This is a genomic window from Streptomyces sp. NPDC005805 (assembly GCF_040630445.1).
Taxonomy (GTDB): domain Bacteria; phylum Actinomycetota; class Actinomycetes; order Streptomycetales; family Streptomycetaceae; genus Streptomyces.
In genome coordinates this window covers 1-112,965 of record NZ_JBEXXN010000020.1, presented here as the reverse complement: position 1 = coordinate 112,965, position 112,965 = coordinate 1, and the positions used below count along the sequence as shown (strand labels likewise).

General features: G+C 69.9%; 105 protein-coding genes, 4 pseudogenes and 1 riboswitch (1 of these 110 only partly in view). Of the genes and pseudogenes, 56 read left to right on the top strand and 53 right to left on the bottom strand.

Translation table 11 applies throughout. The features are described from left to right. The 5 genes from ABZ457_RS14305 to ABZ457_RS14285 all read right to left on the bottom strand — a co-directional run. Positions 1-1,048 carry the 5' end (the start) of a bifunctional diguanylate cyclase/phosphodiesterase gene (locus ABZ457_RS14305; RefSeq protein WP_359157581.1) on the bottom strand. The gene continues 1,070 nt to the left of window position 1, outside the view, so only the first 1,048 of its 2,118 coding nucleotides appear in the window; it begins with the start codon at positions 1,046-1,048; its stop codon lies beyond the left edge, outside the window. A gap of 377 nt (positions 1,049-1,425) precedes the next feature. Further along, positions 1,426-3,660, bottom strand: a complete 2,235-nt coding sequence (gene ligA / locus ABZ457_RS14300) for an NAD-dependent DNA ligase LigA (protein ID WP_359157601.1) — start codon at positions 3,658-3,660, stop codon at positions 1,426-1,428. Between the two features lie 92 nt (positions 3,661-3,752). Continuing rightward, complete coding sequence (locus tag ABZ457_RS14295) at positions 3,753-4,757, bottom strand: methionine synthase (RefSeq protein ID WP_359157579.1); 1,005 nt, start codon at positions 4,755-4,757, stop codon at positions 3,753-3,755. Positions 4,758-4,890: 133 nt separating this feature from the next. Beyond that, positions 4,891-5,580, bottom strand: coding sequence for an SDR family oxidoreductase (locus ABZ457_RS14290; RefSeq protein WP_359157577.1), 690 nt, complete (start codon positions 5,578-5,580; stop codon positions 4,891-4,893). Between the two features lie 52 nt (positions 5,581-5,632). Next, entirely contained in the window at positions 5,633-6,172 is a 540-nt protein-coding gene (locus ABZ457_RS14285; RefSeq protein ID WP_359157575.1) for a TIGR00730 family Rossman fold protein, read from the bottom strand. A 97-nt stretch (positions 6,173-6,269) separates the two neighbouring features. On the opposite strand from ABZ457_RS14285, the gene ABZ457_RS14280 reads away from it, so the two are divergent. Then, complete coding sequence (locus ABZ457_RS14280; RefSeq protein ID WP_359157573.1) at positions 6,270-7,064, top strand: alpha/beta fold hydrolase; 795 nt, start codon at positions 6,270-6,272, stop codon at positions 7,062-7,064. A gap of 63 nt (positions 7,065-7,127) precedes the next feature. Here ABZ457_RS14280 and ABZ457_RS14275 read toward each other — a convergent pair whose 3' ends face one another. The 3 genes from ABZ457_RS14275 to ABZ457_RS14265 all read right to left on the bottom strand — a co-directional run bounded on the left by ABZ457_RS14275 (position 7,128) and on the right by ABZ457_RS14265 (position 10,380). Continuing rightward, positions 7,128-7,574, bottom strand: a complete 447-nt coding sequence (locus tag ABZ457_RS14275; RefSeq protein WP_359157571.1) for a hypothetical protein — start codon at positions 7,572-7,574, stop codon at positions 7,128-7,130. An 86-nt stretch (positions 7,575-7,660) separates the two neighbouring features. Beyond that, the gene (locus ABZ457_RS14270) at positions 7,661-9,931 is read right to left on the bottom strand and encodes a hypothetical protein (RefSeq protein WP_359157569.1); all 2,271 of its coding nucleotides are present in this window, start codon (positions 9,929-9,931) and stop codon (positions 7,661-7,663) included. Between the two features lie 14 nt (positions 9,932-9,945). Further along, positions 9,946-10,380, bottom strand: coding sequence for a hypothetical protein (locus tag ABZ457_RS14265; protein ID WP_359157567.1), 435 nt, complete (start codon positions 10,378-10,380; stop codon positions 9,946-9,948). Positions 10,381-10,615: 235 nt separating this feature from the next. Between ABZ457_RS14265 and ABZ457_RS14260 the strand changes: the two genes are divergently transcribed. Then, positions 10,616-12,070, top strand: coding sequence for a hypothetical protein (locus ABZ457_RS14260; RefSeq protein ID WP_359157564.1), 1,455 nt, complete (start codon positions 10,616-10,618; stop codon positions 12,068-12,070). Positions 12,071-12,155: 85 nt separating this feature from the next. Then, entirely contained in the window at positions 12,156-12,677 is a 522-nt protein-coding gene (locus ABZ457_RS14255) for a hypothetical protein (RefSeq protein WP_359157562.1), read from the top strand. A gap of 26 nt (positions 12,678-12,703) precedes the next feature. Here the strand turns inward: ABZ457_RS14255 and mnmA are convergent, their stop codons facing one another. Continuing rightward, the gene (mnmA, locus tag ABZ457_RS14250) at positions 12,704-13,891 is read right to left on the bottom strand and encodes a tRNA 2-thiouridine(34) synthase MnmA (RefSeq protein WP_359157560.1); all 1,188 of its coding nucleotides are present in this window, start codon (positions 13,889-13,891) and stop codon (positions 12,704-12,706) included. A gap of 60 nt (positions 13,892-13,951) precedes the next feature. On the opposite strand from mnmA, the gene ABZ457_RS14245 reads away from it, so the two are divergent. Then, on the top strand, positions 13,952-14,674 hold the full coding sequence (locus ABZ457_RS14245; protein WP_359157558.1) for an N-acetylmuramoyl-L-alanine amidase: 723 nt from the start codon (positions 13,952-13,954) through the stop codon (positions 14,672-14,674). Between the two features lie 80 nt (positions 14,675-14,754). After that, the gene (locus ABZ457_RS14240) at positions 14,755-15,135 is read left to right on the top strand and encodes a hypothetical protein (RefSeq protein WP_359157556.1); all 381 of its coding nucleotides are present in this window, start codon (positions 14,755-14,757) and stop codon (positions 15,133-15,135) included. 76 nt (positions 15,136-15,211) lie between these two features. Here the strand turns inward: ABZ457_RS14240 and ABZ457_RS14235 are convergent, their stop codons facing one another. The 3 genes from ABZ457_RS14235 to ABZ457_RS14225 form a co-directional block, all read right to left on the bottom strand. Beyond that, positions 15,212-16,375, bottom strand: a complete 1,164-nt coding sequence (locus ABZ457_RS14235; protein ID WP_359157554.1) for a cysteine desulfurase family protein — start codon at positions 16,373-16,375, stop codon at positions 15,212-15,214. 224 nt (positions 16,376-16,599) lie between these two features. Continuing rightward, complete coding sequence (locus ABZ457_RS14230) at positions 16,600-16,986, bottom strand: DUF4190 domain-containing protein (RefSeq protein WP_359157552.1); 387 nt, start codon at positions 16,984-16,986, stop codon at positions 16,600-16,602. 39 nt (positions 16,987-17,025) lie between these two features. Continuing rightward, positions 17,026-17,193: a hypothetical protein gene (locus ABZ457_RS14225; protein ID WP_359157550.1), complete on the bottom strand. Its 168-nt coding sequence runs from the start codon at positions 17,191-17,193 to the stop codon at positions 17,026-17,028. Positions 17,194-17,350: 157 nt separating this feature from the next. On the opposite strand from ABZ457_RS14225, the gene ABZ457_RS14220 reads away from it, so the two are divergent. Further along, on the top strand, positions 17,351-17,968 hold the full coding sequence (locus tag ABZ457_RS14220; protein ID WP_359157548.1) for a TetR family transcriptional regulator: 618 nt from the start codon (positions 17,351-17,353) through the stop codon (positions 17,966-17,968). A 137-nt stretch (positions 17,969-18,105) separates the two neighbouring features. Here ABZ457_RS14220 and ABZ457_RS14215 read toward each other — a convergent pair whose 3' ends face one another. The 10 genes and pseudogenes from ABZ457_RS14215 to ABZ457_RS14170 form a co-directional block, all read right to left on the bottom strand. After that, entirely contained in the window at positions 18,106-18,963 is an 858-nt protein-coding gene (locus ABZ457_RS14215) for a thioesterase family protein (protein ID WP_359157545.1), read from the bottom strand. A gap of 72 nt (positions 18,964-19,035) precedes the next feature. Then, entirely contained in the window at positions 19,036-19,692 is a 657-nt protein-coding gene (locus ABZ457_RS14210) for a trimeric intracellular cation channel family protein (protein WP_359157543.1), read from the bottom strand. Between the two features lie 60 nt (positions 19,693-19,752). Beyond that, positions 19,753-21,084: an oligopeptide/dipeptide ABC transporter ATP-binding protein gene (locus tag ABZ457_RS14205; protein ID WP_359157541.1), complete on the bottom strand. Its 1,332-nt coding sequence runs from the start codon at positions 21,082-21,084 to the stop codon at positions 19,753-19,755. Further along, the gene (locus ABZ457_RS14200; RefSeq protein ID WP_359157539.1) at positions 21,081-22,079 is read right to left on the bottom strand and encodes an ABC transporter ATP-binding protein; all 999 of its coding nucleotides are present in this window, start codon (positions 22,077-22,079) and stop codon (positions 21,081-21,083) included. Before ABZ457_RS14200 ends, ABZ457_RS14205 begins: the two co-directional genes overlap by 4 nt. 6 nt (positions 22,080-22,085) lie before the next feature. Then, positions 22,086-23,039, bottom strand: coding sequence for an ABC transporter permease (locus ABZ457_RS14195; protein ID WP_359157599.1), 954 nt, complete (start codon positions 23,037-23,039; stop codon positions 22,086-22,088). 10 nt (positions 23,040-23,049) lie between these two features. After that, positions 23,050-24,054 (bottom strand): ABC transporter permease, encoded by a 1,005-nt coding sequence (locus ABZ457_RS14190; protein ID WP_359157537.1) that lies wholly within the window; start codon positions 24,052-24,054, stop codon positions 23,050-23,052. A gap of 87 nt (positions 24,055-24,141) precedes the next feature. Continuing rightward, positions 24,142-25,812 carry an ABC transporter substrate-binding protein gene (locus ABZ457_RS14185; protein WP_359157535.1) on the bottom strand — a complete coding sequence of 557 codons (1,671 nt, stop codon included), beginning with the start codon at positions 25,810-25,812 and terminating at the stop codon, positions 24,142-24,144. A gap of 225 nt (positions 25,813-26,037) precedes the next feature. Then, positions 26,038-26,844 (bottom strand): enhanced serine sensitivity protein SseB C-terminal domain-containing protein, encoded by an 807-nt coding sequence (locus ABZ457_RS14180; protein ID WP_359157533.1) that lies wholly within the window; start codon positions 26,842-26,844, stop codon positions 26,038-26,040. A gap of 194 nt (positions 26,845-27,038) precedes the next feature. Then, entirely contained in the window at positions 27,039-27,788 is a 750-nt protein-coding gene (locus tag ABZ457_RS14175; RefSeq protein WP_359157531.1) for an enhanced serine sensitivity protein SseB, read from the bottom strand. Between the two features lie 495 nt (positions 27,789-28,283). Further along, positions 28,284-28,943: pseudogene (locus tag ABZ457_RS14170) on the bottom strand (AAA family ATPase); the annotation flags it as partial. 240 nt (positions 28,944-29,183) lie between these two features. Continuing rightward, positions 29,184-29,279, top strand: a riboswitch (glycine riboswitch). Between the two features lie 164 nt (positions 29,280-29,443). On the opposite strand from ABZ457_RS14170, the gene gcvT reads away from it, so the two are divergent. From gcvT to ABZ457_RS14150, 4 genes are all read left to right on the top strand, one after another. Continuing rightward, complete coding sequence (gcvT, locus tag ABZ457_RS14165) at positions 29,444-30,559, top strand: glycine cleavage system aminomethyltransferase GcvT (protein WP_359157529.1); 1,116 nt, start codon at positions 29,444-29,446, stop codon at positions 30,557-30,559. 103 nt (positions 30,560-30,662) lie between these two features. Continuing rightward, positions 30,663-31,040 carry a glycine cleavage system protein GcvH gene (gene gcvH / locus ABZ457_RS14160; protein WP_018845313.1) on the top strand — a complete coding sequence of 126 codons (378 nt, stop codon included), beginning with the start codon at positions 30,663-30,665 and terminating at the stop codon, positions 31,038-31,040. A gap of 11 nt (positions 31,041-31,051) precedes the next feature. Further along, entirely contained in the window at positions 31,052-32,311 is a 1,260-nt protein-coding gene (glyA, locus tag ABZ457_RS14155; protein ID WP_359157526.1) for a serine hydroxymethyltransferase, read from the top strand. Positions 32,312-32,578: 267 nt separating this feature from the next. Next, a complete protein-coding gene (locus tag ABZ457_RS14150) occupies positions 32,579-33,949 on the top strand; it encodes an L-serine ammonia-lyase (RefSeq protein ID WP_359157523.1) in 1,371 nt (456 codons plus the stop codon). Between the two features lie 220 nt (positions 33,950-34,169). Here ABZ457_RS14150 and ABZ457_RS14145 read toward each other — a convergent pair whose 3' ends face one another. Beyond that, positions 34,170-35,123: a hypothetical protein gene (locus ABZ457_RS14145; RefSeq protein ID WP_359157521.1), complete on the bottom strand. Its 954-nt coding sequence runs from the start codon at positions 35,121-35,123 to the stop codon at positions 34,170-34,172. Between the two features lie 522 nt (positions 35,124-35,645). On the opposite strand from ABZ457_RS14145, the gene ABZ457_RS14140 reads away from it, so the two are divergent. The 7 genes from ABZ457_RS14140 to ABZ457_RS14110 all read left to right on the top strand — a co-directional run bounded on the left by ABZ457_RS14140 (position 35,646) and on the right by ABZ457_RS14110 (position 50,133). Continuing rightward, positions 35,646-39,098, top strand: coding sequence for a helicase-related protein (locus ABZ457_RS14140; RefSeq protein WP_359157519.1), 3,453 nt, complete (start codon positions 35,646-35,648; stop codon positions 39,096-39,098). Then, positions 39,098-40,996, top strand: coding sequence for a hypothetical protein (locus ABZ457_RS14135; protein WP_359157517.1), 1,899 nt, complete (start codon positions 39,098-39,100; stop codon positions 40,994-40,996). Before ABZ457_RS14140 ends, ABZ457_RS14135 begins: the two co-directional genes overlap by 1 nt. Before the next feature lie 205 nt (positions 40,997-41,201). Then, positions 41,202-42,617 (top strand): hypothetical protein, encoded by a 1,416-nt coding sequence (locus ABZ457_RS14130; protein WP_359157515.1) that lies wholly within the window; start codon positions 41,202-41,204, stop codon positions 42,615-42,617. A 183-nt stretch (positions 42,618-42,800) separates the two neighbouring features. Then, positions 42,801-44,276: an ATP-binding protein gene (locus ABZ457_RS14125; protein WP_359157597.1), complete on the top strand. Its 1,476-nt coding sequence runs from the start codon at positions 42,801-42,803 to the stop codon at positions 44,274-44,276. 64 nt (positions 44,277-44,340) lie between these two features. Beyond that, on the top strand, positions 44,341-47,124 hold the full coding sequence (locus ABZ457_RS14120; RefSeq protein WP_359157513.1) for a Z1 domain-containing protein: 2,784 nt from the start codon (positions 44,341-44,343) through the stop codon (positions 47,122-47,124). Continuing rightward, the gene (locus ABZ457_RS14115) at positions 47,121-48,131 is read left to right on the top strand and encodes a PD-(D/E)XK motif protein (protein WP_359157511.1); all 1,011 of its coding nucleotides are present in this window, start codon (positions 47,121-47,123) and stop codon (positions 48,129-48,131) included. Before ABZ457_RS14120 ends, ABZ457_RS14115 begins: the two co-directional genes overlap by 4 nt. After that, positions 48,124-50,133 (top strand): AIPR family protein, encoded by a 2,010-nt coding sequence (locus tag ABZ457_RS14110; RefSeq protein ID WP_359157508.1) that lies wholly within the window; start codon positions 48,124-48,126, stop codon positions 50,131-50,133. The genes ABZ457_RS14115 and ABZ457_RS14110 overlap by 8 nt, the downstream gene beginning before the upstream one ends. Positions 50,134-50,152: 19 nt before the next feature. Here the strand turns inward: ABZ457_RS14110 and ABZ457_RS14105 are convergent, their stop codons facing one another. Next, positions 50,153-50,341 carry an AbrB/MazE/SpoVT family DNA-binding domain-containing protein gene (locus ABZ457_RS14105; protein WP_037876646.1) on the bottom strand — a complete coding sequence of 63 codons (189 nt, stop codon included), beginning with the start codon at positions 50,339-50,341 and terminating at the stop codon, positions 50,153-50,155. A gap of 55 nt (positions 50,342-50,396) precedes the next feature. On the opposite strand from ABZ457_RS14105, the gene ABZ457_RS14100 reads away from it, so the two are divergent. Beyond that, positions 50,397-50,891 carry a very short patch repair endonuclease gene (locus ABZ457_RS14100; protein WP_358889635.1) on the top strand — a complete coding sequence of 165 codons (495 nt, stop codon included), beginning with the start codon at positions 50,397-50,399 and terminating at the stop codon, positions 50,889-50,891. Here ABZ457_RS14100 and dcm read toward each other — a convergent pair. Next, the gene (gene dcm, locus ABZ457_RS14095) at positions 50,806-52,788 is read right to left on the bottom strand and encodes a DNA (cytosine-5-)-methyltransferase (protein WP_037876650.1); all 1,983 of its coding nucleotides are present in this window, start codon (positions 52,786-52,788) and stop codon (positions 50,806-50,808) included. The two genes, ABZ457_RS14100 and dcm, sit on opposite strands and share 86 nt — an antisense overlap. A gap of 390 nt (positions 52,789-53,178) precedes the next feature. On the opposite strand from dcm, the gene ABZ457_RS14090 reads away from it, so the two are divergent. Beyond that, the gene (locus tag ABZ457_RS14090; RefSeq protein ID WP_359157505.1) at positions 53,179-54,114 is read left to right on the top strand and encodes a DUF5655 domain-containing protein; all 936 of its coding nucleotides are present in this window, start codon (positions 53,179-53,181) and stop codon (positions 54,112-54,114) included. Between the two features lie 99 nt (positions 54,115-54,213). Here the strand turns inward: ABZ457_RS14090 and ABZ457_RS14085 are convergent, their stop codons facing one another. Then, the gene (locus tag ABZ457_RS14085; protein ID WP_359157503.1) at positions 54,214-54,960 is read right to left on the bottom strand and encodes a site-specific DNA-methyltransferase; all 747 of its coding nucleotides are present in this window, start codon (positions 54,958-54,960) and stop codon (positions 54,214-54,216) included. Positions 54,961-55,540: 580 nt separating this feature from the next. On the opposite strand from ABZ457_RS14085, the gene ABZ457_RS14080 reads away from it, so the two are divergent. The 10 genes from ABZ457_RS14080 (at position 55,541) to ABZ457_RS14035 (ending at position 65,088) form a co-directional block, all read left to right on the top strand. After that, a complete protein-coding gene (locus ABZ457_RS14080; RefSeq protein ID WP_359157501.1) occupies positions 55,541-56,683 on the top strand; it encodes a C40 family peptidase in 1,143 nt (380 codons plus the stop codon). 88 nt (positions 56,684-56,771) lie between these two features. Then, positions 56,772-57,080 carry a DUF6112 family protein gene (locus tag ABZ457_RS14075; RefSeq protein ID WP_011029048.1) on the top strand — a complete coding sequence of 103 codons (309 nt, stop codon included), beginning with the start codon at positions 56,772-56,774 and terminating at the stop codon, positions 57,078-57,080. After that, complete coding sequence (locus ABZ457_RS14070) at positions 57,080-57,760, top strand: hypothetical protein (protein ID WP_359157499.1); 681 nt, start codon at positions 57,080-57,082, stop codon at positions 57,758-57,760. The genes ABZ457_RS14075 and ABZ457_RS14070 overlap by 1 nt, the downstream gene beginning before the upstream one ends. Positions 57,761-57,788: 28 nt before the next feature. After that, on the top strand, positions 57,789-59,198 hold the full coding sequence (locus tag ABZ457_RS14065; protein WP_359157497.1) for an ATP-binding protein: 1,410 nt from the start codon (positions 57,789-57,791) through the stop codon (positions 59,196-59,198). Positions 59,199-59,330: 132 nt separating this feature from the next. Further along, the gene (locus ABZ457_RS14060) at positions 59,331-60,797 is read left to right on the top strand and encodes an SCO6880 family protein (protein ID WP_359157495.1); all 1,467 of its coding nucleotides are present in this window, start codon (positions 59,331-59,333) and stop codon (positions 60,795-60,797) included. Positions 60,798-60,822: 25 nt separating this feature from the next. Continuing rightward, on the top strand, positions 60,823-61,275 hold the full coding sequence (locus tag ABZ457_RS14055) for a DUF6238 family protein (RefSeq protein WP_030804523.1): 453 nt from the start codon (positions 60,823-60,825) through the stop codon (positions 61,273-61,275). A 26-nt stretch (positions 61,276-61,301) separates the two neighbouring features. Continuing rightward, positions 61,302-62,807: an ATP-binding protein gene (locus ABZ457_RS14050; protein ID WP_359157492.1), complete on the top strand. Its 1,506-nt coding sequence runs from the start codon at positions 61,302-61,304 to the stop codon at positions 62,805-62,807. Positions 62,808-62,839: 32 nt separating this feature from the next. Next, positions 62,840-63,532 carry a hypothetical protein gene (locus tag ABZ457_RS14045; RefSeq protein WP_359157490.1) on the top strand — a complete coding sequence of 231 codons (693 nt, stop codon included), beginning with the start codon at positions 62,840-62,842 and terminating at the stop codon, positions 63,530-63,532. A 130-nt stretch (positions 63,533-63,662) separates the two neighbouring features. Then, positions 63,663-64,226 carry a hypothetical protein gene (locus ABZ457_RS14040; RefSeq protein WP_359157488.1) on the top strand — a complete coding sequence of 188 codons (564 nt, stop codon included), beginning with the start codon at positions 63,663-63,665 and terminating at the stop codon, positions 64,224-64,226. Between the two features lie 97 nt (positions 64,227-64,323). Further along, the gene (locus ABZ457_RS14035; protein WP_359157486.1) at positions 64,324-65,088 is read left to right on the top strand and encodes a hypothetical protein; all 765 of its coding nucleotides are present in this window, start codon (positions 64,324-64,326) and stop codon (positions 65,086-65,088) included. 275 nt (positions 65,089-65,363) lie between these two features. Here ABZ457_RS14035 and ABZ457_RS14030 read toward each other — a convergent pair whose 3' ends face one another. Next, positions 65,364-66,728 (bottom strand): HEPN domain-containing protein, encoded by a 1,365-nt coding sequence (locus ABZ457_RS14030; protein WP_359157484.1) that lies wholly within the window; start codon positions 66,726-66,728, stop codon positions 65,364-65,366. Positions 66,729-66,908: 180 nt separating this feature from the next. Between ABZ457_RS14030 and ABZ457_RS14025 the strand changes: the two genes are divergently transcribed. The 16 genes and pseudogenes from ABZ457_RS14025 to ABZ457_RS13950 all read left to right on the top strand — a co-directional run bounded on the left by ABZ457_RS14025 (position 66,909) and on the right by ABZ457_RS13950 (position 79,413). Next, the gene (locus ABZ457_RS14025; protein ID WP_359157481.1) at positions 66,909-67,295 is read left to right on the top strand and encodes a hypothetical protein; all 387 of its coding nucleotides are present in this window, start codon (positions 66,909-66,911) and stop codon (positions 67,293-67,295) included. A 158-nt stretch (positions 67,296-67,453) separates the two neighbouring features. Continuing rightward, positions 67,454-68,179, top strand: a complete 726-nt coding sequence (locus tag ABZ457_RS14020) for a hypothetical protein (protein WP_359157479.1) — start codon at positions 67,454-67,456, stop codon at positions 68,177-68,179. Between the two features lie 91 nt (positions 68,180-68,270). Further along, positions 68,271-68,936 (top strand): hypothetical protein, encoded by a 666-nt coding sequence (locus ABZ457_RS14015; RefSeq protein ID WP_359157477.1) that lies wholly within the window; start codon positions 68,271-68,273, stop codon positions 68,934-68,936. 95 nt (positions 68,937-69,031) lie between these two features. After that, positions 69,032-70,820 (top strand): annotated as a pseudogene (locus ABZ457_RS14010) (TraM recognition domain-containing protein). Continuing rightward, entirely contained in the window at positions 70,817-71,047 is a 231-nt protein-coding gene (locus tag ABZ457_RS14005; protein WP_359157475.1) for a hypothetical protein, read from the top strand. The pseudogene ABZ457_RS14010 and the gene ABZ457_RS14005 overlap by 4 nt, the downstream one beginning before the upstream one ends. Continuing rightward, the gene (locus tag ABZ457_RS14000) at positions 71,044-72,216 is read left to right on the top strand and encodes a DnaB-like helicase N-terminal domain-containing protein (protein ID WP_359157472.1); all 1,173 of its coding nucleotides are present in this window, start codon (positions 71,044-71,046) and stop codon (positions 72,214-72,216) included. The genes ABZ457_RS14005 and ABZ457_RS14000 overlap by 4 nt, the downstream gene beginning before the upstream one ends. Positions 72,217-72,368: 152 nt before the next feature. Beyond that, a pseudogene (locus ABZ457_RS13995) lies at positions 72,369-72,479 on the top strand (DNA methyltransferase); the annotation flags it as partial. Between the two features lie 43 nt (positions 72,480-72,522). Next, positions 72,523-73,497, top strand: a complete 975-nt coding sequence (locus tag ABZ457_RS13990) for a DNA cytosine methyltransferase (protein WP_359157594.1) — start codon at positions 72,523-72,525, stop codon at positions 73,495-73,497. A gap of 93 nt (positions 73,498-73,590) precedes the next feature. Next, positions 73,591-74,190, top strand: a complete 600-nt coding sequence (locus ABZ457_RS13985; protein WP_037882112.1) for a DUF4913 domain-containing protein — start codon at positions 73,591-73,593, stop codon at positions 74,188-74,190. Next, positions 74,187-74,966 (top strand): glycosyl hydrolase, encoded by a 780-nt coding sequence (locus ABZ457_RS13980; RefSeq protein ID WP_359157470.1) that lies wholly within the window; start codon positions 74,187-74,189, stop codon positions 74,964-74,966. Before ABZ457_RS13985 ends, ABZ457_RS13980 begins: the two co-directional genes overlap by 4 nt. Beyond that, positions 74,963-75,439: a hypothetical protein gene (locus ABZ457_RS13975; RefSeq protein WP_242735726.1), complete on the top strand. Its 477-nt coding sequence runs from the start codon at positions 74,963-74,965 to the stop codon at positions 75,437-75,439. Before ABZ457_RS13980 ends, ABZ457_RS13975 begins: the two co-directional genes overlap by 4 nt. After that, positions 75,436-76,101: a hypothetical protein gene (locus ABZ457_RS13970; RefSeq protein ID WP_359157467.1), complete on the top strand. Its 666-nt coding sequence runs from the start codon at positions 75,436-75,438 to the stop codon at positions 76,099-76,101. Before ABZ457_RS13975 ends, ABZ457_RS13970 begins: the two co-directional genes overlap by 4 nt. Next, a complete protein-coding gene (locus ABZ457_RS13965) occupies positions 76,098-76,925 on the top strand; it encodes a large ATP-binding protein (protein ID WP_359157465.1) in 828 nt (275 codons plus the stop codon). The genes ABZ457_RS13970 and ABZ457_RS13965 overlap by 4 nt, the downstream gene beginning before the upstream one ends. 24 nt (positions 76,926-76,949) lie before the next feature. Beyond that, entirely contained in the window at positions 76,950-77,801 is an 852-nt protein-coding gene (locus ABZ457_RS13960; RefSeq protein ID WP_359157463.1) for a winged helix-turn-helix transcriptional regulator, read from the top strand. 115 nt (positions 77,802-77,916) lie between these two features. Then, positions 77,917-78,867 carry a DUF317 domain-containing protein gene (locus tag ABZ457_RS13955; RefSeq protein ID WP_359157461.1) on the top strand — a complete coding sequence of 317 codons (951 nt, stop codon included), beginning with the start codon at positions 77,917-77,919 and terminating at the stop codon, positions 78,865-78,867. Positions 78,868-78,924: 57 nt separating this feature from the next. Further along, a complete protein-coding gene (locus tag ABZ457_RS13950) occupies positions 78,925-79,413 on the top strand; it encodes a hypothetical protein (protein WP_359157459.1) in 489 nt (162 codons plus the stop codon). A gap of 4 nt (positions 79,414-79,417) precedes the next feature. Here ABZ457_RS13950 and ABZ457_RS13945 read toward each other — a convergent pair whose 3' ends face one another. Continuing rightward, positions 79,418-79,681: a hypothetical protein gene (locus tag ABZ457_RS13945; protein WP_359157457.1), complete on the bottom strand. Its 264-nt coding sequence runs from the start codon at positions 79,679-79,681 to the stop codon at positions 79,418-79,420. 218 nt (positions 79,682-79,899) lie between these two features. Here ABZ457_RS13945 and ABZ457_RS13940 point away from each other — a divergent pair, with 218 nt between their 5' ends. The 3 genes from ABZ457_RS13940 (at position 79,900) to ABZ457_RS13930 (ending at position 80,961) form a co-directional block, all read left to right on the top strand. Beyond that, positions 79,900-80,247, top strand: coding sequence for a DUF317 domain-containing protein (locus tag ABZ457_RS13940; RefSeq protein ID WP_359157454.1), 348 nt, complete (start codon positions 79,900-79,902; stop codon positions 80,245-80,247). A gap of 85 nt (positions 80,248-80,332) precedes the next feature. Then, positions 80,333-80,545: a hypothetical protein gene (locus ABZ457_RS13935; RefSeq protein ID WP_359157452.1), complete on the top strand. Its 213-nt coding sequence runs from the start codon at positions 80,333-80,335 to the stop codon at positions 80,543-80,545. An 86-nt stretch (positions 80,546-80,631) separates the two neighbouring features. Then, positions 80,632-80,961: an esterase gene (locus tag ABZ457_RS13930; protein ID WP_359157592.1), complete on the top strand. Its 330-nt coding sequence runs from the start codon at positions 80,632-80,634 to the stop codon at positions 80,959-80,961. Positions 80,962-81,341: 380 nt separating this feature from the next. Here ABZ457_RS13930 and ABZ457_RS13925 read toward each other — a convergent pair whose 3' ends face one another. The 12 genes from ABZ457_RS13925 to ABZ457_RS13870 all read right to left on the bottom strand — a co-directional run bounded on the left by ABZ457_RS13925 (position 81,342) and on the right by ABZ457_RS13870 (position 91,729). Beyond that, entirely contained in the window at positions 81,342-81,881 is a 540-nt protein-coding gene (locus ABZ457_RS13925; protein ID WP_359157450.1) for a hypothetical protein, read from the bottom strand. 31 nt (positions 81,882-81,912) lie between these two features. Beyond that, entirely contained in the window at positions 81,913-82,800 is an 888-nt protein-coding gene (locus ABZ457_RS13920; RefSeq protein ID WP_037876711.1) for a PIN domain-containing protein, read from the bottom strand. Between the two features lie 123 nt (positions 82,801-82,923). Next, positions 82,924-84,192, bottom strand: a complete 1,269-nt coding sequence (locus ABZ457_RS13915; RefSeq protein ID WP_359157448.1) for an ATP-binding protein — start codon at positions 84,190-84,192, stop codon at positions 82,924-82,926. 465 nt (positions 84,193-84,657) lie between these two features. Next, on the bottom strand, positions 84,658-85,062 hold the full coding sequence (locus ABZ457_RS13910) for a hypothetical protein (RefSeq protein ID WP_358282060.1): 405 nt from the start codon (positions 85,060-85,062) through the stop codon (positions 84,658-84,660). Between the two features lie 106 nt (positions 85,063-85,168). Then, positions 85,169-86,941, bottom strand: coding sequence for a relaxase/mobilization nuclease domain-containing protein (locus tag ABZ457_RS13905; RefSeq protein ID WP_359157590.1), 1,773 nt, complete (start codon positions 86,939-86,941; stop codon positions 85,169-85,171). Next, complete coding sequence (gene mobC, locus ABZ457_RS13900; RefSeq protein WP_359157444.1) at positions 86,941-87,606, bottom strand: plasmid mobilization relaxosome protein MobC; 666 nt, start codon at positions 87,604-87,606, stop codon at positions 86,941-86,943. The genes ABZ457_RS13905 and mobC overlap by 1 nt, the downstream gene beginning before the upstream one ends. Beyond that, on the bottom strand, positions 87,603-87,827 hold the full coding sequence (locus ABZ457_RS13895; protein ID WP_359157442.1) for a hypothetical protein: 225 nt from the start codon (positions 87,825-87,827) through the stop codon (positions 87,603-87,605). Before ABZ457_RS13895 ends, mobC begins: the two co-directional genes overlap by 4 nt. A 102-nt stretch (positions 87,828-87,929) precedes the next feature. Continuing rightward, positions 87,930-88,997: a DUF2637 domain-containing protein gene (locus ABZ457_RS13890; RefSeq protein WP_359157440.1), complete on the bottom strand. Its 1,068-nt coding sequence runs from the start codon at positions 88,995-88,997 to the stop codon at positions 87,930-87,932. Continuing rightward, positions 88,994-89,560: a WhiB family transcriptional regulator gene (locus ABZ457_RS13885; RefSeq protein WP_109180474.1), complete on the bottom strand. Its 567-nt coding sequence runs from the start codon at positions 89,558-89,560 to the stop codon at positions 88,994-88,996. The genes ABZ457_RS13890 and ABZ457_RS13885 overlap by 4 nt, the downstream gene beginning before the upstream one ends. Positions 89,561-89,677: 117 nt before the next feature. Next, a complete protein-coding gene (locus tag ABZ457_RS13880; RefSeq protein WP_359157437.1) occupies positions 89,678-90,382 on the bottom strand; it encodes an ATP-binding protein in 705 nt (234 codons plus the stop codon). Then, positions 90,382-91,401, bottom strand: coding sequence for a hypothetical protein (locus tag ABZ457_RS13875; RefSeq protein WP_359157435.1), 1,020 nt, complete (start codon positions 91,399-91,401; stop codon positions 90,382-90,384). The genes ABZ457_RS13880 and ABZ457_RS13875 overlap by 1 nt, the downstream gene beginning before the upstream one ends. Before the next feature lies 1 nt (position 91,402). Continuing rightward, positions 91,403-91,729 carry a transcriptional regulator gene (locus ABZ457_RS13870; protein ID WP_359157433.1) on the bottom strand — a complete coding sequence of 109 codons (327 nt, stop codon included), beginning with the start codon at positions 91,727-91,729 and terminating at the stop codon, positions 91,403-91,405. Between the two features lie 425 nt (positions 91,730-92,154). Here ABZ457_RS13870 and ABZ457_RS13865 point away from each other — a divergent pair, with 425 nt between their 5' ends. After that, positions 92,155-92,598 (top strand): Secondary metabolite protein, encoded by a 444-nt coding sequence (locus ABZ457_RS13865; protein WP_359157431.1) that lies wholly within the window; start codon positions 92,155-92,157, stop codon positions 92,596-92,598. Positions 92,599-92,632: 34 nt separating this feature from the next. Here the strand turns inward: ABZ457_RS13865 and ABZ457_RS13860 are convergent, their stop codons facing one another. Next, positions 92,633-93,490, bottom strand: coding sequence for a helix-turn-helix domain-containing protein (locus tag ABZ457_RS13860; protein WP_359157429.1), 858 nt, complete (start codon positions 93,488-93,490; stop codon positions 92,633-92,635). Positions 93,491-93,831: 341 nt separating this feature from the next. On the opposite strand from ABZ457_RS13860, the gene ABZ457_RS13855 reads away from it, so the two are divergent. The 3 genes from ABZ457_RS13855 to ABZ457_RS13845 are packed head-to-tail and all read left to right on the top strand — an operon-like array spanning position 93,832 to position 96,744. Continuing rightward, positions 93,832-94,374, top strand: a complete 543-nt coding sequence (locus ABZ457_RS13855; protein WP_359157427.1) for a regulator component — start codon at positions 93,832-93,834, stop codon at positions 94,372-94,374. Further along, positions 94,371-95,561, top strand: a complete 1,191-nt coding sequence (locus tag ABZ457_RS13850; protein ID WP_359157424.1) for an MAB_1171c family putative transporter — start codon at positions 94,371-94,373, stop codon at positions 95,559-95,561. Before ABZ457_RS13855 ends, ABZ457_RS13850 begins: the two co-directional genes overlap by 4 nt. Beyond that, positions 95,554-96,744, top strand: a complete 1,191-nt coding sequence (locus tag ABZ457_RS13845; RefSeq protein ID WP_359157422.1) for a cytochrome P450 — start codon at positions 95,554-95,556, stop codon at positions 96,742-96,744. Before ABZ457_RS13850 ends, ABZ457_RS13845 begins: the two co-directional genes overlap by 8 nt. Before the next feature lie 20 nt (positions 96,745-96,764). Here the strand turns inward: ABZ457_RS13845 and ABZ457_RS13840 are convergent, their stop codons facing one another. The 12 genes and pseudogenes from ABZ457_RS13840 to ABZ457_RS13785 form a co-directional block, all read right to left on the bottom strand. After that, a complete protein-coding gene (locus ABZ457_RS13840; protein ID WP_359157420.1) occupies positions 96,765-97,274 on the bottom strand; it encodes a topology modulation protein in 510 nt (169 codons plus the stop codon). Positions 97,275-97,312: 38 nt separating this feature from the next. Continuing rightward, positions 97,313-98,161 (bottom strand): sugar nucleotide-binding protein, encoded by an 849-nt coding sequence (locus tag ABZ457_RS13835; protein ID WP_359157417.1) that lies wholly within the window; start codon positions 98,159-98,161, stop codon positions 97,313-97,315. Continuing rightward, entirely contained in the window at positions 98,158-99,162 is a 1,005-nt protein-coding gene (locus ABZ457_RS13830; protein ID WP_359157415.1) for a thiopeptide-type bacteriocin biosynthesis protein, read from the bottom strand. Before ABZ457_RS13830 ends, ABZ457_RS13835 begins: the two co-directional genes overlap by 4 nt. Continuing rightward, a complete protein-coding gene (locus tag ABZ457_RS13825; RefSeq protein WP_359157413.1) occupies positions 99,144-100,373 on the bottom strand; it encodes a lanthionine synthetase C family protein in 1,230 nt (409 codons plus the stop codon). Before ABZ457_RS13825 ends, ABZ457_RS13830 begins: the two co-directional genes overlap by 19 nt. After that, positions 100,370-103,432, bottom strand: coding sequence for a lantibiotic dehydratase (locus ABZ457_RS13820; RefSeq protein ID WP_359157411.1), 3,063 nt, complete (start codon positions 103,430-103,432; stop codon positions 100,370-100,372). The genes ABZ457_RS13825 and ABZ457_RS13820 overlap by 4 nt, the downstream gene beginning before the upstream one ends. 92 nt (positions 103,433-103,524) lie before the next feature. Further along, entirely contained in the window at positions 103,525-103,728 is a 204-nt protein-coding gene (gene fxlA / locus ABZ457_RS13815) for an FxLD family lanthipeptide (protein ID WP_161254880.1), read from the bottom strand. A 52-nt stretch (positions 103,729-103,780) separates the two neighbouring features. Continuing rightward, entirely contained in the window at positions 103,781-105,019 is a 1,239-nt protein-coding gene (gene fxlM, locus ABZ457_RS13810) for a methyltransferase, FxLD system (RefSeq protein WP_359157409.1), read from the bottom strand. Between the two features lie 205 nt (positions 105,020-105,224). Continuing rightward, complete coding sequence (locus ABZ457_RS13805) at positions 105,225-105,890, bottom strand: hypothetical protein (RefSeq protein WP_023416958.1); 666 nt, start codon at positions 105,888-105,890, stop codon at positions 105,225-105,227. Further along, complete coding sequence (locus tag ABZ457_RS13800; RefSeq protein ID WP_161254874.1) at positions 105,887-106,087, bottom strand: DUF5999 family protein; 201 nt, start codon at positions 106,085-106,087, stop codon at positions 105,887-105,889. The genes ABZ457_RS13805 and ABZ457_RS13800 overlap by 4 nt, the downstream gene beginning before the upstream one ends. Before the next feature lie 44 nt (positions 106,088-106,131). Beyond that, positions 106,132-106,598: pseudogene (locus ABZ457_RS13795) on the bottom strand (DUF6302 family protein). Beyond that, the gene (locus ABZ457_RS13790) at positions 106,592-107,050 is read right to left on the bottom strand and encodes a DUF6415 family natural product biosynthesis protein (protein ID WP_023416961.1); all 459 of its coding nucleotides are present in this window, start codon (positions 107,048-107,050) and stop codon (positions 106,592-106,594) included. Before ABZ457_RS13790 ends, ABZ457_RS13795 begins: the two are co-directional and overlap by 7 nt. A gap of 39 nt (positions 107,051-107,089) precedes the next feature. Next, on the bottom strand, positions 107,090-107,563 hold the full coding sequence (locus ABZ457_RS13785) for an ATP-binding protein (protein WP_359157405.1): 474 nt from the start codon (positions 107,561-107,563) through the stop codon (positions 107,090-107,092). A gap of 175 nt (positions 107,564-107,738) precedes the next feature. Between ABZ457_RS13785 and ABZ457_RS13780 the strand changes: the two genes are divergently transcribed. The 4 genes from ABZ457_RS13780 to ABZ457_RS13765 all read left to right on the top strand — a co-directional run bounded on the left by ABZ457_RS13780 (position 107,739) and on the right by ABZ457_RS13765 (position 112,229). Continuing rightward, on the top strand, positions 107,739-109,130 hold the full coding sequence (locus ABZ457_RS13780) for a helix-turn-helix transcriptional regulator (RefSeq protein ID WP_023416963.1): 1,392 nt from the start codon (positions 107,739-107,741) through the stop codon (positions 109,128-109,130). Continuing rightward, the gene (locus ABZ457_RS13775; RefSeq protein ID WP_037787063.1) at positions 109,127-110,014 is read left to right on the top strand and encodes an aminoglycoside phosphotransferase family protein; all 888 of its coding nucleotides are present in this window, start codon (positions 109,127-109,129) and stop codon (positions 110,012-110,014) included. Before ABZ457_RS13780 ends, ABZ457_RS13775 begins: the two co-directional genes overlap by 4 nt. A 391-nt stretch (positions 110,015-110,405) precedes the next feature. Continuing rightward, positions 110,406-110,672, top strand: a complete 267-nt coding sequence (locus ABZ457_RS13770; RefSeq protein WP_023416965.1) for a helix-turn-helix domain-containing protein — start codon at positions 110,406-110,408, stop codon at positions 110,670-110,672. 120 nt (positions 110,673-110,792) lie between these two features. Further along, positions 110,793-112,229, top strand: coding sequence for a tyrosine-type recombinase/integrase (locus ABZ457_RS13765; protein WP_359157401.1), 1,437 nt, complete (start codon positions 110,793-110,795; stop codon positions 112,227-112,229). Positions 112,230-112,965 lie beyond the last annotated feature (736 nt).

Sequence of the window (112,965 nt, the reverse complement as noted above, 5' to 3'; positions counted from 1 at the left end):
TGGTGGAGTCGGCCGTGGGCAGCAGGACGGCGAACTCGTCGCCGCCGAGCCGGGCCGCCTCCGCGCCCCGGGGCAGGGCGAGGCGCAGCCGCTCGGCTATCTGGAGCAGCAGCCGGTCGCCGGCGAGGTGGCCGAGGGTGTCGTTCACGGACCGGAAGCGGTCCAGGTCGATCAGGACCAGGGCGGAGCGGGCGCCGCTGCTCTCGGCGTCCTCCAGGGCGGTCCAGGTGCGCTCCAGCAGCCACTGCCGGTTGGGGAGCCCGGTGAGCGGGTCCTTGAGCTGCTCCTCGGCGCGGGCGCGGGCGATCCACAGGGTGGAGTCGAGGGCGATCAGCGGGACGGCGAACAGCGGCAGCAGCAGCGGGACGGCGACGGCGACCACGCAGATGAGCGGGGCGATCCCGACGAGGGCGAGGGCGAACAGCCCCTGCCGCAGCAGCGCGGTGCGGGCGACCGTGGGCAGCCCGCCGGCCTGGGGCGCGAGGACGTACCAGAGCAGCAGCCGGGTCACGGCGAGATACGCGGTGGCGGCGAGGACGACCTCGGGCACCGCCCCCACGCTCCAGGCGAGCGGGTCCCAGGGCTCCTCGACGGTCGGGACGACGCCGAAGGCGGCGAGAACGAGGGCGGCCGCCCCGATGCCGAGGATGTCGACGGCGCCGTGCAGCAGGGCCTGGCGCCGTCTGCCCCGCCCGGCGGCCCCGGCGAGGGCGACCACGGAGACGCTGACCAGCGAGGCGGGCACCCAGCCGTAGAGCAGGAGGGTGGCCAGGGCGAGAGCGGCGCCGGAGCCGGTGCCGCCCCACCAGCGGTCCCGGCCGAGGGCGACCAGGTGGCCGACGATGATCCCGGTGAGCAGCGCGAGGGAGAGTCCGGCCGCGCCGCCGGGGAACAGGGCGCCGCCGCCGCGGACGGTGAGGACGGCGCCGGCCGCCAGCAGCAGCCCGGCCGCCGCGACGACGGCCGCGGTGAGGCCGGGGACGGCGCCCGCGAGGGCCGCGAGTGCACGCGGCCGCGAGACCGGGGCGGCGCTCTCGGTCGGTTCCATTCCCGTCCCTCTCACAGCCGGCGGTGCCGATGCCCTGGTACTGCCGGGTCGACCGCCCCCGGGCCGCCCGGCGGACCGGACGGCACCCGGTGACGACGTCCCATGTCGTGCCACCACGACCGGAATTCACGCCACACGGCCGCGCACGACAGGCGCACAGGTCAACACTAGGCCGCGGGACGCTCGAACGGGCAGCGCTCTACTGTCCTTGCCCGAATGCGACCCCGCCACCCTTGTTCATCTGATATGCACCGAACCGGTGACCTGTACTCGGCGTTCCACCGGCGGGCGACCCATCGCATTCCGGCCTCGCGCGCCCCCTGTGAGCGCCCCCGCGCCCCCCGGCACGAGCCGTGCCGGAAGCGCCGGGGCCCGTCTCACGCCCCCTCGGCGGCCTCCGCGGGCTCCTCGGGGGCCTCCGCGGGCGCCTCCTCAGGCTCCTGGTTCACGGCCACCCCACGTGCCGCTTCCGGCCCCTGCTCCAGAAGGACCGCGAAGCCCGCCTCGTCCAGCACCGGGACCTTGAGCTGAATCGCCTTGTCGTACTTGGAGCCGGGGTTGTCGCCGACGACGACGAAGCTCGTCTTCTTGGACACGGAACCGGCCACTTTCGCTCCGAGGCTCTGGAGCGCCTCTTTTGCGCCATCTCTGGTGTGGTTCTCCAGGGTTCCGGTGACGACGACCGTATGACCTTCCAGCGGACGGGGCCCCTCCTCCCCCTCCGGTGCCTCGTCCTCCATCCGTACGCCGGCCGCGCGCCACTTGCGCAGGATCTCCTGGTGCCAGTCCTCCGCGAACCACTGCTTGAGGGAGGCGGCGATGATGGCGCCCACGCCGTCGGTGACCGCCAGCTCCTCCTCGCTCGCCTGCTCGATCCGCTCGATGGAGCGGAACTCGCGGGCGAGCGCCTGCGCGGCGACCGGGCCGACGTGCCGGATGGAGAGGCCGTTGATGATCCGGGCCAGCGGTCTGCTCTTGGCCACCTCGATATTGGCGAGCAGCTTCACGGCGTTCGCCTTCGGGGTGCCCTGCTTGGTGGCGAAGACCATGGCGGTCTTCTCCTCACCCGTCTTCGGGTCCCGCTTGGGCAGACCGCTGTCCTTGTCGACGACATACGCCCTGATGGGCAGCAACTGCTCCATGGTGAGGTCGAAGACGTCGCCCTCGTCCTTCAGCGGCGGCTCGGACGGCTCCAGCGGGCCGGTGAGCGCCGCGGCCACGACCTCGCCGAAGAACTCGATGTCCAGCGCCTCACGGCCCGCGAGATAGGTGACCCGCTCCCTCAACTGGGCCGGGCAGGAGCGCGCGTTGGGGCACCGGAGGTCGATGTCCCCCTCCTTCATGGCCTTCAGGGGGGTGCCGCACTCGGGGCACTCGGCGGGCATCACGAACTCCCGCTCGCTGCCGTCCCGCAGATCGACCACCGGGCCGAGGATCTCGGGGATGACGTCACCGGCCTTGCGCAGCACCACCGTGTCGCCGATGAGGACGCCCTTGGCCTTGACGACCTCCTGGTTGTGCAGGGTGGCGAACTCGACCTCGGAGCCCGCCACCGTGACCGGCTCCACCTGCGCGTACGGCGTGACCCGGCCGGTGCGGCCGACACCCACCAGGATGTCGACCAGCTTGGTGTTGACCTCCTCCGGCGGGTACTTCCAGGCGATCGCCCAGCGCGGGGCGCGCGCCGTGGAGCCCAGCCGGCCCTGGAGCCGGATCTCGTCGAGCTTGACGACCACACCGTCGATCTCGTGCTCCACCGCGTGGCGGTTCTCCCCGAAGTGCGCGATGAACTCGCGGACCTCCTCCAGGGTGCTCACCACCTTGCTGCGCTTGGCGGTCGGCAGCCCCCACTCACGCAGCAGCGCGTACGCCTCGGACAGCCGGTCGATGTCCAGGCCCTCGCGGGCGCCGATGCCGTGCACCACCATGCGCAGCGGCAGGGTCGCGGTGACCCGCGGGTCCTTCTGGCGCAGGGAACCGGAGGCCGAGTTCCGGGGGTTGGCGTAGGGCTGCTCGCCGGCCGCGACCCGGCGCTCGTTCAGGGCGAGGAACTGGTCCATCGGGAAGTAGACCTCGCCGCGGATCTCCACCAGGTCGGGGATGCGGTCGCCGCTGAGGCGGTCCGGGATCTCGGCGATGGTCCGCACGTTCGGGGTGATGTCCTCGCCGACGCGCCCGTCGCCCCGGGTGGCGGCGCGGGTGAGGCGGCCCTTCTCGTAGGTGAGGTTGACCGCGAGGCCGTCGACCTTGAGCTCGCACAGGAAGTGGTAGCCGGGCGCGCCCACGTCCCGGGCGACGCGCTCGGCCCAGGCGGCCAGTTCCTCGTCGTCGAAGGCGTTGTCCAGGGAGAGCATCCGCTCACGGTGCTCGACCTTGGTCAGCTCCGTCTCGTAGTCCCCGGAGACCTTCTGGGTCGGGGAGTCCGGGGTGCGCAGCGCCGGATACTCCTCCTCCAGCGCCTCCAGCTCCCGCAGCAGCCGGTCGAACTCGGCGTCGCTGACGACCGGGGCGTCCTTCACGTAGTACCGGAAGCGGTGCTCGTCGACCTGCTCGGCGAGGCGCGCGTGCCGCTCGCGCGCCTCGGCGGGCAGTGCCGTCTCCTCGGTGGGCAGCACCGTTTCCCCGGCACCGCTCCGCCCGGCGTCGCCCGCCTCGTCCCGCTCTTCGCCAGCCACCGTTTCGTCCTCCCGTTTCCCGTGCCCCGTCACTCCGGGTTGTCTGCGAGCGATCTCGCGGCCCGGACGCAGTGGGCGAGCGCCGCGCGCGCGTACGCCGGCGAGGCGCCCGCGAGACCGCAGGAGGGCGTGAGGGTGACGGACTCGGCGAGAGTCCCCGGATTCAGCCCCAGCCTGCGCCACAGCGTCCTGACACCCATGACGCTACCGCCAGGGTCGGACAACGCCGCGTCCGTGGACGACACCACGCCCGCGAGGAGCCGTGTGCCGCCCTCGACGGCCTCCCCGATCGCCTCCTCCTCACGCTCGGTGAGGAGTCCGAAATCGAACGACACGCCCGCGACCCCGGCCCGCCGCAGCAGCGCGAAGGGCACGTCCGGCGCGCAGGAGTGCACCACGACCGGGCCGTCGTGCACCGCCACCAGCTCGCGCAGGGCGCTCTCGGCGATCTGCCGGTCGATGGCGCGGTGGGTGCGGTAGCCGCTCGCGGTGCGGACCCGGCCGCGCAGCACGGCGGTGAGCGAGGGCTCGTCGAGCTGGAGGACGATCCGGGCGCCGGGCACCCGGCGGCGGACGTCGGCGAGATGCGCGCGCAGCCCCTCGGCGAGGGAGGCGGCGAGGTCCCGGCAGGCGCCCGGGTCGCCGAGGGCGGCCTCCCCGCCGCGTCGCTCCAGCGAGGCGGCGAGCGTCCACGGGCCGACGGCCTGCACCTTGAGCGGGCCCTCGTACCCCTGGGTGAACTCCTCCAGCGCGTCCAGGTCCTCGCCCAGCCAGGAGTGCGCGCGGCGGGTGTCGCGGCCGGGGCGGTCGCTGACCCGCCAGCCGCTGGGCTCGACGTGCGCGTACAGGTCGACCAGCAGCCCGAGGGTCCGGCCGATCATGTCGGCGCCGGGGCCGCGGGCGGGCAGTTCGGCCAGGTACGGGAAGTCCTCGAAGGACCCGGTGACGGTCTTCGCGCTCTCGCGGGCGTCGCCTCCGGGCATGGATCCGACCCCGGTGGCGGGTGACCAGGGGAACGTGTTCGTGTCGCTCACGCCGGAAGCGTACGCGGGGCGGGCGGAGCGCGGCTCGACCGGGCGGGGCGCCTGGCGGGGCGGGGTGGGGGCGGTTGGGGGTGGGGCGGGGCCCGGGCCGGGGACGGGCCCGGTCCGGGGCGGGCCCCTCCCCCTACCTCCCGGGACGGACCGTCAGGTCGTTGATCTCCGCGTCGCGCGGCAGGTCGATCGCGGTCAGGATCGCCGTCGCGACCGACTCCGGGTCGATCCAGCGGGCCGGGTCGTACTCCTTGCCCTCCTGGGAGTGCACCTTGGCCTGCATCGGGCTCGCGGTGCGCCCCGGGTACACGGAGGTGACCCGGACGCCCGCCGCGTGCTCCTCGTTCCGCAGCGAGTCCGCGAGCGCCTTGAGCCCGTGCTTGGAGGCCGCGTACGCGCCCCACTCGGCGTGCGCGGTGAGCCCGGCGCCGGAGTTCACGAACACCACATGCCCCTTGGCGGCCCGCAGTTGGGGCAGGAAGAGGCGGGTCAGCTCGGCGGGCGCGATCAGGTTCACATTGAGCTGGTGGTGCCAGGTCTTGGTGGTCAGCTCGCCGATCCGGCCGAGGTCGACCACGCCCGCGACATGCAGCAGCGAGTCGATCCGGTCGGGCACGGTCTGGTGGCCGAGCGCCCAGGAGACGCGGTCCGGCTCGGCGAGATCGGCGACAAGGGTCCCGGCGCCGGGGAAGCGCTCCGCGAGTTCCCGGGCGCGGCCCGCGTCCCGGGCCACGAGGACGAGTTCGTCCCCGCGGTCGTGCAGCCGCCGCGCGACGGCCGCGCCGATGCCGGAGCCCGCGCCGGTGATCAGATGGGTAGCCATGCGGCCATCGTCGCACTCCGGGCAGGGCCGGGGGCCGGGGGCCCGGCCGGGGTCAGCGGATGCCGGCGGTCTCCTCCAGGTAGGCGAGGGCCCCGGCGCCGTCCTCCGCGAAGAAGACCAGCTCGGTGAGCGGCACCGGCAGGAAGCCCTCCTCCTCCATCCGCCGGAACTGCTGCTTCAGGCCGTCGTAGAACCCGGCGGTGTTCAGCAGCACCACGGGCTTGTCGGTGTGCCCGTGCTTCTTCAGCTCCAGGATCTCGGTCGCCTCGTCCAGGGTCCCGGTGCCGCCGACCATGACCACGACGGCGTCCGACTTGGCGAGCAGCAGCGCCTTGCGTTCGGCGAGGTCCCTGGCGATGTGCATCTCGTCGGCGTTCTCGCGGGCGAGGGTGTGCAGGAACTCCACGGAGACGCCGACGAGCCGCCCGCCGGCCTCCTGCACCCCGTCGGCGACGACCTTCATCAGACCGCTCTCCGAGCCGCCCCACACCAGGGTGTGGCCGCCCTTGCCGAGAAGCCGGGCGAACTCACGGGCCGGGGTGGTGTAGCGCTCGTCGAGCTCGGCGGCGGAGAGGAAGACGCAGATGTCCATGGGCTCACGGTAGACCCGCCGGGTGTCCGGCCCGTGCGGGGACGAGTTTCCCGGCCCGCGCCGATGAGTTCCGCCGGCCGGCCCGGTCACCCCTGCCATGGACGTCACGAGCACCACCCTGATCAGGACCGTCTCCCGGGACGGCACACCGCTGTCCTGCGAACGGCGCGGCCGGGGCCCGGCGTTGGTCCTGGTCGGCGGCGCCCTGTGCACGGCGGCCTCGGACGCCCCGCTGGCGGAGCTGCTGTCGGACGCCTTCACGGTGTTCACCTACGACCGGCGCGGCCGGGGCGGCAGCGGGGACACCGCGCCGTACGCCGTGGATCGGGAGATCGAGGACCTGGCCGCCGTGATCGCGGCGACGGGGTGCGGCGAGGCGCGGGTGCACGGCACGGCCTCGGGAGCGGCGCTGGCCCTGCGCGCGGCGGCGGCCGGGGTCCCGGTCGCGCGCCTGTCCGTCTACGAGCCGCCGTACGCCACGGCCCCGGCGGCCGCCGCGGCCCACCGCCGGCTCGCCGCCCGCCTGGCGTCCCTGCTCGCCGGGGGCCACCGGGACGAGGCCCTGGCCGCGTACCTGCGCGCGGCGGGCATGCCGGACGAAGCGCTGTACGGGCTGCGGCAGTTGCCCGTCTGGCAGGACATGGCGGTGCTGGCGCCCACCCTGGCGTACGACTGCGCGGTCCTGGGCGACGGCATGCTCCCGGCCTGCCTGCCGGCCTCCGTCACCTGCCGCGTCCTGGTCGTCGACGGCGGCGCCGGCCCCGATCCCCGGCGCGATCCCACCCGCACCCTCGCCACCACCCTCCCCCGCGCCCGCCACCGCACCCTGACGGGCCAGGCGCACGAGGTGGCACCGCATGTGCTGGCACCGGTGCTGGCGGAGTTCTTCTGACGGGGTGGGCGGGCCCAGAACAGCGCTTCGGTGACGCAGGCATGCCCATGCTTCCCCGAACCGTCAGGAGGTGCACCCCAGTTTCCTGGTCATCCCGGAAACGAAGTCATTCAGGAAGCGCTCGACATCGGCGACGGCCTCTTCCGACTTCTCGACGTGATCGCCCTGCAGACCGACGTTGATGAGCAGAAACTCCGAGTTCGCGGAGTTGTCGCACCTCGCCTCGACTCGCGCGCCGTCCGCGCCGATCACGGCCGCACCGGAGAACGGGACAGCTCGCCTCTCGGCCTTGCTGTAGAGGGAGAGCGCTGTGTCCCAGTCCTCAGGAGGCAACGGCGCGTCCACCTCGCGAACGGTCGCGTCCAGCACTCGGTTGCCGTCAACCAGCACGTCGCACATGAGCCCCGGGTCGGGCGCCCCGTCCTCGCGAACAGTGACCTCCCCGCCGCCAGGCAGCAGAGGTGACAGCACGGCCTCGTTCACGGATACACCGCAGAATTTCTCGGGCACCGCCAAGCCTCCCTCGCCGCACGACGTGACGGTCAGCGCCAGTGCTACGGGGACGAACACCGCCGCCCCACGCCGAACCCACTTCATCATTGGTCTCCCGAAAGGCCGTCGGCGTGCTTGTTGCCGTCGTTCGCCGCTGCGGCGATCTGGTCGTACACACCCTGCTCCAGCGAGAAGCCAGGGTTCTCACGCGCCCAGTCCGAGTTGGCCGCGTACCACTGTCGCGCAAGCTCATCGAGTTGACGCTGCCGAGTCTGATAAGTGGCTTGACTGTCACCAGTAAGCTTTTCGGACTGCTGCTTCTGCTCGTCCATAATCCAAGCGGTCGTTACGACGTCAGCGCCTCGTTGTGCAATATCCCCAACCACTGGAATGAAGTTGAGCGCGGCACCCGACGCATGGTAACTCCACGCCTTTTCCCACGTATAGTCCTTCAGGTCGCCCTTGAGCGCGTTGTAGCGAGCTTCTTCCATAAAGCCGACAGTGTGTCCGGCGGAGCGAAGGGTGTCCTCGGGGGCTCTACCCGCGTCATTGAAGTCCTGAAGCATGGCATAGTTCATGCCCTCATGCAGGATTCCGTACGATTCCTGACTTCGGGATACCTGCTTCGTTATTTCCATGAGCTGTCCCTGATTGAGCAGCGAGTTGTCGCTCGACTGTCCAGAGATCTTGCCCATTGACTCATGAACCTCATCGCCATGGTTGACCAGGATCTTCGCCATGTCGTCCCGCAGTGACGAATGCATGTCGTCGCCCTGCTTCGACAGGTACTCCAGGCTGTACTCGAAGATCCGGTTGTTCGCTTCGCTGTGACCGGTGGGCCGGGGCTGGCCGCCCGCCGGATCCACACCCGTCGCCGCTGCCGTGAGGGCCGCACCCAGGCCCGCGCGGGTGTCCGCGTCCTCCTGGTCGGGGCCCGAGGTCTCGACCTTGCGGTACTCCCTCGTGTCGACGATGTCCCAGTCACGGGAGCCGTCTCCCTGGCCGAGCAGGTAGTGGTAGCGCTCCTTGCCCTCGGTCGTACCGGGGTCCAGATAAGCGGCGGCCCCGGCGGGATCGCGGCTCATCACGTCCAGGGCGCCGTCGACCGGGTCGTTGGCGAACCAGCCGTCCTTCTTGCCGCTGAACTCGCCACGGAGGTCCCAGATGTCCGGGTCCTTCTTCTCCATCGCGATCATGTTGTCCGTCACGTCCGCGACGAAGGGCGCGGAGAAGCCCTCCCCCTGCTGCATCAGTGTGGCGAGGCTCTGATAGCCGCGGACCTCCTGATTGCTGCCGTGACCGATCTGGATCTTCTCGCCCGCGACCTTGAGGTCGTACTTGTCGTCGCCGTACTTGTGGAACTCGTCGACCCAGTGGGTGTAGTAGCGCCCGTCCGGGGTCTTCTTCCAGTCTTCGAACTGCTTCTTGTACTCCGCCGAGCCGTAGTCGAGCTTCGGCCGGTTGCCCTCGGCGTTCCTCGGCCCGTAGAAGTCGGGCACCTTGGTGGCCGTGGCGAGGGAGGTGGCCAGCCCGCTGTTGATGTTCAGGTAGGACCGCTTGTCCTTGGTGTCGTCGAAGTACGCGAGGTCGTTGACCTTGTTGGAGAGCTTCAACGTGTCCTCGGCGCCCAGGGAGTTCAGCAGTGTGCGGCTGAACGCCTCGTCGTGCGCGTTGTCGCGCATGAGGCGCTCGTACTCCGCCAGATCCGCGGGCTTCTCCCCCGCGAGAATCTGATCCGCGTACTTCTTGGCCTCCCGCGCCTCGACCACCTCGATGTCTCCGACGGCCTCGCCGTTGAACCCCGGTCCGCCGAAGACGGAGTCGAAGTCGAATACGCGCTCGAAGAAGCCCTTCACCCCGGCGGCGTCGTGGAGGGCGAGCTTCACTCCCTGGTCGGCGTCGTCGACAGCCCGGACGGCCGCAGCGATACTCCGCGTCCAGCGCCCCTCGGCTGCCTTCGCCTTCGTCACGATGTCGTCATAGTCGGGGTCGTTGCGGTACTTCGCGAGCTCTTCGAAGTCGTAGTGCGCCCTTCCCTGGGCGTCGACGGCGAACCCGGCCTTCTTCGCCTGCTCCACGAGCTCCTTGACTTCACCGATCAGCCTCGCGAACTGCTCGTGAGCGTCACGGAGGATCGATGCGATGGCGCGTGCCTCGGTCTGGCCGGCGGCGAACTGCTTGCTGGTGGCCGTGAACTGGCCCTTCGCAGACCCCGCACTCGCGCCGACCCACTCCCCGCCCGTCGCGACCCGCAGAACCGAACGGTCATAGGCCTCCTGCAACTCGTCGAAGCCGTCCGCCGTCTCGTCCCAGTGCTTGGCCGCCGTGGTGAGCGTGGCCAGATTCACGGTGACCGCATCCTGGTAGGTGAGCATGTGTTCGCCGCCTCCTAGGCTTCGCGCCGCGGGTCGGGCAGCAGGTTGGAGGACCGTTTCGCGTCCCCGCCCACGCCGTGGTCGACGTACTGGAACTCGCGCTTGGCCTGGCCCAGCGACGTCTGGTCCCGGGCGAGACGCGCCTGCATGCTCTTCACCTGCTGCGCCCACTGCTCGTGGGCGTCCTTGAGACCGGAACCCGTGTCCCAGCCGCTGAACTCCCGCTCGGCCGCGTTCGTGGACTCGTCGGCATGCCCGCCGGCCCGGCCCAGCCCCGGACGGATGTGCTCCTCCAGGAAGCCAATGGCACCGCGCTTTCCTTGCGAGTACGTCCTGAGGTCGGCCGCCCCGTCGGCACCGCCTGTACCACCGGTGCCGTTGAGCTGCATTCCGTCCGCGCGCCGCGACGCGACCTCGGACTTGATCTGCTCCCACTCATCCCATGCCATCGTGTCCCCCGTGGCGTCAGCGACTTCGGCCCGTTTCCTGCGGGCACGCGTTCGAGCCCACGCCCTCAGACCCTACGTCGAGGGCCGACGAGAGCGGTGACCGGGTGGACGACCGGGGGACTCTCCTGCTTTCGCTTCGGATCTCCCGACAGCACCGGAATTCCCGCTGGCGGCCCGGGAGCGCGACGTGCCAGGATCGGCGCATGAGCCACCGAATCGAGTCCCGCCGCACCTGGTGAGCGCCGAGGACGAGCGCGCCGCGCTCCACGACCTCCCCCTGTACGCGTACGCGCTGCACCTCACCCGCGTCGGAGGCGACGCCCCCGTCGCACCACGCCGCCCCGGTCCCGTGAGCGCCCCGCGGCCCCGGCGCACCGGGCGCGAGTCCGTCGCCGTGGCGCGGCGGATCGTCGAGTCGTCGGCCGCCGGCGCGGACACCGCACGGGCCGCCGAGGAACTTCCCCGCCGCATGCGCGAGGAAGACCTGAAGCACCCCCATCTCCTGCGCGCGGCAAGGGAATCCACCCTCACCGACGAAGCGAGGGCCCGTGCCCTGGCCCGTCGGCTCACCCGCACCGGCACGACCTGGTACGCCGTGTTCACCGGGATCGCCCTGCTCGGGCGCGTCGGCGACGCCGAAGACGTACCGTATCTCCGCGCGCTGGCCGCGCTGCCCGATCTCACCCATGTCGCCGTCACGACGCTGGACACCCTGGATCACATCGCCGCGTCCGCCGTCTGGCTCGAACGCCACTGCCGCGAGGACGACCACGCCCTGCGCACGCTGAACGAGGGCCTCGCGGCGGACGACAGGGCGGCGGCGCTCGACTGGCTGCGGACGGAGGCACCGGACCGCGAGGTCGACGCGGAGGCCGCCCGCCGGATCGCCCAGGCGACGCGGCTGGCCGACGCCGTGCGCGAGTACCCGCGCGATCCCGCCCTGTTGGCCGGGGCCGCGCGGTTGCTGGTCCTGATGACGAGCCGGCGTCACTACGTCCCGGAGATCCTGCACTACCGGGACGCCGTCGCCATCCAGGAGGCCGTCGTCCGGGGCGCGGCGGCGCTGACGCCGTCGCTGGGCCACTGGGCGGTTCTCCTCGGTCTGGCCCAGGATCTGCGGAGCGGGCCCGGTGTGCTGCCGGCCCGGCCGGCCGGGCAGCGTGCGCACCTGCTCGCCGCGCTGGGCGCCCTGCTGGCCACGCCCCGCTGGCAGGCGGTCCTGACCGGCCCCGACCCGGACGACGCGGCCGGACGCCACCGGCTCGACTGGGCCCGCCGGACCGCCCGGATGCCGTTCGCGCCGGTACCGGAGACGGTCCCGCTGCGGATCGAGGCCGCGGTGCACGACCCGGCTCGTCGGGAGGCCGTGGAGACGCGGTTGCTGATCGGCGGACGCCCGCTGGTGGACGAGGCCTTCGGCCAGGGGCCCGGAAACCCGCCCGGGCCCCTGCTCGGCACGGGCGCGCTGCGGGCCACGACCACGGGTCACGAGGTTCAACTGGCGGAGGCGTACTGCACGGAGGGCTGCTGCGGCGCGCTGTACGTGACGATCCGCCGGGAGGGCGCGGAGGTGGTGTGGGACGGCTGGCGCGGCCCCCACAGGGGGACACCCCCGCCCGCGTACCGCTTCGACGCCGCCGCCTACGACGCCGAACTCGCCCGCGCCGAGACGGACCACGCCCGGTCCTGACCGGCGCGGAACACGGCCGGCCCCACGGGCCACATCACTCCCACATCCCTGGCCAGAAAGCACCTCCGGCGTCGAAGATCGCACCATGACCGACAGCCGAGACGACGCAGACCGCGTATTCATCCGCAGTAAGTGGGGCACGAGCCGCTATGTCTACAACCCGCACAACCCCGTCGGCCGCGCCCTGATCGTCGGGTCCCTGCTGTTCGCCTTCGGCGGCCTCTATCTGGTCCAGCACCCGGATCTGCTCAACGGAAGCGCCACCTGGGACGAGGAGAAGCTGCGGTCCGCGGTGACGGACGCGGCGGCCGGGCTGTCGGGGGAGGCGCAGTTCGGGCCCGGGACCGTCAACTACACGGACATCCTGGAGTCCTCCATCGCCCGGCACGGCAACAGTTCGCCGGACGGGCTGACCGTCTCGCTCGCCTCCGACCCGCCGGAGCTCGCCCTGTTCGACGGCGGCCCGGAACAGGCCGCCTACACCGTCACCGCCGACGGCACGGACACCGCCTTCTGTCTGAGCGTCTACGCCCTGAAGCGCAAGATGGCGATGGGCTACGACTCCGTGTCCATCAGCGTCGGCGACGGGGAATGCCCTGACTCCTGACCGTGTCCCGCGCGATGGCCGGCGGCTCAGGCGTTCGCCGGCTCCCGGCGGACCGTCGTCGCGATGGTCGCGGAGCCGACGACGCGGGTGCCGTCGTAGAGGACGATCGCCTGGCCCGGGGCGACGCCGCGGACCGGCTCGTCGAAGGCGACGCGCAGCTCCGTGCCGTCGACCAGTTCCGCCGCGACCTCGGTCTCGCCGCCGTGGGCGCGGAGCTGGGCGGTGTAGCGGCCGGGGCCGTCGGGGGCGGTGCCGCACCAGCGGGGCTTGATCGCGGTGAGGGCGGTGACGTCCAGGGCCTCGGCGGGGCCGACAGTGACCGTGTTGTTCACCGGGGAGATGTCCAGGACGTAGCGCGGCTTGCCGTCCGGCGCGGGGTGCCCGATGCGCAGGCCCTTGCGCTGGCCGATGGTGAAGCCGTACGCACCCCCGTGGGTGCCGATCTTCGCGCCGCTCTCGTCGACGATGTCGCCCTCGGCGCGGCCCAGCCGGTTCGCCAGGAAGCCCTGGGTGTCGCCGTCGGCGATGAAGCAGATGTCGTGGCTGTCGGGCTTCTTCGCGACCGCGAGGCCCCGGCGCTCGGCCTCCGCGCGGATCTCGTCCTTGGTGGTCAGGGTGTCCCCGAGCGGGAACAGCGCGTGGGCGAGCTGCCGCTCGTCGAGGACGCCGAGGACGTACGACTGGTCCTTGGCCATGTCGCTGGCCCGGTGCAGCTCGCGGCTGCCGTCCTCGCGCACCACGACCGTCGCGTAGTGGCCCGTGCACACCGCGTCGAAGCCGAGGGCGAGCGCCTTGTCCAGCAGGGCCGCGAACTTGATCTTCTCGTTGCAGCGCAGGCAGGGGTTGGGCGTGCGGCCGGCCTCGTACTCGGCGACGAAGTCCTCGACGACGTCCTCGCGGAACCGCTCGGCCAGGTCCCACACGTAGAAGGGGATGCCGATGACGTCCGCCGCGCGCCGCGCGTCCCGGGAGTCCTCGATGGTGCAGCAGCCGCGCGCGCCGGTCCGGAAGGACTGCGGGTTCGCGGAGAGCGCCAGGTGGACGCCGGTGACGTCGTGGCCCGCCTCGACGGCGCGGGCGGCGGCCACGGCGGAGTCGACGCCGCCGGACATCGCGGCGAGGACGCGGAGGGGGCGTGCGGCGGGCCCGCTCGGCGCGGCGGGCGGGGTGGGCCGGCGGGCCGGGGACGTCGGCGTCGGGGAGGTCTCAGTCATAGCGGTACCAGGGTACGGGGCGCGGGAACCGAAAGCTCGTGCGTATGCGTTGTGGTCGGCATGGGGAGCGAGAAAGAGCGCGGCAGCCGGCGCAAGCCCGGGAAGAAGCCGGGCGTGACCAGGCGGGCCGTGCTGATCGGCGGCGGCGCGGCCGTCGTGGGCGGCGGGCTGCTCGCCGAGGACGAGATCCGGCGGCTGTGGCGCGGCATGCCCTGGGCGCGCCCGCCGCGCAAGGAGGGCGAGCTCGATTTCGCGAGGGCGGAGTGGGTCTCGGCGAACGCGGCGAACTGGCGGCTGGCCTGGCGGCCCGACGACTACGCGATCGACCGGGTGGTGATCCATGTCGTGCAGGGCAGCTACGCGACGGCCCTGAAGGTGTTCCGGGACCCGCTGCACCGGGCGGCCACCCACTACGTGGTGCGCAAGGACGGTCACGTCGCGCAGATGATCCGCGAGTTCGACGTCGCCTACCACTGCGGCAACCGCTCCTACAACGAGCGCAGCATCGGCATCGAGCACGAGGGCTTCGTGGACCGGCCGCAGGACTTCACCGACGCGATGTACGCGGGCTCGGCCCGGCTCACGGCGGACATCTGCGCACGCCACGGCATCGCGGTGGACCGGAAGCACATCGTGGGCCACGTCGAGATCCCGGGCACGGACCACACGGACCCGGGCCCGCACTGGGACTGGGACCGCTATCTGAAGCTGGTGCGGGCGGCCCTGCCGGAGGCGAAGCGGGCGGCGGCGAAGGGGGCGCAGGCGCGGGGCGGCGGGGCGTAGCCCCGGGGCGGGACCGCGGGGGGCGCGGGGGGCGCGCGGCCCCTGGAACCGGGAGGAGTGCCGCCACGTCCTTCGTGGGCATGAGCGACGACACTACGGGGCGGACGACCGACGGCTTCGACGGGTTCGGCACGGCGGAGAACGCCGGCGGCTGCCTCTTCTCCGGCCTCGGGGCCCTGGCCGGGCTCGTCGTGTGGGTGCCACGGGCGGCGTTCAGCATCGACGGCGGGTTCGAGGCCCACGCCCGTGACCTGAGCGTCGTCTACCTGGACCTGCCGCTCATCCTCCTCGGCGGCACGCTGATGCCGGCCGTCGTCTGGCTTCTGACCCTGAGGCGCTCGCGGCGGCTGTGGCTCGCGGCGCTCGTCACGTCGGCCGCGCTCGCGCTCGGGGTGTGGGCGCTCACCGAGTGGTGGATGCCCCGTCAGCACCCGGACCCCGGTTACGGGCCGGGCATCTGATCGCGCGTCGGCTGTCTCTCCGGGTCCCGCGCCATGCCGCCCCCGCGGCCCCGGGCGCGGACCGCCGGGCGACTCCCTAGCTCAGCCCCGCCGTTCGGGCGCGGGCGACCGCCGGGCCGATGGCGGCCGCGACCGCGTCCACGTCCGCCTTGGTGGAGGTGTGGCCGAGGCTGAAGCGGAGGGTGCCGCGGGCCAGGTCCGGGTCGGTGCCGGTGGCGAGGAGGACGTGGCTGGGCTGGGCGACGCCGGCGGTGCAGGCGGAGCCGGTGGAGCACTCGATGCCCTGGGCGTCGAGCAGCAGGAGGAGGGAGTCGCCCTCGCAGCCGGGGAAGGTGAAGTGGGCGTTGGCCGGGAGGCGGTCGTGCGGGTCGCCGCCGAGGACGGCGTCCGGGACGGCCTCGCGTACCGCGCGGACCAGCTCGTCGCGCAGGGCCCCGATGTCGCGGGCGAACTCCTCGCGCCGCGCTGCGGCGAGCCGGCCGGCGACGGCGAAGGAGGCGACGGCGGGGACGTCCAGGGTGCCGGAGCGCACATGGCGCTCCTGGCCGCCGCCGTGCAGTACGGGCACGGGGCTGTACTCGCGGCCCAGCAGCAGCGCGCCGATCCCGTACGGGCCGCCGATCTTGTGGCCGGAGACGGTCATCGCGGCGAGCCCGGACGCGGCGAAGTCCACGTCGAGCTGGCCGTACGCCTGGACCGCGTCGGCATGCAGGGGGATGCCGAACTCAGCGGCGACGTCGGCCAGTTCGCGGACCGGCATGACGGTGCCGATCTCGTTGTTGGCCCACATCACGGTGGCGAGGGCCACGTCGCCGGGGTCGCGCGCGATCGCCTCGCGCAGCGCGTCCGGGTGGACGCGGCCGTACGCGTCGACCGGCAGGTACTCGACGGTGGCGCCCTCGTGGGCGGCGAGCCAGTCGACGGCGTCGAGGACCGCGTGGTGTTCGACGGGGCTGGCGAGGACGCGGGTACGGGCCGGATCGGCGTCCCGGCGGGACCAGTAGAGGCCCTTGACCGCGAGGTTGTCGGCCTCGGTGCCGCCGGAGGTCAGGACGACCTCGCTGGGCCTGGCGCCCAGGGACTCGGCGAGGGTCTCGCGGGCCTCCTCGACGGTGCGGCGGGCCCGGCGCCCGGCCGCGTGCAGTGAGGACGCGTTGCCGGTGACGGCGAGGTGGGCGTTCAGCGCCTCGATCGCCTCCGGAAGCATCGGAGTCGTCGCGGCGTGGTCGAGGTAAGCCATGGTGGCCACGATTCTACGAGGCCGGGGCGGGGGCGCGGACCGGCGCAGGGGTGCACGCTCGTCCCGCGTGCGCCCCGGGAGCCCCGGGAGCCCCGCGAGGGGGACGGGGGCGGCTCTCCCCCGGTGGCGGCGGTTTTCCGGCGGCCACCCGTGACGCCCGGTTCGGGCGGCCGGCGCGGGCGGTCGGCGCGGGCAGTCGGCGCGGGCAGGGCCGGGCGGTCGTGTCAGGAGCCGAAGCCCCAGACGACCGATCCACCGGCGGTGACCACGACGGCCAGGACGACGAGGTCGGCGACGCCGAGCGCGAGGCCCAGCAGGGCGCGGCCGCGGCGTGCGGTGCCGCGCAGGAGGGCGAGAGCGCCGAGCACCACGGCGGTCGGGCCGAGCACGAGGTTCATCACGAGAAGGCCGACGAGGCCGAGGACGAAGGCGGCGACGGCCATCCCGTCGGCGTCCTTGCGGCGGGCGGCGGCCGGGAGGGCGTCCTTCCGCTCGGGTGCGTCAGCGGGTGCGTGCTGTTCGCGGTGCGGCGCGGCTTCCGGCGCGGTCCCGGCCGAGGTGGCGGGGTCGCGCTCAACCTCGGGCTTGGCGAAGGGCGTGAGGAGAGTCATGAGGGCGTTTCTCCTTTCGGATTCCGGATCGGGTTCCGGTCAGTGGCGCGCGGTACGGCGACGCTTGGCCCGGTACTCGCGGGCCGCGAAGACGAGCAGCCAGCACGCGATCACGGTGCCGGCCACGACGGAGACGGACGCGGGGACATGGGCCACGGTCCCCAGCAGGATGCCCAGGAGAAGCAGGGCGGCGACGAGGACTACCACGGTCTTCCTTCCTGCGAACGGCGAACGGCGAACGGCGAACGGTCCGGCGCGGTGCGGTGCGGACCCCGGGCGGAACCAGAGCCTTCGGAGTACGTATGTTCACTGACTGGTGAGTCTACACTTCCCCATTCGGGATTACGGTTGTTTACTGAATGCCATGAGTCACACCCTCGGAATCCGCCAGGCCCAGAAGTTGAAGACCCGTCAGGCCCTGATGGACGCCGCTCTGCGGCTGCTGGAGACGCAGAGCCTGAGCAGCGTGGGCCTGCGGGAGGTGACGCGCGCGGTCGGCGTCGCGCCGACCGCGTTCTACCGGCACTTCCGGGACATGGCGGACCTCGGCGTCGCCCTCGTCGAGGAGACGCTCGGCAGTCTGCACGCCACGATCGGCGAGGCGCTGGACGAGCAGACGGACGAGGACCGGATCGACCGCTCGGTGGAGCTCGTCGCCGAGCTGGTGCGCGCCTTCCCCGCCCATGTGCGCTTCGTGGCCAGGGAGCGGCACGGCGGGGTCGCCCCGGTGCGCCGGGCCATCGGCGAGCAGCTGCGGCAGTTCGGGGACGAGGTCGCGGCGGCCTTCGCGGACCAGCCGGAGTGGGCCGGGTGGAGCGAGGACGATCTGCGGATGGTCGCGGGGATGTACGTCGACCACATGGTGATGACGGCCTCGGCCCTGCTGGAGGCGGAGGACGCGGAGGGCCGGGCGGAGGTGAGCCGGCTGGCGCGGCGGCGGCTCCGGCTGATCAGCCTCGGCCGCCGCCACTGGCTGGACTGAGGGCGCGGCACGCGACCGGGCGGTGGGCCGGGCCCGGCCCGCCGCGAACGGGCCGGCCGAGCGGGGCCCGGGCCGCGCCCGGCACACAAGCGATGCCCCCGACCGGCCGGGTCGGGGGCATCAGGGCGCCAGGGGGTTCAGACCCGCGGGGCCCGCGCCAGCTGGCGGGACTGGGCGACGAGGCGGTCCGCCGAGTCCCAGACCTCCGCGTCCTCCTCCAGGAAGCCGCCCGCGAGGTTGCGCGTGGTGATCGACACCCGCAGCGGGCCCGGGGCCGGGCGGCAGCGGACGTGCGTGGTCAGCTCGACGGTCGGCGTCCAGCCCGTCAGCCCCAGCTCGAACGAGGTCGGCGGCAGGGCGTCCACGGTGAGCAGCAGGGACAGCGGGTCGGCGGCGCGGCCGTCCGCGAGCCCGAACCAGCCGCGCATCTCCCCCTTGCCGGAGGGCGCGCCGACGGCCCAGCCCACGGTCGCCGGGTCCAGCTTGATGTCCAGCCGCTCGGTGATCGCCGAGCTGCCGGGGATCGGCGCGGGGCCGTCGGCCGGGCCGAGGCAGTGCTCGATCGGCGGGATGGCGGGCGGCTTGGCGGCGGTGCGCACGTCCGGGCCGAGGGCGTCGAGGTCACCGTAGGTGGCGAGGACGCGGATGCGCTCGACCTCGGTGCCGTCCTCGGCGATCTGAAGCAGGGACGCCTGACCGGTGGAGAGGGTGCGGCCGGTGCGGACGGTCTCGGTCCGGATGATCGCGGGGCCCGGCTGGGAGGCCGTCAGATAGTGGGCCGAGACCGTGAACGGGTCCGGGTGGGGCAGCGCGTCGCCGAGCGCGCGGCCCAGCATCGCCAGCAGATAGCCGCCGTTGACGGCGTGGATGATCGTCCAGCCCGCCGAGAGCTCCGCGTCGTAGACGCCCGGCTCCCCGGCCCGCCGGGTGACGGCGGTGTCGCGGTCGAACTCGCTGTCCCCGACGGCCGCCTGCGTCGCCTGTACCTGTGCCATGGCGGTACCGTACAACAAACAACTACTAAGCGGTAGCTTTCTGCGCGACCCCGACCCCGCTCGTTCCTCCGCTCATTCCTCCATCGCCTCGGAGCGGCGGTTCCACGCCCGCGGCGCGCGCCAGTGGTAGCGCATGGCGAGCAGCCGGAGAACGAAGGCGGTCACCACGGCGAGGCCGCTGGTGAAGGCGTTCAGGGTGTCGAAGCGGATGCAGAGGACGACCATCGTGGCGCCCACGATGGCCGGCACCGCGTAGAGGTCCCGGTCCCAGCGGAGCAGCGAGGGCACCTCGTTGGCGAGCACATCGCGCAGCACACCGCCGCCGACTGCCGTGGCGAGCCCGAGGCACGCGGACGAGGTGAGGCCGAGTCCGTACTCGTACGCCTTGACCGTGCCGGTGACGCAGAACAGGCCGAGGCCGGCCGCGTCGAAGACGTTCACGCCCGTCTGGATGCGCTCGACGTGGGGGTGCAGGAAGAAGACGAGCACGGTCGCGACCAGCGGCATCAGGAAGTAGCCGAGATCGGTGAAGGCGGCGGGCGGCACCGCGCCGATGATCAGGTCGCGGAGGAGCCCTCCGCCCAGCGCCGTGACCTCGGCGAGGACGGCGATGCCGAACACGTCGAAGTTCTTGCGTACGGCGAGCAGTGCGCCCGAGATCGCGAAGACGAAGATCCCCGCGAGGTCGAGGGCGTGCTGGACGGAGGGCGTGAAGAGGTCTGGGAACACCGGACAGTTCTACCGCGTCCCGCGCGGGGTCCCTGTCCGGCGCCCTCCGGCCGGGGCCGGTCAGCCCTTCGGGGACACCTTGTCGTCGTCCCCGTCCTTCACCGGCTCGGCCCCGGCGTCCGCGTCGGCGCCAGCGCCGGCGTCCACGGGCTCCGCGTCCGCGTCCGCGGCACCCGCAGGCACGGCGTCCGCGACACCCGCAGACTCGGCGCCCTCGGGCCCGGCTTCCGCGGGCTCGGCGTCCTTCGCCGGCTCCGCGTCCGCCGGATCGGGCTCCGTCGGCTGCGCCGGGATCGCCACCGAGAGCGGGTCCGCGACCTTCTCCGTGACCTCGGCCTCCTTCGCCGCGACGGCCTCCGTGGCGACGACCGCGTCGATGCCCGTCGAGCGGGTCTGCTCGACCGTGCCCGCCTCGATCTCGCGCGCGAAGTGGCAGGCCACCTTGTGCCCGTCGCCCAGGTCGGTGAGCGCCGGGCGCTCCTGGCCGCAGCGGTCCTGCGCCCAGGGGCAGCGGGTGTGGAAGCGGCAGCCGGCCGGCGGGTTCGCCGGGGAGGGGAGGTCGCCCGCGAGCAGGATGCGCTCGCGCCGGTCCTCCACCTCCGGGTCGGGCACCGGCACCGCCGACATCAGGGCCTTGGTGTACGGGTGCTTCGGCGCCGCGTACAGCGCGTCGCTCGGCGCCTCCTCCACCAGGCCGCCCAGGTACATCACGCCGATGACGTCCGAGATGTGCCGGACCACGGCGAGGTCGTGGGCGATGACCAGGTACGTCAGCCCCAGCGACTCCTGGAGTTCCTCCAGCAGGTTGATGACCTGCGCCTGCACCGAGACGTCCAGCGCGGAGACCGGCTCGTCGCAGATGATCACGTCCGGCTCCAGGACGAGCGCCCGCGCGATGCCGATGCGCTGGCGCTGGCCGCCGGAGAACTCGTGCGGGTACCGGGACAGGGCGTTCGCCGGGAGGCCGACCTTGGCCAGGATCTCCTTGATCTTCTCCCGGCGCTCGGACTGGTCCTTGCCGATCCCGTGCGCGGCCATGCCCTCGCTGAGGATCGACTCGATGTTCTGGCGCGGGTTGAGGCTGCCCAGCGGGTCCTGGAAGACCATCTGGAGGCGGCGGCGGAAGCTGCGCATCTGCTCGCCGGGCAGCTTCGCGAGGTCCGTGCCGTCGAAGACGACCTCGCCGTCGGTGATGTCCACCAGCCGCAGGACGGCCCGCCCCAGGGTCGTCTTGCCGCAGCCGGACTCGCCCACCAGGCCGTAGGTCTGGCCGGCCTCGACCTTGAGGGAGACGCCGTCGACCGCGTAGACGTGCCCGACCGTGCGGTCGAACAGGATGCCCTTGCGGACCGGGAAGTGGACCTTGACGTCGTCGAGTTCGAGCAGACTCATGCCGAGACCTCCGCCTGGGGCGTGGGAAGGACCGGGTTGACGCAGCGCACCTGGTGGCCCGCGGCGCGTGGTTCGGTCAGTTCGGGGGTGCCCGTCAGGCACTCCAGCGTGTAGTGGTCGCAGCGCGGTGCGAAGGCGCAGCCGTCGGCCCAGGCGATGCGGTCGTTGATGGAGCCGCGGATCGGGCTGAGCGGTTCGCCGCGCGGGGCGTCGAGCCGGGGGATGGAGCCCAGCAGCCCGTGCGCGTACGGGTGGGTCGGGTGGGCGAACAGCTCGCGCCGGCCGGCCGACTCGACCGCGCGGCCCGCGTAGAGGACGTTGACCTGGTCGCAGAGGCCGGCCACCACACCCAGGTCGTGGGTGATCATCAGCAGGGCGGTGCCCTCCTGGTCGACCAGCTCCTTGAGGAGTTCCAGGATCTGCGCCTGGATGGTGACGTCCAGGGCCGTGGTCGGCTCGTCCGCGATCAGCATGCGGGGCGCGCAGGCGACCGCCATGGCGATCAGGGCGCGCTGGCGCATACCGCCGGAGAGCTGGTGGGGGTACTCCTTCAGCCGCCGGGTCGGGTCGGGGATGCCGACCCGGTCCAGCAGATGGGCGGCCTCCTTGCGGGCGGCCTCCCCCTTCAGACCGCGGTGGCGCTGGAGGATCTCGGTGACCTGGACGCCGATGGGGACGACCGGGTTCAGCGAGGACAGCGGGTCCTGGAAGATCATCGCGAGCTGGCTGCCGCGCAGGTCGCGCCGCTTGCGCGGGTTCATGGTCAGCAGGTCCTGGCCGTCGAACTCGGCCCGGCCGCCGATCCGGACGCCCTTGGCGGGCAGCAGGCCCATCAGGGCGAGGGAGGTGACGGACTTGCCGCAGCCCGACTCGCCCACCAGGCCCACGACCTGGCCCTGGTCGACGTCGAAGGAGACGCCGTCCACGGCCGTGGAGTCCTTGCGGCCCTTGGCGGTGAAGGTGACGCTGAGTTCGTTGACGGAGAGCAGTGCCATGGGACTTCAGCCTCGCAGCTTCGGGTCGAGGGCTTCGCGCATGGCCTCGCCGAGCAGGGTGAAGCCAAGGGCGGTGATGATGATTCCGACCGCCGGGTAGACCGCCATCATCGGCTCGTTGTCGAAGAAGCGCTGCGCCTGGGAGAGCATCACGCCCCACTCGGGAATGGCCGGGTCGGGGTTGCCGAGGCCCAGGTAGGACAGGGCGGCGGCCTCGATGATCGCGGTGGCGAGGCTCAGCGTCGCCTGGACGATCACCGGGCTCAGGGAGTTCGGCAGGATCTGGGTGAGCACGATCCGCTTCTTGCGCACCCCGAGGGCCTTCGCCGCCAGCACATAGTCCGCGCCGCCCTGGGCGAGCATCGAACCGCGCAGCATCCGGGCGAAGATCGGAATCTGCGCCACACCGACGGCGATCATCACGGTGGTCAGGGACTGGCCGAGAACCGCCGCGATGGAGACCGCCAGCAGCAGCGACGGCAGGGACAGCATGACATCGGTGATGCGCATGATGACGGTGTCGATGCGCTGGCCGGCCGCACCGCCGAGGGTGGCTGCGGCCCCGGAGACCACACCCACCAGGGCGCCGACGATCAGGCCGATGAGCATCGAGACGACACCGACGAGCAGGGTCTGCCGGGCGCCGACGAGCATCCGGGAGAACATGTCGCGGCCGAGGTGGTCGAGCCCGAACCAGTTCTCGGCGCGCATGCCGACGAACTTGCCCTGGTTGGCGAAGACCTCGCCGCGCCAGGTCTGGGCGGTGGGGGTGTGCGGGGCGATCCAGGGCCCGACGATCGCGAGCACCACGAACGCGGCGATGACGACGGCGCCGATGATCGCCATCTTGCTGCTGCGCAGCCGCCGCATGGCCTCGCGCCAGAGGCTGGCGCCGCTGGTGGCCTCGGAGGACTGCATCAGCTCGGCGAGCCGGTCGATCTTGTCGGCCTTCTTGGTCATGGTCGTCACGTCAGTGCACCCGCACTCTCGGGTCGATGAGGCTGTACGCGAGGTCGACCAGCAGGTTGATGACCACGTACACCATCGCGATGAAGAGGATGAAGCCGACGAGCACCGGGTAGTCGCGCGCGTCGATCGAGGTGCGGATGAAGGAGCCGATGCCGCCGAAGGTGAACACCGACTCGGTGAGGACCGCGCCGGACAGCAGGCTGCCGGTCAGCAGGCCGACGGCCGTGATCACCGGGAGCATCGCGTTGCGCAGGACGTGCCGGCCGCGGACGACCCGCTTCTCCAGGCCCTTGGACTCGGCGGTACGCACATAGTCCTCGCCGAGGACCTCCAGGACGCTCGCCCGCGTCATGCGCACGATCACCGCGAGCGGGATGGAGGCGAGGGCGACGGCGGGCAGGATCAGGTGCCAGACGGCGTCCCAGCTCGCGTCGAGTTCACCGGTGAGCAGACCGTCGAGCACGGCGAAGCCGGTGACGTCGGTGGCGTCGAGGCCGGTGGAGAGCCTGCCGTAGGTCGGGAACCAGCCCAGCTGGACGGCGAAGACGCCCTTGAGCAGCAGGGCGAGGAAGAAGACCGGGATGCAGATCCCGATGAGCGAACCGGAGACGGAGGCCACGTCGAGCCAGCCGCCGCGGTGCTTGGCCGCCAGGTATCCGAGGGGGATGCCGACGACGACGGCGATCAGGATCGCCATGAGGCTGAGCTCCACGGTGGCCGGGAAGCGCAGCGTGAACTCCTCCCACACCGGCTGCCCGGTCTGGGTGGAGGTGCCGAGGTCCAGCTCGGCGATGCGCTTCAGGAAGCGCCAGTACTGGATGTGGACGGGCTCGTCGAGTCCCAGAGCCCGGTTGATGCGTGCCACTTCGGCTTCGGTCGCCCGCTCGCCCAGGATCGCTGAGGCGGGTCCGCCGGGCAGCCGGTTCAGCCACAGGAAGAGCAGAACCGACAGGCCGAGCAGGGTGGGAATGAGCTGTAGCAGTCTTCTGACGACAAGTCGCAGCACCCCGCATGCCCCTTTCTCACTATGCGTTGATGCAGGACCGCCCGGCCACGGAAGAGCTGTGGCCGGGCGGTACCCGCAGGTGTGCGATTACTTGAAGGAGACCTCGGCGAAGTTCTCCTGCGTCAGCGGGGAGACGTTCGGCGGGTTGACGTTCTTGCCGAAGGCGATGGCCGGCGGGGAGGACGAGACCGGGACGCCCGGGACGTACTCGGCGATGACCTCGTTGGCCTTCTTGTACGCCTCGACGCGGCCGGCCGGGTCGGTCACCTTCGAGGCGGCGTTGACCGCGTCGAAGACCTTCTGGTCCTTGAAGCCCCACTGCTTGTCCGGGCCGCCGAACCAGGTGCCGATGAAGTTGTAGCCGTCGTTGAAGTCACCGGTCCAGCCGAGGAGGTGCAGGGCGCAGGAGCCCGCCTCGGTGGCGTCCAGGTAGTCCGGGGCCCACTTCATGGCCTTCGGCTTGACGGTGATGCCGGCCTTCTCCAGGTCGGCCTTCATCAGCTCGAACATGTCCTGCGGGGCGGGCATGTACGGGCGGGTGACCTCGGTCGGGTAGCAGAACTCGACCGTCAGCTTCTCCTCGCCGGCCTGCTTGAGGAGGTCCTTCGCCTTGTTGGTGTCGAAGGGGTACGTCTTCACCTTGTCGGAGAAGCCGGCGACCGTGTCGGGCATGAACTGGGTCGCGGCCTTGCCGCCCTCGGGAAGCTGCGTCTTGACGACGTTCTCCCGGTCGATCGCGTGCGTGATCGCCTGGCGGACCTCGGGCTTCTTCAGGGCCGGGTTGGCGCCCTGGCTCATGCCGACGTAGAAGATGTTGAAGACGTCACGGGTCGGGACCTCGAAGCCCTCGCCCTCCAGCGTCTTCACATCGGCCGGGGCCACGAGGTCGTAGCCGTCGATGTCACCGGCCTGGAGCGCCTGGCGGCGGCCCTCCTCGGTGTCGATGGTGCGGAAGACGAGGTTCTTCACCTTCGCCTTGTCGCCCCAGTAGTCGTCGAAGCGGGTGAGCGAGACTTCCTTGTTGCCCTTGTTCCACTTCGTGATCTTGTACGGGCCGGTGCCGGCGACCGTGCCGGCCTCCTGGCTGTACTTGGGGTACGTGATCGCGTCGCCCTTGGCGGTCGCGTCCTGCTTCTCGTACTCCTTGAGGGCCTTCGGCGAGTGGATCGCCAGGGCCTGGAGGGAGAAGCCGCCCGGGAGGTTGGCGGAGGGCTCGTTGACCTCGATGACGGCGGTGTTCTCGTCCTTGGCGGTGCAGGACTTGTAGTTCGCCTTGGGCGCCTCGGCGTCCTCGTTCTTCGCGAACCCGCCCATGATGGTCTGCCAGTAGTAGGAGACCGCGCTGGACTGGTAGGTGCCCTTCCAGTTGAACCAGTGGTCGTAGTTCGCGCAGACGGCGTCGGCGTTGAACGCCTCACCGTCGTGGAACTTGACGTTCTGGCGCAGGTTGAAGGTCCACACGGTGCCTTCGGGGTTGCTCGACCACTTCTCGGCCAGGCCGCCGACGAGCTCGCTGCCGCCGGACTCGTGCTCAAGGAGCGCCTCGAACGCCTGGCGGGTGACGCGGAAGGTCTCGCCGTCGCTCGCGAGAGCGGGATCCAGGGAACCGGGGTCACCGGCGCCGGCGAACACGAAGGTGTCCTTCCCGTTCGCCTTGTCACCGTCCTTGTCCCGCTCACTGGCGCAACCGGTCGCGATCAGGCCGACGGCAACCGTCGCCGTGATCGCCCGGATCGCCCCGGACTTGAATATTCGCATGGGTCCACCCCTGGTTCACCATGTGGAGTCTTGACGGCCGAACACTACAGACGGGAACCACCAGGGAGAACAGTCCGGATAGCGGTGATACCTAGTCGAGACCCGGACGCTCAACAAAACGGCGCGATACGGGACATCCGCTCCCGGTCGGTCAACACCCTTGACATAGCGTGACGCAGTTCAGGGGCACCGCGGCCGGGGGTTTTCCGGCCCGGCCGAGGGGGGTCAGCGGTGGCCGGCGGAGCCGGGCTGCGGGTAGCCGTAGCCCGGGGCGGGGGCGGCCGGGGCGGCGGGGCCGTGGGCCTCGCGGTCGTAGAAGGGGCGGGTGTTCGCCCGCATCCAGAGGGTGACGGGGTCGTAGTCGTCGGAGAGGGCGACGGTCGAGACGGGCAGGCCGTCCGGCGCCGCGCCGACCGACTGGCGCATCATGGCGCGCACCGTGTCCACCGCCTGGGGGCCGTTGTCGTAGAGGTCCAGGCCGACGGCGAGGTAGGCCACGCCGACGGCGGGCTGCACCCAGGCGCGGCGCAGCACCCGCACGGCCGGGGTGCGGTGCGCGTTCTGCGCGAGGAGGGCGTAGAACTGGGGGATCTCGATGGTCGGTTCGGACAGGCGCAGCGGGCCCGCGGGCATCCGGTCGAGCCCGGTGGCGATGCGGCGCAGGTCGGGCCAGGGGATGCCGACGCCGCCGCCGGGGGCGTGCGGATTGAGCCAGATCCCGTAGCGCTCGGGGTACAGGGCGCGCGCCGCGTCCCGGCCGGTGACGACGTCGTGGGCGCGGGTCCAGCCGGAGGCGGACAGCTCCTGGGGCGAGGTCGCGCAGGGCACATAGCCGACGCCGTCGACCTCCATGGTCCCGTACTGGGCGTCGGGCGAGCCGGGCTGCCCGTGCCACAGCAGCATCCACAGCCGACTGCCGGCCGGGTCCGCGAGGGCGTGGAGCAGCGCCTCGTACGCGTCGTAGCGCCCGGGCGTCACCTGGCGCAGCATGTGCTCGACCTGTCCGGCCGCCGCGGTGCCTGACGCACTCACCCTGGGTTCCGCCCCTTCATCGATCCGCCGGTCCGCGCCTCGCGGTCCCGCGCCCTCGCCCGCCCTGCCCGACGCGGCCGTGCCGTGGCGCACCGCGTCGAAGCATTTGTTCAGGCCATCAAACCAGCTTAGGCACCGCGGGCGACACAGACCCGGCTTCTCGGGCCTGTCCCGCGGGTGCCGTCCCGGCTCTCCTACGCGGGGTGCCGCTCATAGAAGGGGCGCACCCGCTCCAGCATCCAGTCGCCGACCGGGTCCCGGGTGACGTCGAGGAGGACGAGGTTCACGGGCCAGGGCACGGTGGCCCGGCCGAGGGCGCGGCCGAGGGCGTCGAGCGGGGCGGTGCGGTCGGTCTCGCCCCAGGCGGCGAGCTGGACGCCGACGAAAAGGGTCGGCGCGTCGCCCTCGATCGAGGCGAGCGCGCGGCGGCCGCTGAGGACGACACCGGACGCCTCGAACTCGCCCGCCGCGGCGGCGAGGAAGTCGACGGGCTCCTCCTGCCAGTCCGGCTCGAAGAGGCGGACCCGGCCGCCGGTGCCGGTGTCGTCGAGCGCGGTGTGCCCGTCCCGGCACAACGCGGCCACGGCGGGCGGCGGGAGGGGGACGCCGACGGCGCCGCCGGGGTTCACGGCGATGCCGAGCTGCGGGGGCAGGCCGCGGGCGAAGTCGCGGGCGGGGGCGACGGTGAACGGCATGTGCGCGCCGACGATGGCCAGGAACTGCTGCTCGGAGCTGAAGACGGGGACGTACGCGGCGCCGTCGATCTCCGTGGTCGGCAGGTCGAGATGGGGGCTGGCGGGGCCGCCGCCGTTGGGGAGCGGCACCCATATGAGGCTGCGGCCGAGGACCTCGACTATGCGGGCGCCGGCGGCGGGATTGCCGAGGGAGGCGGCGAGGGTCTCCTCCAGCTCGTTGCCGGGCCAGCCGTGGTGCGGGTTGTCCATCTGCTCGTCCTGCTCGTCTCTCGGTCCTGCTCGTCCGCGTCCGGGGCGCTTCGTCCGCGTCCGGCTCGTTGTTCGTCCGGCCCGCTTCGTCCGCGTCCGACTCGTTTTCGTCCGGGCCGCTTCGTCCGGGCGGTCCGCTGTCCGGCTTGTCGTCCGCGTCCGGGTCATCTTCGTCGTCGCGACGCCCACTCCGCGCGGAGTGGGCACGGTCCGCGCGGAGTTTATCGGGGGCGCGCCGACGCCGGGGCCTGCCCGGCCCACGCCTGTCGCCGGTTCCCGGCGACAGGACGCCCCGGGGGCAGCGGGCGGGAACGAGCGGGCGACGGGCCGGGCCAGGCTCGGGAGCGCGCCTCAGGCCGCCGGGGCCGGAGGCGTGACCGGGGCCTGGGCCGGCGTCGGAGCGGGAGCCGGCCCGGTCACCGGGGCGGGCGCGGTCACCGGGGCGGGCGCGGTCACCGGGGCGGCCGGCGCTTCCGGCGCGGGCGCGCCCGCCGTGAAGGTCAGCGCGCGCAGCGCCGACGCCGCCGCCCGGTCCAGCAGAATCACCGAGGCGCAGCCCGCGGGCCCCCGCCCGGCCTCCGCGTCGGCGATCAGCCGGCCCACCGCCCGCCGGTGCCGGGCGAAGGCGTACCCGGAGACGCCCCGGCCGCGTTCGCGCTGGCCGTCGCGGGCGACGCGGGGCGGCACGTCGAGGAGGACCAGGTGCAGGGCCCGCCCCCGTCCGGCGGCCTCCCGGGTCAGCCATCGGCGCACCCACGCCTGGGTGCCGCAGTCGTGGACGACCACGCTCTCCCCGGAGCGCAGGGCGCGCAGCAGCCCGGCGTAGTGCGCGAGGCGGACGAGCGGGCGGTAGACCGCGTACGGCAGGCTCCGGGGCATCCGCGCGTCCCAGCGGTCGCGGGTGTCCTGGGAGTCGATCGCCCGGCCGGGCGCGGTCCGCCCGATGAGCGTCGACTTGCCGCTGCCGGGCAGGCCGGAGACGACGACGAGGTCCCCCGCGGCGAACTCCAGGACGCGCGGGCCGCGGCCCGACCGCTCCCGCAGGTCGCGCAGGACGGGTGCGCGCACCCCGGCCGCTCCGGGCACGGTCAGGTCCCGGCGGCCCGTCGGCACCCCCGCGGCCGCGGCGTATGCACGGGACTGCTGCAACGTCATCACCCTCCCCCTCATCCGGGTCGTGACACCCCTGCCCAACAGCTTGCTCACGCAGTGTAAAGAACTGGTAATGCGATTCCGCCGGTTTCGCCACGGTGCGCCGCATCCGCGCCCCCGGGAAGCTCCCGGGAAGCCCCCGGAGCGCCGACCGGGCATCCCGGGCAGGATCCGTCGCACCGCACGCCCCCACTCTTCCCCGATGCGTGCAATGATGTGCGCGCCAACTGCATACCGGCCGCTTGAATCCGCGCGGGAGAGTCCCGGCCATCTGTGCCCGGGCGCCGAAGGAGCAAGTTCCTCCCTTGAATCTCTCAGGCCCCGTACCGCGTGCGATGAGGCAGATCTGAAAAGCGGGCCGCGTCGGCGGCTCCACCCAAGGTGCAAGTCACGACCGCCCGGACACGGACGACCATCCGTACGCGGGGTCGCGGCGAACCTCTCAGGTTCCGATGACAGATGGGGAGGATCGTCCTCGCCGTCATGCCCTGGGAGCTTCACCTATGAGCACTTCGCCTCGCCGCACCGCGCTCGATGCCCTGCATCGCTCGCTCGGCGCGACCATGACCGACTTCGCCGGCTGGGACATGCCGCTGCGCTACGCCAGCGAGCGGGACGAGCACACCGCTGTGCGTACCAGGGCCGGCCTCTTCGACCTCTCCCACATGGGCGAGATCACCGTCTCGGGCCCCCGGGCCGTGGATCTGCTGGACTTCGCCCTGGTCGGCAACATCTCCACCGTGGGCCCCGGCCGCGCCCGCTACACGATGATCTGCCGTGAGGACGGCGGCATCGTCGACGACCTGATCGTCTACCGCACCGGCGAGACCGAGTACATGGTCGTCGCCAACGCGGGCAACGCCCAGATCGTGCTGGACGCCCTGACCGAGCGCGCCGCCGGTTTCGACGCGGTGGTCCGCGACGACCGGGACGCCTACGCGCTCCTCGCGATCCAGGGCCCCGAGTCCCCCGGCATCCTGGCCTCCCTCACCGACGCCGACCTGGACGGCCTGAAGTACTACGCGGGCCTGCCGGGCACGGTCGCCGGCGTCCCGGCGATGATCGCCCGGACCGGCTACACCGGCGAGGACGGCTTCGAGCTCTTCGTCGACCCGCAGCACGCCGAGAAGCTGTGGCAGGCCCTCACCGAGGCCGGCCGGGACGCGGGCCTGATCCCCTGCGGCCTCTCCTGCCGCGACACCCTGCGCCTGGAGGCGGGCATGCCGCTGTACGGGCACGAGCTGACCACCGCGCTGACGCCGTTCGACGCCGGTCTCGGCCGGGTCGTGAAGTTCGAGAAGCCGGGCGACTTCGTGGGCCGCGCGGCCCTGGAGAAGGCCGCCGAGCGGGCCGAGGCCGCGCCGCCGCGCAAGCTGGTCGGACTGGTCGCCCAGGGCCGCCGGGTGCCGCGCGCCGGGATGTCCGTCGTCGCGGGCGGCGAGGTGGTCGGCGAGGTCACCTCCGGCGCCCCGAGCCCCACCCTGGGCAAGCCGATCGCCATGGCGTACGTGGACGCCGCGCACGCCGGACCGGGCACCGGGGGCGTGGGCGTCGACATCCGCGGTACCCATGAGCCGTACGAGGTCGTGGCGCTGCCGTTCTACAAGCGCCGGAAGTGACCGCCGCCGCGCGTGCCGGACAGGACCGGTACGCGCCCGACGTGATCGCCCGCACTCCCCTCCCGTTCACCACCACTCCCCCGCGTACAGGAGAATTCTGGTCATGAGCAACCCCCAGCAGCTTCGCTTCAGCAAGGAGCACGAGTGGCTGTCGGCCGCCGAGGACGGCGTGTCGACGGTCGGCATCACCGAGTTCGCGGCCAACGCGCTCGGGGACGTCGTCTACGCGCAGCTCCCGGAGGTCGGTGACACGGTGACCGCGGGCGAGACCTGCGGTGAGCTGGAGTCGACCAAGTCGGTCAGCGATCTGTACTCCCCCGTGTCGGGCGAGGTCGTCGAGGCGAACCAGGCCGTGGTGGACGACCCGTCCCTGGTGAACACCGCCCCGTTCGAGGGCGGGTGGCTCTTCAAGGTGCGCGTCAGCGAGGAGCCGAAGGACCTGCTCTCCGCGGACGAGTACACCGAGTTCTCCGGCAACTGAGGATCTTCCCTATGTCGCTTCTGAACACCCCTCTCCACGAGCTGGACCCGGACGTCGCCGCCGCCGTCGACGCCGAGCTCCACCGTCAGCAGTCCACCCTCGAGATGATCGCCTCGGAGAACTTCGCTCCGGTCGCGGTCATGGAGGCGCAGGGCTCCGTCCTCACCAACAAGTACGCCGAGGGCTACCCGGGCCGCCGCTACTACGGCGGCTGCGAGCACGTCGACGTGGTCGAGCAGATCGCGATCGACCGCATCAAGGAGCTTTTCGGCGCCGAGCACGCGAACGTGCAGCCCCACTCGGGCGCGCAGGCCAACGCGGCCGCCATGTTCGCGCTGCTGAAGCCGGGCGACACGATCATGGGCCTGAACCTGGCCCACGGCGGTCACCTGACCCACGGAATGAAGATCAACTTCTCGGGCAAGCTCTACAACGTGGTCGCGTACCACGTGGACGACGCCACCGGCCAGGTCGACATGGCCGAGGTCGAGCGGCTCGCCAAGGAGTCCAAGCCGAAGCTGATCGTCGCCGGCTGGTCCGCGTACCCGCGGCAGCTGGACTTCGCCGCCTTCCGCCGGATCGCGGACGAGGTCGGCGCGTACCTGATGGTCGACATGGCCCACTTCGCGGGCCTGGTCGCGGCGGGCCTGCACCCGAACCCGGTGCCGCACGCCCATGTCGTGACCACGACCACCCACAAGACCCTGGGCGGCCCCCGCGGCGGTGTGATCCTGTCGACGGCCGAACTCGCCAAGAAGATCAACTCGGCGGTCTTCCCCGGCCAGCAGGGCGGTCCGCTGGAGCACGTGATCGCGGCCAAGGCGGTCTCCTTCAAGGTCGCGGCCTCGGAGGACTTCAAGGAGCGCCAGCAGCGCACCCTGGACGGCGCCCGCATCCTGGCCGAGCGCCTGGTCCAGGCGGACGTCGGCGAGCACGGCGTCTCCGTGCTGTCCGGCGGCACCGATGTGCACCTGGTCCTGGTGGACCTGCGCAACTCGGAGCTGGACGGCCAGCAGGCCGAGGACCGGCTCCACGAGGTCGGCATCACGGTCAACCGGAACGCGATCCCGAACGACCCCCGGCCGCCGATGGTCACCTCGGGTCTGCGCATCGGCACCCCGGCGCTGGCCACCCGCGGTTTCCAGGACGAGGACTTCCGCGAGGTCGCGGACATCATCGCCGAGGCCCTGAAGCCGTCGTACGACGCGGCCGCGCTGCGCGCCCGTGTGACGGCGCTGGCCGAGAAGCACCCGCTTTACCCTGGTCTGTAACCGGACCTGAGCCGCACCCGTGCGGCACCGGTCCGGCCACCGGACCCGCCGCACCCCGGTGCGGCACCGCGACACAACGAGGGGCACCGCGCACACCGGCCGTGAGCGCGGTGCCCCGCACCACGTACCGCGCCGTACCGCACCGCTTCGGCACCGCACAGCACCGCACAGCACCGCACAGCACCGCACAGCACCGCCCCTGCACAAGCACCGCCTCTGCACCACCCGGCAGACAACGGCGTCTACCACCCCCACAAGGAGTTCCCCGTGGCCATCTCGGTCTTCGACCTGTTCTCGATCGGCATCGGCCCGTCCAGCTCCCACACCGTGGGCCCGATGCGCGCCGCCCGGATGTTCGCCCGCCGGCTGAAGAACGAGGGCGTGCTCGCCCACACCGCCTCGATACGCGCCCAGCTCTTCGGCTCCCTCGGCGCGACGGGCCACGGTCACGGCACCCCGAAGGCCGTCCTGCTCGGCCTGGAGGGCGACTCCCCGCGCACGGTGGACGTGGAGAGCGCCGACGCGCGGGTGGAGCGGATCAAGGAGGCGAAGCGCATCGACCTGCTGGGCGTGCACGAGATCGCCTTCGACTTCGACAAGGACCTGGTCCTGCACCGGCGCAAGGCCCTGCCGTACCACGCCAACGGCATGACCATCGCCGCGCACGACGCCGAGGGCACGCTGCTGCTGGAGAAGACTTACTACTCGGTCGGCGGCGGTTTCGTCGTCGACGAGGACGCGGTGGCCGGGGAGAACCCGATCGTCCCGGACGACACCGTGCTGAAGCACCCCTTCCGCACCGGCGACGAACTGCTGCGCCTCACCCGCGACACCGGCCTGTCCATCTCCGCCCTGATGCTGGAGAACGAGAAGGCGTGGCGGAGCGAGGAGGAGATCCGCGAGGGCCTGCTCGACATCTGGCGGGTGATGCAGGCGTGCGTCTCGCGCGGGATGTCCCGCGAGGGCATCCTCCCCGGCGGCCTCAAGGTCCGCCGCCGCGCCGCCACCACGGCCCGCAAGCTGCGCTCCGAGGGCGACCCGGCGGCCCTCGCGATGGAGTGGATCACCCTCTACGCGATGGCCGTCAACGAGGAGAACGCGGCCGGCGGCCGGGTCGTGACCGCCCCCACCAACGGCGCGGCGGGCATCATCCCGGCGGTCCTGCACTACTACATGAACTTCGTGCCGGGCGCCGACGAGGAGGGCGTGGTCCGCTTCCTCCTCGCCGCGGGCGCGATCGGCATGCTCTTCAAGGAGAACGCCTCCATCTCGGGCGCCGAGGTCGGCTGCCAGGGCGAGGTCGGCTCCGCCTGCTCGATGGCGGCCGGCGCCCTCGCCGAGGTCATGGGCGGCTCCCCCGAACAGGTCGAGAACGCGGCCGAGATCGGCATGGAGCACAACCTCGGCCTCACCTGCGACCCGGTCGGCGGCCTGGTCCAGATCCCCTGCATCGAACGCAACGGCATGGCCGCGGTGAAGGCCGTCACGGCGGCCCGGATGGCCCTGCGGGGCGACGGCAGCCACAAGGTGTCCCTGGACAAGGTCATCAAGACCATGAAGGACACGGGGGCGGACATGTCCGTGAAGTACAAGGAGACGGCGCGGGGCGGGCTCGCGGTGAACATCATCGAGTGCTAGGGAAACAGGCCCTGACCAGCGCGTTCGTACCTTTCAGCGCTGTCAGGGCCTTCCCTGCTTACGCGGCGGAAAGTCCCTGAAACCTCCCTGGGACAGACGTGAAAGTCCCTGAAAAGTCCCTGGGATGCCCCTGCTCCGAAACCCGGTTGAACGCCCTGGGCTGCTTCGTGATCACCAGTGCACGCTGCGTCCGAGCAGATCGGCAGTCCGGTGGCGGACCTCACGCGTGCGGTTGCATCGCCTGGAGTCGCGCTTCGACTTCGGCGACGACGAGCTTGGACTCCTCGGCCGGGCGTCCCGTTGGATCAGCCATCGGGCACCTCATGACCTTCACCGCGAGACCGTCGAGATCGACCATCGTCGTCACCTCTGCGCGCTGCCGGGAGCCGCATTGGGCGAAATCTTCGGATTTGTCGACCAGGACGGCAAGGGACGGCAACCGCGTCAGCAGCTCGGACTGGAGACCCCGTATGACGCGTTGCATGTCCTCGAAGTGCTCGTGCAGCGCGAGCGCCTCGCCCTGTCTCTGCTTCATGTCGGCTTCACGCCGCTCCAGTCCTCGCGCCTCCTCCTGCTGACTGGCTTCGAGCGCTTGGATCCGCCATGCCGCTGCCAGTTCGTACGTGACCTTGCTCGAAGTGGCCTCGATCTGTTCCAGCATCTTCCTGCCGGCCGCTCTCCCTCCACCGCCGACCGCAACAGCCCCGCGACCAAACCACGCTTCTGTGGCGTTGCGGGCTGCGGCCCCGCGCAGCGACTTGATCGCCCTGCCCGTGGAAGCGGATCCGAGGCCCTGCACCGCGCGATAGGACCCCGATTGGACAGCGGGACCGACGGCGAGTGAAAGCCCGAGGACCAGAACCGCACCGCCAGCCATGCGAGCGGCCGGCATCACGGCGACCCCACCCGTTCGCCGCGGCTCGGCACTCCTCTTAGTGCTCGCGGTGGGCCTCTCGATCGCCGCCAGTTCGAAGTGATCTACGTTCTTCACACGCCCGTAGACATCGCGAAAGGGAAGAACGGCCACGTCGTAGAGCATCTGCCGTGCATTGTCCAAGGCGATGAAGTCCTCAGCGACCTGCTGATCGAGCTCCTGAGCAGCCTTCTGCAAACGCTTGCGCGTCTTCCGGTTATTGCGGACGAGCACTACGGCGTCGACTACATCGATGGTCACATTGCCCCCCATGTGCTTTTTGTAGAACCCTAATTGAGATCGTCGAGCCACGTCTCGGCGTTCGACCACGCCCAAGTCATGCAGGTCGCCGATCGTTGCCCGCGGATGCAAGGACGGAGTCCGTCCTTGCATCCGTCGACACGTACGACGGTCCACGCCCCTTCGGTGGCCGATCGATTCAGTCAAGGGCTCGGTTGGTTCCGGACAGATTCGATCAACTTGGTTTATCGGCTTGTAACTTGCTTTGCCCTGAGCTCATCCTGATCAGGTTCGGAGAAGCAGAAGATGTCCGGCCATGGCGTCGTGCCATGGCGGCTTCTGACTCGCGGACCCTGGAGACCCCGTGGACACCCCTGTCCTGTGGGCCGGTTGTGCATGCTCGTCGCCACCGGCACGTACCTCGGAGCCGCTTCGGCTCCCCCGTCGCTCGTTCATGAGCGACGGCGCCATTCTGCTGCTCAGGTCTTCCTGCAGCGCCTCCTTCCCGTCGGCGACCTACGCCGAGGCTGGAGGAGAGACGCAGTGACCGCACCACCGTTCAAGCCGAACGTCACCCAGCAGACGGCCCTCGTCGAGCACCTCGTGAGCGCGGTGGTCACCGACGCGACAGGTGAGTCACAGGGCGACGTCTGCCTCGGCGAACCTCCCAGCGCGCGCTACTTCATGGAGAGCCTCGGTCCCCACGCCGTCGAGCCGGGTGGTGCCGCCCCCAGGTACGGTCGGATGACTCCGGACAGCCTCGGGTTCGAGTTCGAGGCCGAGAACGCCAGCTCCGTCATGGTCAGGGCGAAGGCGTCCTTCTACTACTCGGCCCTGCCGACCCGGGCGGAGCAGCTGGAATGGGCTGGCGACCGCGAGGAGCCGTACCGGCTGGCGCCGTTGTTCAGGCGACTTGACGTGGCGGTCGGCCCGGTGGAGATCGTCCTCGGTCAGGCCGGCCTCCGTCAGACTCTGGAGGGTGAGTTCCGGCATGCCTTCGCCGGGGCCGTCGAGCTGGCGCTGCGTGATCCGCGGATCGACCGTCGCGTGGGCGACGACCGGCGGGAGCGTCTGGTGCCTCCCGCAGCGATGGAGGACGACAGGTCATTCGAACAGTGGCTGGCCCGGGAGGTGGCCGGGGATCCTGTGGTGCCGACCCCCGCCGCACACGTCGTCATCACGTCGAGGCCGGTGGCCCCGGGACGGCTCCGGGTGACCGCAACCCTGCAGAACCTCGCCGTGGACCCGGTCGTGACCGTCCAGGGAAAGGGCAGGAACGCGGGCCGCAGCCGCCGCGACGAGGCGAGGGACAATGCCCTGTTCCGCGCGGGGCTGGAGATCGACGGCGACCGTCTCCTGCCCATCGTGATGGATCTCGGCGCCGACGCCTACCGCTACTCGGGTGACCTGGGGGCGTACGCGAACAACTGCGGTGTCGAGCCTCGGTGGCACGACGGCCGGCTCGTCTCCGTCCGCAGCGTGCCCGTGCCGCAGCATGACACCCATCGCGCGGTGGCCCGCTCGGACGAACGTTGGGGCTACTCGGCGCTCGCTGCCGACCCGCTGCCGGTTCTGGAGGACCTCGCCGACGAGATGGAGGCGTATCTCGACGCCCCCGCGTGGAGCACGGAGGACCTCCAGGACAGGCCGGAACTGGCCCGCCGGAAGGAGGCCGACCGCCAGGCCGCCGCGTTGGAGGTCGCCCGCTTCCGCGACGGCATCGCGTGGCTGCGGCGGGACGACCGTCTGCTGACCGCGTTCCAGCTCGCGAACGAGTCCATGACGGAGCTCAACACGCGAAGGAAACAACCGAACCGGGGGTGGCGCCTCTTCCAGCTCGTGGCCATCGTGAGCCAGCTCGGCGCCCTGGCCTGGCGGGAGCACCCCCAGGACTCGTTCACGCCGGGACTCTGGGGTGACGACCAAGACGTGGATCCCACCGAGGCGGCGACCGTCGTCTGGTACCCGACCGGAGGCGGCAAGACGGAGGCCTATCTCGGGCTGGTCCTCGTGTGCATGTTCTACGACCGGACCAGAGGAAAGGAGGTCGGGGTCTCGGCCTGGTGCCGCTTCCCCCTCCGGCTCCTCACCCTCCAGCAGACACAGCGGCAACTCGACGTCATCGCTGCCGCCGACATCGTCCGAGGCCGCAACGCCGACCGCATCAAGAAGGTCGGCGGCAATCCCGGGTGGCCCTTCTTCATCGGTTTCTACGCCGGCGGAGGCAACACCCCCAACTCGCTCACGTCCGACCGCACGCTCGACCGCCTTCGGTCGAGCGAGGCAGAGCGGCATGCGTACCGGCTCGTACACGACTGCCCCTACTGCGGTGAACGGTCGGTACACATCCCGCCCCCCGATCCCCAGGAGCTCAGGCTCAAGCACGTCTGCGGCAACGAGCAGTGCGGGAAGGTCCTGCCCATCGTCGTGGTGGACACCGAGATCTACCGCTACCTCCCCACGGTCGTGGTCGGCACCCTGGACAAGCTGGCCAACGTCGGGCTGTCGGACAAGTTCGGCGCGCTCCTGGGGGACGTCGACTGCTGGTGCACGCCGCACGGGTTCGGTCGGGGCGGGAAGTGCCACGAGCGCCACGCGCCCGGTCATCCGAAGACGGCTCCCGGGCCCCTGAAGGCACCTCTGTACGACCCCTCCCCCTCCCTGGAGATCATCGACGAACTGCACATGGTCAACGAGGAGCTCGGGGCCTTCTCGGGGCACTACGAGGGGCTCCTGGCGGAGGTGCAGCGCACCCTGACGTCGAGGCACCGGGCCGACGGACGAGGAGTCCGCATGAAGGTGGTGGCGACGACCGCGACCATCCGGGGCGAGGACCGCCAGAGCGAGCACCTCTTCGGCCTCAGGTCCGTCGTCGTGCCCCTCCCGGGGCCCAACCTCGACGAGAGCTTCTACTGGCGCCTGGACCGACGGCTCCCCCTCCGTCGTTTCGTCGGGGTCATGCCGACCCGGGGAACCGCGGAGATGACGCTGGTCAGGATCCTGACCTCCGCACACCGAGCCCTGTGGAAGCTCGAGCAGCGCCGCGAACTTCCGCCGGCCTTCGAGGCGTGGCCGGAGGAGGAGCTTCGTGCGGTCGTCGACCTGTACCGCACGAGCCTCACGTACGCCACGACGCTCGTCGACTTCGGCCGTATCCGCCGCTCGCTGGACACGCAGGTCAACGAAGCGCTGCGCAGGGAGGGCTATCCGGACCTCCGCGTGGCCGAGCTGAAGAGCGAGACGCGCCTGGACGAGGTGCGTGGCGTCCTGGACGACCTGAGCAGCACCGACGGTGAGACGGGCATGGTCGTGGCCACGAGCATGGTGAGCCACGGGGTCGACGTGGACCGGCTGAACTTCATGCTGTTCAACGGCATGCCCAGGTCGATGGCGGAGTACATCCAGGCGTCCTCGCGTGTCGGCCGCGCGTACCACGGACTCGTGTTCATGCTCTTCAACCCGGTACGGGAGCGGGACCGCTCGCACTACCGGTACCACGGCAAGTTCCACGAGTACCTGGACCGCATGGTCGAACCGGTGGCGATCAACCGCTGGAGCCGGTTCGCGGTGCGCAGGACCCTTCCCGGAATCCTCATGGGTCACCTGCTCCAGATCGCCAACCGCGACTGGTGGCAGTCGGGCAACGCCCCGGGGCATCTGCACGACCTCTCGAAGATGCAGGCTGCTCTCCGTGATCCCTCCCTGGGCGGCCTGGAGGGAGCCCAGCTGACCGAGCTGCTTGAGGCACTCCACGCGGTCTTCCAGTCCCACCGACCTGAGGGACAGGAGCTCCGGAGCGACCTGGAGGACATGGTGGAGCACGCGGTCGCCAGCCTGCGCTCCGCGGGCGCCTCCGCCACCCTCGCCGGTGGGAACAACCGGGGGTACCGCGCGACGGGCGACTACCTGGGACTCGAGTGCCGGCCGATGACGAGTCTCCGAGACGTCTCCGAGGGCATCCCCTTCCACGTCGTGTCCGACAACCGGAGGTCGTGATGGCGTTCAACCCCAGGAACGACGAGATGTCCCGCGACCGCGGCCAGGTCCTCTTCCGGTTCAGGCCCGGCCAGACCTTCGACCACCGTGGCGGCTACACCACACAGGTGATCCAGCTCGGGCGTGACGAGGAGTTCGACGGCCCCTCCCTGGATCGTGACCATCTCGTCCAGGAGGCGATGCGGTTCGTTCGCAGATGGCGGGCCGCCGGACGCGCCTTCGTCGCCGGGTCCGACCGGGCACCCGAGTTCCCCGGCGACCAGGACCGACTCGGCGATCGCCACTACGAGGTCGTGGTCCCGGGCAAGGTCTTCTGCCGCGTCTGGCCCAGGGTGGTGCGCTGTTCCAGGGCAGGGTGCGGTCACGTCTGGACTGCCGGAGACCCTCGGCCGGGAACCGATGACTGGCCGCCGGCCTGCCCGACCTGCGGCGGCGTCGTCGGCAACCGGCAGCTCCAGTTCGTCTTCGCGCACAAGTGCGGCGAGACGTCGCCGATGTACCCGCCGAGCAAGTGCCCGAGGGGCCACACCCGGTTCAGGCTCGACGACCGCGCCAGCCGGTTCCGTGACTTCCGGTGGGAGTGCATGACCTGTGGCTTCCCTCTGGGTGTGCAGTGGAGTTGCAGCAACTCCTCGTGCAGCTACCCGGACAAGTTCATGAACCCCCTGCTTCACTCCGCGGGAACCGCGCACGTCGGCCACGGGCTGACCCTCGTGAACGTGACGACGACGGAGGAGGCGACCCGGCTGAGCAATCCCCTGTACACCGCGGCCGTGCTCGGCTGGTGGCTCGGGGAGATCACCGAGGACGAGTTCCGTCGGCTCACGGACGGACACACGGTCGACGTGCCCGACGAGGTAGTCGAGAGCATCCGGGTGATGGAGGAGGCCGGTCTGCACGACCAGGCGCGTGCCCTGCGGGCGCGCTTCATGCCGGTCGAAGTCGACCATCTGCGGGACCGGGTGGGCAAGGCTCTCGGACTCGACGCGGGGAGTGACGACGCCCGCGGGCTCGCGGCCGAGCTGCACACCTACCGTCGCGTCCTCAACCTGGAACGTCTCGGGGTCCCACGACTGCAGCGGGAAGCGCGCAACCCGGAGCGGCGCGCCCTCTACGACCGCTACCCCGAGGTCCTGGCAGCCGCCGGTCTCAGCCGTGACACCTGCCTGGTGAGTGACCTCCCGATCACCTACCTCGCGATCGGCTACAGCCGGACCGGCTTCAGCCCCGAGGAGGCGGACCTGGTCCCCTACCGGGGGCGCGTCTCACGGGGTGCTCCCGAGAAGACACTGCTCTACGCGCACCCCACCCAGGCGGAGGCGCTGCTTTTCCCGGTGGACCGGGACCGGGTGAGCCGGTGGATGGTCCGGAACGAGCTCGTCAGCCAAGGCGCCCTCGACGACGCCGGCGGTGTCGCCCAGTGGCTTGTTCACCAGCTCGGTCCGAGTAACGGCCAGGCTCTCTCCCACGAGGTACGACCCGCTCCGGGACACCCCGACCTCCCGGTCCACGAGCTGTTCGGTCTGCTGCACTCCCTGTCGCACCAGATCCTGCGGGCGCTGGCGGTCGACAGCGGGTACAGCGAGACGAGTTTGTCCGAGTACCTGTTCCCGTACGACTTGGCCTTCGCCGTCTATCCCAACGGGGGCAGCGACTTCAGCCTGGGTGCGATGCGGACCGTCTTGGAGCAGAACCTCGACGCGGTCGTGAGTCGCGCCGTCGACAACGACTCGTGCCTGTACGACCCCAACTGCATGATCACGAACGAGGGTGCCGACCACGGCTGCCTGCAGCTGCCCGAGACGGCCTGCCAGTCCTGGAACCGCAACCTCTCCCGCTGGCATCTCTTCGGTTCCCCGGACGGTTCGAGGGTCGGGTACTGGGACCCGACTCTCTGAGACCGAGGGCAGTACCCGCGCGCCCTGTCGACAACACAGGGCTCCTGACTACCGAACTGCACGAGTGGAGCTCAGCGTGAGACCAGAACAAGAGCTGCTGGGCGTCCTTGCCGACGCCCGGGACCAAGCCCGAGCGCTGAGTGGATGGAATTCCGGTCCGGAGCGGATCTACGACCTGCTCCGGACCGCGACCAGAGTCCGTGCGATGGGTATCGCCTCGGGAGTCACGACGGACGTTCCGTGGGAAAGCGTTCTCGCGCAACTCGTCGCGTGGCATCACGACCAACCCGTCGGCACAGGTGCGTGCTCGCAGGAGGACGCCGACGAGATCGTCCTCGCCGCGGTGGCAGCTCAGCGGTTCGGCCCCCTGGAGGCCAGTATTCGGAGCGGCGCCTACGACGTTCGCATGACGAGAGGCGACTTCCGCGTGCGTCATCGCTGGGACGCTTCGGCCGAGGTAGCCGACATGCTCCTCGAGCAGGACGCGCGTCCCACGGGCGTGCCCCTGCTCTCCGACGTGGAGCGGAAGTGGATCTCGTCCCGAGTCGTCGACTTTCGTAGTGGTCCACCGCCGGAGGTCCTCGAGGCAGCTGTCCAGCGGGCCGCTGCGACGATCGAGGTGTACCGGCAGTCGTTGCCCGAGGGCCAGGTTCCCGACTCCTTCGAACTCGGAGATGGAATGACCGCCGGTGACATGACCAGCGTGCTGGCTGTGATCATGGGAATCGCCTCCCTGAGTGAGTACACCGCGCACAGGCTTTCCCGTCTGGAGGCGACGCTCGCGCACATGCCGACCTCCCGGCTGCTCGCCGTCATCGCGGAGATGTGCCCGGACGTGTCCGAGGCGCACCAGGCTCTCGTGTTGGAGAGACTCACCTACCGACCCGGCAGGTCCTGCAGGACCTCCCCCCTCATCAGCCACGACGACGTCGTGATCATCTGTCCGCCCCTCCTGACGCCGAGGGCCGTGGACGCGATCATGCTTCGCTCAGCCACTCATGCGCCCGGTGGATTCGGCCGCATCGGAAGGGCGCAGGGTGCACGTGCGACGGCCTGGACGGAGTGGCTGCGCGCCACCCCGGGCGCCCTGGTAGCCGAGCGCATCCCGGCTGCCAGGACCGACGGCGGGTCTGCCGGCGATCTGGACGTGGTCGTCGTGGACCCGGTCCGCCGGCTCGGCCTCTGCCTCGAGATCAAGTGGCCGATCGAAGCCCTGTCCCTGCACGAAGGCATGAAGATCGAGAGCTGGATCAGTTCTGCAGCAGCGCAGTTGGACCGCCTCAGAGGCGAGCTCCGATCGGGTGCCGCCAGTGCTCGTCTGCCGCGAGATTGGCCCTCGTTCGACTCGATCAGCTGGACCTGGTGCGTCGGCACGCCGCAGCAGCTCACCACGCGCCCTCTTCCTGTTCCGGACATGCACGCCACCTCTCTTCGTTACGTGCAGGCGCTGGGGACGCCGCCCGACCTCGGTTCCTTGGTGACCGCCCTGAGGAACCCGGATCTCCCGGCCAGAGGGGTGCACTTCGACGTGCGGAAACAGTCGATCACCGTGGGCCGACACCAAGTACACATCGACGCGCTCGGGATACGCACGAGCTCTTGGCGCCCCCGCTTCGGGTAGCGAGTCAGCCTTATCATCGGCTCTCTGACGCGACATGAGAACTCGTCCGGGTCAACCAGGCGAACCACCGAGAACACGGTGCTCGTGCGTCCTATCGGGACAGAGATTCGTCCCCTGCAGGTGGCGATGCTGGTGGATAATAACATCCAACACCAGAAATCGGAAGTAGGCTGGAAACTCGGCGTGATGTACGACATAGCGGCTCCGGAGCCGGCGGGCATGGTCGCCTCGCTCAGTTCGCTCGGGTACTCCTTGCCTGCCGCCATCGCGGATCTCGTCGACAACAGCGTCTCCGCTGGGGCGTCGACCATCGACGTCGAGTTCACCTGGGCCGGGCAGGACTCGTGGATCGCCGTTGCCGACGACGGCGCCGGGATGACCGCCGACGAGCTCGTGACCGCCATGACCGTGGCCGCGCGAGGCCCTGCGACGCCCCGGAGTGCAACGGACCTGGGCCGCTTCGGCGTCGGCCTCAAGTCGGCCTCGTTCTCCCAGGCCCGGCAGCTCACCGTCGCCACCGCCACCACCGGCGAATGGCACGTACGCACATGGGACCTCGACGTCGTCGAGAGGTCAGGTGAGTGGCGACTGCTACGCGGCGCGGACGAGACGACCAGCGAGTTGCTCGACCGGATCCGGGGTGAGGCGGACCACGGCACCGTCGTGTTGTGGCGGCGCCTCAACGGCTACCACGTCGACGCGGTGACGGTGGAGGACGAGCGGACACAGAAGCAGTTCTACGCGGAGGCAGCCCGCACGGAGTCCCACCTGGGCATGGTCTTCGGCAGGTTCCTCACCGGAAGCCGACGTCGCAACCTGCGTGTGTCGGGCAGCCCCGTCGAGCCCTGGGATCCGTTCCTGTCCCGTCACCCGTCCGTACAACCGCTTCCAGTCGAGCGTCTGCGGTTGGGGGCGGGTTCCGTACGGGTGGAGGCGTTCGTCCTTCCCAGTGCCCAGAGGCTCACCCCGGACGAGTACGAGAAGGCCGGCGGCCCGCGTGGGTGGCTCGACCAACAGGGGTTCTACGTGTACCGCCGGGACCGTCTGATCCTTGCCGGTGACTGGCTGGGACAGCGCGGGTTGCGCCGCGAGGAGAAGTACAACCTGGCACGGATCGCCGTGGACATCCCCGCCGAGACGGATGTCGAATGGGGGGTCGACGTCCGGAAGTCCAGTGTCGTCCCGCCCGTCGCACTGCGTTCTCATCTACGGCGCATCGCCCTGCAGGCCAGGAGAAGGGCCGCCGACGTGCTTCGGCACCGCGGGCAGATCGCTGCGCGCACACACGGGGATCCGCTCGTGTACGCGTGGAACGTCCGCCGTATCGACGACCAGGTCACCTGCCGGATCAACCGGGGCCACCCCCTGGTGAAGGCAGCTCTGCGCTCTGGTGGTGCCGGTTCGGATGACGTACGTGCCCTGATCCGTCTGCTCGAGGAGACGGTGCCGGTCACCGCCCTCCGCGTGATGCACGAGACGGACACCAGCGACGACCCCGAGCCCTTCGGGGGCCCCGGGCCTGCCGACGCCGAGGCCACGGAGGTCGCACAGCGCATCTACGAGGCACTGGTCTCAGACGGCCGCTCGCCTGCGGCCGCTCGCGAACGCCTCCGGACGATGCCCCCCTTCGACCAGATGCAGGGCTTCTGGAACGGGTGAGCCCCGTTGTCAGTGCCCGCCCCTAGCCTGCCCCATGCCGTTCCCGCCCAGCCGGAGGTCTGCTGTGAGTTCCACCCCCGAGGACTCTCTCGAGTCCCTTGCCAAGGCCCGTCGCCTGGTTCTCGCACTACTGTCGCAGGACCGTCAGCCGACGCCGGACGAGGTGCAGAACGCGGTCACCGTCATCTTCGGGATGCTGGCCGGCCAGGGAGAGGTCCTCGACCGTGACCAGCTGGCCAAGGAGATCGAGGTCCTGACGGCGGTCTTCCAGGAGGGCTCCTCCGGGCTGGAAAGCGACAGCGGACACGAGCCCTGGCTGCCCGAAGCCAAGAACGACCGAGCCTGGGACTTCTGGGAACGCTACCGCCGTTACCTGGAGGACGTCCGCAACCTCCCGCCGCTCGTCGTGCGCCGACTGGACCAGAGCACGGACGAGGTCCTGAGCCAGCTCGAGGACCCGCGCCGTGTCGGCTCGTGGCGCCGGACGGGCCTGGTGATCGGACAGGTCCAGTCGGGCAAGACCGGCCAGTACATCGGGCTCGCCGCGAAGGCCGTGGACGCGGGGTACCAGTTCGTGGTGATCCTCGCCGGCATCCACAACGACCTCCGGAGCCAGACCCAGTTGCGTGTCGACGAGGGACTCTTGGGTTTCGACACCCAGCACCAGCAACGGTCCAACCAGAACGGTAAGTCCCGTCTCATGGGCGCCGGCAGGATGCCGGGTGCCAGGAAGCTCGACATCGCGTCCCCCACCAACAGTTCCGAGAAGGGCGACTTCGGCCGACAGGCGGCCAACGCCGTCAACTTCCCGCTCGGCCGTTTTCCGGTCGTCCTCGTCGTCAAGAAGCACTGGAAGATCCTCGAATACCTGCGGACGTGGGTGACCGAGGTCCAGGGCACGGAGGACGAGAGCGGGAACAAGGTCGTACGCGACATCCCGCTGTTCGTCATCGACGACGAGGCGGACAACGCCTCCATCAACACCGAGCGCGATCCCGACGCGGATCCGACCAAGACCAACGGCGCGATCCGCGAGCTCATGAAGAGCTTCGAGAAGTCGGCGTACGTCGGGTACACCGCCACCCCGTTCGCCAACATCTACATCGATCCCGACGTCGACCACGCCGAACTCGGCACCGACCTCTTTCCCGACAGCTTCATCCGCACCCTGCCCTCGCCGACCAACTACCTGGGCCCGGAGAGGGTGTTCGGTCTCCAGGTCGACAACGACGACGACGAGGACGTGCCCCCGCTTCCGCTCGTACGCCCCGTGGACGACGCCGAGAGCTGGATCCCGAGCAAGCACAAGTCCTCCTTCGTCCCTTCCGACGACCTTCCGCGGTCCCTCCGGGAGGCGATCTCCTCGTTCGTCCTCGCCAGCGCTGCGCGGCGGGTGCGTGGACAGACGAAGGTGCACAACTCCATGCTTGTGCACGTCACGCGCTTCACGGCGGTCCAGGGGATCGTCCGCGACCAGGTGGACGACTACCTGCGGCTCCTCGTGGACTCGCTCCGCGACCGGTACGGGCAGGCACCGCAGCGCATGGCCGAGTTCCGGGCCCTGTGGGAGCGGGACTTCGTCCCCACCACGGACCACTTCCCCGCGGACGAGGCCCGACGCGTCACCTGGGAGGACGTGTCGAGCCAGCTCATGCCCGCGCTACGGAAGATCGTGGTCAAGACGGTCAACGGCGCCTCCCGCGACGCACTCGACTACTACGAGCACCGCAGGACCGGTCTCTCGGTCATCGCGATCGGAGGCCAGAAGCTCTCCCGGGGTCTCACGCTGGAGGGGCTGACGGTCAGCTACTACCTGCGCACTTCCAGCACGTACGACACCCTGCTCCAGATGGGACGCTGGTTCGGATACCGGCCGGGGCACGAGGATCTCTGCCGCCTGTACACCACTCCCGATCTTCAAGCGAAGTACATCGAGGTGACTGCCGCGACCGACGAACTGCGTCGAGAGGTCGAGGAGATGGCAGCGTTGAACCTCAGTCCGAGGCACTTCGGTCTCAAGGTCCGCGCCTCCTCTCTGGGCCTCGCTGTCACGGCTGCCAACAAGATGCGCCAGGGTACAAAGGTCATGCTCAGCTACTCCGGGGAGGGGCCGGAGACGGTGATCTTCAACGTCTCCGACGGGATCCCGGAACACAACCTCAAAGTACTCGGAGACTTCGTCCGGAGACTCGACGGTCTGGCCACCGGCGATCAGACGACGCCGGGGGCCAACGTGACGTGGAAGCAGGTGCCCTCCGACGCCATCGTGGACTTTCTCACGCGTTACGAGACCGACCGCATGGCCCAAAGGGTCCGCCCCCGTTTCATCGCGAAGTACATCGAACAGTGCGTGGCCGTAGGTGAGCTCCCGCAGTGGACGGTTGTCCTGGTCGGCAAGCAGGCAGCCAAGGACCCGCAGGACATCTCCGGTTACAGCCTGGGGCCCGTGGAGCGCGCGGCGCTCAACGACGTCGACAACGACGGGCGGTACACGATCCGCCGACTGCTCAGCCCTCCCGACGAGTACCGCTTCGATCTTGATCCCGACCAGGTGGACGCCGCCCTGGAAGCGACCCAGAAGGCCGCAGCCATCAAGAAGCGGGAGAGGGTGCCCCAGTCGCCTTCGGGAGACCACGTCCGCTGGCAACGCCGAGCGGACCAGGCACTGCTGCTCGTCTACCTGGTCGAGCGGCCGGCGACCGAGGACAGTCCTGTTCGGCCGCCGCTGGTCGGTTTCAAGGTGAGCTTTCCTCGCTCCGAGCACCAGTCCGACACCGAGTACGTGGTCAACGCCGTCTGGCAGAAGGAGGGCCTTGACGCCCTCGATGACGAGGAGGACGGGGAGTGACCGTCACCGAAGCCGAGTGGCGTGACCTGGAGGCACCCCAGGGGGCCCCGGGCAGGTCCCGTATCCGCCTGTACCCAGACGCCCCGCTGGACGTCTTCCTCTCCGTCTCCCACCCAGCGCAGCAGCGCATGCTCGTGCTCAGGGCCGACGCCCGCTCCGCCGACCACATCGTGCGCTCCGTACGCCAGTTGCCTCGCGCTGCCGGGCTGGAGATGAACGTGAGCGCCGTCTCGCGTCTCGAGTACGAGCTCCAAGTGGTCCTCACCGCAGACGAGCTGCGAGAGGTGTTCAACCCGCTCGTCACGGACGTGGCTGACACGGTCCGAGAGGCCCCTGGGGCCGCAGCAGCCCTGACAGCAGCGGTGGAGAGGTTCGAGCGGTGGCAGGACCTCCTTCGCGCCGTCGGCAGAGACGGTCTTGGCCCTGAGGCCCGTCGTGGACTCGTCGGCGAGCTCCTGGTGCTGCGCGACCACATCCTGCCCGTCGTCAGGCCGACCGAGGCCGTCGACGCATGGACGGGGCCGAGCGGAGCCAACCAGGACTTCCATCTGCCCGGAGTCGCCGTCGAGGTGAAGGCCAGCGCCGCCAAGCGACCCCGCAGCATCCGGATCGCCAGCGAGCGCCAGCTCGACGACACCGGGACGCCTGCGCTTCTGTTGGCGTTGGCGATGCTCGACGAACGGCGGGGTGGATCAGGAGAGAGTCTGAACCGCCTGGTGGACCGCATACGCGAGCAACTCACGAGTCCTGGCGTCCGAGCCGCCTTCGACGGTCGTCTCGTGCAGGCCGGCTATCTCCCCGGCCAGCGAGACGTGTACGAGGAGCCTCGCTACACCGTTCGCGACCTGCGCTTCTGGCACGTGGGAGAGAATTTCCCGAGACTCGTCGAGGCAGATCTCCCCGAGGGGGTCGGTGAGTGCTCGTACCACGTGAGCACCTCGGGGCTTGACCACCACCGCGCCACGACCGACGAAGTGGCCGCACTGATCGGGGGACCCCATGCCTGAGCTCGACCTGTCCCAGTACGCCCACGACGTCGTCGCGGACGTCCAGGCCACTGCCGACGCTGAGGGGACCACCACCCCGGAGGCGTTCACGCGGCGCGTGTTCGAGGACCTGGAACGGGCCGGCATCGTGTCCAACACGTTCACCGCCTACCACTCGGCCCACGGTCATCTCGTGCACGGATACGGCATCGGGGACTCCGGGGAGTGCCTGGACCTCTTCGTGACCGACTTCGACCTCGACCCGCTGGAGTCCAAACTCACGAAGGGACAGGCTGAGACCGCGTTCAGGCGCCTGCTGACGTTCGTCCGCCGGTGTCGGGAGGGCCTGCGTCAGCACATCGACGAGTCCTTCGACGTGTACGACATGTGCGCGGCAGTGGAGAAGGCGCTCACCGAGGTACGGAGGATCCGGCTCTTCCTGCTCAGCAACCGCGTCGGCACGAGTACCTCCTTCCCGCCCACCGAGTTCGACGGCCTTCCCGTGACACACGAGGTATGGGACCTGGCGCGGCTGCACCGTCACGAGACGTCCGGCAGCATCAGCGAGCCCATCGTGGTCTCGTTCGACCCTCCGCTGCCCTGTGTCTCGGCACCCAGCAGCGAGCCGGACCACTCGGTGACCATGGCAGTGATCCCTGGCCAGAGACTGGCCGAACTGTACGGGGAGTACGGGACCAGACTTCTCGAGTTGAACGTCCGGTCCTTCCTGCAGGCCCGAGGATCGGTCAACCGGGGAATCAGGGAGACCCTGCTGAACTCACCGGGCAGGTTCCTGGCGTACAACAACGGCATCACGGCAACCGCGTCTCAGGTCGACTTCGTGCACGGCCCGGACGGCACCCCCACGGGCATCTCCCGGGTGCACGGGCTCCAAGTGGTGAACGGTGGTCAGACCACGGCCTCGTTGCACTACGCCTCGAGCCGGGACAAGGCCGACCTGTCTCACGTGGCTGTCCAGATGAAGCTGACGGAGGTCTCTCCCGAGCGGCTCTCGGAGATCGTCCCGATGATCTCCGAGTACTCCAACACCCAGAATCGCGTCACGCTCGTCGACTTCAGCTCGAACCACGCGTACCACGTGGCCGTCCAGCGGATCACCCGATCTCTATGGGCGCCGGCGACGGACGGCAGTGGCCAGGAGACCCACTGGTTCTACGAGAGGGCGCGCGGCCAGTACACCGACGAGGTGGCCAAGGCCCGGACACCGGCGAAGCAGCGCACCTTCAAGAAGCTCAACCCGACCAGTCGGAAGTTCACGAAGGCGGACCTCGCGAAGTACGTCAACTCCTGGAGCCTCCTCCCGTTCAGCGTCAGCCGCGGCGCGCAGAAGAACTTCGTCGCGTTCATGGACCGGATCGGCGAGGCGCCCCCACGGGTCGACGTCCGCTACTGCCAGCGCGTGATCGCGATGGCGGTCCTCTTCAAGGCAGTCGACCGCGTCGCGGCGAACCACGAGGCGGGCAGCTACAAGAGCATGATCACGACCTACACCATGGCCCGTCTGGCGCTCGCCACGGAACAGCGCATCGATCTCGACAGGATCTGGCGTGAACAGAGGGTCTCGTCAGCCCTCGAAACCGCGATCGACGATCTGTGCCCCCGAGTCATGCGGGTCGTCACCAAGCCACGTGAGGGCAACCACGTGGGCGAGTGGGCCAAGAAGCCCGCCTGCTGGGACGCCGTCTCCCGCGTGCCCTGGTCCGTGCCTGACGCTCTGAAGGCAGAGCTCCGTGATCACCCGCTGGACGACGAGGCCCTCGCGGGCGGAGCGGAAGGCGACCGCGGGGCGAGCGACGAGGTGACGTCGGTCCCGGCGGACGAGTGGTACGCCATCGAGCGATGGGCGAAGGAAACGCATAACCTGGATCCCTCACAGCGGCAGCTCGCGCAGTACGTCGGTCGGCGACTCGAGCTCGGGCAGGAGGTTCCCGAGCCGCAGGCGGTGCAGGCGCTGCACGCGCGCAACGAGGCGTTTTCGCTCGGGTTCGTGCCTGGCCCGTAGGTCCGACGCGTCCCGGCCCTCAGAGCTCCCCGCGCTCGAGCAGGTCCCTCATGGCGTCCTCGGCGCGGCGGAGCACGATCCGTCCGTCTCCGTCGCTGAAGGCCAGGAGGTCTGCCCCGGGTGCGATGCCAGCCTCCGCGAGCAGGCCAATGGGGAGCTCGACGCGCCCCTGATCGTCGACACGGAGTTCCGCCGGTTCACGAAGCATGGGACGAGTGTGGCACCCTCACACTCGTAGGCCGACGACGGGCTGGGGCTGAGGTATGGCAGCACGTGAGGACACCACGAGCACGCAGTGGGTCAGCACCGAACTGAGCGGCCATCTGCGCGGTCGGCGCGCCCGCGACACGAAGCCGGAGATGGCCCTCCGGCGTGCCGTGCACCGGCTCGGCCTCCGGTTCCGTCTACAGCGCAAGGTGGCTGCCCGTTGCACGGCGGACTTCGTCCTGCCCAGGTACGACGTGGCGGTGTTCGTCGACGGGTGCTTCTGGCACGGATGTCCTGTGCACGGGCCGAAGACCTTCCGCGGCCCGAACGCCGCCTTGTGGGAGGCGAAGATCGAGACCAACAAGGAGCGCGACCGCCGGAACACCGCGGCAGCCGAGGCCGCTGGGTGGACTGTAGTCCGTGTCTGGGAGTGCGATATCCGGGCGGACGTCGAGCGCGCCGCGCTCAGCGTCGCCCAGTTGTGCGAACAGGCTTCCGAGCCTGGGTCGGCACCGTCTCCCGTCCGTGGGTACCGGTCAACGCGTCCGTGAACAGGTCGCCCGAGACCCTCTCCCTGGCGACGCAGTACTTACTCAGGGGGCACACCTCGCAGAGCGGCTCCTTGGCCCGGCAGAAGCTGCTTCCGATGAGCCGGAGCGCCGCCATACGCAGAGGCGCGTCCTCGCCGGCTCCAACGAGCTTAACCAGATCCACTCGACCGTCGCTCAGCCTGTTCGTGCGATCCGAATCACTGCCGTGCAGACGGGCGGCGACGCGCAGCGCCCCCTGCCCGACCCACAGGAGGTCCTCGCCGACCAGCAGCCGGTACACCGTCGCCTCAGCCGGCTTCAGCTTCAACTGCTCGCGGACCTTCTCCTCGTCGGCCCAGACGCTCGACTGATCGATCACCGCGGTGAGCCGGGCGACCCGGGCCTTCGCAGCCTCGGAGGGCGCCGCCGCAGTAAGCGTCTCGAGTGCGGCCTTGCTAAGGGACGTCTGTCCCCGCACGGCCTCAACCATCTCCGCCAGCTGCGCGGGCTGGATCCGGGTCCCGGACAGTATGGCTACGACGGCGGCCTGCAAGCCGGACATCTGCTTGCCCGGAAGCTGGTACCAGTCCTCCGACTCACGCCGTGCTTCGGCCCAGGCGGTCAGATCCCTTCGCACCGTGCGCCAGTGCGGCTGGAGTCCCCCCTCGGTCGGCTGCTCGTCAACTACGGGCAGCAGGGCCTCCGCGGCAGCCTCGCCAAGAAGGGGCGGCACAGCGTTACCGATCTGGCGGAAGGCGTCACTGCGCGTCCCGGCGAAGCGGAACCTGTCCGGGAACGTCTGCACTCGCGCGGCCTCCCGCACGGTGAGGGTGCGCGGCTGGTCCTGGTCCGGGTGGATGTACCAGTAGCCGTCCTTGGCGATGTGTGCGGTGATCGACCTGCTGAGGTCCGCCCAGTCGAGCTTCTTGTACTTGTCCGTGAAGTGGTCGGCCTTGTAGCGCTGCAGTTCCGGGGTGATCTGCGAGTACAGGGTCTTGGAGTCCATGCTGGAGAAGATCTCCGCGTCGTCCTTCCGGACCCGTCGGGTCATGTGGTCCCACACCCGGTCCTTGCGCGCCCACTTACGCATGTCCTGAGCGAACTTGGAAAGCTCGGACGGTTCCTCGTACGGGAGTTCGCGCTGCCCGACACGCTCGGTGGGCACGACAGGCAGCACCGGCAGGTCACCGATGGCGTCACGCAGCGTGGTCCGCTGATCGTGCTCCAGCTCCTGCCGCCACGAGAAGCGCTCCACGTCGTTCCTCGCGAGCAGGATCAGTCGCTTCCTGTGCTGCGGAACGCCGTACTTCCACGCATCGACGAGACGGACCTGCGTCGCGTATCCGAGGTCCTCCAGCTGCTCCTCGATGGTGCGCACCACGAAGAAGTCGTCGCCGAGACCCATGTCCGGCACGTTCTCCATGAGGACCGCACGCGGCCGGAGGCGCTTCACGACGTCGAGGTAGGCGCTCCACAGCTCCTTGCGGCGATCATGGGGATCACGACCGTGATGCTCCACGAGGCTGCGGATCTTGCTCCGGCCAGCCCTGCTGAACGGCTGGCATGGCGGGCCTCCGGCCACCAGATCGATCTTGGCGGGCGCCAGCATCTCGACGAGCCTGTCACGCTCGTCAGGATTACCCAGATCCATGTGGAGACTCATGCCGGGGAAGTTCGCAGCGTGCGTCTGGAGCGCGCGCTCGTCGAAGTCGACCGCGGCCGCGACCGTCCACCCGGCTCGCTCCAGTCCGAGGCTCAGTCCACCCGCTCCGGAGAAGAGGTCGACGGCCAGACGCTTGCCAGCACCGAAGCCACCGAGCCACTTGCCGAAGTTCTCGGGCTTGCAACTGTTCCTGTGACGCCTGAGCTCCAGACAGTCGCTCCGCTCCAGAGGCACCCCATAGTGCTGCCTGCGCACTGCGCCAACCTCCATCGGACGAGAAGAACGAGCACCAGGAGATCACACAACCTCTGGCAAGATCAAGAATCCGGCGTCCACCTCGGATGGCTGGATCGATTAGGACGCCACAGGCGCCCCGAGAATATTACGCGGCACCCACCCCTGTATTGGAAAGCAACCCCCCAGTAACGCTGGAGAGGGTCAACCATACGGACAAACACTGACAAGACCATCGGAGCTCTCGCCATTCGAGCTACCCTGCGGGCTCGGCTCCCGCCCCGAGGCAATGTCGGTGTCCTGCATTCGGCCAATCCCATGGTCGAGCTGCCTGCCCTTCCCGCTACCCGATGCGGAATACCCGCGGCGTCCCCTTGATTGCCCTCTGTAGAGATCGCGGGAGGGGCGCTGGTGGCCGAGCTGATGATGTTCCGACGGGACGCGGACGGACGGGATGTCGAGCTGTCAAGCTCTACGGTGGCGCTGGAGGTGGAGCTGCAGCGGCGGGTCGAGGCCGGCCTGGAGCAGATGCTGGGCGTCCGTTTCCTGGCCTCGGAGTATCCGACCGGGCCTTGGCACCGGGGGCGGATCGACACCCTGGGGCTCGATGAGAACGGCAGTCCGGTGGTGATCGAGTTCAAGAAGGGCTCGGACAGCGGGGTGATGTCCCAGGCGGTCTCCTACCTGTCCTGGCTGGAATCGGCGCACCACGAGTTCGAGGCGCTCGTGCGGAAGGTGCTGGGGGCGGAGGTGGCCGAGTCCGTCGACTGGCGTCGTCCGCGGATGATCTGCATCGCGGCGGGCTTCTCGCACCACGACCGGGTGGCGGTGCAGAGGTTGCCCGAACGGATCGACCTGGTGCGCTACCGGATCTTCGACGGTGGCCTGCTGGGGCTGCTGCTCGTGGACTCCGCGACCGGCTTCCCGAGCGCTGCCTCCTCTCGCCGGGGCCGGGAGCGGGCACCCGTGGCAGACAGCGTGCCGACGGCTTCGACGGTCTCTCCGCCTGCGGGTGGAGGAGCGGTGCCGGAGTGCCTGCGGGACCTGTACGCGGAACTGGACGAGGCGCTCACGGCATGGGGCGAGGTGGAGGTCGCGTCGCTGCGGCACTACATCGCCTACCGGCGGTTGGTGAACGTGGCGTCGGTGATCTTCCGTCCGAAGCACGAGGCGATCCTGGTGTACCTCAGACTCGACCCGGACACGGTCGAGTTGGAGGAGGGCTTCACCCGGGACATGCGCGGTATCGGACACCTCGGGACCGGCGACCTGGAGGTCCGCGTCGTCTCGGCAGCCGACTTGGAGAAGGCGGCGCCGCTGATCCGGCGGGCGTTCGAGGCGGCCTGACGTAACAGGAGGGGCGGCTGGTGCATCGGTTAGTCGATGCTCCAGCCGCCCCTTTGGCGTCTGTGGGCCGCCGGCCCTGGCCTCTCTCCGCTCTCACGGTCATGCCTCCGGTCCGGCCAGCTCGAAGTCGTCCTTCGTCAGCTCGGCCCGCAGCCGCTCCTCCGCGACGTCCGCGTAGTGCGCGGACAGCTCGACGCCCACGAAGCGGCGTCCCTCGCGCAGGGCCGCGACCCCTGTGGAGCCGCTGCCGGTGAACGGGTCAAGGACGGTGCCGCCCTCGGGGCAGACCTGGACGAGCTGCTGCATTACCTCGACCGGCTTCTGGGTGATGTGAACCCGGCCCTTGCGGGGCTGGGAGGCGATGTAGTGCCCCGGCAGGTAGAGATCGCGGGTGTTGTCGAGGGAGCCCTTGACGCCCCAGATGATGAACTCCGAGTCCTGCTTCGGCCCGCCCTTGCGGGGCCGACTGGACGGCTTGATCCACGGAATCGTGCCGCTCCAGGTCCATCCCGCCATCTGCAGGGCGTCGGAGGTGGTCGGCTCCTGGCGCCAGTCGGTGAAGACCATCGCGACCGCGTGCTCGGTCGAGGCCCGGTACGCCTCGGTGAGAAGTTCGGTGAGCCAGGAGCGGTAGGAGCGCTGGTCACGGTTCTCGCCGGGGAAGTTAGCGAGGTCGTGCGTCGAGTTGCTCGTGACGTACTTGGCACGTGCGGTACGGCCGGTCCGGTCGGAGCTGGTGCGGCCCCCGGAGTTGTACGGCGGATCGGTGATCACCGCCTGGACGCTCTCGTCCGGGAGGGACTTCAGGATGGTCAGGGCGTCGCCTCGGTGCAGCGTGTAGCTCATGGGGAGGGCCTCTCTTCGGGCGCGGCGGAGTCTGGACCTGCTCCGGACAGCGCTCAACGGCGTGCATCCGGTGCGAGGTTGCAGCGGAGGTTAACGGCGAATTCCGGCCGCGCCTAACGAGGTGGCTCCCTGCTTCGGGCTCCTGGATGGCAGTCGTTTGGCGCGGCCGGAATCCCGGTCTACTGTCTCGCCGTGCCACCGGGAAGGAGCGCTGCTCCACCCCCGCTGAGCTGTGCTTATCCGTGCTGCCTCGTCCAATCGAGCAGCGTCGGAGGCATGTTGCCCATCTGCCCGCGAGCACCATGAGGAGGCCCCTGTGCACTGCCTGAGATTACGAGCGCGGCTGGCTGCCGCGCGTGACCTGAAACCGGCGTCCTGGAGCTACCAACTCCTCTGACCCGGGCCCGCCGAGAGGCGGATGCACATCGGCGCGGTGCCGACGGCTTTGCACGAGAAGTCGGCACCGTGTCTCCTTCGAACACCGAGGAGCCGCTGCGATGCAGCATGCCCTGACACACCCGCGCCCCGACCCACCTCCCTCGCCCCGTCCGCACCGCCGTCGCGCTGAACGGCGGCGGCCGTGAAGAAGACGACGGGAGCCCTCGTCGGTCTGTGCGCCACCGGACCACTCCTGCTGGCACTGCCGATCCTCGGCATCGGCGCCGGGACCGCCTCGGCCTCGTGCTCGACCGACGGTGCACAGGGTGTGGACGCCTCCGCCGTCGCCAAGCAGGTGAAGGCCATCCTGGACGGCGGCGACAAGGGCTCGGTCTCCGTGCCGGGGCTGGACGCGCCTGCCGACCAAGTGCCCAACGCCAAGACGATCCAGGCCACGGGCGTTGCGATGAACATCCCCGCCCGAGGGCAGGTCGTCGCCCTGGCGACCGCGCTGCAGGAGAGCGGCCTGCGGAACCTGACCTACGGCGACCGCGATTCGCTGGGTCTCTTCCAGCAGCGGCCGTCGATGGGCTGGGGTACGGCCAGCCAGATCCTCGACCCGGTGCACGCCTCGACGAAGTTCTACGAGGGGCTCAAGAAGGTCTCCGGCTGGCAGTCCCTCTCTGTCACCCAGGCCGCGCAGGCGGTACAGAAGTCGGGCTTCCCGGAGGCGTACGCCAAATGGGAGCCGCTGGCCACCGCCCTGCAGAAGGCCATCGAGCCCCTGCTGCAGAAGGCCGACGCATCGCCGAGCCCGTCGCCGTCCGGCTCTGCCGACACCGGCAGCCCCTCTCCCGATTCCGCGGGGGGTTGTTCGGCGGACGGCGACGGGACGGACTTCGGCACCATCCCGGCGGGTGCACTGCCGAAGGAGTACAGGATTCCCGCCTCCGCGCCGCCGAAGGTACAGACGGCGATCCGGTGGGCGCTCGGCCAGCTCGGCACCCCGTATCAGTGGGGCGGCACGTGCACCGACTCCCACGGCAAGAACCCGATGGGCCGCTGCGACTGCTCCTCCCTGATGCAGGGCGCGTACAAGGCCGCCGGGGTCACCCTGACGCGGACCACGTATACGCAGGTCAAGGACGGCAAGGCCGTCTCGGTCGATGCTCTCAAGCCGGGCGACCTCCTCTTCACCGAGGGGACGGCCGCCGTACCGGAACACGTCGGGATGGCGATCGGGCAGGGCCTGATCGTCCACGCCCCGCACACCGGTGACGTCGTGCGGATCACCACCGTCGCGTCCTGGAAATCGCGGATTCTCGCGGCCCGCCGAGTCGTCTGACCGGCGCTCCTCCCCCTCCTCACCTCCTCTCGCACCGCTGGTTCGCCCCTCCGGGCTTTGGCGTGCGCTCATTCGAACTGGAGTTCCCATGTATCTCGCTGAACAGGTCATACAGCTCGCCTACGACCCCGGAATCAAGCCCAACGAGGGCGGGCTCCCTGGCCTCAACGTCCTCAAGCAGGTGATGGGCTCGATCAACTTGTTCGGACTCATCGCCGTGGTCGGAGCCCTCGCCGTCAGTGCAGGCGTGTGGGCCTGGGGTCACCACTCCGGTGGTCACCAGGCCGAGGCGAACGGGAAGAAGGGCGTGCTGGTCAGCGCTGGCGCGGCCCTTCTTCTCGGTGCGGCCAACGGTGTAGTGGCGTTCTTCTCGACGCTCGGGACGCAGGTCCACTGATGGCTCAGCACTCCACCCACCCCGGCGGCGCATCTCGCGTGCGCCGCCGGGCGCTGCTCGGCACTGCCGTCCTGGCGGTGCTCGTCGCCCTCGTCGGCCTGGCCGCCTACCTCACCCGCGAGGGCCGAAGCCCCTCCGATACCGCTTCCCCACCGCCGAGTTCGCCCACGGCATCCTCGTCGACCGCGGCGCCGTCCGGGCCGCACACCAGGCCCCACGCCCTGCCCGTTCCGCCGAAAACCCACGACCCGATCACGTACGGGAAGGCCGCCGCCGCAGCGCTGTGGTCGTACGACACCCGCGCGTACTCGCAGCCCGAGCTGCGCAAGGCGCTGCGCGGCTGGCTGACCACGGAGTCGAAGTACGCCGACCCGGCCTCCGTCGACCAGGCGGTCCCCTCTGCCGTGCTGTGGAAGGAGATGGCGGCCAACAAACAGGTCGCCACCGCCAAGATCAACGAGGGGCACTTCCCGCACGCCTTCACCCAAGCCCTCCAGGACGACCCCGGGGCGATCACCCAGGCGTACGTCTACGCCGTCACGGTCTCCGGCAAGCAGTCGATTCGCTGGAAGGGCTCGGCCGCCGGCGGCGCGGAGAGCCGCTCCACCACCCTCGCGGTCCAGTGCCGGCCCAACCACCCCTGCGCCCTGGTCGGCGTCATGCCGTCCGTCGCGCCCTGACCCTCGCCCCAGAACGGAGGTACGACCCATGGGAGTCTGCGACTTCCCGCTGATGGACAAGGTGTGCGGCGCTGTCGACTTCGCCACCAACCCCGCCGGCACCGTCACCGACGGTCTCGGCGCGTGGATCGCGAAGTCGGCAGGCGAGCTGGCGTCCAGCGCGGCCGACCTTGCCGCCAAGGCCGTCAACAAGACGACGGCCATCGACCTCAACGCCGGGTGGTTCCGCGACAACTACGAGCTGCTGCTGCCCATCGGCCTCGCCCTGACCGTCGGCATCTTCTGCATCCAACTCATGACCGCGGCCTGGCGCCGAGACGAACGTGCCCTCGCCAAGGCGGCGTTCGGCACCATGACCGGAGTCCTGTTCAGCTTCTCCGCCATCGCCTTCACGACCGTCGCCATCACCGTGGTGGACGCACTGTCCGACGGCCTCTTCAAAGCCGCCAACACCTCGATCGACGACGCGATCCGTCGTGTGATCAAGGTTGATCAGATGGGGGCCATGTACGGCCTCGGCTGGGGTGTGCCCGCGCTGGTGGCCTTCGGGTGCGCGATCGGTGCCTTCCTCTACTGGGGCGTGATGGTGGCCCGCAAGGTCGGCGTCCTGATCATGGTCGCGCTCGCGGTGTTCGCCGGGGCGGGCGGCGGCTGGGAAGTCGCCAAACGGTGGCGGCGCGGCTGGATCGAGGCCACAGGAACCCTGATCGTCTCCAAGCTGTTGATGACCGTGGTCTTCCTGATCGGCGTCTCCGCCATGGGCAAGACCGACGCCAGCGACGGAATGGCGGCCCTGTCCGACGCGATGGCCGGCATCGTCGTGATGGTCCTGGTGTTGCTCTGCCCCTACGCGACGTACAAGTTCGTCCACTGGGCCAGCGACGGCGGCGGCCACGACGACATGCACCGCACCGGTGTCGCCGGCATGGCGGTCGCCGCAGGAGCCGCGAAGACCGCAGGCAGCCTCGCGATGCGGGCCGGTACCGGCGCCCCCGCTCCGCAGGGGCCGAACCAGGTCCCGGGCGCGGGCACCGATGGCGTCGCCTCCGGCATCAACCCCTCCGGCGGCAACCTCAGCAAGGAGGGCATCGACGCCGGGCCGCCCAAGCAGCAGACCCGCTTCCGGTACGGCGAAGACCCGGACGCGAGCGGCGACAAGGGCCGGGCTCTGATCCAGCGCCCCGGGATCCCACCACTGATCACACGTCCTGGTGAGGACGAACCGGAAGGGCCCGAATCGGCTGCCCAAGGCGTTGCGGGCGGCTCCGGTCACCTCGCAGCCGCATCGGCTCCGGGCGGCGACATGACCTCCATGCCGCCGGCCGACCCCGGACCTTCGGCCTCGGGCACTCCGGCATCCGGGTCCGGTCCGTCGGCCACCGGCTCCGCGACGCCGACGAACTGGGTGTATCCCACCCAGCCGCCGTCGGGTTCCTGACCCACATCCCCCGGGGGCGGGCCGCACTCCACGGCGCGCCCCCGCCTCCCACCAGCAGGAAGGTTTCGCCATGACGTCCAGAAGAGCGCCGCGCGCCTCGTCCTCCGCCCGCTCCCACCGTCTGGAACCACCATGTCCGGCAAGCACCAGTCCTCCACGCCCACCGTGAAGTTTCCCCACCGCAGCAGGCGCGGCGTCCTGCTCGGCCTGTCCGTCCCGCAGTTGGTCGTCGCCGGGCTCACCGGCCTTCTCCTTCTCGCCGTGATCCTCGCCCGCGGTGTGGTCGGCGCCCTCCAGCTCATCCCGCTGTGGGCCGTGATCGCCCTGCTCGTCTTCGTCCGCCACCGAGGCCGTGCTCTGGCGGACTGGGCCCCGATCGTCGTCCGGTACGCGCTGCGCCGGATGCGAGGCCAGCTCGTCTGGCTCACCCGGCCCTCCCGCCGGCCGACCCGCGAGGGACTGCTCCACCTTCCCGGCACCGCTGCCAGCCTGCGCGTGACCACTGCTCCCGACGGCAAGTACGGCGCCGTCCACAACCCGCACACCGGGACGCTGACCGCGGTGGTCAAGGTCTCCTCCCGCGCCTACGCCCTGCTCGACCCCGGCGCCCAGCAGGCCAACGTCGGCGGCTGGGGACGCGCGCTGGCAGCTCTCGCCCGTACCGGGCAGATCGCCCGCATCCAGGTGATCGAGCGCACCATCCCCGACTCCGGCGACGCGCTGCGCCGCTACTGGGAAGAGCACGGCCGCCCCGACACCCCGATGGCCGGCGCGATCTACAACGAGCTGATCCAGAGCGCCGGCCCCGCAGCCGCCCCGCACGAGGCGTACGTCGCGGTGTCCCTGGACACCAAGGCGGCCCGTCGGCTGATCAACCAGGCCGGCGGCGGTCTCACCGGTGCCTTCAGCGTCCTCGCCCAGCTCACCTCCACGTTCGACCAGGCGGCGCGGACCGCCGGTCTCACCCCGACGGGCTGGCTCACCGCCCGCGAGATCGCCGCCGTGGTGCGCACTTCCTATGACCCGAAGGCGCTGGCGACACTCGACCGCTGGTCCACGGCCTGTCGCCCCGAGGCCGAGCCCGCCGCCGCCGGACCCGTCGTGGTCGTCGAGAAGGCGGACCACATCGCCACCGACTCCGCCGTGCACGCCACCTACTGGGTGGAGAACTGGCCGCGCACCGAGACCAGCGCCGGCTTCCTGCACCAGCTCCTGTTCACCGGCGGGGTGCGGCGCACGCTGTCGCTCTCCTACGAGCCGAAGAACCTCGACGCCGCCCTGCGCGACGTGCAGCGCAAGAAGTCCAGCGTGATCGCCGACGCCGCCGAACGGGCCCGGCGCGGCCAGGTCGACTCCGAGGCGGACTCGATCGAGTACCAGGACATCAAGTCCCGCGAACGCCAGCTCATCGCCGGGCACGCCGACGTCGCCCTGACCGGTCTGCTGACCGTCTCGGCCGACACCGAGGACGAGCTGCGCACCGCCTGCGCCGTCGTGGAGACCGCCGCTGTCGGCGCCCAGCTCGATCTCCGGCCGCTGACCTGGCAGCAGGCCGAGGCGTTCACCGCCGCCGCCCTGCCGCTCGCGCTCGCTGCCTGACCCTTCCCTTCGAAAGAGCACCTTCATGTCCCGCACCGCCAGCCCGACCGCGCAGGACTTCGTGCCCTTCGCCACCGCCGCGCTCGACTTCCACCGGGCGCTCAACATCCCGGGCGGCCCGCTGGTCACCACCCGGGCCGAGCTGGACGCCCTGCACGCGCACCTCGTTTCGCTGTACGGGCTGCTCGACGCCCACACCGGTCGCACCGGGCAGCTCGTCGCGGTCGAGGGCGACCAGCTCCGTACCGCCCGCACCCGCATCTGGCAGGCCGCCGAGCACCTCCACGCCGCCTACCACGCGGCGCCCCGGCCGGACTCCGGCGAGATCCCCGCACCGGAGGCGTGCCAGGCCGGCCTTCCGGAGGGAGCACCGGAACTGACCATCTGCCAGCGCCACCAGCGCACCGCTCATCTCGTCCGGCGGCGCACCACCCCGGCCGACCTGCACGCACCGTTCACCGGCCTCGTCCGCCGCTGACCCACCCCTCATCTGGAGAAACGCTCATGCCCCGTACCCGCGCCAGCGCCTCCCCACTGTTCGTGCCCCGTAAGACCACACGCGCCGAACAGCGAGCCGCCCGAGCCGGTTTCACCGAAGCCCGCCGCCAGGCACGCCTCGTCGGCAACCCGCCCAAGCACCGCGCCGAGCAGACCCTCGACCCGGATCTGCGGCCCACCTACCCGCCCGCCGGTCGCCCCGGTCCGGCCTCCGCCCGCGGCGGCAAGCTCGCCCTGCCCGCCCACCGGATGACCACCGCCACAGCCAGCGGCGCGTACCCGTTCGTGGCCGAGGGCGGCCTGGGCGCCGAAGGGGTGTTCATCGGCCGCGATGTGCACGCGGAGGCGGCCTTCTGCTTCGACCCGTTCTCGCTCTACAACAGCGGCAGGGTGGAGGGCTTCACCAACCCCAACGCGGTCCTGGCCGGGATCATCGGCATGGGCAAGTCGGCGCTGGCGAAGTCGATCGCCACCCGGTCGATCGCCCACGGCTACCGGATCTACATCCCCTGCGATCCCAAGGGGGAGTGGACCGGCGTCTCGCAGGCCCTCGGCGGCTACAGCATCGCCCTGGGCCCGGGGCTCCCCGGCCGGTTGAACCCGCTGGACGCCCCGGCCCGTCCCGCCTCCGTGAGCGAGGAGGACTGGTTCACGGAGGTTCGCAAGCGCCGTCTGCTGCTGCTGGCCAGCCTCGCCCGCACCGTGCTGAAGCGCGACCTGCTGCCGATGGAGCACACGGCCCTCGACCTGGCCCTGGATCTGGTCGTCGCCGACGCCGCCGCCCGGGGCACGGTGCCGCTGCTCGGCGAGATCGCGCACGTACTCGGCTCCCCCGAGCGCCTCGACCAGTCCCTCGGCCACCAGGCAGGGCACCTGGGTTCAGCCGCCCAGGACCTCGCCCACGCCCTGCGACGGCTCGTGCACGGCGACTTGAGCGGCATGTTCGACGCGCCGAGCACCGTGTCGTTCGACCCGACCACACCGATGCTGTCCATCGATCTCTCCCGTCTCGGCGGCTCCGGTGACGACACGGCACTGGTGCTCGCGATGACGTGCGCGAGCGCGTGGATGGAGTCAGCCCTCAGTGATCCCGATGGTGGTCGGCGCTGGGTGATCTACGACGAGGCGTGGCGACTGATGCGGCACGTCGGGCTGCTGGAGCGGATGCAGAGCCAGTGGAAGCTCTCCCGAGGGCTGGGCATCGCGAACCTCATGGTGATCCACCGGCTCAGCGACTTGCTCTCGGCGGGCGACGCCGGTTCACGCGGCCGAGTCCTCGCCGAGGGGCTCCTCGCGGACTGCAGCACGCGCATCATCTACCGCCAGGAGCCCGACCAGCTCGCCGCCGCTGCCTCTCTGCTCGGCCTGACCGGCGTCGAGACCCAGGCGGTGTCCGCCCTGACCAAGGGCCGAGGTCTGTGGAAGGTCGCCAGCCGCTCGTTCATCACCCAGCACATCCTCCACCCGGCCGAGCGGGAGCTGTTCGACACAGACGCCCGCATGGCCGCCTAGCCCAACGACCAGCACAGCAACGGGAATCGATCATGTCTTCTTCCACTGCTTCCTCCGGTGACAACCAGCCGTCGCAGGCCACCGACCCTTTGGCGTGGCGACGGCACCTCCCGGCACTGGCCTCGGCCGCCGCCGGGATCAACGAGGCGTGCGACGCCTGGGACGCGGTTTCGGACTCCCTCTGCGACGCGGACGGCTGGCCGCTGGACGACAAGGTCTACGGGGACGGGAAGGTCAAGCGGGACGCCGAAGCGTGGAAGCACGCCGAGGTGTTCCTCGACCACGGACCCGAGGTGCTGGCCGGGGTCCGCGCCGCCGCCGACGGCCCCGACTGCGTCGAGGGGCCGATCAGTGACGACCTCCGTCGGATACGCGGGATCGACACCATCCTGCTCCGGGCGGAGGAACTGCGGCACGAATGGGACGGCGTCATGGCGCTTATGGACGGTTCGCAGCCGAGCGTGCTCCACCTCTACAAGGAGCGTGCCGAGGAGCACCGCAACACCGAAGGCTGGCACTACTCACACGAACTCGGCTCCAAGGGACCGGCGTTGGTGCGCGTCGGCGAATACCTCGCTCACCGAGCGGACACCGAACGGCCGGCGCAGACCGAGCGGGCTCGCGTCGCCCTGACCCGCTCGACGCACAAAACCCTTGACGTATCACCTGCTTCGCCCCAGGTCCCGCCGGCATCGCCTCCGCCAGCTCCCGGTCGCTCGCGGTGATCCCTAGCACGCAGTCACGGCAGCGCCAAACTGCCCGATCACCGGATCCTCATGGACCACCGCACCCCTTCAAGCTCCACGCCCCCGTCGGCTCCCGCCGTGCGGCGGGGCGTTCGCAACGGAGAACTCCATGCACCACGAAACCCCGCCCCCGACCGCCGCGTCCGATCCGCGTCGCCTTCAGGCCGCCCTCTGTTCCGCGCTCGGGCAGCGCGGCCTGGAGTGCACCGTCGAGTACGGCCTCAGCGACTACATCGTCCACGCCGAGCTTCCCGACGGCAGTTCGCTGATCATCTCGCCGCCGCAGGAGCCACCCTCCGAGCACCCCGAGAACCCGGAAAGCTGGATGGCCACCCGCCACCGGTCCGTCGAGCCTGCCGTCTACGAGGTGATCTACGACTCCGAGCCGGACGGTCCGCATGCGCGCCACGGCGGCAGCTTGGCGTATCTCCTCTCCGCTGTCGACGCCCGCCTGGACCAGCTTGGCGTACCACCACGCCAGGAGCAGGAACGTTCCGGCAAGGCGCGCGCCGCCACCGTGCTCCCGCCCGACTCCGCTCCATCCCGGACGAGTGTCGCTCTCGCCTCTTCTCCGTCGGTCGGCCAGCGCGTGCTCCCGACCGGTCCGCCGCCGGAGTCTTCCGCGCCGGCCGCGCCGCCGTCGGCCAGTTCCTCATCCGCTCCCCGGCTCTGACCGACCGCGATCCAGGAGTCCTCCGTGCACCGCACCCTCAGAACTGATCCGCCCGCCGCCCGCACCTGCAACCGCACCCGCCTCGGATGGATCTGCCATGCCCAGCCACTACGACGTGCTGCCCGACCTGGCCTTCGGCCACCACCCCGTCCACGGCATCGTCGCCGCGAACCCGAAGAACCTCGCGGCCGGCACCTGGATGCTCAAGGGATTCGACTTCCATCCCGTCCCCGACCAGCCGACGTTGTACGCGCTGGCCGACCAGAACCGTGACGGACACGGCCGTACGAGCCGGGCCATCGAGCTGCTGCGCAAGGCCGGCTACCAGGTCGATGTGGACGTCGCACTTGATCCTGCACCGGCGCCCGACACGGCACAGGTACGCGACCGCGGTCCGCTCGGTGAACCAGACGTCGCCTTCGCCGATCACCCGCGGCTCGGCATCGTCGCAGCCCTCGACGCCCGTGTCTCCGGCCTCAGCGGGCTCGCGCTGGTGGAAGACGGCTGGCGGCACAACTCGAGCCTGGACATCTACACGCTCCCCGCGACCACCGATCGCGTCGAGGCGCTGGGAAAAGTCGCCGACGCCACGGTGGCCCTGCACCGTTCGGGGCTCCAGGTCGCAGTGCAGCCCCGCCTCGCTCAAGAGGTGACGGCTCGGCCCCGCCCTGCTGCCACGCCGACCGCCGGCCGTGAGCGCGGCCGTGGTCCCGCTCGCGCGTCTCCGTTGAGCGCCGCCGCGCTCGCCGCCAGCCCGGCCCGTGCCGGTATCCCGGGCAGGGCGCCGGTCCCCGCCACCGCCGTCCCCACACCGGCGGTCCGGCCGGTTGACCCCCGCATCGCGTACTCCCGCGACCGCTGACCCAACTCCTCAAGGAGGCCCTTCCATGACCGTGAAGACGATCTGGCCTATCGACCACACCTGCGGTCACCATGCCGACCGCGACTTGTCCGACCGACCGGCTGACCGCCGCGCCGGCTTCGCCGAGTGGCTCGCCAGCCAGCTGACATACCCGCTCCCCAGGGGGTGGGGAATTACGCCGACAAACCACCTGGGGAATTACGCCGTCGTCGACAGCTCACGAGGTTCTGCAGCTACAGCAACGTCACCAAAGTCAATGGCTTTCGCTCTTGTACCTATCCAATCTGCTCCACGGCAAAGACGAAGGGCGCTTTAACGAGGGCTCGCTCGTAGACATCAGGTACGCCGAGCTCGGCCAGAAGCCGAGCTCGCATGACCCACAGCAAAACCTCGCCATGCCAGTGGAGAGCGACTGGAGTGAGGGGGCTTTTGCCGCCACCGTGAGAAAGTGCCGATCGCGCCGAAGCAACCGATTTGGCGAACTGAGGGTCCCGCTCCAGGATGACTTCACCCATCCTGCCAGTGGAGTCGACTACCTCCTGGACCCGCTGCTTCAGTGGCTTATCGTTGCGCCCCAGGAGCACCGACTTGACCCAGCCAAGGGTTTCCTCTTCGAGGCCAGCTTGGCCAAACGTCTCGATCACCGCAGCCACTCGTCGCTTGTGCTGCTCTTTGGTCACATCCGCGCTGTCATACAAATCCTTTTCCTGGTGAAGGGCTTCCAGGGCTTGGAAGATGGAGACAAACTTATGCTCTGAGTATGCAAAAGGGGCGAAAAATGGGTTCAACAGTGGAAGCAGTACGGCTTTAAACCGTCGACGAAAATGGAACCATGAGGTTACGAGTTCGGCAAGGTCGATTGAGCTGTCGCTGCCCAGGAGCAACGTTGGGGCAGCGTAGTTGCGGATCGAGCCGGTTGTTTTCTTCGACCGGAGGGTATCAAAGTACGCTTCACACAGTGGGGGCTTTTCGCCATCGGCAGGGCGCAAGTAGAAGGAATTCATTGCCAGCGGTCGCCCCAACGCCAGAACCATGAGGTCATGCAGTGGCCGCACTTGCTCGGCCAACATGCTCTGCCAGTCCATCGGCGTCTCCGTACTGACAGTGAACATGCAGTACTGATCGAGATGCACACTGTCCTCGCTGACTCTCCCGTGCGCCCCCAAAATGACCTTCACAGTGGAGTCGCCAGTTTCAGTCTCCAGCAACTCTGCAGTCTGCGTGGACAAGGAGGTGTCTCTTCCTTGCCGCTTCGTAAGTGGTGGTGAATCCATCCAGTCGGCCAGGTGATCAATCTCGAATCGAGCCTCGGAGAACTCGGCCCGCGAGACGTGGCCGCCAATCAGGGCCAGTTCTGGCCGATAGGTTTCCTCCACGGCTGGAAGGTCTGGCAGATAACCACCACGAGCGTTGATCAGACTGATGTCGCGCCGGTCTCGCAAAGTTCCGAAGACCAAAGGCTCAGTTACCCAGACGGGCTCCAGCGGCGTCAGTCCACCGGGCTCCAGTGCTTCGACGGCGTGAAGTGATCCGTAGGTGGTGAGTTTCAGCCCATCCGGATCAAAGATCAGCTTGCCAGCGACGGCTTCTGCCTGCCGGCCCGGCAGCCACCACGTGCCTTCGGCATCGAAAAAGTCCATGCCCCATGTTCCACCCGAGGAGGGGCCTCAGCCAGGCTCTGGTAGCGCGCCTGACAACGGCTACTTGCCCGTGTGGAGCCGTCCACACTGTCGTAAGGCCAATGACGCGGCCCCGAGCCGCCGCACCGCGCGAGTGAGCGCGTCCGCAAAGCGGCGAAGCGAGGAACTCGTTCAGGTGAAGTGCAGATAAGCACGGACTGCTGGCGCGCCTCAAACGAGGGCGACGAGCAGGACAAGGCCGCCTGGCTCAAGGCGAAGCGCGCCGAGGAGCAGAGCGCGTCCGAAGCCTGGTCCGAGCAGTACCGGATGCCTCCCCTGGAGGGGACCGAGCGGGCCGTTCCCTGGGGCGTGCGCTGTCGTCACCAGATCCTGACCAACGCCTACACCGCACTGGTCACCGAAGGCACGACCAGCGAAGCGGAGTGGGCGGAGATCGAGGAGAACGCTCGTACGGTGACCCGCGCCGGATGGTGGATAGACCAGAGGTCGTCCGAGCCCGAAGACCTCACCGAACTGCTCCGAGCCGCCACCGGGGCCGACCGGCCGACAGAGAATCCCTTCTTCTGACCGACCGGGTTCCCTGCTGCGGCGGGGCACCCGGCAGACCGCCACCGTGCGGCCTCTACCAGCGCTTCTCGGCCGGACCAAACCCCGGATTTGCCGGACGCTCTGCCCACTGGCCCACCTCCAACGGGTCCTTCGCTCCCTCTGCCCCGGAGACTTCCGTGCCTATCTCGATCACCATCACGTCCGAGTTCAGCGGCAGCGTCGTTGCCAAGGGCGCTACTGATGACCTCTCCGCGCAGCTCCTCCGTCACGCCGGTTTCAAGCAGATCGACGACTGGCACGGCCGACGCCATCGCCTGCCCACCACCACTCCGCTCGCCGATCAGGTCGCCATCGCCAGCCATGCGGCCGAGATGCTTCGAGCCGCTCGCTATGACGTCACCCTTCCGCCGTCCCTCGACACGGCCCGGATGAGCCCCCCGGTGCATGCGCTGGGGTCCTACGCCGCCGGAGCCGAACTCCTCAGCATCACGGACCAGATCCGTGCGGCCGAAGACGGAGCCAGCCTTCAGCGGGCAGTCGACCACCTCCTTCACCCCGAGCACGGTGCGCTGGAGCGTGTCCGGGAGGCGCTGGAAGCAGCGGGAGAACAGGTCAACGACCTGGACAACGACGCGTATGCGCTCGCCGACCGGTTCGGCTTCGCCTCGGAGTTCGTCAGCTCGGCCCAGTCCGAACTCGTCGACTCCGCGGCCGAGCTACGCCGCGTCGGCGACGCTTCGCCGAGCTACTCCCCAGCACGGACCGTCCGTGATCACCGTGATGCCGCTCTGGCCACTTCTCCTGCGGCGAACCAGGCCAAGGTCTCCTCGGCGTCCAGTTCCCAGACGGCGCCGCTCACTCCGACGGGTCACCCGCCGCGCGCCGCAACGCCCCGACGGTGACCCCGGCGGCTCTCTTCGCCGTCGGCCACCAGAACGTCGCGCGTCCCCGCTCGACCCACCTGTCACAGACCACTCACCCGAAGAGGCAAACGTGCCCGAGTACTACTCCAGCATCGGCGAGGCCGTCGGTGCGGCCATGCAGCACAACATCCGGCTCGCCCACCGCAGCGTGGCACCGGGCTCCGACAAGCCGCTGCAGGTCAGGCACCTGCCCAGCGCTTCCGCCGATCCGTACTCGGTTCGCGGGATGATTTCTCGCCTCCACGAGGACGCCTCGCCCGATGAGGTGGCGGGCATCATCGAGGAGGTCAACGGCGCACTGGTCGGGGCTCTGCCCGAGCTGACCGAACTCGTCGCCTCTGCCGCCGACTGGACTCGCGCCCGTCTCGACTTCGACGACCCGCATCACCATCCGACTTTCGAGACGTGGACCCGACTGGCAGCCGCGTACGGGATGCTCCAGGACGTCCGTGAGCAGTTGGAAGTCGCCGAGGACGGTCTCGCTGCCTGTCCCGCAGAGCGCACGGACCCCCGGCACAACCAGATGGTCAACGTCTTGCGCAGCCGGGAGTTGCTCGACGATGTCCTCGGTGCCGAGGCTGTTCCTGTGCCGTCCGCTGCCCAGAACGTCGATTCAGACCGGCAGCGGGCGGCCCGCGCCTCGTCGCCGCGCGCCGGAACATCGCCGTCGACCGGCAGTCCGCCGGCCACCGGAGCATCTCCGCCCGCGCCTCGTTCTGCTGGCCGACCCCGCTGAAACGTTCGGCCTCAGACGTCCAGGAGTACCCCCATGATCTGCACGAGAGCCGAGCGCGCCCCGCCCCTGCCCGCTCGCACACCCAAGGAACCGCCGTGCCTTCCCCGCGCACCAGCGCGCCCTCGACCACCACCGGGTCGGACGCGCTCCTCTACCTCCTGTTCGGCATCCTCGGCGCCGCCATGGCCTTCGGCTCCCTGGCCTGGCTGACCGGAAATCTCACCAACACCTTCGCCGGGAGCGGGACATGGGCCCCCTTCCGCATAACGGACGCGCTGCTGCACCCGGAGGTGCTGTGGCCGGCCCTGAGCACCAGCATGCTGATGGTCGGCGCCCGCGTCGTCCCTGCCCTGTTCACTGTTGCCCTGGTCGTCACCGCTGCCGTGCTGTGGATGCGGTGGCGTGCCGGGTCCAAGTCCGGCCTCGCCCGGAAGGCGGACCTGGCGCCGCTGCTGGACAAGGAGATCGTCGCCAAGGCGAAGAGCCTGCGCCCGAGCCTGGGCGGCCGGGAGAGTAAAAGAGGTCCTGCCCGCTGACCGCGGCATCCTGCTCGGCACCCTCGATCCCGGTCGTGCGGAGGTCCGCGCGTCCTGGGAGGACGTGATCGTCGCGATCATGGCCCCGCGTTCCGGCAAGACGTCCGGGCTGGCGATCCCCGCGATCCTCTCGGCACCGGGCCCGGTCCTGCTCACCAGTAACAAAGCCGCGAACGACGCCTTCACCACCACGGTGGACGCCCGCGCCGAGGTCGGCACGATCTGGACCCTCGATCCGCAGCAGATCGCCCACCACCCGCGCGAGATGTGGTGGGACATCCTCGCTGACGCCCGTGATCTCGCCGGGGCGAAGAGGCTGGCGGGGCACTTCGTGACGGCGAGCGTGGACGAGTCCAGCGGCTCCGACTTCTGGTCGACCGCCGCGAGCAACACCCTCGGTGCCCTCTTCCTCGCCGCCGCGTCCCACCGGCAGCCGATCACCGACGTCCTGGCCTGGCTCGCGATGCCGGCCGACCGCACCCCGGTGGACCTGCTCACCGACGCCGGCCACCATGCGGTCGCCGCCCAGCTCCAGGGCACCGTCTCCGGCGCGACCGAAACGCGCGACGGCATCTATGAGACGGCGAGGCAGTATGCGAGCTGCCTGCTCGACCCGGACGTCGCCGCCTGGGTCACCCCCAACGACGACCTTCCCGAGTTCCATCCGTTCGTCTTCGCCACGTCTCGTGACACCTTGTACCTGCTGAGCAAGGACGGCGGCGGCAGCGCGTCCGCGATCATCGCGGCGGCGGCCGACGCCGTGATGCGCGCGGCCGTGATCGTGGCCGAGCGCTCCGGCGGGCGACTCGACCCGCCCGCCCTGTGTGTCCTCGACGAGGCGGCGAACGTCTGCCGCATCTCAGACCTCCCTGATCTCTACAGCCACTTGGGCAGCCGAGGCGTCATCCCGATGACGATCCTGCAGTCCTACCGTCAGGGCCAGCGGTGCTGGGGCGAGGCCGGTATGGACGCTCTGTACTCCGCCGCCACCATCAAGATCATCGGATCTGGCATCGATGACGCGGACTTCGCCGACCGGCTCAGCCGTCAGGTCGGCGATCACGACGTCCAGACCACCTCGGTGTCGACCAGCGAGGGCGGCAAGTCCACCTCGGTGAGCATGCGCACGGAGCGGATCCTTCCGCCGGACGCCATCCGCGCCCTGCCCAAGGGCAAGGTTCTGCTGCTGGCCACCGGCATCCGGGTCGCCATGCTCAATCTCAAGCCCTGGTACAAGGAGCCCTCCGCCAAGGTGGTCGGCCCGGCTTCCGCTCGCGCAACGAAGGCCATCACCGAGCGTGCTCTCGCGAAGAGCGTCGGCCAGGACGATCTTGGACTGTCGGCATGAGCGCGCCCACACCACAGCAGGGCCGGTTGGCCCACGCTCCGGTCGTCCTGCGCGGTGGCCGGTGGTGGCTTGACGGCGAGGCAGGCTCGGTTCCCGCCTCCGATCCCGCCTTCACTGCCGTCTTGGACGACTTCGCGCTGTCGATGGCCGCTGCCGACCAGGCAGTCGCCAACCTCCTCGTCCGGCAGGACGAGGCGTCCTGCGCTGATCTCGGAGGCCGGCGGTGAACCCGCTGATGAGTGCCGAGCAGGCGGTCCTCGGTGCCGCACTCCTCGACCCCGAGCAGCTCACGCACTTGGAGTGGCTCGCTGCGGACCACTTCTATCGGCCCGTCCACCAGGCGCTGTTCGCCGCGCTCCGCAAGCTGCGCAACGACGGGCATCCCGCGCTCTCGGCGGATGGTCCGTTGCCGCTGTCGTGGGTGACCGACGCGGTCGAGGAGGCCGGACAGCACGTGCGCGGGCTGACCGCGGCGTACGCCCACACCCTGATCCAGGCGTGTCCCCGAACAGAGCACGCCCCGGTGTACGGACGCATGGTGCTGGAGGGGGCGATTCACCGCACCGTCGCCCAGCATGCGATCCGTCTCCACCAGGCAGCTCGGGCCGACGCCGTCCAGGGCGAGGTCGAGGGAGCGTTGCGCACGGCGGACGTCCTGACCGGCGTACTCACCGACCTTGCGCGACGCTGGGGAACCGATCCTCGTCCGGTCCCACCCACCGCTGGGCCCTCTGCCGCCACGGACATCCCGCCTCCGGCGCAGAGCGGCCGGGTCGCCGAGGACGAGCGGTTTCTCCTGGCCGTCCTCGCCGAACAGCCGGGGGCTATGGGCGAGGTGGTGGCCTGGCTGCGGCCGGGAGACTTCGCCGACCCGACCCACGGGCAGCTCTACCGGTGCCTGGGCGCGCTGCACCACCGGGGCGAACCCATCGACCGGATCACCCTGCTCTGGGAGGCCCAGCGACGCGGCCTGCTGGCCGACGGCACAGTGTCGAGCGAGCAGCTGGCCGCCGTCTGCGAAGGCATGGTCCCTGGCAGCGCTGACTGGTTCGGGCAGCGGGTGATGCGCTCCTCCGTCACCCGCACCGCCGCCGCCTCCGCGCGAGCCATCCGGACCCTGGCCCAGGACGAGGTTCTGGGGCCCGGCCGGTTGATCAACCACGCCCTGCACGAACTCGGTCCGCTCGACGAGGTACGTGCCCGCTGGGCCACCGCGAACAGCAGTCCGGCTCCGAAGACCACGGCATCCGCTCCGTCGGCGGCCGAGCCGCCGCCCGACCGAGTGAAGGCCGCCCGCGCCCGCAGCACGCCCCTCCCAGGCGCTGCACCCTCAGCCCCGGCCAGCCATCTCCCCACGCTGTCGACGGCCCGACCACCCTCGCGCGGCCACCCTTGAGACCCCCTCCCCACCAGCCTCTTCTGCCCCTGGAACTCGTCTTGATCTATCCCATCTCCGCGCCCGCGCTGGACCTACGTCCCACGGCCCCGAGCCTCGCCGCCCCGTTGATCGGGTCTCTCTGCTCGGGGTACGGCGGCCTCGACCTGGGTGTGCAGTCCGCGCTCGGCGGCACGCTGGCCTGGCATGCCGAGGTCGACCCGAACGCCTCACGCATCCTGGCCCGCCACTGGCCCGGCGTCCCAAACTTGGGCGACATCGCCGCCGTCGACTGGCTCGCCGTCCCCCGGGTGTGCGTCCTGACGGCTGGCTTCCCCTGTCAAAGACGTCTCGGTCGCCGGCCGCCGGGCCGGACTCAACGCCCAGACCCGCTCCGGGCTCTGGCTGCACGTCGCCCGTGCGGTCGCAGCCCTCCGACCCTGCCTGGTTGTGATCGAGAATGTGCGCGGCCTCCTCACCTCCCCCGCCGGTTCCCCTGGCGACGTGGAACTCTGCCCGTGGTGTCTGGGAGACACCGCAGGTCAGCCTGCTCTGCGGGCACTCGGTGCCGTACTCGGATCCCTGGCCGACCTCGGGTACGACGCGAAGTGGCTCGTGCTTCGCGCCTCCGACGTCGGGGCCCCACACCGCCGCGAGCGGACCTTCCTCGCCGCATGGCCCGCCGGGCACCCTGCTGAAGACGCCGACCAGCAACATCGGGAAGAACGGCGGCAGCCAGCATCCATCGAAGCGGAAGAGCGGGGGCCACGGTCCGAACCTGGCCGACGAGGTCGAGTGGCTGCTGCTGCCGACCCCGAAGGCGTCGGACGGAATCAAGGGCTCGCCGAAGCAGCGGCACGGCAATGGCGACATGACCCTGCCCAGCGCGGCTGCGTCGTTGTTGCCGACGCCGAGGGCCAGCGACACGGGCACCCCGGGCCGCCGCCCCGGGAAGGGATGGCGGCCTCCCTTGTCGGCGGTGGTCCTGCCCCTCTGGACGCAGGAGACGCCGGAGGCGGAGGCGCGGACCGGCGATGGGGAGCGTACGGATCCGCCATCACCCGATGGGAGAGCCTCACCCGCCCGGCCCCGGCTCCCACGGACGCGGCCGGTCGGCTCCGCGCGGACTTCGTGGAGTGGATGCAGGGCCTCGACGCCGGCTGGGTCACCGCGACTCCGGGGCTCGGCCGTCCGGCGCAGCTCACCGCGCTCGGCAACGGTGTCGTCCCACAACAGGCGTCGCACGCCTTGAAGTTGCTGGCGCCACCCTTCCCCCGTTGTCCCCGCTGCGCTGACCGATAGCGCTCCACTACCGCCATTTTCCGGCCGCACCAAAACGCTGATTCTCCGGATCCTCTCGGGCATGTCGCCGTCTCACAGATGGAGCACACCCTCATGGCCGACACCAGCCCGACCTCCCCCGGCCCCGAGCCGTACCGCGTCCCCGACGCAGACCTCGACGACCTCGCCAGCACCCTCGCCAAGACCATGGCCGAGGTCAGGCAGCACGGCGTCATCCTCGACCGCCTCGGCTCCGAGCCCGACCCCGGCGCCATCCAGCCGCCGGACGGCGCTCCGGAAGCCGAGGCGGCTGACGGGAAGAAGCCCGACGGCCCCGCCTCGGTGTTCATCCTCGCCCTGGGCGGCAAGGAGTATGCCGTCGAACTCGCTGCTCTCAGCGACTGGGTGAACTACCTCTTCCTGCCGGTGTACGGCCGGGAGATCAGCACGAGCCGTCCCTGGTGCGCGCACTGGCACGAACACCCCGAGGCCGTCGCCCGGCTCCACGCACTCTGGCTCGCCTGGCAGCAGTTCACCGACACGGAGGCCGGCCTGTCCGGCCCCTCGACCTGGCACCGCGACCACCTGGACCAGACCCTGGCGCACCTGCGTGCGCCCGACGGACCGTTCGCGGCCTGCACGACCAGCGCAACTCGCCCCAATCACCGGGTGCTGGCCACCCCGGCGCCCGAGCAGGCGGGGGTGGCGGCGTGAACGACCTTCTCGACTTCGGCCTCGACGATCTCTCGCCGGTCAACGACGACTCCGAGGAAGCGATGGAGACTCTCTGGGCTGGCGACCTGACGGTGCTGTCCCAGCACCACACCACGCCCAACGGTTCACACAGCTTCGTCCTCGCCCACGACCGATCGGTCACCTGGGGGATACCCGGCGAGCCACAGCTCGTTGCGATCGCCGTCGCTCGGGATCTACGGCAGTCCACGTTCACGTTCGAGACGAGTCACCACGCCACGGCGTCCTTCGCACAGAACTGGCTGGCAGAACGCGGCTGCCCGCTCGAACGGATCGCACTGCACGGTGGCGACTACATCAAGCCCGCCGACGACCTCACCCTCCAGGTGGAACAGCAGATCCAGAAGTCGGGCACCCGCTACGAGGTCCTCGACACCTACACCTCAGACGACAACCCCAGCGAGGCGTGGACACTCGTCAACGACTCCCAGGCCACCCAGGCACCGGTTCGCCTCTTCTACGAGGAGTGGAACCACGGTGCCGGCACGTACACGATGCGCGAGGGCGCCTTCCCCGACGTCGGCGTCGCCCAGACCTGGCTGGACGAGCGCAGTGAACCGCTGCCCGAGCCTCCGGAGTACGGCGACCACAACGGTGCTGTCGTCCGGGCTCGCATCGCTCGCATCGCCCTTTCCCGGTCCGCCGGAACCTCTCCGACGCCGCAGACCGGGCGCGACGCGCCCCGCGCGTCAGCGGCGGTACCGGTCCAGCGCGCGGTCCAGGGGAGGCTGCTGTGAGCCGCGCCCGCTTCGCCTTCGCCGCGCACCCTGACGCCATCGCCGACCTGCGGGAACTCCCGTCTGAGATGCGCGATTTGGCCTTGCTGGAGCTGCAGAACCTGGTCCACGGAAGCGACGACTGCTTGCCGTTGAAGGGCCGTCTCGCCGGCTTCCACAAGGTGTACGTCGACCCGGCGGTCTCTTACCGGCTGGTCATCCAGTTCCGCCAAGCGCCGCCGACCTCGACCCACAAGCGCGAGATCTACCTCGTGGCGGCTGGCAGCCGGAAGGACTACGCGGTCTACCGAGCGGCCCACCTGCGGACCGAGCCTCAGCAAGGGCTCGGCCCGGACTCCGCCACGGAGGCCCGCGTGCAGGCCGCCCGGTCTCGCTCGACGCTCACCACCGAACGGCCGACAACGGGCCGCGCGGCTGCCCCGTCACCAGCGCCGCCCTCGGCCACTGCTTCTCGAAAGGCCACCCAGCGATGACCAACGACCGTACTGCGCTGACCCGTTCAGAGCTGGCGGATCTCCTCACCGAGGCCGCTCAGAACGTCGGCGGCATCCCTGCCGCCGAGTACCCGACGGCCGCCGCCCGGTCCTACCTGCATCCCGTCTTGGGTCCGCTGGCCGCTGGGCCCCGCGTGATCACCGAGCTGAACGACCGGTTCGAGGGCTTCGTGGCCACCGAGCCACGCCCTGCTGGTTCGGCGGGCCTGTTCGCTCTGGCCTCCTACGCCTCCGCGCTGGGGTGGCTCACCGAGTCGTTCGCCGAGCTGACCTCCTCGGTCGACGAGATCTGTACCCGCGTGGGCATACCCACGGAGCCACGCGCCCCGATCACCGCCGCACCCGGTGGTACGGAGCGGGATGACGAGTTCGACTTCGCTTTCAACGCGATTGAGTTGGAGGCGGTCCGCAACGCAGCCGAGGCCGCCGGCCTCGCGCCGGACGACTACGTCGAGGTTCTCTCCCAGTCGCTGCTCGCCGCCGCCCGGATCACCGACGCCTGCATGGAGATCTCCAGCGGCCTGCTTGATGACGCCGATCTCCTCAGCGAAGTGAGCGACCGCCCTCGGCTCGACAACGATCCCGGGAGCCTGCCCGCTCTGGTTCGCTCCCTGCTCGCCCGGATGGAGACGATGGAGTGAACCCGTACGACGCAGACACACACCCTGGGCCCTATCTCGTCGTCGAAGTGCTCGGTGTCGGGGATGTCAGCGTGCACGCCCTCGCACATGGTCCGGAGGAGCCGCTGCACCAGGCCGCTGCACGCGTCATCGAAGCCGCAGCGGCGTTGGACGAGCGACACGAGAGCGTGCTCGATGCGGTCCAGCGCGCTCAGCGGCTGCTCGAAGGCACTGGTCGGGGTGAGGTCGGCCGAGCCCAGGTCTCGTACGCGCTGCTGCGCACAGCTCTCCCGGACCTTGGAGACGGCCTGGCCCAGCAGGACCGGGCATACAGCCAGCTCGTCGAGTCCTTGTCCGCCTACCGCCGGCTTCTTCCCTCGCCCGAGCCTGCTCAACACGCGAGCAACAAGAGCCACGGGCAGGGCCAGAAGACGAGGCCCCACCGGGACGACGACTGGGCCGTCGCCGGGGAGCGCGGGCTGGTAGCCCTCGAAGCGGTTGCGGCCGGAGGTGTTCGTTTTCGCCGCAACGCGATCGGCGAGGACCCGTACATCTCGCGGGAGAAGGCCCAGTGGCAGGAGCCGGCGGTCTTCCCGCAGACCGTGCAGCGGCTGGTCGCCGACGGGCTACTGCATCAGGACATCACCGAGAACGTGTACCGGCCCGGCCAGCTCCTCTCGCTCACTGCGCAGGGGGAAGCCGCCTTGCGTGATGGTCGCGCGACGACCTCCCGTGTGTCCGCCGCCCTCGGCCGCACCACCACGCGGACCACGTCAGGCGCGCCCTCTGACCCGGCCGCCGTGCCCGTCGCCAGGACCTCCCTCGCGACCCCCCGCTCACGCTGACCTCATCCCGATAAGGACCCCACCATGTCTACCCCCGGCCTGCCCCCCACCTTCTCCATCGCTTCCATCGACGCCCAGCGCGTCGAGGAGGCTCTCGCCCGGATCGGGCCCAAGTGGACCACCTGGACCGCGATGACCCTGACCCAGGTGAGGGGCCCCGTGCGCGTCCGCGACGTTGCTGCGCAGCTCCCCTTCGTCAGTGAGCAGTTCGTCGGCAAACGGCTGGCCACGATGCACGCTGACGGACTGGTGGTCCGCGGCTACGACCGGCGGGGCGCGCCGTACCAACTCAGCGCGCTCGGCACGTCTCTGGCCCCCGTCCTCCGCACGGTCTCGGACTGGTCCCGCACCCACCTGACACAGGAACCGATGGCCGAAGCCGAGCGTGTCGAGGACGCGCTGCGCCGCCTGCATCTTCGGCACTCAACTGCCGTAGTTCAGGCCCTCGACTCGGCTGACGGCCAGATGCGGTTCGTCCACATCGCCGAGGCGGCCGGTCTGGACTACGGCCTCGCACGGCAGCAACTTGTCCGGCTTCAGGCCGATGGCCTGGTCACGCGGACGGGCTCCCGGCACGGAGACCCGTACGTGCTCACCGATGCCGGCCAGGCGTTGGGGGCCGTCTACGCGAGTGTCGAGCACTGGAGCCAGCCCTTCTCGCTGCGAGGTGGAACAGCGGCACCGCGTCCGACAGCGGCAGTCACGCGGACCCACGTCGGCGTTCCGCTGGGGGCGGGAGCCGAGAGCGCCCGGACCACGGCGGCCCTACGACGGAGCGCCGCCGCGTCGAACGTCATGTTCAGCCACGCGCCTCAGCCGGAACCGCGGGTGCCGGCGGCCGTGACCGCTCAGTCGGCACCGGGCCGGGGCGGGTGACGGTGGTGAGAACGAGAGGCCACTCGCCGCCACTACGGCATCCGCGTGCGCTCCGGCGGCTCCCGCCGCTGCATACGCGGATCCGTTCTCCTCCTTCGCTTCCGGAGACTCGACCATGTACGCCCCTGATGACCCGACCCGGTACCAAGAGGTACTGGTCAGCCCCATGTATTTGGCTGGTTCCAACGGGACCGGCGAGGCTGGCTTCGCGCCCGTCGCCCACTGGCCCCATCAGTACCTCGATGAGGGCCCCTACCAACTCCTCGTGACCTCTCCCGACCAACGGATTCGGATCGGCTGGTTCGGCGACGACTTCGAACTGTGGAAGATCAGCGCAGCCGAGGACGCCTTCTCGGCGCCTCGCTGGACGGCGACGTTCAACCACGTCACCCCGGCCGAGATGGTCGCCGGCCTCACCGCCGCACTGGTCCAGGACTACGACGAAGCCATCGCCTCCGACGCCCCCGGCCGCTTCTTGACAGGACCAGCCGTCCCCTGGAGGGACACCGTCCGGCCGCTGACCGATGCCGGCTGGAACCTTGACGGAGCTGCTGAACTCGGCACCGTCGAGATCATCGCTCCTGACGACCAAGCGGGCATCCTCATCGATCGGCGCGGCTACGGCTCCGACCGCACGACCGTTGAGCTGTGGGCTGGCCCGCCGGGCTGGGGCACTCGTGCCGAAGTGACGTTCACGGCCCGCACCCCGTCCCACTTGATCGCCGCAACCGCCGCTGTGATGGCGAAGTCGACGCCGGTGGTCCGCGAGCGCCACCAAGTCGACCGGCGGATGCAGCACTTGGTCACCATGACCCCTGTCGCTTCAGCCACGCCGATCGCCGAGGCTCAGGTCCGGCGCGCTCCGACTCCGCTGGAAGTACGCCGCACCGCGGTCACCCAGGCCGTACACCGCGCCGCGCGGGCACCACGCACGGCAGCCGACCTCCGGGTGATGGCCGCGCAGAGCCGCTCCACGGGGGCGGCGCAGAAACGGACGGGACACTCGGCGCCCGCGCCCTCTGCCCGGCTGCCGGCCAGCTCGCCGACGCCCCGGCGCGGACGCTGACTCCCACCCCAGGCCGCACTCCACTCGCGACCGTCCCCGCCCAACAGGAGTTCCACCATGCCCACCACCACCATGCTCGACCAGGCCACGGCCATGATCGAGAACGCTTGGGGCCAGCCCATCGAAGCTCTTGAGGTCCTAGGGGTCCGCCGCCCCAGCGAGGACCCGCTCCTGCGCTGCGCCATGCACACCCGCGCGGCCCTGGCCATCACGGACAGCTCGGTAACCGTTCACCAGGACCGTCTTCACGCCCTGTCCCGGCACGGGTACGTACCTGGCTTCTACGAACTTGACCGGATCACCGAAACGGCGGTCAAGCTCCGCGTCGCCCAGGCGGAGAGCCGTGCGCACCTCCAGGCGATCCGGCGCGTGGTGGAGGCTCGAGAGGCTGCCGCACCCGAGGTTGAGGCACCGGCGGTTCGGCTGGCACAGGCTGCTGTCGCCCGCTCCGGGCAGACGCCGCACGCCCCGGGGGCCGCGCCCGAACCGTCCTCTCCGGCGGCGGCCGTAGGGCCGTCAGCGCCCACAACGGGGCCCCGACGTTGAAGGCTTAGCTCCGATTCTCGTCGCGGTGGCCCTCTTCGGCCTGAGGGCCCACCGCGCGGGCCAGCTCCTCCACCGTCAGCTCCACGCGCCGGCCTTCGGCGACCCGGCGCTCCACCGTCTCCTCGTCCGGCCACCGGTCTGGCTGTGCGTCGACTCCCCACTGGACGTCGGCGACCATCGCGATGTCGCCCACGGTCCAGGGCCGTCCGGCGGCGCGGATCTTGCGTTCCAGTCCGGCGCCGTCCCAGGGTCTGCTCGCCTCGGCCATCCCTGCTCCCCCTTCACCAACGTGCGGTCCCTCACCGCAACCCAGTTACGACAACCGCGGTCGCCGGTCCATTCCCGTCCCGCCGACCGCTCGCTGGTGGTCTCCAGTTCGCCCACGGCAGACGGCATCCCCGGGGAAACGACTACGCACTTCGGCATGCCGCATGCCAACGTACGGGTGTCGGGAAAACCCCAGGTCAACGAAGGGATCGTCTAACCGTGAACGCCTCTGCCACCCTCCTGCCCGCCGTCGTCCGCCCCGAGGTGGAAGACCGCAACTGGCTCTCCTCCGACCACTGCGCCGCTCCGGTGCTCGACCTCCTGGACGCTCTCAGCTGGACGATCGCCGAGACCCCGGAGGCCAACATCCACATGACCAGCCCGGACGGCGGCGTCTACGTCGGCTGGCTTCCCGAAGACCCCTCCGCCTGGGCGCGCGAGATCGTCTGGCGCGTCCAGGTGCTGCCCGCCGACGGTGAGGTGTGGGTCCAGGAGTTCGGTGTCCATACCCCTTCCGAGGCCGTCGCCGGATTCCTCGCCGCCCTCGTCACCCACTCCTCCCGCTGACCGCCGGACGACGGGGCGGGCCGACGACCCGCCCCGTGCACCGCGGCGGTTCCGGCCCCGTCCCCCACTGCTCTCGGAGTTTCCCTTGCCTCAGTATCTGACCGTCGGCCACCTGCTCCGCCAGCTCCAGGAACTCGACCCCAACCTGCCTGTCCGTCTCGCCATCAACCCGGACTTTCCCTTCGCCCACTTCGTCGGAGCCGAGGTCGTCATCCTCGACGGCAAGGCGTACATCGCGGATGGCGGTCAGGAGGACTACCTCCCGGTGGGGGCGCGCGATGCCCTCACCTGGGCTTGATCGTCCCTACCGCCACGGAGGCTTCCATCTCGTCGCTCTCGCGCCCCGCACCTCGTCTCGCGCTGCACGATGTCGCCGTGCTCCCCATGCCGGACGGTGTGCACAGCGCGCTTCTCCGGCGCATCTCCGCCCGCCCCGACGGCCCCCTCGACATCACCTGGCTCGCCGCCCAGTCCCCCCAACTTCCCCTCGGGCGCATCCGATTGCGCTGGGAGCCCGCCTCGCGCAGCGGCTGGGACGTCACGGCGTACCTGGGGCTGACCACGGCCGAGGTACTCCTCGGTTCCTGGCCCGCCGCCCCGGACTACTGGCCGCGCCTGGTCCGTCCGACCCTGTACGAGGTGACCGGCCTGTGCGCCGCCCTCTCATTCGCGACCGACGCCCTCGAACTCTCCAACCGGCTCTCCGGAGTCTGACCGAGGACCGCCGAAGGCCGCCCCACGCCGCTCAGGCTGGGGCGGCCTCGTCGTGCGTCCACCCGTTCGTTCCGTACGCTCGACCCGACGAAGGCCGACGTTGTCGTATGGGGTCGGTGCGGATGTCGATCCGCACCATCCACTTCGCAGCACTTACCCCCGCCGACCAAACGATCGACGGGGTGAAGTAGGCAAGCACCGGATTAACCAACGGCATCCGCAGATGCCCGGGGCCTCTTGCTGTCTCGCCACGGCGAGCGAGGTGTGGTGGGGCGGGTCAGCGCCGTTCCATGGCCTGTCCCCTGTTCTCCGCTCTGTTGTGCGCGGGCTCGCCTTCGTTCCTCTTCTCCGTGCCCACAAGAGCCGGATTATTCAGGGAGTCAGTGAGGCTGGGCGGGGGCGGCGGAGGAGGTAGGGGCGGGTTCCCCTGGTTCTGTGCGTTTGTCATGCCCGTCAGTGTGCAGTACGAGACTGACAGTCGAGAGGAAGATTCCTGCGGCGACAGCGGCCAAAGTGACCGTCCAACGTCTTGTCTTCCGCTGGTGCAGGACGTCGTTCTTCTCGAACATGCCCACCCTCGTTCCGGCAAGAGCCCCCAGCGCCGCGCCCTTCGCCGATCGCCCATAGGTGTCCAGGACATCCCGCGGCTTGATGTCATCGTACGCGGCGAGGTTGAACACCGAGATACCGAAGCCAATGGCAACCCCATACGCCACGAAGGCCGCAGTGCCAGTGAACGGCTCGAAGCCCCGGGAGGCCAGGAACTGGGCGGCTGTGGCAGCGAACCCCACCAGGAAGATGGCCTTGGTGTCCACCTTCGCCCCCGACTCCGACTGTCGCGCCAGCCGCGCCGCAAGTTCGCTGTTGATCAGCTCCAAGGTCTCCTTCTGATCCTCGAACTCCTGCGGCGTCATCGTCATGTCCTGAGCGTACGAAACGCCCGGGGTCCGGTCATGGTGCCTGGACAAATGGCAGTCCGACGGCGGCGAGCTTCGTCTGGAGGTTGATGTCGTCGCTCGCAACGTAGACGGAAGATCCCGGATGCCGGGACTGCAGTAGGAGGGTGGAGGCCACCAGGCGGTCATCAGGCACGGTCAGGTCCAGCCAGTTCGGCAGCCCGTCGCCCTTGGGTTCAATGTGCTCGAAAACGGCGTGCACCTCACCCGCGACACGGACACCGCGCCGCATGTCGCCGTTGGTCCGCAACCCCTTCAGACGACGGTCGGCTTTCTGCGCCGCGTCCCGGATATCGGGGTTACGTCCGGCGCGCTTGTGGTCGTCCAGTTCCCGCAGCACAGCGGGCATCAGATGGACCATGTACCGCTTCCCCAGCAGCGGTGTGTAGATCGCTACGTCGGGGTCGTCCAGCAAGACGTTCGTGTCGACCACCAAACGTACTGCCCAGGGGTCAGGGGGCAGCAGCTCGCCCAACTGCCGGAGGGTGGTCACGGCGTGACGCACGGAGTCGGTGGCCTTGTCGGTGGTGGACGGCACCGTCGTATCACGAGGGCGCTCAAGCCAGCGCGTCAACAGGCCGAGGCTCTGCTCAAGACGCTTGGTGACCTCTGGCGTCGGATGCGGGAACAGGAGCCGGAACAAGGGCTCCCACTCCCTTACGCGGCCCAGCAGCTCCATGCGACGCGCCTCAAGTTCTGGGCTGCTGGGCACCCAGCCCCACTTCGGAGCACCAATGTGCATCACGTAGCCGCGTCCGCGGTTGGGGTCCGTATTCCGGATCTGCGAGTCCGCCAGGATCTGCACGAAGCCTGCTTCGATCAGGTCCAGGTCCGACCGCAGCCGATCCAGGTAGGTCGGCGGGGGCGCTTGTTTGGAGGCCATCTCCTGATCATGCCGTGTGCCTGTGACAGTCCTCTGTGCCGGGCGGGGGCACTCATCGATCGATCAGCGGAGAGTCGGCCAGGCAGTGCCGAGAATGGCACAGCCGATGGCCTCCGGTCCGGACTACAGCCCGAATTGGTTCATCAGATCCGTGCACAGTTCGTCGGCACTGCCGCGTCCCTCCTCGTCTGCCGACACCGGGGAGAGCGCTGTGTGCGCGGGTTGGATGTAGTGGGGGCGGCGGGCGTGAGGGGGCGTGCTCTCCCGCCCTTGGAGATCGCCCCATTGCGAGGTGAGCGGTGCCAAAGCTCTGGGCTTGTCCGGTGAGATGATCACCGCTGTGAGTTGCCGCGCGCTGTCCAGGCGCAGCTTCCTCTGCTGCTCCTGCGCGGTGGCGACGAAGTCGTAACAGCATGCCGTCACCAGGCGCTCGGATACGAGGAGGTCATCGTCCTGGCCGGGAGGCTCCTCGCTCTCGCGGATAAAGGACAGGTTGGCCGCCATCACCACGGTGCCGTCGTAGTGCAGCTCGGTGATGATCTCCCGGTTGATGGGCGACTCCAGATTGCTGCACACCCAGCGGCGCAGGCCGGAGCGCGGGTTGAGCAGCGTGTCCGGCCCCATACCGACCAGAGGCCCTGGCACCAACGGTTTCCCGTGCAGAGCGCGGGCTCGCCTCTCGGCGGACTTGAGGACCTCCCGCGCCTCTTCCCGGTTCATCGTGTAGGCACCGCGCGGCAGGGGCCGCTGCGGTCGGGAGACCCCGATGAACCATGCCGAAGGCGCGGAAGCATGCGCGGTGATGGTCCTGGTCGTGAAGTCGATGTGGCGCTGAAGTTGTTCCTCTGCCAGACCGACACGGGCGAAGCGGTCGCGGTAGGCGCGCTCGACCTGATGCTCCGCCATCCAGGCGGTGTGGTCATTGTCCCGATAGGGGACGACCGCGGCCTGCTGATCCTTGTCCTTGGCGGCGGTGCCGTACACCAGGTGCGGTGCCATCTCGCTGGCCGGCACATCGACGACCAAGACGGACTTCGTTCCATCGGTCAGCTCGAACATGTCCAGGTCCGGCAGGTATGGGTGGACGTGGTTGCGGATCCACTGCGCGTACTGCTGCAGGTTGGCTTCCTGGGGGTCTATGCCCAACAAGCGGGTCGTCTTGTCCTCTACGCCGTAGATGATCAGACCACCACGGGTGTTCGCCATAGCCGCGACGTCCTTGGCGAACTCATTCCAACGACCATCCCTGGGCGGTTGAGGGAGCGGCTCCTTCCAGTCCAGGTCGTCGAACTCGTCCAGCTTGTCGTCCGTGGCCCGGCGGACCATGTCGAAGGTGAGAGGCCCGGGTTGGCATCCGAGGTGCTCGTGAATTCTTGTCCATGTGCGTGCCATGAGGGCAGCGTAGAACGGCTGGCTACCGACGCGACCCGAAGCTGAGCATGGATTAGGGCGAAGCCGCCCCGACGCCCGCCGCTCTGCCGCTGACGTCACCGGCACAGCGGACGGAACCACCACGACAAGTGCGACAAGACCTCCTACACGGGCGGGACGAGCACCTGCGACCTCATCGAGGAGTACGGGCCGCACTCCGAACGCGCCGACTACTAACCACCACCGCACGGGCCGGGCATCTGCGAGTGCCGTTGGCTAGTCCGGTGCTTGCCTACTTCGCCCCGTCGATCGTTTGGCCGGCGGGGCAAAGCGCTGCTCAGTGGATGGTGCGGATCGCCCCCATACGACAATGTCGGCCTTCAAGACCGCAACTGGGTCTTCAAGGCCGACGTCACCCAGAGCCCCGATCGACCAACGGCGTGCAACATGCCGGTGGCGCCCTTCGGCGTTCCGTCTGGTGCTCGCCTACTCCAGGTAGATGCCGGCGAATACGCCGTCGAACCCGAGCGCGGTCAAGCCCGCCTCGACACTCGGGTAGGTCGTCCCGTGGGGGCCGCCGACCAGGGCATCGAAGTCGGCGCGCCTGATCTCGGGCTCGAGCCACTGGTTGCCGCACCGGCAGCGGACCCAGACGTTGCGCCCGTGGTTGATGAGCAGCCAGTCGCGTCGGGCACGGCAGGCGGAGCACATCACGGGCATGCCGCCGAGAGCGAGTTCGCGTGAGTGGCCGACGCAGCGAATTGCCCCGGGGCCGTCGGCCGACCGCGTCTCGGCCTGGAGCTGCAGCAGGGGGTCGGTACCAGTGGGCAGGACGGGCAGGACGGGTGCCGGCTCCGTGGTGCGGGTGGTGGTTCTGAGCACGAGCGTCATCTCCCGGTTGTCGGTCCTGTCTTCATCCGTAACAGCCGGTGGAACCAGCTGTCCATACATTTCGCGGCGTCCGCTCGGCCGGTGGTCTCCGTCCGGTTCGACGTGGTCAGCGACGTGGCGAGCGGCGGTTGGGGTCTTGAGCAGTTCCGAGCGGTACGGCTGCCGTCGCGTTTCGTTCACTGGTGCGGCTGCTCGGCGTAGTGGCCTGGCGGGTGGCGGCCTGCGGACGACGGGCACTGTCACCCGGGTGTGCCGGGAGCTGGGCGATGCGCCGCAGACGCCAGACCAGGACGTCGTTCACGTCGTCGGCGCTGTCGAGTTCGCGCATGTCGATGGCCTGGCGCAGGAGGGCTTCGGAGTCATGACCTGCCCGCTCGGCCTGGTCGAGGGTGGCGACCAAGGCGTCGGTCTTCGCTTCCGTGCCTCCTGCCCGTACGACCTTCTCGGGCAGGACGGCGCGAAGGGTGGCCTCGTGCATGAGGCGCTGGGCGTCAGGAAGGGCGCGGCCTTGGTCGTGCAGCATGCGCATCGGAGTGGCGGCGGCCTGGCGGTAGGCGGTGCGTAGGTGCGCGGCGGCTTGTCGGGAGGCGTGGGCCTGCTGGGCGTGTCCGCGGGCGGAGTGCCAGCGGGCGGCGGAGAGGGTGACGAGGACGAGGGTGGAGACGAGCATGGCGGTGGTGCCGCCGTCCTCGCCTCGGCCGAGCGCCCCGCCGGCCTGGACAATGCCTCGGGCGGCTGAGCGGAGGGCTCGGGTGTCGGCGCGTTCGGCGCGGACATGACTGCGGGTCGCCCGCTCGAAGGCGCGAGCTGCGGCGGCCAGCTCGGTGCGGGTGGTGGCCGGTGAGGTCTGGGCCACTGCGTCGAGGAGTTCTCCGACGCCGACGAGCTGGGGGGCTGCCTCGCCGTCCTCGTCGCGTTCCAGGAGCACGGCTGAGCGCTCTGCGATGAGGGTGGCGTTGCGTCGTTGACGGGCGGGCGGTGACCAGTTGGTACGGTCAGCGCCGACCACGGGCGCGCTCGGCTCGACGGCCCCGTCGGTGAGGCGTAGGCGGATCTTCGGAAGGGAGAGGTCGGGGGCCAGTTTGGAGCCGGGGTACCAGACCGGGGCTCCGTCGCGGTTGCGGTCGCCGGGCAGGGCCACGTTGTACCCGAGCGCGTCACCGGACGGTGCGTGTCGCAGCTTCACCCGTACCCCCGCTTCTCGGAGCCGCGTGAAGAACTCCTCTTCTGAATCCGCTCCCGCCACGGCTCGACGAACGGCCTCGCGGAGCGTCTCGCGCGAGGTCTCCGGGCGGCCGGTGCGCTCAGCCTTGAACTTCTCGGCGCTGCTGGGATTCTTCGCTGCGGTTCCGTCGCCCGCGTTCAGGCGCCGCAGGCCCATCTCCTGCTCGATGCGGCGGCATTCGGCCTGGGCCTTGTTGAAGTCGTAGTTCAGGCGCGGGTTGCGCAGGTCGCCGCGTACGAGGGTGGCGACGATGTGGATGTGGTCTTCCGCGTGGCGGACGGCGATCCACCGGCAGCCGTCGGGGTCTCCATCCGGGGCGATGCCGGTGGCGTGGACGATGCGCTGGGCGACGGCGTTCCACTCCTCGTCGTCCAGCCGCCGGTCCCCGGGGGCGGTGCGGACCGAGCAGTGCCAGACGTGCTTGGCGGGCGCGCGGTCGCCGGCCTGCTTGACCCGCAGGTCCAGGGCGGCGGTGAGCCGGGCGAGGGTGGCCTTCGGGTCGGGGTCGAGGCCGGTGTCGCGGCCGGGGTCGGGGGCGAAGCCGTCCCAGGAGCCGACGAGGTGTGCGTCGGTGTGCTCCTCGCGCCGCCCGGGGCCGTACAGGTAGACGAGCAGGCCGTGGGTCCGGGAGCCGCGTCCGATGTCGGGAACCATCACAGCCGCCGGGTCACCAGGTCGTTCGCCGCGTCATCGACGCGGGCGAGAAGTCCGGTCAGCGCGCTCAGGGCGTGTTCGAGTTCACCGGCGCGCGGCTGGCCACCGCTGTTGAGGACGAAGGCGATCTGGTTGATGTTGTTGCCGATGCGGGCCAGCGCGGTGCGCAGAGCGGCGAGTTCGTCGATGGCGGTGTCGAGCTGGTCGTTGCTGTGCACGGCGGCGCATCCGCGGGCGGCGCTCAGGCCGGAGACGGCGAGGAAGCGAGCGACGGTGACGCCGCGCTTGGTGGCGGCCTCGGCGATCTCAGTCTTCTCGGTGTCGGAGAGGCGGGTGGTCGTCTTGCGGGTGCGCTCGCTGGGGTTGCGGGTGCGGCGGCGCGGTTTGCGGTCGGGGTAGGCGGGCGTGCTCGGGCTCGGCTGCTCGCGGTGGTCGTCGCGATCGGCTTCTCCCCCGGTGACCGGCGCCCCCCGGTGCCGGTTGCCCGACTGGTCCCCGTGCGCCCTCGCTCGGGGACCAGCCGGGCTTCCCCCGCCCTCCTGGGCGGGGGCAAGTGCGTACGTCGGGCCGTAGGACCGTCGTACGCGATAGCTTGCTCCGCCAGGAGCCGTGGTGGGGTCACGCTGCTGTCCAGCGGAGGTGGCCGCCGGGTCGTTGGTGTTCACCGGCTCGTCTCCGGGTCCTGCTGCTGGATTTCGCGGACGAGTTCCTCGATCCAGTCCATGGCCAGGACGGGGTGGTGCAGGGTCCAGGGCCGGTCATGCTGCTCGCGTTGCACGATCCAGGTGGTGTCGGGGCCGGACTGGACGCGGTGGAGGTGTCCGTGCTGGTGCAGGACGGTCAGCCAGGAGTCGACTTCGGCGGGCGTGGCCGGGTGAGTGCGCATCGGGTGCTCTCCGCTTCTGCTGTGGCGGGGTGTGTCGGTGACATGCGGAGTGGGTGACCGGCCGGGGTGACCGGTTCGGTCACCCACTCCGTGGAGGTTCGGTCAGGGCCGGGAGGAAGTGACCGGCTGGCGGTGCTGCTCACGCAGCTGAGCCATCAGCGCGGTCAGGGTGTCGCTCGACAGCGGGATCTGCTGACCTCGGATCGCCTGGGCGACCACCTTGCGGGTCAGTTTGTCCTCGGCCCTGACCGCCGACCGGGCGATCGCCAGCAGCTCCTCGGTGTCCGGGTCAGGACGCCGGTCACCAGTCGGCCGAGCGGCCCGGTCAGTGACCGGCGGCGAGGTGACCGGCGGGGCACTGACCGCCGCCGGACTGTCCTGGTCATCACCGACCGGGGCCGCACTGCTGGGGCGGTCAGTGACCGTCCGGCCCTTGTCCGCCTGTCCCAGCAGGTCAGGGGCACCGTGGCTGCGGTTGTGGTGGTCGGTGACCGACTGGCCGCTGGTCGCCGGGATCGAGTCTCCGGTCACTGACCGGGCGGCGGTGCCCTCTTCGGTCGGGGACAGCGGCAGCCGGTCGGTCAGAGCGGTGACCGACTGACCGGACGTGACCTGACCGGCCGCTGACCGCTGCTGACCGGCTCGGTCGGTCCGGGTGACCTCGATGGCGTCGCTGCGGTCGGTCTCACCGAGGTGACCGGGCTGACCGAGGCTCTGCCGACCAGAGTCCTCGACCGGGCCCCGGGCAATGAGGATGTAGAGGTGGACCGCTCCGGCCAGTGCGAGCGGGGCGATGGTGGAGAGCACCGCGACCACCGCGTCACCGAGTTGGAGGCCGGTGCCGGCGACCGTGTCCTGGTTGATGCGCACCGCGTGGAGTGCGTTGGCCCAGATGCTGGCGGCGGTGGCCGTGCCGAAGAGCGTCCAGACGTAGAGCCGGGCGCGCAGTGGTGCGTTGCGCAGGACTAGGAGGGCTCGGATGCCGTAGGCGATGAACCCGTCGATCACCAGGGGGAACAGGTAGGTGAGGAAGCCTCGGATGTGGATGGCCACGGCCATCTGCTGCAGGGCGTCGTACGACAGCGCGCACCCCGCGCCCCCGAGCGCCACGACAGCCGCGCGGTCCCACCCGGATATGTGCGCCGTCCTCGACGCGCTTGCGATGTTCATGCCGCCGTCCCGAAGTCGTCGCGGATCAGGCGCTCGCCACTGGTCTCGGGGGGTGTGGTGTTCGTGGTGGGCTGGTTCAGGGTTCGGTTGCGCTCGGCCCGGCGGATCTCGCGGTACCGCTTCTTGGCGTGCTCCTCGGTGACCTTCAGAAGCCAGGCCAGGCGCTGCTCGCTCACCCCGTGGCGGTAGGCCGCGTACTCGACCGCGCGGCGCTCCGTATGGGTGAGGTGCACGTCGCGTCCGGCGATGGTGGCATTGACGCGGCTGTAGTCGAGGCGGCTGGCGAGCTTGTCGTGCAGCGGCCCGCGCTCCTCTTCCGTCAGGCCGCCACGGATCCCGTCGGTGTCACCCCCTTCGAGAGCGGCGTCCAGGCAGGTGCGCCGGACCGGGCACTGGCCGCACAGGGCCTTGGCCGTGGCGATCTTGGCAGTCTCGTCGGGTTCGGGGAAGAAGACTTCGGGGTCCACCGGGTTGTACTCGGTGCTCTGGCAGACGGCGTCGGCCTGCCAGGTCTGGTCGCCGAGCTGACGGTGCTGGGCGGGGCCGTTCATCGTGCTGGTCATGCGGGGTGCTCCGATCGCTCTCCGCGCGCAGGGGCGTCGGCGGAGAGGTGCGCTGGCGGTAGGTGCCCGGGAGACGGCGCTGCGAGGGCGCGGTCCGGCGGGGTGGCCTGTGGAGGGTCAGGCGGCGGCGCTGTGGCGTCTGCGGTCGACAGCCTCGAACTCGACTCGGGTGGTCATCTGGGCGAGCCTGCTGGCGACTCGGTCCCCGAGGTAGGAACGCAGGTCCTTGATCGCCAGGTTGGTCGTGATCAGCGTGGGGAGTTCGTAGTTGTACCGCCGGTTGATCAGCCGGTACGTGATCTCCTCGACCCACTCGCTCGCCTTGGCCGCGCCGAGGTCGTCGATGATCAGCAGCGGGCAGCGGCTGACGGCCGCCAGCTCCCGCTCACTGTCCACCCCGGGCCGGGGGCGGAGATCGGCGTAGAGGTCGGCGGCGGTGGTCGCCCGCCAGCGCGCGCCGACCCCGCTCTGCACCAGCGCTCGGACCGCGCCGTACGCCTGGTGCGTCTTGCCCGCGCCGACGACGCCGGCCATCAGCAAGCTAGGGCCGGTGGTGACCTGTCGTCGGGCTCCTCGGCTGGGGGCGACGGCCGCGTCGGTGACCCTCCGGACCCACTCCAGGACCGTGGGGTGGTCGGCGACAGCCGCTTGATAGCGCGGGGGCATCCCGGCGAGCAGAGCGTCCAGCGGTGAGAAGGGCTCGGCGCCGTCCGGTAGCGCGGCGTCGGCCGGGTCGATGTTGCGGGCGGCCAGGATCCGGGCCATGCGCTCCAGTGTGGCTTCGTTGCCGAGGAGCTGGGGTTCGCGGTGACGGGTGTGCATCACAGCTCCTCGGCGTAGGCGGCAGAAGCGTTGGCCGGGTTGGTCCACGCCTGGTGGGCGGGCACGTTAGGCCGGATTCCCGGCCGCGCCAAACCGCCGGGGCGAGCGTTCATCGCCTCGTTGACCATGCTGGTCAGCACGCTCGGGTGCTTGGGGTTGGCCGTGAAGTTCGCCAGCCCGGCTCGGATGTGCGCCGGTGCGATGCCCTCGTCCAGGAGCTTCTTGATGATCCGGCCGAGGTGCCCGATCACGTCGTTCGGGGGACGCTGGTCGCACCCGGCGACGTACTCCCCGACGAGCTCCTTGGCGGAGATGCCGGCTGCGGGCGCTGTGCGCCCCGTAGGGACAAGAGATCCAGGATCCAAGATCCTAGATCCAGGCGCCGAGCCTTCGGAGAGGCTTCGGGGAAGGTTCGGGGAGTCCTCGGAGAATGCGGTCTGACCTGCACTCTTAGCGCCAGCTCGCCCCGCTGTGCCGATCGCGCCGTCGGCAGCCTCCTGCCGGTCGGCGACGGACTCGTCTGCGTGGTCCGGCGTCGTCGAGGCGGGTACGGCAGGCAGATCGAGGGCTCGGGGAGCCCTCCCGGAGGTCTCCCCGAGCCCTCGGGGAGCCGTGGACGACCCCTCGGTCCGCCGGGAGCAAGAGCCCTTGCACGGTGCGCACCGGTCGGCGGCCTGGTGTTGCGGGCACGAGGGCAGGCGTGACTGGCTCGGCTTGTCGATCTTCTGGTGCTCGGACCAGGTCACGATGTGGAGGTAGAGGCGGCCGTCGCATCCGGTGTACCGGCAGATCAGTCCGGCGTTCGCGAGCTGGTGGAGGTCGTCTTCGACGTGGACCGAGGTGTGCTCGGCGCGCAGGGGCCAGAGAAGCCCCGCGATGATCGCGGCGTTGTCCCGGTGGCGGCCATGGTCGTCGGCCTGGGTGAGCAGGCCGAAGAAGGTCCGCTCGGCCGCCACGGTCACTTCGGCGAGCGACTCGGAGAAGAACGCCTCCGGCTTGATGGTGCGTATCCGGGCCATGTCAGCGGCTCCGACCGGCGGCGACCAGGTCGCTGCAGGTGAGGGCGGCGCGCTGAATGTCGAAGGTGTGCGGCCGTGTCCAGTCCGCCTCCGGCCAGACCCGCAGGATCCAGCGGGCGGCGACCGTCGCCGTCGTCCGGCTCACCTCCAGGGCCTTCCCGCCCTCGTCCCGGACGGCGGCACGCGGGTGGGGCCACGCCCGGCTCGGGTCGGTGAGGCTGACTCGGATCGTGGCCGCGCCGGGGATCATCTCTGCGAGCTGAGCAGCGAGACGGTGCTGTCGTCGGGTATCCGGGCAGGCCGGGTTGACGCTCGGCGTGGCGAGCATGTGATACTCCGTTGTTCGTAGGAACGCGGTGCGGCGGTTCTCGTGCAAAAGCCCCGCCGCCCGCGAGATGTGCATGGGCACCCCTCGGAGTGCCGGCCCGGTGCTCGGGAGTTGGTAGCTCCCGGGCGCCGGTCTCATCCACCCCTGTGCACCCTGCGGTTCACGATCCGCGCGTGCTCGTCTCCCTCCCCTCTCGGTCGTTCCGTCGGCCTGTGGGCACCAGGACCATAGAGTGACGCTCGACCCAAGTCCAGCTCTTACAGGCCAGCCCCCACCAGCGATGGAACACTGCAATGGATGCTCTCGATAGATAACGTACATTGCAGTTGCGGCACCTCGTCAACTGCAATGGCGAGAGGCTGGACCTGGCTAACCCTGATCACCACTGAGGTGGATAGGATGGCCGCCATGACGGAGATCCGGAGATGACCGAATCGCGCGAGCGCACCTTCTCGGAGCTGCTCGACTACCTGTTCCGGGAGGTGCATCCGAAGGGTCGCGGCCCCTACACCTACGCGGAGGTCTCACAGGGCATCCGCGACACCTCCGGCGTGACGATCTCCGCGAGCGCCATCCAGCAGCTCCGCACCGGCACCAACTCCAACCCGAAGATGCAGACCATCCGTGCGCTGGCCGGTTTCTTCGGCGTAAACCCGGGCTACTTCTTCGACGAGGAGGAGGCGGAGCGCCAGCGTGCCGAGATCCAGTTGGTCGCCGCCATGCGCGACCGGGGGGTGCGCCGGGTCGCCCTGCGCGCGAACGGCCTCAGCGCTTCGAGTCTGAACATGGTGAACACCGTGATCGACCAGGCGCGTCGACTTGAGGGGATGTCGGAGCCGGAGGACTCGGACCTGCTCGACGACGAGTGACGTCGCAGAGCCCGAGACTCGAGGCGCACCTGCTTCACGATCCGGTCAGAGCGTCGCCTCGTGTCGACTCCTCCAGCAGCACGACGACGCGAAGGCCGTCGCTGCGCATCGGCCGGAGAGCCACGACGCGGATGACGGTCTCGTGCCCCTGGCCACACGGGAGCCTGAGACGTCGAAGAGCACCATGGGAGTGCTCGACCAGATCCGGCCGATCCCACATCTCCCGCGCGGACGACGACCCGGCGAGGATGTCCCGCTCCAGGTTCAGCAGCCCACTGTCTTTCGGATGATGGGCCCGCTCATAGCGCAGTCGCCCCAGGAAGGGGCGCGCCCAGTCCTGCTCCCACGCCACAAGCTGCTGGCGAGCCTCCGCCGCAAGGAAAGTCCACCTCATCAGGTTGGCGCCCTGCTCGACGACCCAGGGGAACCACTCCCGCAGCTGCTGGTTGTGGGCGATCATGTTCCAGGCCAGGTCCGTCGCGAAGGCCGGCGCGGGAGCCTGGAGATCCAGGAACCGCTGGAGCAGTGCTGCATTCACCGGCATAGCCAGCCCCGCCCCCGATGCTGCGGCAAGGGCTGGCGGACGACCGACCGATTTCAGGTAGAGCGCGCGGCGCTCCGCAGGGCTGAGCCGGAGGGCGGACGAGACCTGGTCGAGGAAATCCACCGAGTAGTCCGCTTTGATTCCGCGCTCCAAGGCGCCGTACCAGCGGACGCTCACTCCGGCCAGGCGGGCTACGTCGTTCTGCGTCAGCCCCTCACCTCGCCGCCCCGTGGCCACCAGTCCTGGGACCTTCAGCGGGTCAACCCGCCTCCGCCAGAACCTCAGCAGATCAGGCAGAGGCTCACCGTCGGGGTCGCCGCCCTTGATCTGCCCACCCCGAGCATCCATGCCCTGAAACTAGACGCCGCCACTCGGTGACATGCGCCACAAGCCTTCGCGAATCGCAGCCGATGGATCATGAATCCGTCATTCAGCGTAGTCGGACATAACGGGCAGTAGATTATTCAATCAACCTGACGGGGTGACACACGCCCCCGCAAGGATGGGCATCATCCCATCCTCGAGAGAGGGACCGAAGGCGAGCAATGCCGGCCAGCCAGCCCGCCTTGACTCACCTTCCGTGATCGGAACTGCGACTTCCGGGAACTGTGAGTTCCGGCTTCCTGTTGGCATCCTCGTGCTCGCTCACGAGAAGTTGGCGCACAGCCGAGGCCGAAGGGGGAAGCGTCATGCCCTTGCCGGAAGATCACCGGAGCCGACTGCGTAGTTGGTGCGAGGAGCAGATCGATCTTCTGAGACTGCCGCATCGTTTCAGCACGCGCGAACTGCGAGAGGCCATAGCCGAGAAGCGCGGGAAGCCGATCATTCTGCGCCCTCTGGACACTCTCGGCGTGATCGACGCACCTTGTGGCATAAGGCTGGAGACGCGGGAGGCCGACCTCCTCTTCTACGAAGAAGGCACCTCCGTGCACCACCAACGTCACATCCTCACGCACGAGCTGTGCCATGTGTACTGCGATCACCCCGGCAGCCTGGAGATCGACGTGCAGACGGCCCGCACTCTCGGGATCGACCCCACCCTGGTGATGCGCATGTCGGGGCGTACCAGTTACTCGACGACCCACGAGCGGCAGGCCGAGATGATGGCCTCGGTCATTCGCTGGCGCATCTACCGCGCTCGCGAGTCTCCATCCCTTCGGCCGGAAAGAGGCCCGGACAGTTGGGACGCGCTCTTCGCCCAGCCCGCCAGGAGAGGGCGGCTCCGCCGATGAATTACGTCTTCCTTGGTATGTCGTTCGTGCTCGCTGCTGCCAGCGGCTACTGGATGTTCGGCCGAGGGACACCCCGCCCCACCGGTACGTGGGCCATGGGTGGGCTCCTCGGAGCCTTCGCCCTGGCTTTCGCCTCCTACGCCCCGCTGGTCGAAGACGCCGTCGAGGCCCTCGTGCCCCACGTCGCCCGGCTGCTGAGCAACTGCGCGTCTCTGGGAGCCGCCGCGGCGGTCGTCGCGGTCATCCTCCAGCTCAACATGGATCCCGCGGAGGCCAGACGACGCATTCGGGTGCGTCTCGCTCTGCTCGCTGCGGCGGTCGCCAGCATGACGCTCCTGTTCGCTTACGAGCACTTCACCAACCGGTCGCCCGAGGCCTACGCCCTCTACCTGCTCCTGTACATCTCCTACCTGGGCTTCGCGGTGGTCGACTTCCTCGGCCAGGCCCTGCGTCAGTCGGCGTCGACGCGCCGCAGCAGTGTCCGGATCGGCCTTCGCATCGCGGCGACGGGCTGCGGCTTCGCCCTGATCTACGTCGCCTACAAGACGACGCGGCTCGTCGACCTGGCCCTGGGGCTGGGGCTCATGAACAGCACTGCGGAGTGCTCGACCCTGGTCGGCAGATGCGCCTTCAGCGTCACCGCCCCAGCGCTCGCTGTTCTGCTGATCTGCCTCGGCCTCACCTTGCCCACCGTGGCCTACCCGATCAGCCAGGCCCGCCGACGACGCTGGGAGGTCCAGTCGTTCGAGGCGCTCGGCCCCCTGTGGCGGGACCTGTCGGCCGCCATGCCGCACATCGTGCTGTCGCCCGCGGGCACCGGGGACGTGTCGACCGAGTCGGACTTCCTGCTCCAGCGGCGGGTCATCGAGATCAGCGACGGCGTCCTCGCTCTGCAGCCGTACCGATCCCGCGATGTGCAGGAAGCTGTCCAGGCCACCGTTGAGACCGGAACAGTGAACGGCGCGGCAACGGTCGAGGCGGCCATCCTTGCGGCGGCGCTCGCCGACCGGAAGGCCGGCCGACTCCCCGACGACGTTGCTCCGCGATCGCCGGAGGCCGCCTCCCGCAAGGACCTGAAGGGGGACACGGAGTGGCTCCTCCTCGTGGCCTCCGCCTACGCCCGCCACGCGGGGCGTGTCGCCGATGGCCGCCGACCGGAACCCGTTGGAGCCTGGGATCATGACTGACCCGGCGAAGGACCCCCGCTTCCTCCGGAACCCCTATCCGACGTATGACGCCATGCGCTCGGCATGCCCGGTGCAACGAGTACAGTCAGGCTCCGGCGGACACCCCAGCTACCTTGTTACCGGCTACGCGGCAGCCCGGGAAGCCCTCGGTAACGCCAGTCTGTCGAAGGACACCGCCGTCTTCTTCGCAGGCAAGAAGTCACGACGCCGTCTGCACCCCGCGGTCGCGCGAACCATGCTGGCCAGCGATCCGCCCCGGCACACCCGGCTGCGCAAACTGGTGACCAAGGCGTTCACCACGGGGGCCGTAGCACGACTGCGCCCTTTCATCACTCGGGTCGCTGACGACCTGCTGGACCAGTGGCCCACCGATGAACCGTTCGACGCCGTGGCCGGCCTGGCCGTGCCGCTGCCGGTCATCGTGATCTGTGAACTCCTCGGAGTGCCGCCAGCCGACCGGCCCGACGTCCAGGGATGGTCCGCCGACCTGTTCGCGGCAGGAGAACCCGGCGTCATCGACACGGCATCGCACGCAATCGCGGACTACATGACGGACCTTGTCGCCGACAAACGGGAGGCTCCCGGCAGGTCCTTCCTTGACGCGCTCATCTCGGCGCGCGACGGGGACGACCATCTGAGTGAGGAGGAACTGGTCTCCCTGGCCGTTCTGCTGCTCGTAGCCGGACACGAGACCACTACCAACGCCCTCGGCAACGCCCTCCTCGCGCTGCTCCGGCATCCGGCCGAGCTGGATCACCTTCGTGGAAGTCCTGACGAGATCCCTGCTGCCCTGGACGAACTACTCCGCTTCGACTCCGCGGTGAGTACGAGCACCTTCCGATTCACCACGGAAGCCGTCACGCTCGGCTGCACTGACATCCCGGCTGGTGCCCCGGTCCTGGTCGCCCTGGGGGCAGCCAACCGGGACCCCACACGGTTCCCGGCGCCGGATCAGCTCGATCTGAATCGCAACGCGACTGCTCACCTCGCCTTCGGTCACGGCATCCACCGCTGCGTCGGTGCGCCCCTGGCCAAGGCCGAACTCGAGATCGCTCTTCGGGCGGTACTTGCCCGCTTCCCCGGGATCCGCCTTGCCGTCCCGACAGAGCAGCTGGAGTGGCGACGAACCCGTCTCGTACGGGGACTTATGTCCCTTCCCGTCCTGGCACAGCAGCGACCATGAGGCTGGGCACCGCCCCCCGTTCACGAGTGCTCGGCGGCCACCTTCCGCAGCCAGCGCCTCGTCTGGCGCCGGTTGGCCAGCAGCACCACGTCGGTGCCGGAGCCGGACTCCTCGATCTTCGTCATGACGCGGGGCCGCATCTTCCGCCGGTACGTCAGAACGTACTTGACCACGTCCCAGTGGATGCGGTTGTGCACCCCGTTGCCCTTGTGCCCGGCCCCGTGCCTGACCTGCCGGGAGAGGATCCCGTACAGCGCCGCCACGGTCGACACGTCCATCAGGACCACGGTGTCGCAGGCTTCGAGCCGCACCTGCAGCGTCGAGCTGTAGTTGCCGTCGATCACCCACCGCGGCTGCGCGACCAGCTCACGCTGTATGTCGGTGAACTCGTCCATGGGCAGCGCGTTCCACTCGTCGTCGTAGAACACGGCGTCCAGGTGCGTCACCGGGGCGTCGAGGATCCCGCCGAGCTCGCGGGCGACGTGAGACTTGCCGCTGCCTCCGCAGCCGATGACGGCGACCTTCTTCATCGTGCTCCATCGTAGAGACCGACTTCACCGCTGTCTGGTCAGCCCTGGGGTTCACCCTCGCACGCGGCGAGGAACTCGTGCGCACCGCGCAGACGAGTGCGCAACAGGTGCTGAGTGGTCCGACTGTCCAGGCGCACGTCGAGTGGACCCGGCAGCCTGCTGTCAGCGCGCAGGCCGGCGGCCAGACGGGTAGCGTCCAGACCGTCCCGCCGTGCGATGAGGACACCGAGCTCGTGGCGGCTGACGGCGTCGGCCCCAGCGGCGTGTTGCACTCCTGCGGCGCCGTTCTCAGCGAGCTCCAGCAGCGCGGCAGCGAGGTCTGCGACGTGGACGGGGCAGCGGATGTCGTCGGTGAACAGGACTCCCTCGGTGGTACCGGCGATGAGCTGGTGCACCAAGCGCTCGTGCGTGGAGCGTCCGCGCCCGATGATCAGGGATGTGCGGACTACGGCGGCTTCCGGGTACACCGCGAGAACGCCGGTCTCCGCAGCGGCCTTGGCGGCGCCGTAGGTGGTGATCGGGTCCGGGAGGCAGGACTCGTCGTAGCAAGCCCGGCCGGTACCGGAGAACACCGCATCGGTTGAGACCTGCACGCACCGACTGCCGTGTCTCCTCGCGGCCACCGCGAGCCGGACGGGAGCCTCCGCCGTAGTCGCCCAGTCCGCTCCCCCACTGGATGCGTTGATGATGAGACTCGGGCGTATCTCAGCCATCGCCACGGCGAGACCCTTCTCATCCCGAAGGTCCAGGCGATACCACGCGGTCTCGGAGGTGAATGCGGGGGCGGTCGCATGGTAGGTCGCGACCGTGCGATGCCCGGCCGCTCTCGCCTGCCTGATCAGTTCGGTCCCCAGAAATCCACTGCCGCCGATGATGAGCGTCTTCATGCGCGCTGGCTCTCCCCTTGCTCGACGCCTTGCAGGATGGCCGCTTTGGCTGCCCAGGCCAGGATGCTCTGCCCTCGCATGGACAGGCCGAGTCGGTTCCAGTGGAAGATCACGTGGTAGCTGAGCACCTGCCTCAGCCCACGGTCGAGTGTTCCGTCCTGAACCCCCTGGGCGAGGGCCAGGCCGGTGCTGCGGAAGGCGGCAGCCCACTCGGCGAAGGGCTCCAGTGGGCCACCGGAGTTCAGCAGTGCGTCGCTGTCAGCGAGAAGCAGAGGACGGATCTCCTGGGCTCGGGCGTTGAGCCGTTCCACCGGAACGTCACTGACGGCCGATCGGTGTTCCGCTGTTATGACCCTGTCCCAGACATCGCCCTGCTCGTACCACTCCAGCCGAGCTGCACGCATCATGATCGTGCACAGTAGGACGGACAACTCCCTGGGCCCGACGGTGAGACCGCAGCGCTGACGCAACCGCTGGATCTCGCGGCTGTCGGTGACGAACAGGGAGTGCGCCGCCGTCATGCTGACTTCCCCGCCGAACGCCGGAGTCTCCGGTTCGTAGATGCCGGGCCACCAACGCTGAAGGTGCCCTTCGGAGACAAGGTGGTCGAAGTGGTCCCCGATGCTCAGCTTGGTGCCGCCCGCGGGCTGGACGCGGAGCCGCAGACGCCAGCAGGGGTGCTTTCTGGTGTACCACCAGCTACCGATGAGACCGGCGGTCTCCGCCTCCCGAAGCAGGGGCAGGACGAACGCGGTGAAGGTCTCATCAGCTTTCGTCCAGTCGGTGAAGTGGAGGTACACCTGCCACCAGTCGACCGTGGAGGCGTGTCGGGCCAGGGCCTCCCGGCCGGCCTGGTCGTAGACCGCCACGGCGTCGGACAGGACCGCCGCTTCCATCCCGTACTGGGCTGCGACCTCGGGGATCGGCAGCCCGGTGAGGGCAGCGGCGACCGCGCGCTGGATCGGGCTCGGCTCCATCAAGATCAGTTGATCAAGAGACATGCGTCCCATCCGGTGATCGGGGCCTGCTGTGAGGCGTGGGTGGTCAGGGCGAGCGCGGTGCCGGCGTCACCGTTGATCAGGCCGGGCTCGGGAAGGCCAGGTTGGGCGTTCGCTGCGAGGGTGTTGCCGAGGACCTTCGGGAGGGTGTGAAGGCGGGGGTCGAGGGCGTCGGCTGCGGCGCGGGTGGCGGTCTGGTAGATGCCTGCCCAGCCGTGGCACAGGCCGGGGTCGGTGACGCGCGCGAGCTGTTCAGGGTCGGTCAGGGCGCGGTACAGGGCATCCTCGTAGAACGCCTGGACGTCAAGGGCGTGCAGAGCGAGGCCGGCGAGTTGCCCGGCTCGCGCGATGCCCGTGGTTCCGTAGCACCAGCTCGGCCGGGCTGGAGCGTCGTGGTGCGGGCGCCCGAGGTCGAGGTCGCGTCGCGAGATGTGCTCAGGCCACCAGGGGCCGGAAGGGCTGAGCTGGCACCAGGTGTCGAGGTGTTCGCAGATGTTCCAGATGGCTTCGCGGTGGCCGCTGACGGTGATGCCGCGCAGCATGGCCTGGGCCAGCAGGAGGAGTGGGCCGGTGATGCCGTGGGCAGCGCCGAAGTTGCCGTGGCCGCCAGGGAAGTGGGGGGACTCGCCGCGTGCCGGGTCGTGGCGGACCCACCAGCCCGGCAGGCCGCGGTCGTCGGGGGCGAGGGAGCGGGTGAGGGCGACGAGGTACTTCAGGACTCGTTTCAGCGGAAGCCCTTCGGGATCGTCGCGCAGGAGGTACGCCCCGATGCCCGTGAGGCCGTAGAAGAGGTCGTACTCGGCGAACGTGGGCAGGTCGCCCTTGCGGATACGGGTGAGCGCGGCGTCCACGCGGCGGTGGGTCAGGTCGGTGATGTGCTGGTGCAGGGTCCGCCGCGCCGGTTCGTACAGGTGCTGGAAGGGCGGCGGGACGGTGGTGAGGACGAAGCCCAGGGCCGGGGCGCCGAGGAACAGCCCGGCGGTGTCGGCCGCGCTGATGTGGCCGGCCGCTGCGGCGGTGATCCACCGGTGGGCGGGGCGCCAGGAACTGCCGTGACGGCTGGCCATCTCGACGTGCAGCAGGCTGATTCCGGCGGCGCCGTCGGCGAGGGACTGCACCGACCAAGGCTCGTCCGGGGGTGGAGGAGCTGGTTGAGCGAGGTGGGCGGTGTACTGCTCGAGGATCGTCGCGGTGGTGGCGGTTGGCGCGGTCATCGGACCGCCATCCGGTGCTGGAGGGCCGCGGTCCGTACGAGCCGGATCGTGGTCTCCTCGGCGCGCGGGTCGACGCCCAGGGCCCGGACGTGGTGCTGGTGCAGGAGCGACCGGGCGACGTCGAGCGGGTCACGGTGGGCGGTCAAGGCCGTCCGGTAGGTGTCGACGGCAGCGGCGCTGGCCTGCCACGCTTCGACGACCGCAGGGCCGCCGGGGAGGGCCTCGAGCACGGAGTTGCCGTTCGGCGCGGCGAGTTCGAGCACCTGGGCGCGCAGATCCCGGTTCAGCCGTCCCGTGCCCTGGGGGAGGTTGCGCACCAGCCACTCCTCGGCCGCCGCGGTGTCCGTCGCCAGGGAAGCGACGAGGTGCAGGGCGCTGGCCGCGGCGAGAGCCTGCGGGGCGAGCGCGTCGGTGCGCTCGGTGAGCTGGATCTGCGCGAGGGCTGCGGCGGAATCCGCGGCGAACACCCGGTGCGCGGCGTCCATGGCGGGCCCGTGGCCGAAGCGACCGGTCTGCGGTTGGTAGGGAGCCAGGACGAGCCCGGCTGCCAGACCGGCCCCGTGGAGGCTGTCGGCCCACCTGCGGACGTGCTGGGCTGCCGCCCCGTACGCGTCGGGCGGCAGGTGCAGCGTGAGGTCGAGGTGCTGGTCGGCTTCCGGGCGGGCCATCTCCCGGTGCCGGGTGAACCACCACAGCGGTGGGGCATCGCCGAACGCGGAGAGGAGGCTGGGGAGGTGGCGGCTCAGGATCTCGTCGTAGCGGCGTGGGTGGGCGTGGAGCTGCGCGAGGAGTATGTCGCCAGCGCCCGGAGGGTGCCGGTCGGGGGCCGCTGACGAGGCGGGGCGCGGCCGGGGTACTTCGGTGGTCGGCTCCGAGCGGCCCAAGGAGAGCCAGATCTCGTGCGCCCGCCCGATCCAGCCGTGGGCGTCTGCGTCCGGGACCTCGCGCAGCTCTAGGCGCCGGGCGTTGTCGAGGTGCGCGCGCAGCGCCCGGCGGTGGACCGGGTGGGACAGGTCGAGGGGGAGGCGCTGGTCGTACTCGATGACGGCGACCTGCACCGGGACCCGCAGCCGGTTCCGCCAGACGGCGAGGGCGTTCTCCCACTCCTCGGTCGTGGCTTTGCGGCCGGGCAGGTCGTCGGCCATCAGCAGCCATCGGGCCTGCGTGAGGATGGTGCGGCGGTAACGCACCCGCGGGAGGAACGGGAGCCGGGAGCCGGCGCCGAAGTCGAACGGCTTGTAGGCGGCGAACCGTCCGTTCGCTACTTCGGCGAGGAACCGGGCGAGCGGCGGGGTCTGCGTGCCGCCTTCCAGGGCGTGCAGGACCCGGACGTCGATGCGTCGGCCGGTGGAGAGTTGTACGAGGTGGAAGCTGCGCGGGTCGGCGATGACGGCGATGTCGGCGAGCGGGATCGTCGTCTCGTCTGTCTTCTGGTGGCCGGACAGCTCGATGACGTGGGGCAGCAGCCGCGGCGTGCGGGTGACGTTCTCGTTGCGGTGGCGGCGCGGTGGGAAGACGAGCTGCGCCGTGAGGCTGTGCGGCGCTCCGTGGTACGTGGCGGCGAGCGCGTCCTGATGCTCGGGCGGCAGGGCGTGGGCGAACCGGCCGGCCATGCTGCTGCCGGGCCGGGGGACTGCGGTGAGGAGGATGTCGAAGGCGCCGCTGGAGAGTGCCCGGGTGCTGGAGGAGTGCACTTCGAAGGCGACCTCCACCCGGGGGACGAACAGCCGCTCGTCCTTCCCGGCGGCCTTCTCCAGGGCATCGACCATGTCGTCCGTCAGCCGCAGTTCACGGCCGCCGCCGAGGAGGACCTGCTGCATCATCGCGAGCAGCAGTTCGTCGCGGTCGGTGCGCACCTTCAGGGCGGCGCCGCGTTCGGAGCCGACGTATCCGGCGGGCAGGCCCAGGCCGCTGTCGGCGACCAGATCCATCACCGGCACCAGGGCGCCGACGCCGTACCGGGCCCGGAAGCGGCGGTGGTAGTCGCGCCAGTGCTGGTAGCCGTAGGGCTGCGGGGTGGTGCGGTAGAGCGCCGAGACGGCTGCTTGCGCTTCCGCGATCACGGACTGCGGGAGCGTGGTCTCGCAGTCGAGGGCGGTGTCAATGAGCAGCGGTGTCGGCGTGACGGGGGTGAGGGCACGCATCCGCGTGGCGACGGTGCTCACGCTGGTGTCGGAGAGGGTCGGCTGGTGGGCGGACAGCTCGTCGCGCAGGGCGTACAGCTCGTGGACCAGGTCCCGCACTTCGGGGATGCTGTCCGCTTGGAGCCGGTCCAGTTCGTGGCACAGGTGCTGGAAGGCGTCCACGGTGGTCATGGGCGCCCACAGACTGGTGATGAGGAACTGCTGCTCGACCAGGCTGGCGAGAAGTGCGTCGATCTTCTCCGGAGCGGCCTGCGGAAAGCGGGCGCGCAGGTCGCCGTGGAGACCGCTGTAGGGGACGGGGGTGCAGGCCGCTTCCATGGCTGCGGCCACCGGCCGGGCGTTGCGCACGGATATCTCGACCGGGGCTAGGAGGACGGCGTGGCCGTCGGAGGGCGGACCCGGCGCCACAAGCCGGTCACCGCGAGCGCGGGCGGCGTTGTTGGCGACGACCGGTAACCGCTTCAGCAACGCCGTGGTGCGCTGGAGCCGGAGGACCATGTCGGTGACCCATTCGGCGTCCGGCCGGATCACCGCACGGTGCTTGTCGCGCCACCGTGCACTCGCCCGGGGCCCGACGGAGACCGGGGCGATGCCGGCGAACAGGCCGAGCGGGGTCGGCCGGTGCTGCCACCGAAGGAGGTAAGAGACCGTCGACAGTGCGGTGCGGCGCACCTGACGGGGCTCGGTCTGCCGGCCCCGGACGACGGCCTCAATGGCGTCGGACAGAACGGGGGTGGCCAACTCCAGCGCGCGGCGGAAGTCCTCGCGCTGCCAGATGCGGTTCAGCCATCCGCGGGTGACGGCCACGTTGTCCAGGTCGAGGGTACGAGGAATGTCTGCCGGCCCGGGGCTGGTGGTGGCGCGCAGCATCGCAACGCCTTGCCACAGGTATCCGGCGGCTGCTCGGGAAGCCATGAGGCCCTTCCATGAGGCGGCGCGGGAGGAGAGGGGGGCCTGTGGCCGGGCGAAGCCCTTCGCCCGGCCACAGGTGAGGAGGTCGGCCTGGATCAGGCCGGGTCCTCGGTGAAGGAACCGCAGGCGGAGGCACCGGTCGCGCAGGTGGTGCCGCAGCCGTCGCCCGTCGAGCACATGAGGTGGCCGTACGAGTGCTCGGCGATGACGACCTTCACGTCCAGGGGCGCGAAGTCGTCGTCCAGGTCCGCCGACGCCGCGGGCGCGACCGGGGGCGGGGCGAGAGTGGCGCTCGTCATGTTGGTGCCCTTCTTCTCGTTGGGGTGGTGCGGGATGACCTGACTCCCTGCGTTACGCCGAGGGCCAGGAGAGCGAGATCCGGCTGTGCACCTTGTCGATGACCCGGTCGGCCGGGATCTGCTCATCGGGGGTGCCAGCCGGATAGACCCGGATGACCGGGCTGGGGCCGCCGCGTCGGTTGGCCTCCCAGTCGCGGAGCACACCGGCGATCTTGTCGGCGAACTGCTCCGCGTGCGGGCCGAGGGCGTGCACGCCGTACTCCAGGTGCTTGTTGTCCTCAGTGCGGCGGGTGACGAGGTAGGCGAAGGTGTCGTCCTCGACGGCCGCGAGCGCGAACCGCTTGTTCACGGGGTCGACCAGGCCCGTGTCCGAGTTCTCATCGACGGCCATGGTGCAGAAGCCCGGCAGGCTGATCGCCATCGCCATCTGGAGGGTGTCGATGAGTTCCTGGATGCGGACGGAGACGCCGGTCCACAGCTCGTGGCGCGGGAACGTGACGGCGTTGTCGAGCCGGTGCGGGTCGGCCGGCAGGCCGTCATCGAACTTGAGGCCGATCCCCGGGGTGCCGTTGACGAGGAGGAGTTCTTCCCGGTGGGCGTTCGAGCCCTGCATCGGGACGAAGCCACAGATCTTCGCCGACTCGCTCTCCAGGTAGGGGCCGTGCTCGCCCTTGACCTGGATGAAGGAGACCGACCGGGTCAGGCCGCGCATCCGCAGCGGCACCACGAGCCGGCCGCCCTGCTTGAGCTGCGCGGTCCAGGCCGGGGAGATGTCCCAGGCGCCGGCGGTCACCATCACGACGTCGACCTCGCCGAGGTCCGGGACGGGCTCGGCAGCGTCGGCGGTGACGACGTGCACCCGGCCGTAGCCGTGCTCGTCCAGGAGCCGGCGCGCGCGGTCGGTGACGACGGGGTCGATGTCCACGGTGACGACTTCACCGTCGTCGCCGACGAGCTCGGCGAGGTAGGCCGCGTTCAGCCCGCCCGAGCCGATCTCCAGGACCCGCATCCCGGGCTGCACCTGGGCCTGCTCCAGCATCATGGCCTGGATCTGCGGCGCGGAGACGGAGCTGAGCTGCACCCCGTGTTCGTCCGTCTTGGTGATCACGGCGGCGTAGGTGTCGTACGCCTTGTCCAGCGGCGTGTCGGCGGGGGTGAACTCGTGCCGGGGCACCTTGCGCATCACCGCTTCGATCTCCGAGGAGGAGATGTTGCCGTCCGCGCGCAGCTCGTCCACCACCTTGTTCCGCAGGCGGGTCGCCTCGTCGGACTCGACGGTCGTGTTCGTCATGGCTTCCTTCGGTCGTTCGTGTTCAGGGAGGGGGTAGGTCGGCACGGTGTGCCGGCGGGCCGGGAGGCTATCGGCGAACGCTCTCCGTTCTTGCCGGACCTCCGAAGGTCGGCGGTTTCGTGCCGGACGGCGCGCGAAGGGCTCGGCGCCGGTGGTAAGCCGCCCAGGAGCCCCGTCCGTATCACTCAGGGCCCCGGGCGGCCGTCTAGGCGGCGGGTACAAGATCGTCCAGATTGACGACCTCGTAGTCCCGCAGTTCGCTTATGAGTTGACTCGCCAGGAACCAGCCCGACTGGGGGTGCCCGTACGCCACGGGCGCGTCATCGTCGTCGGCGGGAAGGGGTTCCAGGCCGGTGGCGGTGAGGCGGTACCGGGTGCCGATGACGCCCCAGGGGGACGTCGCCCGCGCGCGGAAGGCGATGTGCCCCTTCCGTAGATGCGGGCACAGCTCTATGGCCGGCCGCAGGTGCTTCAGGCACACCGGCGGCTGGGCCGTCCTCACCGGCTCACCGGCGCGGTGGGAAGCGCCCTCCGAATTCCCGGCGAGGAAGATGTAGCCCTGGTCGGTCTCGGCCGGGCAGAAGCTGACCTGGCACCGAAGCTGCTCCATCGCCTCCCGCTGCCGGGCGGGGTTGACCATGCGCCACTGCGGCTTGCCCGTCGGCTTCCCAGCCGCGTTCAGCGACTGGGAGCACCGGGCCCACAGCTCGCCGCGGGGCCCGCGGTCAGCCGGGGTCTCGTCCTGGTAGGCGAGACGCACGGCGCCGAAAGCGTTCATGCTCAGCGTGAGTTCCGACTCCAGCCCGCCGTACTCGCCCTCTCGCTGGGTGATGTACGGGACGAGCCGAGGCGCCGCGCTGGTCCGCTTCACGCGGCTGCCCTCGCCACGTTGAGGGCGCGGTGCGGGGCGATGACCTGGCCGTCCGGCAGTAGCTCACCGGTGTCCTCGAAGAGGAGCACTCCGTTGCACAGCAGGCTCCAGCCCTGCTCAGGCCGATGCGCGAGGGGCCGCGCGGCCTCCCTGTCGGGAGCCTCAGCCGTGGGGCACGGCGGATTGTGCGCACACATGGTGCTCGTCCTCTCGGGTGGGAAGTCGGGCCCTCTTCGGCCAGCTACGGTGCCGTGGGGGAACACGGTTCGAGCACGGCCGAAGAGGGAGTCTGGTGGTGCCGCCGAGTGAAGGCGGCTATCGCGGCTTCGCTGTAGCCGTAGAAGCGTCCGAAGACCGCGTCGTCCTCCCGCCAATCGGGTGCGGCGTCGCCCCACTCGACGGTGTGGCAGGTGTCGCGGTACGGCGACGATCGAACGCGCAGGCGCGGGAAGCCGGGGTGCTCCGCGAGGAGGACGTGCGTCTCCGTCGCGGGGTCAGCAGGTCGAAGGACATGTATCCACCGCGGCGCGGCCCGCCGACGGGAACCGCGAGGAGCGGCGCCCGGAAGACACGGACTGCCACGGCGTCCGTGAGGAGAGCAGGTTCGGCGAGACGGCTGCGGAAGTGCGCGTAGTCGTACGCTTCCGCAGCCGGACGAAGGGAGACGGCAGCGGAGTGGCGCGGCAGCGTTGCGGCGGCGGTCAGCATTCGAGCTGCCCCTTGATGTAGCGAGCTTCGATCAGCGCTTCGATCAGGTCGGACGTCACGAAGGCCAGGCGGCGAGCGAGACCGACGGCTCGCTGGTAGTCGGCCGGCGTGGGCTCATCCCGGAGGGAGCGACCTCGCTCAACGAGTTGGACCATCTCCGCGGTGGGCGGGTACCGCCCGTCCGCGACGGCGATGTCGCTGAGCTGCTTCAAGTGGCCACGGAGGCGGTCGACCAGGGCGTCGCTCGTCGCGACGGGCGGCGGCTGATTGCCGATCGTCGTGTCAAGGTCGTCAAAGACCGCCTCCACATCGAGCGGCCTCCAGTTCTTGATCCGATCCAGGACGGACCTCAAGCCCTCTGCATCGAGTGGGGGTGTCCACTGCGGTGTGCGGGGCTCGTCGGCTGGCGGGGGAACCACGTCGTTCTCCGGAACCAGAACGGTGAGGGACATCGGGTACTCCTGGAGAGGGCCAAGTGCCGGCCGTGGGGGCTAGAAGTGCTCGGTGGGTTCCGGGGTCCCTATGAAGACCCACACGTCCTTGCCCGTCGGGGTCACGGACAGGGACGTGTCGTCGGCCAGGGCACGCAGCAGCATCAGGCCGCGCCCCTCTTCGGCCAGGAGGTCCGGAGACGCGTACACAGGCGGGCAGGGGTCCTGGTCGCGGACGATGGCGGTGACGCCGTCCGGCACCTTCTGGAGGAGCAGGCTGGCCATACGGCATCCGTCGGCGCCCGCGGAGGTGTGCTGCAAGACGTTGGTGAGGAGTTCGTTGACCACGGTCAGCATGCGGTGCGCGGTGCCGGTGTCGATGCGCCACCAGCACAGATGCGCCGCGACGATGTCCCGGACGGTTCCCAGGTCTTCGGCCCGGACGTTGAAACTCATGTCGAGTTGGCCGTCCACACTTCTGGACGTGGCTCGAACAGAAGCATCCGACTCGCGGGTGTCGACGAGTAGTTCCATCGCTGGTTCCTCCGTTCTGCCATAACCCCTTCAGCAGGGGTGGGTTGCGGTGTGTACTGGTCTGGAACCGATCAGCAACCATTTAGGCAGAGCGCACCGAGAACGTGCAGAGCCTGATGCCGAGAGGTGAAGAGTTCGGCATCGACGACTTCGGGGACAGGACATGCCGCAGCCAATGAAGCAGCTCGATCCGGGGGCGTCCCCCCAGGAGTGGTTCGGCAGCGAGCTGCGCAGACTGCGCCTGGAGCAGGGGCTGTCTGCCAAGGCGCTTGGTCGGTTAGTGCAGGTCAGCGACGACATGATCTTGTCAATCGAGAAGGGCAAGTACCCGAGCTGTCGTCGCGACGTGGTGCAGCGGCTCGATGACGCCCTCGGCACGGGTGGGCTCCTTGACCGGGCGTGGCCGATGGTATTCGGCGACGGCGATGCCGATAAAAAGCGGGCTGATGCCGATAAGGCTCCCCCGCGCCGGGGGGAGGTGCGCGTTCAGGCGCCCGCAGGCCGCATCCTGGGCAGAGACGAACCGACTCTTCGCCCTGGGAGCCATGAGCCCGTGATTCGACGCTCGTTCCTCGGAATCGGCGGCCTCGCCGCCATAGCCCCTCTCAGCTTCACCGATGCCTTCGCGCCCGCCGAGCTGTCTCTCCCGTCCCACGTCAACCCGAGCCACGTCGACCAGGTCTTGGCCGTGGCCAACGCCCTCAGCGGCATGGACAACAAGCTGGGCGGCGGGGGCGTGGTACGTGACGTGGCCGCCCGAGCGATGCAGTGGTCGGCCGGCCTGCTGCAAGCGCAGTTCCCCGAGCACCTACGAACCGACCTGTTCGCCGCCGTATCGCGCCTCGGCATCGTGGTCGGCGCCTCTGCCTTCGACGCCTACCACCACGACGAAGCCACCAAGACGTTCCGATTCGCAGCGGATTGCGCCGAGGAGGCCGGCGACTGGCATCTGCGGGCCAAGACGTACTCGTTCCTCGCACGGCAAGCCGTATGGATCGGAGCCCCCGATGACGGCCTCACCTACGCCGAGAAGGGGCTCGTGCGCTCCGACCGCTTGACGGCGACAGAGCAGGCGATGCTTCACACGGCGCGGGCCAGGGCCTTCGGGAAGATGGGGAACGTCCGCGACACCATGGCGGCCGTCGGCGCCGCGGACGAGGCATTCACCCGGGCCCGGCCCGCCGAGGACCCGTCGTGGATGGCCTACTACGACGAGGCGCAGCACAACGGGGACACGGCTCACGCTCTGTTCGATCTCGCGCTCCTCGCCGGACAGGACCCGGGCCGGGCCGCGCGCCGATTCGACACAGCGGTGAAGGGACACACAGACGCCTACAAACGGTCCCGGGCGATCTCGCGGACCAAGCTGGCCTCTCTGCTCATGGCCAAGGGCGACCCGCGCAAGGCGGCGGCGCTCGGCCACGACGCCCTCAACGAGGTAGGCCGGCTCACCTCCCGGCGAGCTGCCGACGACCTGCGGCAGCTCGGCCGCTTCGCCTCGAAGCATCGGACCGTCCAGGAGGTTTCGGCGCTGCGAGATCGGATCGCCGCTACGGTTTCGGCATGACTTCTTCGGCAGCCGCACCGGCGCGTCATGTCCTGAAGCAAGCATGCTCCGCAGTCGGATTGGACTCCGACGGAGCGGAACCTCTTCGCCTGGCCGAGAACCAGATATGGCGGCTGCCCGGCAGGCGGGTGATCGTACGGATATCACGGGCGGGCCAGAGCGACGCGGCGGCTCGTGAGGTCCGAGTCGCGCGTTGGCTTGCCCAGGAGAACGTCCCGGCTGTTCGGCTGGTCGACGTGGAGCAGCCGGTCGAGTCAGACGGCAGACCCGTGACCTTCTGGGTGGAACTGCCGCCGCAGCAGCACGGCTCGGTTGAGGATGTCGCTGAACTCCTCGCGAGGCTCCACTCCCTGCCCACGCCAGCAATCGACCTGGGGTACCTCGACCCCTTCGTCCGGGTCGGCGAACGGCTGCACGCGGCCACCACGATCCGCGACGACGACAAGCAGTGGCTGCACTCCCTTCACCGCGACCTCGTAGCGGCTTGGGCCGAGCGGCCGACCGGTCTCCCCGATCGGGCTGTGCACGGTGATGCCTGGCCCGGCAACATCGTCCGCACGGCTGATGGGGTCCTGATGATGGACCTGGAGCGCTTTTCTGTCGGGCCCCCGGAGTGGGATCTCGTGTCCACTGCCGTGCGCGCGAAGACCACGGGCGCCGTCAGCGCACGCGAGTACGACCGCTTCTGCGCGGTGTACGGGTACGACGTGACGGCGTGGGAGGGCTATCCCGTCCTCGCGCGCGCCCGTGAGCTGCGCATGGTGACGTACGCAGCGCAGCACGCAGCCAACAACGCGGAGTGGAGGAGCCAGGCGCAGTATCGGATCGACTGTCTTCGTGGTCGATCCGGCCCGCGGCCGTGGTCGTGGACGGGAATCCTCTGAGACGCGTGTCTCCACCACCGTCCGGGCCGGATCGAACACCCCGGCCGCTCCCCACCCCACGGTCAGGACGACGCTCCACCACGGACCACAGGCGCAGTACTCGCCCATCATCTTGCCCACCGCTGAGTAACTCGGGCTGTAGCGCGTGATCAGAGGGCTCTGAGCTGATCGTGGTGCGCGTCGCCGCTGGCTGTCGGCGTTGCAGGACCAACTGATTCAGCGGGCCGCACCCCGTGAACCTCCCGCCTCTCAGATCCCTGTTCGAGGTATCAGGCCGATCGACGGCGCTGCGGACGTCGGCTGATCCCTTCTATCCCAGGAATCCGGTTCGTCCAACTCGCTCTTTCTCCGGAATCTCGTCCTGTCATCGCCACACGACAGGAGTCGACGCATGTCAGAGCCGCGGGCAGCATCCCAGACCGCCTTCTTGACCCTCCCCAGGGCTGCCGAATACCTCGGTATCTCCCCCAACACGTTGTACGTCTGGCGACACCGCCGACAGGGGCCTCCCAGCTTCCGCATGGGACGGCGTGTGATGTACCGGATCACGGCGCTCGACGAGTGGGTCCGCGATCAGGAGCGAGCGGACTCCCGCTCCAACCGCGCCCTTGACCCGCTGAACCGGAAGCCGCAACAGCGCTCGAAGGCCGTGAAGTAGCGCGGTGGCTCACGCGTCCGGTCTCCCCGAGAAGAAGTCCTCCGCACGGGGATTGGATCGCGCCGCAGATCGCGTTAGCACCGACCAGCTCATGATCACGCACCACTGGAGGGCCCCGTCATGGCGGGTTACATAGAAGACCGATGGCTGAAGAAGCGCCCCGACAAGCTGACCGGGAAGCGGGAGCGGACCGCGATCTACGGCAGCGGGAAGCGCTACCGGGTGAAGGGGATTCCCGGTATCCAGGACCGGTCGTTCCACACGAGCGAGGACGCGAAGCGGTGGCTCGCCAGCGCCAAGACGGACTCCAGCCGTGGCGAGTTCGTCGATCCCCGCAAGGGGGAAATCCTTCTCGTCGATTACATCGCCGAGTACTGGTGGGCGGGCCGCTCCGACGAGCCCTCGACGGCGGACCCGATGCGCAGCCGCATCTGGAATCACATCATCCCGTTGATGGGCGACTACGCCCTGCGTGAGATCGACGCCTCCGCTCTACGAACCTTCAAGGCCGGACTGCTCACGAGGGTCGAGGAGTCGACGGCCGAGGTGATCTGGGGACACCTGTCCTCGATCCTCGGCAGTGCCGTCGACGACCAGCGTCTGCTGCGCAACCCGATGAAGATGAAGAACAGTGTCAAGCCCCCACGAGCGATCGACAGCAAGGCCAAGGCGTGGTCACGTGAGGTCGTCGATGCCGTCCGCGCGAAGTTGCAGGACCGCTACCAGATCGCTGTCGACCTTGGCATCGGCCTCGGGCTGCGCCAAGGCGAAGCATTCGGTCTCGCCGAAGAGGACTTCGACTTCGCGGCTGGAGTCGTCCACGTCCGCCGCCAGCTCAGGTGGGATATCAAGGGGCGCCCCTACTTCTCGCTCCCCAAGGGGCGCAAGATCCGCGAGGTCCCCCTGCCGACCAATCTCGCGCTCCGGGCCCGAGCTCACTTCCGCCGGTTCCCGTCGACTTCCTGCACGCTGCCCTGGCGGAACCCAGAGGCGCCCACCACTGCACTCGAAGAGCGCCAGCGCAAGCCGATTACGGTCGACCTGATCCTCACCTCGTCACACGGCAACCGCATCTACTACCGGACCTGGAACGACCGCAGCTGGAAGCGTGCCCTCGCCGCCGCCGGGCTGATCACACCCGTGGGCGAGAAGGTGCGCCACGACGGCAACCGGATTCGTCGGGTGCCCCGCTACGCCGCCCCACGCGAGGACATGTTCCACGTCCTTCGCCACACCTACGCGAGCGTCCAGTTGGAGGCCGGCGAGTCGATCGTCAGCCTCTCCAAGTGGCTCGGGCACTCGACACCGAAGGTCACGCTCGACCACTACGCTCACTTCATGCCTGGCGCGGGGCAACGAGGCGTCGCCGCCATGGACGCCTGGCTGCAGGACCCCTCCCGGCCGAAAGTCCCTGAGAAGTCCCTACTGTCGTGGCGGACCACTCCGCTGCCCTCGAACGTGCAGGTCAAGCGCCTAGCAGGGCAGGGGGCAGACATGTCCGTGAAGTACAAAGAGACGGCGCGGGGCGGGCTCGCGGTGAACATCATCGAGTGCTGAGGTTTCGTCAGAATGCCTCGTCCGCACGGCCACACCTGTCACCCACCCAGCCACCTCACGCAGAGGCGGAGAGCCGTTTACAGCTTGGGCCGACTTTGAAGGCTTCGTTTTCACCACACCGGCCAACAAGTCGGGCACCCTCGGCCGCCTTCCGAGCAGACTTCCCGCTGAGGTGCAAGGGTGTGGTGACAGCGGGTGTTGGCGGTGCTACATGCTCGTCATGAGGTATGCGGATAGCGGCGGCCTGACCGTTGCGGGGCGGGCGGAGCGAGAAGCGGTGCGCTCCGAGGCCGTGGGGAATTCGAGCAAGAGGTGCGGCCGCCGGAGGCGGCCCACAGGCTACGGATGTCGCGGAAGTCGGCGTACGCCCTGGCACGCCGCCTGGCGCCAAGGCAGCCGAGCGGCTCTGGTGTCCGAGGATGCCTGAGGCTTGCCGTGTCAGCGCAGCGATGACCAGGTAGAACGCCTGCAGTTCTCGACGGATTCATCGCCGGGACCGGGTTGAGGCTGGAGTCCCCGCGACTCTGTCACCCCACCCTTTCAACCTCAGCACCTAAAGGCCACAGGAGCCCCGCCGAAGGATCTCTTCGGTGGGGCTCCTATTTCATGGAAGGCGCCCGCATGAGGAGAAACCCTCGGGTGGGTCTGGTGCAGGTTCGGGTGACAGGTTTGGTCACGCGGCCTGGAGGTCCGGTGTGGTCATGACGGTCTCGTATTCGACGGGTGTCAGGCGGCC

What these genes read in the sequence shown, in the direction of transcription:
- ABZ457_RS13885 (WP_109180474.1), bottom strand. Translation starts at nt 89,560, where the DNA reads ATGACCAGCACGATGAACGGCCCCGCCCAGCACCGTCAGCTCGGCGAC.
- ABZ457_RS14110 (WP_359157508.1), top strand. Translation starts at nt 48,124, where the DNA reads ATGCCTGAGCTCGACCTGTCCCAGTACGCCCACGACGTCGTCGCGGAC.
- ABZ457_RS13915 (WP_359157448.1), bottom strand. Translation starts at nt 84,192, where the DNA reads ATGGCACGCACATGGACAAGAATTCACGAGCACCTCGGATGCCAACCC.
- ABZ457_RS13825 (WP_359157413.1), bottom strand. Translation starts at nt 100,373, where the DNA reads ATGACCGCGCCAACCGCCACCACCGCGACGATCCTCGAGCAGTACACC.
- ABZ457_RS13855 (WP_359157427.1), top strand. Translation starts at nt 93,832, where the DNA reads ATGCCCTTGCCGGAAGATCACCGGAGCCGACTGCGTAGTTGGTGCGAG.
- ABZ457_RS14060 (WP_359157495.1), top strand. Translation starts at nt 59,331, where the DNA reads ATGTCCGGCAAGCACCAGTCCTCCACGCCCACCGTGAAGTTTCCCCAC.
- ABZ457_RS13845 (WP_359157422.1), top strand. Translation starts at nt 95,554, where the DNA reads ATGACTGACCCGGCGAAGGACCCCCGCTTCCTCCGGAACCCCTATCCG.
- ABZ457_RS13780 (WP_023416963.1), top strand. Translation starts at nt 107,739, where the DNA reads ATGAAGCAGCTCGATCCGGGGGCGTCCCCCCAGGAGTGGTTCGGCAGC.
- ABZ457_RS14065 (WP_359157497.1), top strand. Translation starts at nt 57,789, where the DNA reads ATGGGAGTCTGCGACTTCCCGCTGATGGACAAGGTGTGCGGCGCTGTC.
- ABZ457_RS13785 (WP_359157405.1), bottom strand. Translation starts at nt 107,563, where the DNA reads ATGGAACTACTCGTCGACACCCGCGAGTCGGATGCTTCTGTTCGAGCC.
- ABZ457_RS14100 (WP_358889635.1), top strand. Translation starts at nt 50,397, where the DNA reads ATGGCAGCACGTGAGGACACCACGAGCACGCAGTGGGTCAGCACCGAA.
- ABZ457_RS13960 (WP_359157463.1), top strand. Translation starts at nt 76,950, where the DNA reads ATGTCTACCCCCGGCCTGCCCCCCACCTTCTCCATCGCTTCCATCGAC.
- ABZ457_RS14050 (WP_359157492.1), top strand. Translation starts at nt 61,302, where the DNA reads ATGCCCCGTACCCGCGCCAGCGCCTCCCCACTGTTCGTGCCCCGTAAG.
- ABZ457_RS14245 (WP_359157558.1), top strand. Translation starts at nt 13,952, where the DNA reads ATGGGGAGCGAGAAAGAGCGCGGCAGCCGGCGCAAGCCCGGGAAGAAG.
- ABZ457_RS14235 (WP_359157554.1), bottom strand. Translation starts at nt 16,375, where the DNA reads ATGGCTTACCTCGACCACGCCGCGACGACTCCGATGCTTCCGGAGGCG.
- ABZ457_RS14045 (WP_359157490.1), top strand. Translation starts at nt 62,840, where the DNA reads ATGTCTTCTTCCACTGCTTCCTCCGGTGACAACCAGCCGTCGCAGGCC.
- ABZ457_RS13800 (WP_161254874.1), bottom strand. Translation starts at nt 106,087, where the DNA reads ATGTGTGCGCACAATCCGCCGTGCCCCACGGCTGAGGCTCCCGACAGG.
- ABZ457_RS13920 (WP_037876711.1), bottom strand. Translation starts at nt 82,800, where the DNA reads ATGGCCTCCAAACAAGCGCCCCCGCCGACCTACCTGGATCGGCTGCGG.
- ABZ457_RS14240 (WP_359157556.1), top strand. Translation starts at nt 14,755, where the DNA reads ATGAGCGACGACACTACGGGGCGGACGACCGACGGCTTCGACGGGTTC.
- ABZ457_RS13905 (WP_359157590.1), bottom strand. Translation starts at nt 86,941, where the DNA reads ATGGTTCCCGACATCGGACGCGGCTCCCGGACCCACGGCCTGCTCGTC.
- ABZ457_RS13910 (WP_358282060.1), bottom strand. Translation starts at nt 85,062, where the DNA reads ATGACGCTCGTGCTCAGAACCACCACCCGCACCACGGAGCCGGCACCC.
- ABZ457_RS14040 (WP_359157488.1), top strand. Translation starts at nt 63,663, where the DNA reads ATGCACCACGAAACCCCGCCCCCGACCGCCGCGTCCGATCCGCGTCGC.
- ABZ457_RS14200 (WP_359157539.1), bottom strand. Translation starts at nt 22,079, where the DNA reads ATGGCACTGCTCTCCGTCAACGAACTCAGCGTCACCTTCACCGCCAAG.
- ABZ457_RS13870 (WP_359157433.1), bottom strand. Translation starts at nt 91,729, where the DNA reads ATGCTCGCCACGCCGAGCGTCAACCCGGCCTGCCCGGATACCCGACGA.
- ABZ457_RS14220 (WP_359157548.1), top strand. Translation starts at nt 17,351, where the DNA reads ATGAGTCACACCCTCGGAATCCGCCAGGCCCAGAAGTTGAAGACCCGT.
- ABZ457_RS14290 (WP_359157577.1), bottom strand. Translation starts at nt 5,580, where the DNA reads ATGGCTACCCATCTGATCACCGGCGCGGGCTCCGGCATCGGCGCGGCC.
- ABZ457_RS13945 (WP_359157457.1), bottom strand. Translation starts at nt 79,681, where the DNA reads ATGGCCGAGGCGAGCAGACCCTGGGACGGCGCCGGACTGGAACGCAAG.
- fxlM (WP_359157409.1), bottom strand. Translation starts at nt 105,019, where the DNA reads ATGACGAACACGACCGTCGAGTCCGACGAGGCGACCCGCCTGCGGAAC.
- ABZ457_RS14075 (WP_011029048.1), top strand. Translation starts at nt 56,772, where the DNA reads ATGTATCTCGCTGAACAGGTCATACAGCTCGCCTACGACCCCGGAATC.
- ABZ457_RS13950 (WP_359157459.1), top strand. Translation starts at nt 78,925, where the DNA reads ATGCCCACCACCACCATGCTCGACCAGGCCACGGCCATGATCGAGAAC.
- glyA (WP_359157526.1), top strand. Translation starts at nt 31,052, where the DNA reads ATGTCGCTTCTGAACACCCCTCTCCACGAGCTGGACCCGGACGTCGCC.
- ABZ457_RS13775 (WP_037787063.1), top strand. Translation starts at nt 109,127, where the DNA reads ATGACTTCTTCGGCAGCCGCACCGGCGCGTCATGTCCTGAAGCAAGCA.
- ABZ457_RS14285 (WP_359157575.1), bottom strand. Translation starts at nt 6,172, where the DNA reads ATGGACATCTGCGTCTTCCTCTCCGCCGCCGAGCTCGACGAGCGCTAC.
- ABZ457_RS14195 (WP_359157599.1), bottom strand. Translation starts at nt 23,039, where the DNA reads ATGACCAAGAAGGCCGACAAGATCGACCGGCTCGCCGAGCTGATGCAG.
- ABZ457_RS13880 (WP_359157437.1), bottom strand. Translation starts at nt 90,382, where the DNA reads ATGCACACCCGTCACCGCGAACCCCAGCTCCTCGGCAACGAAGCCACA.
- ABZ457_RS13895 (WP_359157442.1), bottom strand. Translation starts at nt 87,827, where the DNA reads ATGCGCACTCACCCGGCCACGCCCGCCGAAGTCGACTCCTGGCTGACC.
- ABZ457_RS13970 (WP_359157467.1), top strand. Translation starts at nt 75,436, where the DNA reads ATGACCAACGACCGTACTGCGCTGACCCGTTCAGAGCTGGCGGATCTC.
- ABZ457_RS13985 (WP_037882112.1), top strand. Translation starts at nt 73,591, where the DNA reads ATGGCCGACACCAGCCCGACCTCCCCCGGCCCCGAGCCGTACCGCGTC.
- fxlA (WP_161254880.1), bottom strand. Translation starts at nt 103,728, where the DNA reads ATGACGAGCGCCACTCTCGCCCCGCCCCCGGTCGCGCCCGCGGCGTCG.
- ABZ457_RS14135 (WP_359157517.1), top strand. Translation starts at nt 39,098, where the DNA reads ATGGCGTTCAACCCCAGGAACGACGAGATGTCCCGCGACCGCGGCCAG.
- ABZ457_RS13850 (WP_359157424.1), top strand. Translation starts at nt 94,371, where the DNA reads ATGAATTACGTCTTCCTTGGTATGTCGTTCGTGCTCGCTGCTGCCAGC.
- ABZ457_RS13865 (WP_359157431.1), top strand. Translation starts at nt 92,155, where the DNA reads ATGACCGAATCGCGCGAGCGCACCTTCTCGGAGCTGCTCGACTACCTG.
- gcvH (WP_018845313.1), top strand. Translation starts at nt 30,663, where the DNA reads ATGAGCAACCCCCAGCAGCTTCGCTTCAGCAAGGAGCACGAGTGGCTG.
- ABZ457_RS13955 (WP_359157461.1), top strand. Translation starts at nt 77,917, where the DNA reads ATGTACGCCCCTGATGACCCGACCCGGTACCAAGAGGTACTGGTCAGC.
- ABZ457_RS14035 (WP_359157486.1), top strand. Translation starts at nt 64,324, where the DNA reads ATGCCCAGCCACTACGACGTGCTGCCCGACCTGGCCTTCGGCCACCAC.
- ABZ457_RS14255 (WP_359157562.1), top strand. Translation starts at nt 12,156, where the DNA reads ATGACCGACAGCCGAGACGACGCAGACCGCGTATTCATCCGCAGTAAG.
- ABZ457_RS14270 (WP_359157569.1), bottom strand. Translation starts at nt 9,931, where the DNA reads ATGCTCACCTACCAGGATGCGGTCACCGTGAATCTGGCCACGCTCACC.
- ABZ457_RS13890 (WP_359157440.1), bottom strand. Translation starts at nt 88,997, where the DNA reads ATGAACATCGCAAGCGCGTCGAGGACGGCGCACATATCCGGGTGGGAC.
- gcvT (WP_359157529.1), top strand. Translation starts at nt 29,444, where the DNA reads ATGAGCACTTCGCCTCGCCGCACCGCGCTCGATGCCCTGCATCGCTCG.
- ABZ457_RS14175 (WP_359157531.1), bottom strand. Translation starts at nt 27,788, where the DNA reads ATGGACAACCCGCACCACGGCTGGCCCGGCAACGAGCTGGAGGAGACC.
- ABZ457_RS14280 (WP_359157573.1), top strand. Translation starts at nt 6,270, where the DNA reads ATGGACGTCACGAGCACCACCCTGATCAGGACCGTCTCCCGGGACGGC.
- ABZ457_RS14265 (WP_359157567.1), bottom strand. Translation starts at nt 10,380, where the DNA reads ATGGCATGGGATGAGTGGGAGCAGATCAAGTCCGAGGTCGCGTCGCGG.
- ABZ457_RS13875 (WP_359157435.1), bottom strand. Translation starts at nt 91,401, where the DNA reads ATGGCCCGGATACGCACCATCAAGCCGGAGGCGTTCTTCTCCGAGTCG.
- ABZ457_RS14030 (WP_359157484.1), bottom strand. Translation starts at nt 66,728, where the DNA reads ATGGACTTTTTCGATGCCGAAGGCACGTGGTGGCTGCCGGGCCGGCAG.
- ABZ457_RS13770 (WP_023416965.1), top strand. Translation starts at nt 110,406, where the DNA reads ATGTCAGAGCCGCGGGCAGCATCCCAGACCGCCTTCTTGACCCTCCCC.
- ABZ457_RS13820 (WP_359157411.1), bottom strand. Translation starts at nt 103,432, where the DNA reads ATGGCTTCCCGAGCAGCCGCCGGATACCTGTGGCAAGGCGTTGCGATG.
- ABZ457_RS14085 (WP_359157503.1), bottom strand. Translation starts at nt 54,960, where the DNA reads ATGAGCTACACGCTGCACCGAGGCGACGCCCTGACCATCCTGAAGTCC.
- mnmA (WP_359157560.1), bottom strand. Translation starts at nt 13,891, where the DNA reads ATGACTGAGACCTCCCCGACGCCGACGTCCCCGGCCCGCCGGCCCACC.
- ABZ457_RS14055 (WP_030804523.1), top strand. Translation starts at nt 60,823, where the DNA reads ATGTCCCGCACCGCCAGCCCGACCGCGCAGGACTTCGTGCCCTTCGCC.
- ABZ457_RS14205 (WP_359157541.1), bottom strand. Translation starts at nt 21,084, where the DNA reads ATGAGTCTGCTCGAACTCGACGACGTCAAGGTCCACTTCCCGGTCCGC.
- ABZ457_RS14185 (WP_359157535.1), bottom strand. Translation starts at nt 25,812, where the DNA reads ATGCGAATATTCAAGTCCGGGGCGATCCGGGCGATCACGGCGACGGTT.
- ABZ457_RS13830 (WP_359157415.1), bottom strand. Translation starts at nt 99,162, where the DNA reads ATGTCTCTTGATCAACTGATCTTGATGGAGCCGAGCCCGATCCAGCGC.
- ABZ457_RS13925 (WP_359157450.1), bottom strand. Translation starts at nt 81,881, where the DNA reads ATGACGATGACGCCGCAGGAGTTCGAGGATCAGAAGGAGACCTTGGAG.
- ABZ457_RS14130 (WP_359157515.1), top strand. Translation starts at nt 41,202, where the DNA reads ATGGGTATCGCCTCGGGAGTCACGACGGACGTTCCGTGGGAAAGCGTT.
- ABZ457_RS14105 (WP_037876646.1), bottom strand. Translation starts at nt 50,341, where the DNA reads ATGCTTCGTGAACCGGCGGAACTCCGTGTCGACGATCAGGGGCGCGTC.
- ABZ457_RS14070 (WP_359157499.1), top strand. Translation starts at nt 57,080, where the DNA reads ATGGCTCAGCACTCCACCCACCCCGGCGGCGCATCTCGCGTGCGCCGC.
- ABZ457_RS13835 (WP_359157417.1), bottom strand. Translation starts at nt 98,161, where the DNA reads ATGAAGACGCTCATCATCGGCGGCAGTGGATTTCTGGGGACCGAACTG.
- ABZ457_RS14215 (WP_359157545.1), bottom strand. Translation starts at nt 18,963, where the DNA reads ATGGCACAGGTACAGGCGACGCAGGCGGCCGTCGGGGACAGCGAGTTC.
- ABZ457_RS13930 (WP_359157592.1), top strand. Translation starts at nt 80,632, where the DNA reads ATGCCGGACGGTGTGCACAGCGCGCTTCTCCGGCGCATCTCCGCCCGC.
- ABZ457_RS13790 (WP_023416961.1), bottom strand. Translation starts at nt 107,050, where the DNA reads ATGTCCCTCACCGTTCTGGTTCCGGAGAACGACGTGGTTCCCCCGCCA.
- ABZ457_RS13860 (WP_359157429.1), bottom strand. Translation starts at nt 93,490, where the DNA reads ATGGATGCTCGGGGTGGGCAGATCAAGGGCGGCGACCCCGACGGTGAG.
- ABZ457_RS13765 (WP_359157401.1), top strand. Translation starts at nt 110,793, where the DNA reads ATGGCGGGTTACATAGAAGACCGATGGCTGAAGAAGCGCCCCGACAAG.
- ABZ457_RS14005 (WP_359157475.1), top strand. Translation starts at nt 70,817, where the DNA reads ATGAGCGCGCCCACACCACAGCAGGGCCGGTTGGCCCACGCTCCGGTC.
- ABZ457_RS14230 (WP_359157552.1), bottom strand. Translation starts at nt 16,986, where the DNA reads ATGACTCTCCTCACGCCCTTCGCCAAGCCCGAGGTTGAGCGCGACCCC.
- ABZ457_RS13840 (WP_359157420.1), bottom strand. Translation starts at nt 97,274, where the DNA reads ATGAAGAAGGTCGCCGTCATCGGCTGCGGAGGCAGCGGCAAGTCTCAC.